This is a genomic window from Flavobacterium silvisoli (assembly GCF_004329815.1).
In the GTDB taxonomy this organism is placed as follows: domain Bacteria; phylum Bacteroidota; class Bacteroidia; order Flavobacteriales; family Flavobacteriaceae; genus Flavobacterium; species Flavobacterium silvisoli.
The window spans coordinates 288,358-403,700 of record NZ_SJPE01000001.1 but is presented as its reverse complement, the minus strand read 5'-3'; the positions used below and the strand labels follow the sequence as shown (position 1 = coordinate 403,700).

Annotated in this window: 118 protein-coding genes, 1 tRNA gene and 1 pseudogene (2 of these 120 only partly in view); 46 read left to right on the top strand and 74 right to left on the bottom strand. The window is 37.1% G+C overall.

Features of this window, described 5'->3' with window-relative positions:
- From EZL74_RS01790 to EZL74_RS01710, 17 genes are all read right to left on the bottom strand, one after another.
- Positions 1–279: the 5' portion of a lipopolysaccharide biosynthesis protein gene (locus EZL74_RS01790; protein WP_131474873.1), read on the bottom strand. The gene continues 1,182 nt to the left of window position 1, outside the view; the window shows 279 of its 1,461 coding nt (coding positions 1–279); its start codon is at positions 277–279; the stop codon falls past the left edge of the window.
- Positions 280–381: 102 nt separating this feature from the next.
- A complete protein-coding gene (gene atpG / locus EZL74_RS01785) occupies positions 382–1,242 on the bottom strand; it encodes an ATP synthase F1 subunit gamma (protein WP_131474872.1) in 861 nt (286 codons plus the stop codon).
- A gap of 98 nt (positions 1,243–1,340) precedes the next feature.
- Entirely contained in the window at positions 1,341–2,918 is a 1,578-nt protein-coding gene (atpA, locus tag EZL74_RS01780) for a F0F1 ATP synthase subunit alpha (protein ID WP_131474871.1), read from the bottom strand.
- Between the two features lie 21 nt (positions 2,919–2,939).
- Positions 2,940–3,473: an ATP synthase F1 subunit delta gene (gene atpH / locus EZL74_RS01775; protein ID WP_131474870.1), complete on the bottom strand. Its 534-nt coding sequence runs from the start codon at positions 3,471–3,473 to the stop codon at positions 2,940–2,942.
- Entirely contained in the window at positions 3,473–3,973 is a 501-nt protein-coding gene (locus EZL74_RS01770) for a F0F1 ATP synthase subunit B (RefSeq protein ID WP_131474869.1), read from the bottom strand. Before EZL74_RS01770 ends, atpH begins: the two co-directional genes overlap by 1 nt.
- 88 nt (positions 3,974–4,061) lie before the next feature.
- Positions 4,062–4,253: an ATP synthase F0 subunit C gene (atpE, locus tag EZL74_RS01765; RefSeq protein WP_008255642.1), complete on the bottom strand. Its 192-nt coding sequence runs from the start codon at positions 4,251–4,253 to the stop codon at positions 4,062–4,064.
- 33 nt (positions 4,254–4,286) lie between these two features.
- Positions 4,287–5,432: a F0F1 ATP synthase subunit A gene (gene atpB / locus EZL74_RS01760; RefSeq protein ID WP_131474868.1), complete on the bottom strand. Its 1,146-nt coding sequence runs from the start codon at positions 5,430–5,432 to the stop codon at positions 4,287–4,289.
- A gap of 118 nt (positions 5,433–5,550) precedes the next feature.
- Positions 5,551–5,961 carry a hypothetical protein gene (locus EZL74_RS01755; RefSeq protein ID WP_131474867.1) on the bottom strand — a complete coding sequence of 137 codons (411 nt, stop codon included), beginning with the start codon at positions 5,959–5,961 and terminating at the stop codon, positions 5,551–5,553.
- Positions 5,954–6,181 carry an AtpZ/AtpI family protein gene (locus tag EZL74_RS01750; protein WP_131474866.1) on the bottom strand — a complete coding sequence of 76 codons (228 nt, stop codon included), beginning with the start codon at positions 6,179–6,181 and terminating at the stop codon, positions 5,954–5,956. Before EZL74_RS01750 ends, EZL74_RS01755 begins: the two co-directional genes overlap by 8 nt.
- On the bottom strand, positions 6,150–6,554 hold the full coding sequence (locus tag EZL74_RS01745; protein WP_131474865.1) for a bactofilin family protein: 405 nt from the start codon (positions 6,552–6,554) through the stop codon (positions 6,150–6,152). The genes EZL74_RS01750 and EZL74_RS01745 overlap by 32 nt, the downstream gene beginning before the upstream one ends.
- 4 nt (positions 6,555–6,558) lie before the next feature.
- Positions 6,559–9,399, bottom strand: a complete 2,841-nt coding sequence (gene porW / locus EZL74_RS01740; protein WP_240034541.1) for a type IX secretion system periplasmic lipoprotein PorW/SprE — start codon at positions 9,397–9,399, stop codon at positions 6,559–6,561.
- Positions 9,400–9,487: 88 nt separating this feature from the next.
- Positions 9,488–10,186: an ABC transporter ATP-binding protein gene (locus EZL74_RS01735; RefSeq protein WP_131474864.1), complete on the bottom strand. Its 699-nt coding sequence runs from the start codon at positions 10,184–10,186 to the stop codon at positions 9,488–9,490.
- 12 nt (positions 10,187–10,198) lie between these two features.
- Positions 10,199–11,665 (bottom strand): DUF5687 family protein, encoded by a 1,467-nt coding sequence (locus tag EZL74_RS01730; RefSeq protein ID WP_131474863.1) that lies wholly within the window; start codon positions 11,663–11,665, stop codon positions 10,199–10,201.
- Between the two features lie 47 nt (positions 11,666–11,712).
- Positions 11,713–12,411 (bottom strand): hypothetical protein, encoded by a 699-nt coding sequence (locus tag EZL74_RS01725; RefSeq protein ID WP_131474862.1) that lies wholly within the window; start codon positions 12,409–12,411, stop codon positions 11,713–11,715.
- Positions 12,412–12,414: 3 nt separating this feature from the next.
- Entirely contained in the window at positions 12,415–13,035 is a 621-nt protein-coding gene (locus tag EZL74_RS01720; protein ID WP_131474861.1) for a hypothetical protein, read from the bottom strand.
- A 19-nt stretch (positions 13,036–13,054) separates the two neighbouring features.
- On the bottom strand, positions 13,055–13,660 hold the full coding sequence (locus tag EZL74_RS01715) for a hypothetical protein (RefSeq protein ID WP_131474860.1): 606 nt from the start codon (positions 13,658–13,660) through the stop codon (positions 13,055–13,057).
- Positions 13,657–13,995, bottom strand: coding sequence for a PadR family transcriptional regulator (locus EZL74_RS01710; protein ID WP_131474859.1), 339 nt, complete (start codon positions 13,993–13,995; stop codon positions 13,657–13,659). Before EZL74_RS01710 ends, EZL74_RS01715 begins: the two co-directional genes overlap by 4 nt.
- Positions 13,996–14,115: 120 nt before the next feature.
- Between EZL74_RS01710 and EZL74_RS01705 the strand changes: the two genes are divergently transcribed.
- Entirely contained in the window at positions 14,116–15,171 is a 1,056-nt protein-coding gene (locus EZL74_RS01705) for a ferredoxin--NADP reductase (protein ID WP_131474858.1), read from the top strand.
- 60 nt (positions 15,172–15,231) lie between these two features.
- Here the strand turns inward: EZL74_RS01705 and EZL74_RS01700 are convergent, their stop codons facing one another.
- On the bottom strand, positions 15,232–16,230 hold the full coding sequence (locus EZL74_RS01700) for a glycosyltransferase family 9 protein (protein ID WP_131474974.1): 999 nt from the start codon (positions 16,228–16,230) through the stop codon (positions 15,232–15,234).
- Between the two features lie 59 nt (positions 16,231–16,289).
- Positions 16,290–16,895 (bottom strand): DUF4254 domain-containing protein, encoded by a 606-nt coding sequence (locus EZL74_RS01695; protein WP_131474857.1) that lies wholly within the window; start codon positions 16,893–16,895, stop codon positions 16,290–16,292.
- Between the two features lie 101 nt (positions 16,896–16,996).
- Between EZL74_RS01695 and upp the strand changes: the two genes are divergently transcribed.
- Positions 16,997–17,650: a uracil phosphoribosyltransferase gene (gene upp / locus EZL74_RS01690; RefSeq protein ID WP_131474856.1), complete on the top strand. Its 654-nt coding sequence runs from the start codon at positions 16,997–16,999 to the stop codon at positions 17,648–17,650.
- On the opposite strand, the gene EZL74_RS01685 is transcribed toward upp, so the two are convergent.
- Positions 17,645–18,574, bottom strand: a complete 930-nt coding sequence (locus EZL74_RS01685) for a DUF6427 family protein (protein ID WP_131474855.1) — start codon at positions 18,572–18,574, stop codon at positions 17,645–17,647. The genes upp and EZL74_RS01685 overlap by 6 nt on opposite strands.
- Before the next feature lie 45 nt (positions 18,575–18,619).
- Here EZL74_RS01685 and EZL74_RS01680 point away from each other — a divergent pair, with 45 nt between their 5' ends.
- Positions 18,620–18,850 carry a DUF6341 family protein gene (locus EZL74_RS01680; RefSeq protein WP_131474854.1) on the top strand — a complete coding sequence of 77 codons (231 nt, stop codon included), beginning with the start codon at positions 18,620–18,622 and terminating at the stop codon, positions 18,848–18,850.
- Here the strand turns inward: EZL74_RS01680 and purD are convergent.
- Complete coding sequence (gene purD, locus EZL74_RS01675; protein ID WP_131474853.1) at positions 18,842–20,116, bottom strand: phosphoribosylamine--glycine ligase; 1,275 nt, start codon at positions 20,114–20,116, stop codon at positions 18,842–18,844. The genes EZL74_RS01680 and purD overlap by 9 nt on opposite strands.
- 102 nt (positions 20,117–20,218) lie before the next feature.
- Here purD and EZL74_RS01670 point away from each other — a divergent pair, with 102 nt between their 5' ends.
- From EZL74_RS01670 to EZL74_RS01655, 4 genes are all read left to right on the top strand, one after another.
- On the top strand, positions 20,219–21,592 hold the full coding sequence (locus tag EZL74_RS01670) for a T9SS type A sorting domain-containing protein (RefSeq protein WP_131474852.1): 1,374 nt from the start codon (positions 20,219–20,221) through the stop codon (positions 21,590–21,592).
- Positions 21,593–21,654: 62 nt separating this feature from the next.
- Entirely contained in the window at positions 21,655–22,968 is a 1,314-nt protein-coding gene (locus EZL74_RS01665; protein WP_131474851.1) for a phenylacetate--CoA ligase family protein, read from the top strand.
- A 4-nt stretch (positions 22,969–22,972) separates the two neighbouring features.
- On the top strand, positions 22,973–24,076 hold the full coding sequence (gene wecB, locus EZL74_RS01660) for a non-hydrolyzing UDP-N-acetylglucosamine 2-epimerase (protein ID WP_131474850.1): 1,104 nt from the start codon (positions 22,973–22,975) through the stop codon (positions 24,074–24,076).
- 7 nt (positions 24,077–24,083) lie between these two features.
- A complete protein-coding gene (locus EZL74_RS01655) occupies positions 24,084–25,268 on the top strand; it encodes a glycosyltransferase family 4 protein (protein WP_131474849.1) in 1,185 nt (394 codons plus the stop codon).
- Here the strand turns inward: EZL74_RS01655 and EZL74_RS01650 are convergent.
- The 4 genes from EZL74_RS01650 to EZL74_RS01635 are packed head-to-tail and all read right to left on the bottom strand — an operon-like array spanning position 25,265 to position 30,029.
- Positions 25,265–26,632, bottom strand: a complete 1,368-nt coding sequence (locus EZL74_RS01650; RefSeq protein ID WP_131474848.1) for an undecaprenyl-phosphate glucose phosphotransferase — start codon at positions 26,630–26,632, stop codon at positions 25,265–25,267. The two genes, EZL74_RS01655 and EZL74_RS01650, sit on opposite strands and share 4 nt — an antisense overlap.
- Before the next feature lie 6 nt (positions 26,633–26,638).
- On the bottom strand, positions 26,639–27,622 hold the full coding sequence (locus EZL74_RS01645; RefSeq protein ID WP_131474847.1) for a UDP-glucuronic acid decarboxylase family protein: 984 nt from the start codon (positions 27,620–27,622) through the stop codon (positions 26,639–26,641).
- 6 nt (positions 27,623–27,628) lie between these two features.
- Complete coding sequence (locus tag EZL74_RS01640) at positions 27,629–28,981, bottom strand: O-antigen ligase family protein (RefSeq protein WP_131474846.1); 1,353 nt, start codon at positions 28,979–28,981, stop codon at positions 27,629–27,631.
- A complete protein-coding gene (locus tag EZL74_RS01635; RefSeq protein WP_131474845.1) occupies positions 28,914–30,029 on the bottom strand; it encodes a DUF1972 domain-containing protein in 1,116 nt (371 codons plus the stop codon). The genes EZL74_RS01640 and EZL74_RS01635 overlap by 68 nt, the downstream gene beginning before the upstream one ends.
- 222 nt (positions 30,030–30,251) lie before the next feature.
- On the opposite strand from EZL74_RS01635, the gene wecB (EZL74_RS01630) reads away from it, so the two are divergent.
- Positions 30,252–31,367 (top strand): non-hydrolyzing UDP-N-acetylglucosamine 2-epimerase, encoded by a 1,116-nt coding sequence (wecB, locus tag EZL74_RS01630; protein ID WP_131474844.1) that lies wholly within the window; start codon positions 30,252–30,254, stop codon positions 31,365–31,367.
- A gap of 25 nt (positions 31,368–31,392) precedes the next feature.
- On the opposite strand, the gene EZL74_RS01625 is transcribed toward wecB (EZL74_RS01630), so the two are convergent.
- From EZL74_RS01625 to EZL74_RS01530, 20 genes are all read right to left on the bottom strand, one after another.
- Positions 31,393–32,568 (bottom strand): glycosyltransferase family 4 protein, encoded by a 1,176-nt coding sequence (locus EZL74_RS01625; protein WP_131474843.1) that lies wholly within the window; start codon positions 32,566–32,568, stop codon positions 31,393–31,395.
- On the bottom strand, positions 32,569–33,792 hold the full coding sequence (locus EZL74_RS01620; RefSeq protein ID WP_131474842.1) for a hypothetical protein: 1,224 nt from the start codon (positions 33,790–33,792) through the stop codon (positions 32,569–32,571).
- Positions 33,793–34,470 carry an acyltransferase gene (locus tag EZL74_RS01615; RefSeq protein ID WP_131474841.1) on the bottom strand — a complete coding sequence of 226 codons (678 nt, stop codon included), beginning with the start codon at positions 34,468–34,470 and terminating at the stop codon, positions 33,793–33,795.
- Between the two features lie 43 nt (positions 34,471–34,513).
- On the bottom strand, positions 34,514–35,776 hold the full coding sequence (locus EZL74_RS01610) for an oligosaccharide flippase family protein (protein ID WP_131474840.1): 1,263 nt from the start codon (positions 35,774–35,776) through the stop codon (positions 34,514–34,516).
- Positions 35,777–35,910: 134 nt separating this feature from the next.
- The gene (locus EZL74_RS01605) at positions 35,911–36,456 is read right to left on the bottom strand and encodes a hypothetical protein (protein ID WP_131474839.1); all 546 of its coding nucleotides are present in this window, start codon (positions 36,454–36,456) and stop codon (positions 35,911–35,913) included.
- 35 nt (positions 36,457–36,491) lie between these two features.
- On the bottom strand, positions 36,492–38,357 hold the full coding sequence (locus EZL74_RS01600; RefSeq protein ID WP_131474838.1) for a glycosyltransferase family 39 protein: 1,866 nt from the start codon (positions 38,355–38,357) through the stop codon (positions 36,492–36,494).
- 5 nt (positions 38,358–38,362) lie between these two features.
- Positions 38,363–39,187 carry a class I SAM-dependent methyltransferase gene (locus EZL74_RS01595; protein ID WP_131474837.1) on the bottom strand — a complete coding sequence of 275 codons (825 nt, stop codon included), beginning with the start codon at positions 39,185–39,187 and terminating at the stop codon, positions 38,363–38,365.
- Positions 39,188–40,309: a dTDP-4-amino-4,6-dideoxygalactose transaminase gene (gene rffA / locus EZL74_RS01590; protein ID WP_131474836.1), complete on the bottom strand. Its 1,122-nt coding sequence runs from the start codon at positions 40,307–40,309 to the stop codon at positions 39,188–39,190. It abuts the gene before it with no gap.
- A gap of 9 nt (positions 40,310–40,318) precedes the next feature.
- A complete protein-coding gene (locus EZL74_RS01585; protein WP_131474835.1) occupies positions 40,319–40,984 on the bottom strand; it encodes a formyltransferase family protein in 666 nt (221 codons plus the stop codon).
- The gene (locus EZL74_RS01580) at positions 40,977–41,903 is read right to left on the bottom strand and encodes a glycosyltransferase family 2 protein (protein WP_131474834.1); all 927 of its coding nucleotides are present in this window, start codon (positions 41,901–41,903) and stop codon (positions 40,977–40,979) included. The genes EZL74_RS01585 and EZL74_RS01580 overlap by 8 nt, the downstream gene beginning before the upstream one ends.
- The gene (locus tag EZL74_RS01575; protein ID WP_131474833.1) at positions 41,900–43,009 is read right to left on the bottom strand and encodes an ATP-grasp domain-containing protein; all 1,110 of its coding nucleotides are present in this window, start codon (positions 43,007–43,009) and stop codon (positions 41,900–41,902) included. Before EZL74_RS01575 ends, EZL74_RS01580 begins: the two co-directional genes overlap by 4 nt.
- 74 nt (positions 43,010–43,083) lie before the next feature.
- Positions 43,084–43,968: a dTDP-4-dehydrorhamnose reductase gene (gene rfbD, locus EZL74_RS01570; protein WP_131474832.1), complete on the bottom strand. Its 885-nt coding sequence runs from the start codon at positions 43,966–43,968 to the stop codon at positions 43,084–43,086.
- Entirely contained in the window at positions 43,962–44,513 is a 552-nt protein-coding gene (rfbC, locus tag EZL74_RS01565) for a dTDP-4-dehydrorhamnose 3,5-epimerase (RefSeq protein WP_131474831.1), read from the bottom strand. Before rfbC ends, rfbD begins: the two co-directional genes overlap by 7 nt.
- A gap of 3 nt (positions 44,514–44,516) precedes the next feature.
- Complete coding sequence (gene rfbA / locus EZL74_RS01560) at positions 44,517–45,374, bottom strand: glucose-1-phosphate thymidylyltransferase RfbA (RefSeq protein ID WP_131474830.1); 858 nt, start codon at positions 45,372–45,374, stop codon at positions 44,517–44,519.
- A 3-nt stretch (positions 45,375–45,377) separates the two neighbouring features.
- Positions 45,378–46,361, bottom strand: a complete 984-nt coding sequence (locus EZL74_RS01555; protein WP_131474829.1) for a calponin homology domain-containing protein — start codon at positions 46,359–46,361, stop codon at positions 45,378–45,380.
- Positions 46,362–46,367: 6 nt separating this feature from the next.
- Positions 46,368–48,059, bottom strand: coding sequence for a DUF6909 family protein (locus EZL74_RS01550; RefSeq protein ID WP_131474828.1), 1,692 nt, complete (start codon positions 48,057–48,059; stop codon positions 46,368–46,370).
- Positions 48,060–48,100: 41 nt separating this feature from the next.
- Positions 48,101–48,979, bottom strand: a complete 879-nt coding sequence (locus tag EZL74_RS01545; RefSeq protein WP_131474827.1) for a carboxypeptidase-like regulatory domain-containing protein — start codon at positions 48,977–48,979, stop codon at positions 48,101–48,103.
- Positions 48,980–48,994: 15 nt separating this feature from the next.
- A complete protein-coding gene (locus EZL74_RS01540; protein WP_131474826.1) occupies positions 48,995–50,482 on the bottom strand; it encodes a GH3 auxin-responsive promoter family protein in 1,488 nt (495 codons plus the stop codon).
- 2 nt (positions 50,483–50,484) lie between these two features.
- Positions 50,485–50,850: an SdpI family protein gene (locus tag EZL74_RS01535; RefSeq protein WP_131474825.1), complete on the bottom strand. Its 366-nt coding sequence runs from the start codon at positions 50,848–50,850 to the stop codon at positions 50,485–50,487.
- A 1-nt stretch (position 50,851) separates the two neighbouring features.
- Positions 50,852–51,721, bottom strand: a complete 870-nt coding sequence (locus tag EZL74_RS01530; RefSeq protein ID WP_131474824.1) for a M23 family metallopeptidase — start codon at positions 51,719–51,721, stop codon at positions 50,852–50,854.
- A gap of 166 nt (positions 51,722–51,887) precedes the next feature.
- On the opposite strand from EZL74_RS01530, the gene EZL74_RS01525 reads away from it, so the two are divergent.
- The gene (locus EZL74_RS01525) at positions 51,888–52,067 is read left to right on the top strand and encodes a Sec-independent protein translocase subunit TatA/TatB (RefSeq protein WP_131474823.1); all 180 of its coding nucleotides are present in this window, start codon (positions 51,888–51,890) and stop codon (positions 52,065–52,067) included.
- A gap of 58 nt (positions 52,068–52,125) precedes the next feature.
- On the opposite strand, the gene EZL74_RS01520 is transcribed toward EZL74_RS01525, so the two are convergent.
- The 5 genes from EZL74_RS01520 to EZL74_RS01500 all read right to left on the bottom strand — a co-directional run bounded on the left by EZL74_RS01520 (position 52,126) and on the right by EZL74_RS01500 (position 57,299).
- Positions 52,126–54,249 carry a Tex family protein gene (locus tag EZL74_RS01520; protein WP_131474822.1) on the bottom strand — a complete coding sequence of 708 codons (2,124 nt, stop codon included), beginning with the start codon at positions 54,247–54,249 and terminating at the stop codon, positions 52,126–52,128.
- Between the two features lie 9 nt (positions 54,250–54,258).
- Positions 54,259–55,077 carry an NAD(P)H-hydrate dehydratase gene (locus tag EZL74_RS01515; protein WP_131474821.1) on the bottom strand — a complete coding sequence of 273 codons (819 nt, stop codon included), beginning with the start codon at positions 55,075–55,077 and terminating at the stop codon, positions 54,259–54,261.
- A 6-nt stretch (positions 55,078–55,083) separates the two neighbouring features.
- Complete coding sequence (locus EZL74_RS01510) at positions 55,084–55,995, bottom strand: cation diffusion facilitator family transporter (RefSeq protein WP_131474820.1); 912 nt, start codon at positions 55,993–55,995, stop codon at positions 55,084–55,086.
- 2 nt (positions 55,996–55,997) lie between these two features.
- Positions 55,998–56,429, bottom strand: a complete 432-nt coding sequence (gene rpiB / locus EZL74_RS01505; RefSeq protein ID WP_131474819.1) for a ribose 5-phosphate isomerase B — start codon at positions 56,427–56,429, stop codon at positions 55,998–56,000.
- 636 nt (positions 56,430–57,065) lie between these two features.
- Entirely contained in the window at positions 57,066–57,299 is a 234-nt protein-coding gene (locus EZL74_RS01500; protein ID WP_131474818.1) for a DUF2007 domain-containing protein, read from the bottom strand.
- A 113-nt stretch (positions 57,300–57,412) separates the two neighbouring features.
- On the opposite strand from EZL74_RS01500, the gene rnr reads away from it, so the two are divergent.
- From rnr to EZL74_RS01485, 3 genes are read left to right on the top strand one after another with little or no spacing between them, the layout of a single operon-like run.
- Positions 57,413–59,593: a ribonuclease R gene (rnr, locus tag EZL74_RS01495; RefSeq protein ID WP_131474817.1), complete on the top strand. Its 2,181-nt coding sequence runs from the start codon at positions 57,413–57,415 to the stop codon at positions 59,591–59,593.
- 1 nt (position 59,594) lies between these two features.
- Positions 59,595–60,260: a head GIN domain-containing protein gene (locus EZL74_RS01490; RefSeq protein ID WP_131474816.1), complete on the top strand. Its 666-nt coding sequence runs from the start codon at positions 59,595–59,597 to the stop codon at positions 60,258–60,260.
- A 55-nt stretch (positions 60,261–60,315) separates the two neighbouring features.
- Positions 60,316–61,008: a LysE family translocator gene (locus tag EZL74_RS01485; protein WP_131474815.1), complete on the top strand. Its 693-nt coding sequence runs from the start codon at positions 60,316–60,318 to the stop codon at positions 61,006–61,008.
- 153 nt (positions 61,009–61,161) lie between these two features.
- Here EZL74_RS01485 and EZL74_RS01480 read toward each other — a convergent pair.
- Positions 61,162–61,232 (bottom strand) — tRNA-Cys (locus EZL74_RS01480).
- 75 nt (positions 61,233–61,307) lie between these two features.
- Positions 61,308–61,667, bottom strand: coding sequence for a dihydroneopterin aldolase (gene folB / locus EZL74_RS01475; protein WP_131474814.1), 360 nt, complete (start codon positions 61,665–61,667; stop codon positions 61,308–61,310).
- 83 nt (positions 61,668–61,750) lie between these two features.
- On the opposite strand from folB, the gene EZL74_RS01470 reads away from it, so the two are divergent.
- The 4 genes from EZL74_RS01470 to EZL74_RS01455 all read left to right on the top strand — a co-directional run bounded on the left by EZL74_RS01470 (position 61,751) and on the right by EZL74_RS01455 (position 64,621).
- Positions 61,751–63,436, top strand: a complete 1,686-nt coding sequence (locus EZL74_RS01470; RefSeq protein WP_131474813.1) for a glutamine--tRNA ligase/YqeY domain fusion protein — start codon at positions 61,751–61,753, stop codon at positions 63,434–63,436.
- A gap of 284 nt (positions 63,437–63,720) precedes the next feature.
- A complete protein-coding gene (locus EZL74_RS01465; RefSeq protein ID WP_131474812.1) occupies positions 63,721–64,014 on the top strand; it encodes a YtxH domain-containing protein in 294 nt (97 codons plus the stop codon).
- Positions 64,014–64,364 carry a competence protein gene (locus EZL74_RS01460; RefSeq protein WP_131474811.1) on the top strand — a complete coding sequence of 117 codons (351 nt, stop codon included), beginning with the start codon at positions 64,014–64,016 and terminating at the stop codon, positions 64,362–64,364. The genes EZL74_RS01465 and EZL74_RS01460 overlap by 1 nt, the downstream gene beginning before the upstream one ends.
- Before the next feature lie 2 nt (positions 64,365–64,366).
- Entirely contained in the window at positions 64,367–64,621 is a 255-nt protein-coding gene (locus tag EZL74_RS01455) for a DUF6327 family protein (protein ID WP_131474810.1), read from the top strand.
- A 28-nt stretch (positions 64,622–64,649) separates the two neighbouring features.
- On the opposite strand, the gene EZL74_RS01450 is transcribed toward EZL74_RS01455, so the two are convergent.
- Positions 64,650–65,636 carry an SPFH domain-containing protein gene (locus tag EZL74_RS01450; RefSeq protein WP_161971677.1) on the bottom strand — a complete coding sequence of 329 codons (987 nt, stop codon included), beginning with the start codon at positions 65,634–65,636 and terminating at the stop codon, positions 64,650–64,652.
- A gap of 78 nt (positions 65,637–65,714) precedes the next feature.
- Between EZL74_RS01450 and EZL74_RS01445 the strand changes: the two genes are divergently transcribed.
- Both EZL74_RS01445 and EZL74_RS01440 read left to right on the top strand, forming a co-directional pair.
- Positions 65,715–66,359 carry an outer membrane beta-barrel protein gene (locus EZL74_RS01445; RefSeq protein WP_131474808.1) on the top strand — a complete coding sequence of 215 codons (645 nt, stop codon included), beginning with the start codon at positions 65,715–65,717 and terminating at the stop codon, positions 66,357–66,359.
- 91 nt (positions 66,360–66,450) lie between these two features.
- Positions 66,451–67,386 carry a hypothetical protein gene (locus tag EZL74_RS01440; protein ID WP_131474807.1) on the top strand — a complete coding sequence of 312 codons (936 nt, stop codon included), beginning with the start codon at positions 66,451–66,453 and terminating at the stop codon, positions 67,384–67,386.
- Positions 67,387–67,415: 29 nt separating this feature from the next.
- On the opposite strand, the gene gltX is transcribed toward EZL74_RS01440, so the two are convergent.
- The gene (gltX, locus tag EZL74_RS01435; protein WP_131474806.1) at positions 67,416–68,921 is read right to left on the bottom strand and encodes a glutamate--tRNA ligase; all 1,506 of its coding nucleotides are present in this window, start codon (positions 68,919–68,921) and stop codon (positions 67,416–67,418) included.
- Between the two features lie 156 nt (positions 68,922–69,077).
- On the opposite strand from gltX, the gene EZL74_RS01430 reads away from it, so the two are divergent.
- The 5 genes from EZL74_RS01430 to EZL74_RS01410 all read left to right on the top strand — a co-directional run bounded on the left by EZL74_RS01430 (position 69,078) and on the right by EZL74_RS01410 (position 76,472).
- Positions 69,078–72,464 carry a DUF4175 family protein gene (locus EZL74_RS01430; protein WP_131474805.1) on the top strand — a complete coding sequence of 1,129 codons (3,387 nt, stop codon included), beginning with the start codon at positions 69,078–69,080 and terminating at the stop codon, positions 72,462–72,464.
- The gene (gene ybeY / locus EZL74_RS01425) at positions 72,457–72,879 is read left to right on the top strand and encodes an rRNA maturation RNase YbeY (RefSeq protein ID WP_131474804.1); all 423 of its coding nucleotides are present in this window, start codon (positions 72,457–72,459) and stop codon (positions 72,877–72,879) included. Before EZL74_RS01430 ends, ybeY begins: the two co-directional genes overlap by 8 nt.
- A 1-nt stretch (position 72,880) precedes the next feature.
- Entirely contained in the window at positions 72,881–74,752 is a 1,872-nt protein-coding gene (gene mnmG, locus EZL74_RS01420) for a tRNA uridine-5-carboxymethylaminomethyl(34) synthesis enzyme MnmG (protein WP_131474803.1), read from the top strand.
- A 54-nt stretch (positions 74,753–74,806) separates the two neighbouring features.
- Positions 74,807–75,652 (top strand): class I SAM-dependent methyltransferase, encoded by an 846-nt coding sequence (locus EZL74_RS01415; protein ID WP_131474802.1) that lies wholly within the window; start codon positions 74,807–74,809, stop codon positions 75,650–75,652.
- Positions 75,653–75,896: 244 nt separating this feature from the next.
- Positions 75,897–76,472 carry an OmpH family outer membrane protein gene (locus tag EZL74_RS01410; RefSeq protein WP_131474801.1) on the top strand — a complete coding sequence of 192 codons (576 nt, stop codon included), beginning with the start codon at positions 75,897–75,899 and terminating at the stop codon, positions 76,470–76,472.
- 74 nt (positions 76,473–76,546) lie between these two features.
- Here EZL74_RS01410 and EZL74_RS01405 read toward each other — a convergent pair whose 3' ends face one another.
- The gene (locus EZL74_RS01405; RefSeq protein WP_131474800.1) at positions 76,547–76,930 is read right to left on the bottom strand and encodes a DoxX family membrane protein; all 384 of its coding nucleotides are present in this window, start codon (positions 76,928–76,930) and stop codon (positions 76,547–76,549) included.
- Between the two features lie 2 nt (positions 76,931–76,932).
- Positions 76,933–78,084, bottom strand: coding sequence for a DNA polymerase III subunit (locus tag EZL74_RS01400; RefSeq protein ID WP_131474799.1), 1,152 nt, complete (start codon positions 78,082–78,084; stop codon positions 76,933–76,935).
- Between the two features lie 269 nt (positions 78,085–78,353).
- Between EZL74_RS01400 and EZL74_RS01395 the strand changes: the two genes are divergently transcribed.
- The 4 genes from EZL74_RS01395 (at position 78,354) to EZL74_RS01380 (ending at position 83,360) form a co-directional block, all read left to right on the top strand.
- The gene (locus EZL74_RS01395; RefSeq protein ID WP_131474798.1) at positions 78,354–79,541 is read left to right on the top strand and encodes a phosphoglycerate kinase; all 1,188 of its coding nucleotides are present in this window, start codon (positions 78,354–78,356) and stop codon (positions 79,539–79,541) included.
- A gap of 96 nt (positions 79,542–79,637) precedes the next feature.
- Positions 79,638–81,899 carry a LysM peptidoglycan-binding domain-containing protein gene (locus EZL74_RS01390; RefSeq protein ID WP_131474797.1) on the top strand — a complete coding sequence of 754 codons (2,262 nt, stop codon included), beginning with the start codon at positions 79,638–79,640 and terminating at the stop codon, positions 81,897–81,899.
- Positions 81,900–81,937: 38 nt separating this feature from the next.
- A complete protein-coding gene (locus EZL74_RS01385; RefSeq protein ID WP_131474796.1) occupies positions 81,938–82,909 on the top strand; it encodes a DUF4837 family protein in 972 nt (323 codons plus the stop codon).
- A gap of 4 nt (positions 82,910–82,913) precedes the next feature.
- Positions 82,914–83,360 carry a GNAT family N-acetyltransferase gene (locus tag EZL74_RS01380; protein WP_131474795.1) on the top strand — a complete coding sequence of 149 codons (447 nt, stop codon included), beginning with the start codon at positions 82,914–82,916 and terminating at the stop codon, positions 83,358–83,360.
- Here the strand turns inward: EZL74_RS01380 and EZL74_RS01375 are convergent, their stop codons facing one another.
- From EZL74_RS01375 to EZL74_RS01360, 4 genes are all read right to left on the bottom strand, one after another.
- Positions 83,361–84,173 carry an OmpA family protein gene (locus EZL74_RS01375; protein ID WP_131474794.1) on the bottom strand — a complete coding sequence of 271 codons (813 nt, stop codon included), beginning with the start codon at positions 84,171–84,173 and terminating at the stop codon, positions 83,361–83,363.
- A gap of 1 nt (position 84,174) precedes the next feature.
- Positions 84,175–85,812, bottom strand: coding sequence for a S41 family peptidase (locus EZL74_RS01370; protein WP_131474793.1), 1,638 nt, complete (start codon positions 85,810–85,812; stop codon positions 84,175–84,177).
- A 64-nt stretch (positions 85,813–85,876) separates the two neighbouring features.
- On the bottom strand, positions 85,877–86,266 hold the full coding sequence (gene rnpA / locus EZL74_RS01365; RefSeq protein WP_131474792.1) for a ribonuclease P protein component: 390 nt from the start codon (positions 86,264–86,266) through the stop codon (positions 85,877–85,879).
- Between the two features lie 3 nt (positions 86,267–86,269).
- On the bottom strand, positions 86,270–86,683 hold the full coding sequence (locus tag EZL74_RS01360; protein WP_131474791.1) for a hypothetical protein: 414 nt from the start codon (positions 86,681–86,683) through the stop codon (positions 86,270–86,272).
- Between the two features lie 151 nt (positions 86,684–86,834).
- On the opposite strand from EZL74_RS01360, the gene EZL74_RS01355 reads away from it, so the two are divergent.
- Positions 86,835–87,422, top strand: a complete 588-nt coding sequence (locus EZL74_RS01355; RefSeq protein ID WP_131474790.1) for a hypothetical protein — start codon at positions 86,835–86,837, stop codon at positions 87,420–87,422.
- Positions 87,423–87,449: 27 nt separating this feature from the next.
- Here the strand turns inward: EZL74_RS01355 and EZL74_RS01350 are convergent, their stop codons facing one another.
- The 3 genes from EZL74_RS01350 to EZL74_RS01340 all read right to left on the bottom strand — a co-directional run bounded on the left by EZL74_RS01350 (position 87,450) and on the right by EZL74_RS01340 (position 91,890).
- On the bottom strand, positions 87,450–89,339 hold the full coding sequence (locus EZL74_RS01350) for a M1 family metallopeptidase (protein ID WP_131474789.1): 1,890 nt from the start codon (positions 89,337–89,339) through the stop codon (positions 87,450–87,452).
- 45 nt (positions 89,340–89,384) lie between these two features.
- Positions 89,385–90,962, bottom strand: coding sequence for a S8 family peptidase (locus tag EZL74_RS01345; RefSeq protein WP_131474788.1), 1,578 nt, complete (start codon positions 90,960–90,962; stop codon positions 89,385–89,387).
- A 67-nt stretch (positions 90,963–91,029) separates the two neighbouring features.
- On the bottom strand, positions 91,030–91,890 hold the full coding sequence (locus EZL74_RS01340; protein ID WP_131474787.1) for an MBL fold metallo-hydrolase: 861 nt from the start codon (positions 91,888–91,890) through the stop codon (positions 91,030–91,032).
- A gap of 184 nt (positions 91,891–92,074) precedes the next feature.
- On the opposite strand from EZL74_RS01340, the gene EZL74_RS01335 reads away from it, so the two are divergent.
- From EZL74_RS01335 to sufD, 4 genes are read left to right on the top strand one after another with little or no spacing between them, the layout of a single operon-like run.
- Positions 92,075–92,404 carry a HesB/IscA family protein gene (locus EZL74_RS01335; protein ID WP_131474786.1) on the top strand — a complete coding sequence of 110 codons (330 nt, stop codon included), beginning with the start codon at positions 92,075–92,077 and terminating at the stop codon, positions 92,402–92,404.
- A gap of 9 nt (positions 92,405–92,413) precedes the next feature.
- The gene (gene sufB / locus EZL74_RS01330) at positions 92,414–93,862 is read left to right on the top strand and encodes a Fe-S cluster assembly protein SufB (RefSeq protein ID WP_131474785.1); all 1,449 of its coding nucleotides are present in this window, start codon (positions 92,414–92,416) and stop codon (positions 93,860–93,862) included.
- Between the two features lie 30 nt (positions 93,863–93,892).
- The gene (sufC, locus tag EZL74_RS01325; protein WP_131474784.1) at positions 93,893–94,645 is read left to right on the top strand and encodes a Fe-S cluster assembly ATPase SufC; all 753 of its coding nucleotides are present in this window, start codon (positions 93,893–93,895) and stop codon (positions 94,643–94,645) included.
- Positions 94,645–95,961, top strand: coding sequence for a Fe-S cluster assembly protein SufD (gene sufD / locus EZL74_RS01320; protein WP_131474783.1), 1,317 nt, complete (start codon positions 94,645–94,647; stop codon positions 95,959–95,961). The genes sufC and sufD overlap by 1 nt, the downstream gene beginning before the upstream one ends.
- A 68-nt stretch (positions 95,962–96,029) precedes the next feature.
- Here the strand turns inward: sufD and EZL74_RS01315 are convergent, their stop codons facing one another.
- Positions 96,030–96,725 carry a hypothetical protein gene (locus EZL74_RS01315; protein WP_131474782.1) on the bottom strand — a complete coding sequence of 232 codons (696 nt, stop codon included), beginning with the start codon at positions 96,723–96,725 and terminating at the stop codon, positions 96,030–96,032.
- 38 nt (positions 96,726–96,763) lie between these two features.
- On the bottom strand, positions 96,764–98,116 hold the full coding sequence (locus tag EZL74_RS01310; RefSeq protein ID WP_131474781.1) for a serine hydrolase domain-containing protein: 1,353 nt from the start codon (positions 98,114–98,116) through the stop codon (positions 96,764–96,766).
- A gap of 231 nt (positions 98,117–98,347) precedes the next feature.
- Between EZL74_RS01310 and EZL74_RS01305 the strand changes: the two genes are divergently transcribed.
- From EZL74_RS01305 to EZL74_RS01280, 6 genes are read left to right on the top strand one after another with little or no spacing between them, the layout of a single operon-like run.
- Positions 98,348–99,562, top strand: a complete 1,215-nt coding sequence (locus EZL74_RS01305; protein ID WP_131474780.1) for an aminotransferase class V-fold PLP-dependent enzyme — start codon at positions 98,348–98,350, stop codon at positions 99,560–99,562.
- Positions 99,563–99,573: 11 nt separating this feature from the next.
- On the top strand, positions 99,574–100,011 hold the full coding sequence (locus EZL74_RS01300) for a hypothetical protein (protein ID WP_131474779.1): 438 nt from the start codon (positions 99,574–99,576) through the stop codon (positions 100,009–100,011).
- A 19-nt stretch (positions 100,012–100,030) separates the two neighbouring features.
- Entirely contained in the window at positions 100,031–100,450 is a 420-nt protein-coding gene (locus EZL74_RS01295) for a SufE family protein (RefSeq protein ID WP_131474778.1), read from the top strand.
- A 56-nt stretch (positions 100,451–100,506) separates the two neighbouring features.
- Complete coding sequence (locus EZL74_RS01290) at positions 100,507–100,830, top strand: SUF system Fe-S cluster assembly protein (protein WP_131474777.1); 324 nt, start codon at positions 100,507–100,509, stop codon at positions 100,828–100,830.
- A 1-nt stretch (position 100,831) separates the two neighbouring features.
- Positions 100,832–101,341, top strand: a complete 510-nt coding sequence (locus tag EZL74_RS01285) for a DUF2480 family protein (RefSeq protein WP_131474776.1) — start codon at positions 100,832–100,834, stop codon at positions 101,339–101,341.
- Between the two features lie 20 nt (positions 101,342–101,361).
- Complete coding sequence (locus EZL74_RS01280) at positions 101,362–102,255, top strand: DUF3078 domain-containing protein (RefSeq protein WP_131474775.1); 894 nt, start codon at positions 101,362–101,364, stop codon at positions 102,253–102,255.
- Positions 102,256–102,323: 68 nt separating this feature from the next.
- Here EZL74_RS01280 and EZL74_RS01275 read toward each other — a convergent pair.
- The 4 genes and pseudogenes from EZL74_RS01275 to EZL74_RS01260 all read right to left on the bottom strand — a co-directional run.
- Positions 102,324–103,508, bottom strand: a pseudogene (locus tag EZL74_RS01275) (cystathionine gamma-synthase); the annotation flags it as partial.
- Between the two features lie 116 nt (positions 103,509–103,624).
- Positions 103,625–104,080, bottom strand: coding sequence for a DinB family protein (locus EZL74_RS01270; protein ID WP_131474773.1), 456 nt, complete (start codon positions 104,078–104,080; stop codon positions 103,625–103,627).
- 1 nt (position 104,081) lies between these two features.
- Positions 104,082–104,537: a DinB family protein gene (locus EZL74_RS01265; protein WP_131474772.1), complete on the bottom strand. Its 456-nt coding sequence runs from the start codon at positions 104,535–104,537 to the stop codon at positions 104,082–104,084.
- An 11-nt stretch (positions 104,538–104,548) separates the two neighbouring features.
- Entirely contained in the window at positions 104,549–104,986 is a 438-nt protein-coding gene (locus EZL74_RS01260; protein WP_131474771.1) for an acyl-CoA thioesterase, read from the bottom strand.
- A 107-nt stretch (positions 104,987–105,093) separates the two neighbouring features.
- On the opposite strand from EZL74_RS01260, the gene EZL74_RS01255 reads away from it, so the two are divergent.
- The 8 genes from EZL74_RS01255 to EZL74_RS01220 all read left to right on the top strand — a co-directional run bounded on the left by EZL74_RS01255 (position 105,094) and on the right by EZL74_RS01220 (position 111,098).
- Positions 105,094–105,450: an arsenate reductase family protein gene (locus EZL74_RS01255; RefSeq protein WP_131474770.1), complete on the top strand. Its 357-nt coding sequence runs from the start codon at positions 105,094–105,096 to the stop codon at positions 105,448–105,450.
- A complete protein-coding gene (locus EZL74_RS01250) occupies positions 105,443–106,324 on the top strand; it encodes a DMT family transporter (RefSeq protein ID WP_131474769.1) in 882 nt (293 codons plus the stop codon). Before EZL74_RS01255 ends, EZL74_RS01250 begins: the two co-directional genes overlap by 8 nt.
- A gap of 58 nt (positions 106,325–106,382) precedes the next feature.
- The gene (locus EZL74_RS01245) at positions 106,383–107,243 is read left to right on the top strand and encodes a YicC/YloC family endoribonuclease (RefSeq protein WP_131474768.1); all 861 of its coding nucleotides are present in this window, start codon (positions 106,383–106,385) and stop codon (positions 107,241–107,243) included.
- A 16-nt stretch (positions 107,244–107,259) separates the two neighbouring features.
- Positions 107,260–107,829 carry a guanylate kinase gene (gene gmk / locus EZL74_RS01240; RefSeq protein ID WP_131474767.1) on the top strand — a complete coding sequence of 190 codons (570 nt, stop codon included), beginning with the start codon at positions 107,260–107,262 and terminating at the stop codon, positions 107,827–107,829.
- Between the two features lies 1 nt (position 107,830).
- Positions 107,831–108,412 (top strand): nicotinate (nicotinamide) nucleotide adenylyltransferase, encoded by a 582-nt coding sequence (gene nadD, locus EZL74_RS01235; RefSeq protein WP_131474766.1) that lies wholly within the window; start codon positions 107,831–107,833, stop codon positions 108,410–108,412.
- Positions 108,413–108,480: 68 nt separating this feature from the next.
- On the top strand, positions 108,481–109,647 hold the full coding sequence (locus EZL74_RS01230; RefSeq protein WP_131474765.1) for an iron-containing alcohol dehydrogenase: 1,167 nt from the start codon (positions 108,481–108,483) through the stop codon (positions 109,645–109,647).
- Positions 109,648–109,858: 211 nt separating this feature from the next.
- The gene (locus EZL74_RS01225) at positions 109,859–110,854 is read left to right on the top strand and encodes an NAD(P)H-dependent glycerol-3-phosphate dehydrogenase (protein WP_131474764.1); all 996 of its coding nucleotides are present in this window, start codon (positions 109,859–109,861) and stop codon (positions 110,852–110,854) included.
- A 1-nt stretch (position 110,855) separates the two neighbouring features.
- Positions 110,856–111,098 carry a hypothetical protein gene (locus tag EZL74_RS01220; RefSeq protein ID WP_131474763.1) on the top strand — a complete coding sequence of 81 codons (243 nt, stop codon included), beginning with the start codon at positions 110,856–110,858 and terminating at the stop codon, positions 111,096–111,098.
- Here EZL74_RS01220 and EZL74_RS01215 read toward each other — a convergent pair whose 3' ends face one another.
- The 5 genes from EZL74_RS01215 to EZL74_RS01195 all read right to left on the bottom strand — a co-directional run.
- The gene (locus tag EZL74_RS01215) at positions 111,099–111,506 is read right to left on the bottom strand and encodes a hypothetical protein (RefSeq protein WP_131474762.1); all 408 of its coding nucleotides are present in this window, start codon (positions 111,504–111,506) and stop codon (positions 111,099–111,101) included.
- A 77-nt stretch (positions 111,507–111,583) separates the two neighbouring features.
- The gene (locus tag EZL74_RS01210) at positions 111,584–112,603 is read right to left on the bottom strand and encodes a phenylalanine--tRNA ligase subunit alpha (RefSeq protein ID WP_131474761.1); all 1,020 of its coding nucleotides are present in this window, start codon (positions 112,601–112,603) and stop codon (positions 111,584–111,586) included.
- 68 nt (positions 112,604–112,671) lie between these two features.
- Positions 112,672–113,028, bottom strand: coding sequence for a hypothetical protein (locus EZL74_RS01205; RefSeq protein WP_131474760.1), 357 nt, complete (start codon positions 113,026–113,028; stop codon positions 112,672–112,674).
- Between the two features lie 94 nt (positions 113,029–113,122).
- Positions 113,123–113,866, bottom strand: coding sequence for a tetratricopeptide repeat protein (locus tag EZL74_RS01200; protein ID WP_131474759.1), 744 nt, complete (start codon positions 113,864–113,866; stop codon positions 113,123–113,125).
- A 12-nt stretch (positions 113,867–113,878) separates the two neighbouring features.
- Positions 113,879–115,343, bottom strand: the 3' portion of a protein-coding gene (locus EZL74_RS01195) for a BatD family protein (RefSeq protein ID WP_131474758.1). 299 nt of this gene lie beyond the right edge of the window; only the last 1,465 of its 1,764 coding nucleotides appear in the window; the start codon falls outside the window, past its right edge; its stop codon occupies positions 113,879–113,881.

Sequence of the window (115,343 nt, the reverse complement as noted above, 5' to 3'; positions counted from 1 at the left end):
TAAAGAAGACCAAAACAATGAGATAGTTGCCGTGGATATTACGTTTTTCTTATCGTTTTCTATGTTATAAAATCTAAAGAAAGCAGTTTCCATTCCGTAGGAGAGCACTACATTGAAAAACACCAAGTACGAAAAAATAACCGAAACTTGCCCCATTTCGGCCTTATCCTGCAGGTAATATACGAACAACGGATTCAGAATAAAACTTATGATTCTGGGAAAAACCGTGGCCAGTCCGTAAATTAGGGTTTGTTTAAAAAGATTTTTATAAAGGCTCAACGAGAGTATATTTTATTGGTATCGAACAAAAATAGCCATTATATTGATTCCAAAAAAAAAGAGCGAACATTTGTTCGCTCTTTCTTATGAATTTATGGTTTCTTAACCTTTCAAAGCTTCCGCACCACCCACAATTTCCAAGATTTCGTTGGTAATTGCCGCTTGACGGGCTTTGTTGTAGGTCAATTTCAATTGGTTTCTCAACTCGGTTGCATTGTCGGTTGCTTTGTGCATAGCGGTCATACGTGCACCGTGCTCAGCGGCAAACGAATCGCGTACCGATTTGTACAATTGAGTCTTCAATGACTTTGGAATCAAGGTCAACACAATTTCTTCCTTTGAAGGTTCAAAAATGTAATCACCACCTGAAATTGGTTTATCAGTAGCAACCGGAGCTAATGGTAAAAACTGCTCTGTAATTACAATTTGAGTTGCAGCATTTTTAAACTGGTTGTACACAATTTCGATTTTGTCGTATGCACCGGAAATGAATTTTTCGGTCAATACATCTGCAATAGCAGCCACATTTTCGAAGGTTAGATTGTCAAAGACTTCGTTCTTGTTATCAATAACCGTATTGGTTTTACGCAATACATCATTTCCTTTTTTACCAATAGCAAAGATATCAACCTGTTTTCCAACATAACTATCCGCAAGTTCTTTGGTTTGCTTAATAACGTTTGTATTAAAAGCTCCCGCTAAACCTCTGTTAGAAGTAATAGCAACGATCAGCACTTTGTTTATTTCACGTTGCGTGGTGTATTGTCCACCGGCATCACCGTCCAAAGTTGCGCTAACACTTTGCAATAATTCCGTTAATTTTTCGGCATAAGGTCGCATGGCTGTAATAGCATCCTGTGCTTTTTTCAACTTTGCGGCAGATACCATTTTCATCGCCGACGTAATTTGCATCGTTGACGAAACGGAACTGATTCTGTTACGGATTTCCTTTAAGTTTGCCATGTTCTTGTATTAAGGTTTTAGTATTAAGTAGTAAGACTAATTCTTGTATATTTCAAGTCTTTTGTTTTACTACTTGATACTTAATACTTTTACTTTTATTAGTTATATTTTGCTGAAATTTCTTTAGCTGCTTTTTCTAAAACATCAGTAATGTTGTCATCCAACTTACCTGCTTTTAAAGCATTCAACGTATCTCTGTGTTTGTTGTTCAAGTACTCAATGTAATCTTTCTCGAATTCTTTTACTTTGTTTACAGGAACGTTTCTCAACAAGTTTTTAGAACCGGCATAGATAATAGCTACCTGATCTTCTACTGTAAACGGGTCGTTTACCGCTTGTTTCAAAATTTCAACGTTTCTTCTACCTTTTTCGATTACGTTTAATGTAGCCGCATCCAAATCAGAACCGAATTTTGCGAACGCTTCCAATTCACGGAACTGCGCTTGATCTAGTTTTAACGTACCTGATACTTTTTTCATCGATTTGATCTGAGCGTTACCCCCCACACGCGATACCGAGATACCTACGTTGATCGCCGGACGAACTCCTGAGTTGAACAAGTCAGACTCCAAGAAAATCTGTCCGTCAGTAATCGAAATTACATTGGTTGGGATATAGGCTGATACGTCACCTGCTTGTGTTTCGATAATTGGTAAGGCTGTTAATGAACCGCCGCCTTTAACGATTGGTTTCAATGAATCCGGTAAGTCGTTCATGTTTTTCGCGATATCGTCATCAGCAATCACTTTACACGCTCTTTCTAATAAACGAGAGTGTAAGTAGAATACGTCTCCAGGGTAAGCCTCACGTCCCGGTGGTCTTCTTAACAACAAAGACACTTCACGGTACGCTACCGCTTGTTTTGACAAATCATCATAAATGATCAAAGCCGGACGACCTGAGTCACGGAAATACTCTCCGATAGCAGCACCTGCCATTGGAGCATATACCTGCATTGGCGCAGGATCAGAAGCGTTAGCGGCTACAATTACTGTATACGCCATAGCGCCTTTTTCTTCTAATGTTTTAGCAATACCTGCAACGGTTGACGCTTTTTGCCCCACAGCTACGTAGATACAGAATACCGGTTGACCTGCATCGTAGAACTCTTTTTGGTTCAAGATGGTGTCGATACACACAGTAGTTTTACCGGTTTGACGGTCACCAATAACCAACTCACGTTGACCTCTTCCTACCGGGATCATCGCGTCGATTGACTTGATACCTGTTTGAAGTGGCTCGGTTACCGGCTGACGGAAGATAACTCCGGGAGCTTTTCTTTCCAATGGCATTTCGTATAAGTCACCACCGATTGGTCCTTTACCGTCGATTGGCTCACCAAGGGTGTTAACCACACGTCCTACGATTTGCTCACCTACTTTTAAAGAGGCAATACGTTGTGTTCTTTTTACCGTTGATCCTTCACTGATTCCGGTTGAAGGTCCTAAAAGTACTACCCCAACATTGTCTTCTTCTAAGTTCAATACGATAGCTTCCAATCCGTTTTCGAATTGTACTAACTCACCATACTGTGCGTTTGATAACCCGTACACACGAGCGATACCATCCCCTACCTGAAGAACAGTTCCTACTTCTTCTAACGTAGCACCGGATTGAAATCCTTCTACTTGTTTCTTTAATATTGCTGAAATTTCAGCAGCTTTAATTTCTGCCATTGTTTGTATATTTAATGGTAATTAATTACTAAATTCTCTTTTTAACTCCTGCAATCTGTTGGCTACAGAAGCATTGTATTGTTTGTCTCCGATTCTCAAAATGAATCCACCAATGATACTCGGATCTACTACATTTTCAACCGTTATCTTTTTGTCTGAAATCGTAGCGATTTTGGCTAACACTTGTTTTTCCAAATCAGCTGTGATAGGGAAAGCGGTAGTGATTTTAGCCACTTCAATCCCATTCATTTCATCAAACTGCGCATTGAATTGTGAAGCGATGGCTGCTAAAATTTCAAATCTTTTATTCTCTTGTAGCAATCGGAACAGTGAATTGGTTTCAGACTGTACATTAGCGAAAACTTCTTTCAAAGCACTCATTTTTACTTCAGAAGAAGTAATCGGACTTGATAAAAATTCGCTCAATTCAGCACTTCCGGCAACGGTAGCCACAATAGACAACATGTCGTCGTTTACCTTGGCGGCATTTCCGTTAGAAACCGCTGTTTCTAAAATTGCTTTGGCGTATCTAATCGCTGCTCTTGACATACCGATTAATTTAATTTTACGTCACCCAACATTTTCTCAACCAATTTGGTTTGAAATTCTTTGTTAGATAATTCATCTTTCAATAATTTTTCGGCGATATCTAACGATAACGTTGAAACGTGAGCTTTCAATTCAGCCATAGCTGTGTTCTTCTCACTTTCGATAGCAGCTTTGGCTTGCTCAATCATTTTTTGACCGGCAACCTGAGCTTCTGTTTTGGCATCGTTAATCATTTTTTCTTTGATTTCACGAGCTTCTTTAATCATTGAATCACGCTCTAATCTGGCTTCTGCTAATAACTTTTCGTTATCGGCTTTCAGGTTTTGCATTTCTTTCTTAGCGTTTTCAGCCGATAGTAATGCATTTTTAATCCCTTCCTCTCTTTCGTTTACCGCATCAAGAATTGGTTTCCAAGCGAATTTTTTCAATAAGAAAATCAGCGCAATAAAGATGACAAGCATCCAAACAAATAAACCAAGTGAAAATTGTTCTAATAATTTTTCCATTATGTATATAAATAATCAGATCTAGAATTCTTTTTTTTAAAAACAACAGTTACAACCAACCGTTGCAACTGTTGCTGTTTTTTTGTGATTAAGCAGCGAATAACGCAGCGAAACCAATACCTTCGATCAAAGCAGCAGCGATAAGCATAGCTGTTTGGATTTTACCTGAAGCTTCTGGTTGACGAGCAATAGCGTCCATTGCTGAACCACCAATTTTACCGATACCTAAACCGGCACCAATAACGATTAAACCTGCTCCTACGATAGTTGGAATTTGCATAATGTATATATATTTAATTAAACATTCAATTTATTAATGATGATCATCATGGTGATGTTCTTCATTGGCTGCACCGAAATAAAGTGCTGATAACATAGTGAAAATATATGCCTGTAAAGCGGCTACTAAAATTTCCAATAATGACAAGGCAAAAGCTAAGACAAAAGACAAGCTGCTTCCGATCCAGTTTTTGAAAATAAACATTAAACCGATGATGCTCATCAAAACCACGTGGCCAGCCACAATGTTAGCGTAAAGACGAATCATCAATGAGAAAGGCTTGATTATGGTTCCCAATAATTCAATAGGTGCTAAAACCAATTTCATAGGTGCAGGAACGCCCGGCATCCAAAAAATGTGTCCCCAGTAATTTTTGTTGGCTGTGAAAGTTGTGATTAAATAGGTCACTAAAGCCAGACCTCCGGTGATGGCAATGTTACCGGTAACGTTTACTCCCAGTGGTGTTAAACCAAAGATGTTTAAGAACCAAACAAAAAAGAAAATAGTCAACAAATAACTCATATACTTTTTATAGTTCTTGCCAATGTTCGGAATAGCGATATCATCTCTGATGTAAAGAATGATTGGTTCAAAGAAACGTCCGGCGCCTTTTGCAATCCCTCCGTTTTTAGCATATGATTTTGCCAAATTAGTAAATAAGAAAAACATGATTAACGAAACCACCAACATCATGAAGACGTTTTTGGTGATTGAAAAGTCAAGTGGTTTTTCGTTAGTAGCGTGGTGTTTTTCATCAACAGTTACTTCTCCCTCTGCACTGGATACTTTATAGATTTTTCCGTGAAATAATCGGTAGTAGTTTCCATTGCTTTCTGCCGCACTCTCTCCGTGGTGAAATTTAGAAGAAGAAAACAATTGCAGACCGTTATCCCATAAAATAACCGGTAACGGAAAACCAATATGATGTTCTACTTTCGCATCATCTTCGTACGAAAACAAATGAAAATCATACGAATCTTGCAAGTGATGATTGATAAACTCTTTAATCTCGGTTTTTAAATCTTTCGATTCTTCTTCGTGGTGTGCTGCCGTTTCAGTAGTTACTGAATTGTGTGCAACAGCGGTTGAATCGCTTTCAGGATTTGCAACGGTAACCAGAGGTAAAAATGCTACTAAAGCTGCAACTATAAAATGGAGTGGTTTTTTTGAAATCACCATATCTGATTTTATCTAAAATTTTATTTCTTCAAATTTGGCGCAAAAGTACAATTTTAATTAATATGAAAAAGTATAAGTTTTGTTTTTTTGACAGAACTGTCGTTTTTTATTTCATTTATTACTTATTATTTAAAATTCTGATGGTTAGAAGTGTTTCTATTGCCAAAAAAGAAATAAAAATAATAAAGAAGTTTGTTTTTTCCGCAGAAACTTCATGGGTAGTTGCTTTCAAAATCGGTCTGAATAAAAAATAAGCTATCGTCATTTTTAGCGATGTTGCAATCAAGAATGTATAACCTACATAATCCAAATTCTTCTTTCTCACAAACGACAATACACTCATAATGATGAGGGAAAAAACAAAAAAGATGCTATATAAAGTGGTTACTGAATACACCCATTGCGACAATTCGGATTTGGAAAGACAATTGGTTACCACAAAAAAATTGACACTGAAAGCAATACCTGAACATATAAAAAGATAAGCTGCGGATTTCAAAAACTGCTTAAAATAGGGGGAATTATTCATTTTTATTGATTTCTTTCAATTGGCGGTTGATGTTGTAAAAAGCAATGGCAACGCCTACCAGTACCATAATCTTTACGTACCAGTTTTTCTCATTAGGATATTTTGCATCAAGCCATTGCCCAAAGTAAGCAAAAAGAAAAACAATCACACCCATTTGAGTTGGAATGCTGATTAAAGTCAGCCATTTGTTAGGCTGTTTTTTCTTCGGTAGATTGTCCATTAGCCGGCAAATTTTTTACATGAGGTTTCATGACACAAGTAGCACTGAATTCGGCTCCGGGTTCTACGGATAGTTTCCCGCAAATGACTTCACCTTTTATGTGCGATTTAGATTTAATATTCAGGATTTCCTGTACTTGTATCTTTCCTTCAAATCTGCCTTCGATATCCGCATTTTTGCAAACGATGTCGCCTTTGACACTGGCCGCCGGGCCTATCACAATTTTGCCTTTAGATTGAAAATTTCCTACCAAATGACCGTCTAAACGAAAATCAGCCGGTGAAAAAATATCGCCATTGATGGTAGTTCCTTCGACTATTCTATTGGTTTTACCCAAGAGATCGGTATACGATTTCGGACTTTTTTCAAACATAATCTTATCCTTTTCGGTTTGGTTCCATTTGAGGTGCCGGTGGCAAACCTTGGGCTTTTTGCTGGGCTTTTGTTGGCCCTTGTCCTTCCGGCGATTTCGGATTTTTAAAGTTTTTAGGCTCTTCTATTTGATCTGAGCCTTCCGGTTGGTCTTCAGTCACTTGTTGTTTAGGCTGTGGTTTCGGTTGTTTTGGTTCAGGAGCTCTTTCAAACGTTCCGTCCCAGTTAGGTTGTTCCGGATTGTCTACGAGTTTGCCTGCCAAATAATCCTCCAAATTCTTTTTAATTTGAACAATAGTATAGTTCTCGGCCGATATAATTATCGGGGTATCCGGAACTTTATACTCTTTGAACTCTTTCAAAATTGAGGTGATTCCGGTAGCCAAATCTTTGGAAGTTATTCCGTGAATCACAACAAAATTGTCGGTCATGGTATAAATATCCTTAGACAAAGTTAATCTTTTTAAATCCCTGTCTTTTATAAATTTATTGATTTTTTCGATTAATGTCTTGGTATTTTTATCTTCAAAATCTTTAGATTTGTATAGTATCTTCCAATTTTTAGAATCGCCAGACGATAACTGCAGAGCTTCCAGTTTTGGCAAATCTACCGACAATAATTTTTCGGCTCTTTTGCCTTCTTCGCTGTTTGGATAATTCAGAGCAACAAAATTCAAGGCTTTGCTGTACTCCGACAAACCACCTAGTTTTCCTATTACTTGAGCTTTTAACAATTCAAATTTCGGCACAATTTCTTCTCCGGTGTAGCGTTCTATGGCTTTTTCGGTAGCGATTAAAACGGTTTTGTATTCTCCGTTTTGGTACTGCTTGTAAATACTTTCATAAACGGCACTCGGCGAATCATTCGATTTGTCGATTTCACCCGAAGGATTCAGCAAAATCTGTGCGTATCTCGAATCAGGATATTGTGCGATGATTTGGGCTTTCATTGCTTCCGCTTTGGACGAATCTGATAGTTGATACAATTTGTACAAATTATACATAGAAGGCAATACCAATCTTTCTTCCGGTTTGTTTTTGAGCAGTTGCTCGAACTTGTTGACCGCCAACTGATTTTCTTTGAATTTTTCCTTATATATGACGCCCAATTGGTAGTAAGCAAAGTTTCTTTCTTTAGCCAAACTATCAATCACTACCGTTGACGTTGGCAATTGTTTGATGTAAAAATCGGGGGTGAATTTTTCATCAACAGGCGCAACTCCATCGGTGTTTTCAGCATTTTTTTCTACTGTATCTTTATCCTTGTCGGCTTCTTTGTCGCTGTCTTTATCTGCTACTGATGCTACCCTCCAGTTGTCTTTCAGCGTTCTTTTGCCCCATATTCTGATGAATTCTTTTTTACCGTAAGCCACAGTAGCCGGATTGTAAAAGTAAAAAGTGCTTCCGGCGGCAGCTAAATCGGGTCCTTTTGACGGCGGCATCATCCTGTTGGTTTTGCCGTCCGGACTCATCATTCCACCGTCTCTTTCCTGGTTTTCTTTTATGATTGCGGCTTTGTCCGCCAGTTTTTGAGCCGCTTTTTCCTGATCTTTCAGTTTTTCAATATACTTTTCGAAATAAGCCTTTTTGTCGTTTTCCGACATATTGTAAACCGAAATAATGCTGTCATTGCGAACAGCTATACCTTCATATTTGATAACGTCTTCCAGATTTTCTCTTTTCTTTTTAATCAAATTGAATTCGCGGGTTCTCGGCTTGAGTTGTACTAATGTACTATCGTAATATTTTCCAGCGGTCGCGTATTTTGCCGAGTTAAAATAGATGTCTGCCAAATTCCTGTAATTGGAAGCAATCAGATAAGTGTCCTGAGTTTTTTTCTTAAGGGAAATGTTGTAATATTTTTTGGCCTGAGTGTAGTTTTTCTGTTTATCATAAAACAATCCCATTTGGTGGTTTAATGCATCCAAATAAGGTCGGTTTTCTCTGTCTTCCAACAAGTCATTGTATTTTTTCAGAAAAGCAATAGTGTCTCCTTTGGCAAAATCAAACTGGCTGGATTGTCTGATATGAGCATGGATTACATATTGTCGGGCCGATTTTCGGTGCATGTCTATGACTGATTGATACGTCGCATAAGCACTGTCTTTGTATCCCAACTCTTCGTATAGTTGTGCTAAAATAAATCGGTAGCGCGCTTTTTCTTCGTTAGATTTGGTGAATTCGGTAGCGATTTTAATTTTGGCAATGGCACTGTCTTTCTCTTCCAAATTCAAAAAGGCTTGTGCTAAAGTAGCATTAGCGTCAGCAAAAATCTGATCTTTAAAATGGATTTCCTTGAGTAGTTTTCGAAGGTTGTTTACTGCCAAGGCATCATTTTCCAGACGCATGTTGGTCTTTTCCCTCCAAATTTTTACTTCATAAATTTTGTCGCTGTTTGGATATTTGTACAACACATAATTGAAGGCCTCCAAGGCGGGAACAAAACGTTGGTCGTAGTAACGGGCTTTACCCAACATCAAATGCGCTTCGTCCATTTGAGGGTTTTTTTCTGAACCCTGAATATTCATGGAATGCTTTTGAATGGCTTTGGTGGCTTTGGTTTCGGCTCGGTCAAAATTGGGATTCTTAACATCGCCGGGCATTCTGTTTTCATCGGAAACCTGCATTCGTTCTACCGGTAGTCTCTCCCAAAAATTGTCTCTGTTTTGCAATACCACATCCTGAATCCCTTTATCTAAAGCAATTCCACCGTTATATAGAATATTGTATTTCGTACTAAGCGCATGTGAATTTCTGGACAGGAAGGTATTTTTTTTGGTAGAACAAGCTATCAAAAAAACAAGCATTCCGGAACAGATAAAGTATTTGAGTGTATTGGTTTTCAAAGCAAAACGTATTTTGTTATAACGCAAAAAAGCGATAAATAGTATAACTGACTGGTAAAAATACGTTTCTTTTTGATATGGCAAAAAATTACACTGCAAAAAATGCCTCGAGCTCTTTTAAAGTTTCGGGTGAGGTTTGAATGTCTTTGACCACTTCGCCTAAATGCAAGGCTACAATTCGGTCGCAAACCTCAACAGTATGTACTAAATCGTGGCTCGAAACCAATACCGTTACGTTAGGATCCTCGGCCAATTCTTTGATGATTTTTTTCAGGCGATTTACCGTTGTTGGGTCTAAATTAGCAAAAGGTTCATCCAAAATAATTACTTCGGGATTGCCAATGAGCGCGGCAACAATACCAACTTTTTTCATATTTCCTTTGGATAAATCGCGCAGGTATTTTTTACTATTGAGAATTTCTCCGTTAAAAAACTCTTCGTGTTTTTGCAGTAAAGCATCCACATCGGCTTTGTTCTGACCGCGTAAATCTCCGATGAAATAAAAATATTCCTCGGCCGTTAAATACCCTATCAAAAAACTCTCATCGATAAAAGCAGCAGTAAATGGTTTCCAGTTTTCGCTGGTATTTACTTGTACACCATTGTTGATTATATGTCCGGAACTCGGTTGAATCAGGTCTAACAGCAAGCTGAAAAAAGTAGTTTTACCGGCACCGTTGTTGCCTACCAAGCCGAAACTTTGTCCTTTTGGGATTTCGAGGTTTGGCATGTTTAAAACTAAAGTTCCGGCGTTATATCTTTTGGTTAAATTGGTTACTTGTATCATGGTTTTTATGATTTAATTTTTTTGTTTGTAGGCCGCAATGGTGGCGTATTTTTCGGTTTTGTAAATCTTCTCTATTTTGGTAAATACTTTGTCTCTTAAAGCAAAGCCCAACACTCCGGCCAAGGCCACTAACAGAAATCCTAAATTGGCCGAATGGACATAATATCCTAAAGCATATAACAACATCGGCACTAATAATTTAGGCAGTGAAATCAGCATGGTTTTTATATTGAATGCTTGTTTGTCGCCAAAAGCTTTATTGGCCATGGTCAAATCGATTGGCGTTTTTACGTAGGCACCGCCGAGCATTACTAAATGTGAATTAACCCCAATGTTGTAAATGGCTCCCACCACTATCAGCATATAGGTTTGCCATCCAAAATAGAGATAAAATGAAGCGATGATGGTAGCAATAACGGTTCCAATAACCATCAGCCACCATTTGGAGGTAAGGTATTGGCGGTAGCTGATGTTCTGACTCATCATTAACTGGTAATAAGCACTGTCCCAACTTGGCACAAACTGCCCGAAGGTGAATAGAAATCCGCCCGAAACAAAGATTCCGGCAAACACCTGCATCATTGGGTTTTGATAAGCTTCAATCGAATTAGTGAAAAACAATAATCCGTAGAAAATAAACAGGAAACTCATAATTACTGTTGTTCGGGAACGCTTGTTTCTTCTCAACAGTTTGATATCGTTTTTCAGAAAGGTTCCCAACGTGCCGAATTGGTTCAGCCACGTGTAATCTTCTGTTTTGGCTTCAGCACTTTTTTTGGCCAAACCGGTGTCTAAATTCAAATTGCTTTTGAAATAGGCAAACGAAAAATAGTAAACCAATATGCCTAAAAGCAGCGGAGCTGCAAAACCGTAATTCGTATTGTAAAAAGACTGGAAAAATGGTTGGGTATAATCGGTAATGGTAAAAAGATGGTAATACTGAGCCAAGCCCAATGACACTACCGCAATCAACATAGGGTAAAAAACACTGTTTTTATTATTGAGTAAAACGTTAATAAAGTTATTGGTAAAAATAAGCGCCATCATGCCCAAGTGCCAAAGTACTGCCTGAAAACCGTAATCGTGCATCAATAAAACCACCGTAAAAGGCAGAAAGAAAAAAGCGTGGATGATATTGAAAAAAGAAATACTTGTTTTACCCAACGAATAGTGAACTATTGTATTGCGTTTTATGGGTAAGGTGAGCAACGGTTTGATATTCGTAACCGGCATCTTTTGCAGAAAAAAGCGAATCACCAAATCGCCTACCAAATAGTAAATGAGATAGGTATTCACCGTTGAAAGCGGTTCGAGTCCTTCTTCTTTTAAAATGAAATAAACGGCCGTACCCAGAATAGCAAAGCAAGCAATGAAATACAATGCGGCTAATCCCATAATGATTTTCAGCACCAAATTAGTCCCGAAGGAAGCAGAGCGTAGGAATGATTTCCATTCGAGCCGGATAAAATGTTTGAACATGGTTGTTGGTTTAGGTTTTCGAATTAGTTTTTAAATATAGGAAAATGTTACATATTTTCTATCAACTCGTATTCGGGATAAGTTTCTCTGAGGTATTCTTCAGCTTTGGAAGGAATTAAAACTAATACAATATATTCGCCTAAAGCCATAATAATCAAAAGAAAACTCACTAATAACAATGCCCAATCGTTGTAGTTTTCGCCTTTAATATGAAGGGCAATTTGGATCGGTAAATTCATTAATCCTGTAAAGGAACCATATCCAAAAATGATTTCTTTGAGCAGCCATTTTTTACCGGTTTTTTTGTGATTTTTTTTATTTTTTCTAGACAACCAAAAAATCCCAACAAAAAAAGAAACTGCCAAAACTACAAATGTCATTTGCACAATTAAAACGTCTTGTTGGAGGAACTTCAACAGGTAAAAAACAATACCGATAGCCGCCAACGTTCCGATAATTTTGGGCAAGCGGAAAAAGGTTTTGAGCTCGTTCCAAACCAATTTGTTGTATTTGCTGCTAAGTGCCCCTTTACGTTTATCCACCACATCCATAAACCCGAAAACGCCAAACTTTTTGAACTCTATTTGCAAGGCTTCTTCAAACGTGAGTTTCGGATTGGTTTCCCATTGCTCTTCTATAGCGTTCGCCAAATGGTCTACCAGTTCGGTTTGTAAATCGTAGTATTCCACATAGTGCTGGCGCGTAAAAACATAGAGCTTTTCGATTTGTTCGGCGGTTACCTTCATAAGTTATATGTAGTTTAATCGGTGGCGGTTGAATTTTATAATTTCTTTCAAAAAGTAAACTCCATAACCGGTAAACAAAAATGTGAACAATGTCAACGTGTAAACCGAGACGTTTTCTTTTCCGAAAATAGGTAAAAAGAACAGCTGCAACTGATAAAGAATCATCAAAATATTTCCTGCTTTTTCTACGGCGTAAAACCTTTTTTTGAGGTACCATCTGACATAACCCGTTTGAAACAAAGCAAGCGTAATGACCAACACAAAGAATAAATTATTTACCGTAAAGCTCTCGGAAAAATAAGGATTGACATCAACCTTTTTGAAAAAGAAAAACAACAATATTCCAAAAAACAACATAGAGGGTTTGAACAAAAACAACAAAAATTGCCGAACCACCTCCCAAGAAAAACTCCATTGTTTTTTGTTGTTTTTCAGGATTGCTTTTTTGTTCAGTATCATGTATTCCTTGAAAGCAGGATAAAATTCATTTTGGCCGGTTGACATTTTCTCTTCTACAGCAGTCGCAATATGGTCTACCATTTCCTGGCGAATGTCAGTATAAACAACATCGTTACTCAAAAGATAAGTATCGATAAACCGGATTTCGTCTTTGCTTAAATTCATGTTACGGTTTTTTGTCTTATTAGAGATTTTGAAGTTTTTTTACAGAGAAAAAATAAATAAAATAATACATTATTGACAAAGTCATGTAAAACGAAAATATACCTATCCAATAAACCGCATCAACCTTTCTTATTATTTGAATAAAGATGAAGAGATACGTCATTAAAACAGTATTCGTTACTCCCGCAAAAGACATTGAATATGATTTCCTTTTTTTGGAAAACATTGAGTACAATATGACTAAAGAAATTGGTGCCGGAACGACAATGGGTAAAATATCAAAATATTCCATAAACCATTCTTTGCCATTGATGGAAACCAAGTTGTAAACAACAGTAATCATTAAAGCATAAGCCAAAAGAAACTTAATTGACAAAATATTTTTGAGCAGTAATTTCGAGCCAATCCTGGAACTATTTCTGTTCAGTTGCAAATTAGTCTCTCGAATAAAATCTTTCCTTTTGCGCATAAAATCCTCGAATACTTCATCAAAAGAACCATCTGATTGTTCCAATTCTGTTGCCAAATGATCTAATAATTCCAATCGAATATCTGAGTAGATTATACCGTATTCTTTGAAGAGTATTTTATCCATTCGTGAAATATTCTCTTTACTCAGTTTCATATCGTATCCAATTTAGGTTGTACCAATGCCTGCATGTTTCTGATAAAATCTTCTAATTCCGCCAGGCGATTTACCGTTTCTGTGGTCCCTTTTTCGGTGAGTTTGTAGTATTTTCTCAGCCGGTTGTCTACATTTTCTATTTCTACCTCCAACACTCCTTCTGCCTCCAGTTTGTGCAGCGCCGGATATAACGCACCTTCGGTAATTTTTAATTCTCCTTTGGTAATTTCCTTTACTTTTTGGGTAATTTCATACCCGTACATTCTGCCATTTTCGCCCAAAAGTGTCATCACTATAGTCGTCAAACTTCCCTTGTACAATTGTGAATTTTTCATTGCTCTTTATTTAACAATGACCAAATATACATAAGTTTTCTATATACATAATAATCTTATGTAATAAATTTTATGTTTCTTTAAAAGTATCCGTTTGTTACCTTTGCAAAAAATAATTCCATGTCAGCTTTTTATAAATTACAGATTAAAGAAGTAAAGCACGAAACGCCAAATGCCATTTCCGTTGCTTTTACCATTCCGGCCGAATTAAAACCGGTTTACCGATTCATTGCCGGTCAATACGTTAATTTGAAGTTAACCCTTGACGGACAAGAAGTACGTCGTGCCTACTCGGTTTGCTCATCACCCAATAGTGACGAGTTGCGCATTGCTATTAAATCGGTGAAAAATGGTCACTTTTCTAAATTTGCGAATGATCATTTAAAAGCCGGCGATTTCTTAGAAGTTAGTCAGCCCGAAGGAAGATTTACTTTTGAACCTTCGTTTTCCAATTTGAAAAATTACGCGGCTTTTGCGGCAGGAAGCGGAATTACACCTGTAATGTCGATTTTAAAATCGGTTTTAGAAGGTGAGCCTAAAAGCACATTTGTTTTGGTTTACGGCAATAAAACACCGGAAGAAACCATTTTTCACAACGAATTACACGATTTGCAACTGAAATATGTAGGGCGCTTTTTTGTGCACTATGTATTCAGTCAGGCACGAGTAGAAAACGAACACTTTGGCCGCATTGACAAATCGATTGTAAACTTTGTGCTGAACAACAAACACAAGGAGAAAGAGTTTGACAAATTCTTTTTATGTGGCCCGGAAGAAATGATTAATCTGGTTTCGGGTGTGTTGAAAGAACACAATATAGCCGAAAAGAACATTAAGTTTGAATTGTTCTCTACCTCAACTGCTGCCGAAAATGCAGCAGCTACAAGCCATACCGGTCACACCAAAATTACGGTAATGGTTGACCATGAAGAAGCAACTTTTGAAATGTCGCAAAAACAAACCTTATTAGAGGCTGCTTTGAAACAAGGGATAGATGCCCCTTATTCGTGTCAGGGCGGAATTTGCAGTTCTTGTTTGGCCCGAATTACAAAAGGTTCTGCCGAAATGAAAAAGAACTCCATTTTGACTGATAGTGAAATTGCCGAAGGATTGATTTTAACCTGTCAGGCGCATCCGACTTCCGCTGAAATTTATGTAGATTATGACGATGTGTAACAGATAAAAGAAAACAGACTAATAGAACATAGACAAAACTCCCATAAAAAGGGAGTTTTTTTATTTTAGTAAGGATTGTATTTTTTCCACAACTGTTTCGGGAGCTATGGTACGCATGGCGTCTTCATACCCATCTACTTTTTTGTTACCGTAAACAGACGTAGGCAGTAATGGGTATTTTTCGCGGTCTGCGGTTAAACAGTTATCCATAGATTGATTGAACGGTTTGAACCCGGCAAAAGGGTGCGTGGCTCCCCAAAGCGTGACAACTTGTATACCCAGCATGGCGGCAATATGGGCATTTCCGGAATCCATTGAAAGCATGACATCAAGGTTGGAAATCAACTCCAGTTCCTGTTGCAGTTTCAGTTTTCCGGCCACAACGATGCAGTTGCTAAAGTCTTTGGCTAAGATGTTCAACTGTTCTGCTTCCTGAGTTCCTCCTCCAAAAAGAAAAATTGTATACTCGGTATTCGAAGCCAGTTTTTCGATTACTTTCTGCATCAAATCTAAGGGATATACTTTACTTTGGTATTGGGCAAAAGGAGCAATTCCTATCCAATTTTGATTCGCTTTTTGACCCGAAACTCCAATAACTTCTTCAGACAAAATTGCTTTTTCGGGAAACACCGGATTTGAAATCGTAACCGTAAAACCCAGCTGACCAAATGTATCAATATGTCTTTCCACCATCGATTTTACCGGTTGGAAGATTTTATTTTCAGCTCGTGTCAATTCTTTTTTATCGGCTCTTCCTTTATCGGTTGCCGCTACTTTTTTTCCGCTCAAAGCAAAAAGAGTCCGAACCACTTTGGAACGCAACACATTGTGCAAATCAGCCACAGCGTCTATATTCAATCGCTTCAAATCGGAATATAATTTGAGCAAACCCATAACACCTTTGTGTCTTCCTTTGACATCAACGGGGTAGAAATTTACATTGTGAATGTTATGAAAAAAAGGCTGAAAAAAAGGACGTGATACTACTGTAATTTTCACTTCCGGATGTTGCTGTACAAACGCCCTGATAACAGGAACCGTCATCGCAACGTCGCCCATGGCAGACAATCGGATGACGGCTATATGTTGAATTTTGTTTGACAAAAGGTTGTCGCGATTTATTTTTTGTTTTGGTACAAAACCGGATTTAATTCCTCGTCGTTGTACATTTTCATTTGTTTATACACTTTCATGTATTTGTCGCCGTTTTCAATATCTGTCAACAAATCATTGATGGAAATAAACATATCACTTTTTTGGTCTAACAGTACATTTAGCTTTTCCTGGCATTTGGCTCGGTGTTCAGCTGTAGCTTCAGCACGATTAGCTTCTTCGCTCATGTGATAAATTTTCAAAGCCAAAATAGACAAACGGTCGATGGCCCAAGCCGGACTTTCGGTATTGATTTTGGCGTTGGGTTTTATCTGAACGTCTTTGTATTTCTGTAAAAAATAGCTGTCGATATATTCCACCATATCGGTACGAACCTGGTTAGAAGCGTCGATTTTTCTCTTCAAATCCAAAGCCGCTACCGGGTCGATATTCGGGTCACGAATGATGTCTTCATAATGCCATTGTACGGTATCTACCCAGTTTTTGGCATACAATAAATACTCGATAGTTCCTTTGGTATAAGGATTTAAAGCGGGTTGGTACACATCGTCAATAACGTGGTAATCTTTGATGCTTTGTTCAAAAATAGGGAAGGCAAATTGTGAAAACATATCGTATATTTTTTATTTTATTTGATACAATTCGACCAAAAGGTCTCGGGTGCAAAGATAGTTTTTATACTTTTACCCAAACATACAAATTTTTGTCGTCTATGCATATTCATTACATTTCTGAACAGAACAGTATTCTCAATCATTTTTTGGCACAAATTAGAGATGTTACCATCCAAAAAGACAGTATGCGTTTTCGAAAGAATATTGAACGCATAGGCGAAATCATGGCGTATGAACTGAGTAAAACGTTGGAATATAAGGCGGTGAATGTGCAAACTCCGCTTGGCATAAAACACACCACTACTGTTGCCGAGCCGGTAGTTTTATGTTCAATTCTCAGAGCCGGTTTGGCTTTGCATATGGGCTTTATGAATATTTTTGACAATGCCGAAAACGGATTTGTATCAGCTTATCGCCATCATTATGATAACGATGACAAATTTGATATTTTAGTCGAATACCAAGCTGCTCCTTCTTTTGAAAATAAAAATTTAATTCTGATTGACCCGATGTTGGCCACAGGACAGTCGATAGTAGCGGTATTACACAAATTGCATTTGGAACAAAAACCAAAAGAAATTCACATCGCTGTTGTCATTGCTGCTCCTGAAGGTATAGCCTATTTGGAAAAAAACCTGCCTGAAAATTGTCATTTGTGGGTAGCGGCTTTAGACGAAAAACTAAACGAGAAAAACTACATCATTCCCGGTCTTGGTGATGCCGGCGACTTAGCGTACGGCAACAAATTATAGTTGCGCAAAAAAGGCAAAAAAACTCCCTAAAATCAACAATAACAATACTATTTCCTGATACATTTTATTTTGGGAATACTCTACATTATTGGTACACATGACCGATAAAGGCATGAAAGTAAACAACAACATGGCATTATTTTTCTCGGGCGACATCACAAAAATCAGCGAACCGATTAAGAATGCAAATATCATTTTCTTATAAGAAGCCTGCAAAATCAGCGGCCTGTTAGTCATCGAAAAAATCATCGAAAACAGAAAATAAACAGCAATCACAACATAAAACGAAAGTGCCGCATTTTGGTAGTTGTTGGTAAAATAATTCAGCTCAAAATTGACTTGCGCCTGGTGCAGTATGTGGTCAATCCATGATTTGTCGAAAATCATCGCACTTAATACAAATACTACTGCAGTAGCAAAAAAGGCTACAAAGGGCAAGAGCCAGTTTCGATAGTCACGGGAAGCGTGAAAAATGATAGAGATGTAAACCAGAACAATGAAAAGAATACACCAAAAATGAAAAAGGCTGGCGATGAAAATCCACATGGCTGCATCAAAAATTTTCTCTTTCGGGGCTTTTAAGCTTTGCAACGAAACCATTCTGCGCATAGATAACAACAGAAAGAAATTAGCAAACAGCAAATTTAAATTGTTGAAAACGCCTGGGAAAAGCAATAAAAACAACAGGAAAAATAAGATGGTATAACTGCTGTCTTTGGTGAGTCCGTTTTTTTTGACCATGAAATTAACCAGAAAAAAAGAAGCTAACAACAAGACTATCAGCATACTGTTTTTGAACAGCCCGTTAGACGCAGCCGTAGTAAATAAATCACTGGTTTGGTATATAAAAAAGAAGCATAACAATAAAACTACAATCAGCGAATAATTGAGGATAGTAGATTTTTTAAAAACGCTTGTTATCATGTGGATATTTTATACATTTGTGCTGTAAATATAACATTTTATAAGATGAAAGCATTTTTTGAAGGCATTCAAACATTATTTGTAGATTTTCTATTCAAGCCTTTTGACTGGTTGCGTACATTAGAGTTGAGCAATTGGTGGTTGGCCAACATTGTAAGCTGGGTTTTGATGTTGATTTGTGCCAAATACGTTATATACTGGTGTAAAGAATTGAAAAAACACCAAGACAACAACGAAGAAAACCAAGATACCACGGCTCATTCTTTCTTAAAATAAGTCGAAACCGATATCTTTTCTAAAATACATCTTATCAAAATGTAGACGTTCTATGTTTTGGTAAGATTTTTTTATGGCCTCCTGAAAGGTGTCTCCAAAAGAAGTAATGGCTAAAACCCTGCCCCCGTTGGTAACAATCTTTCCGTTTTTGATTTGGGTTCCGGCATGAAAAACAAGAGAGTCCTGAACATTTTCAAAACCTGAAATTTCAAATCCCTTTTCATATTCTTCCGGATATCCCCCGGAAACCAGCATGATGGTTGTTGCACTTCTTGGATCAATTTCCAACACAATTTCATCTAGTTTTTGGTTAACCACCGCTTGGAACAACTCGATCAAATCTGATTTGATTCTGGGCATCACCACTTCTGTTTCGGGGTCACCCATTCTGACGTTGTACTCAATTACCATAGGTTCGCCTTTGACAATGATGAGTCCTATAAAAATAAATCCTTTGTATTCAATAGCGTCTTTTTGAAGTCCTTCAACGGTTGGTTTTACAATGCGGGTTTCAATTTTTCTCATTAAGACTTCATCTGCGAACGGAACGGGGGAAACAGCTCCCATACCTCCGGTGTTTAAACCGGTATCTCCTTCTCCGACTCTTTTGTAATCTTTAGCGGTTGGCAATATTTTATAGTTTTTCCCGTCTGACAGAACAAAACAACTCAGTTCAATTCCATCGAGAAATTCTTCGATCACAACCTTTGAACTGGCAGTACCGAACTTGGCGTGAACCAGCATATTTCGCAATTCGGTTTTGGCTTGTTCTAAATCGGTCAAAATCAAAACGCCTTTTCCTGCCGCCAATCCATCTGCTTTTAAAACGTAAGGAGGTTGCAAGGTTTCTAAAAACTGACATCCCTTTTCAACTGTTTCAGCATTAAAACTGGCATAAGCTGCAGTCGGGATATTATGTTTGACTAAAAATTCTTTGGCAAATTCTTTACTGCCTTCTAATTGGGCTCCCATTTTAGACGGACCAATTACCGGTATTTGTTGTAAATCAGCATCATTTTTAAAAAAATCAAAAATCCCGAGCACCAAAGGATCTTCGGGTCCTACGACAACCATGTCAATGTTTTCTTTAATTACAAAAGCTTTTATAGCGATGAAGTCATTGGGTTGCAAAGCAACATTTATTGCAATGTTACCAGTCCCTGCATTACCGGGTGCCACATAAAGACAAGTACAGTGAGAACTTTGAAGTAATTTGTATGCTAAAGCGTGTTCTCTTCCGCCTGAGCCCAATAGTAGAATAGTCATGATGTTGTGTTGTGTGTTAAAGTCTACAAAAATAGGGTGTTTATTTTTTTTTCCTGCATTTTTTTACTAGTTTAGTACCTTAAACTGTAAAAAACAAATACTATGAAAAAACTATTACTCTCTTTATCCTTGTTTTCACTGGGATATATGTCTTATGGACAATCATGGGTTTCACAAGCTACAGGGTTTGCTTCAGAATCCAGAGGTATCTCAGAAATTCACATTGTTGATGCCAACACGGTTTGGGCATTGGCCTTTGATGGTGCGCCTGTAACAACCGCACACCCGGCAGCTCTTAACATTCAGGAGTTCACTTTGACAACCGACGGAGGGAACAATTGGACTGCGGGTATCGTTGACGTAGGAGATACTACTTTTGAAATTAACAACATTTCTCCTGTGAGTGCTACAACAGCTTGGGTTTGTGCTATCAACAACACCACTAATGATCCTAACAACGGAACAGGAGTTATTTATAAAACTGCTGACGGCGGTCAAAATTGGGAACAGCAAAATGCAACCGGTTTTCAAACTGCGGGTGAATCTTTTTTAAATGGCGTTCACTTTTTCAATGCTAACAATGGTATTGCCTATGGTGACCCTGTAGGAGGAGAATTTGAAGTATACAGAACTACAGATGGTGGTGATACTTGGACACAAGTGCCCGGATCAAGTCTTCCCAATCCTCTTTCCGGAGAGTACGGATACAACAGTTTACCTACTGTAGCTGGTAACACCCTTTGGTTTACAACCAACAAAGGAAAAATGTACAGAACTACGGATATGGGTGTGACATGGACAAAATTAAATGGGCCTACCGGGTTTACTGATTTTGGTGCTACTGCTATTAATGGTAGATTGCTTTTCAGCGATAACAACAATGGAATCATCATGGGTACTACTAATGGTTCTGCTGCTTCTCCAACATATAAAATCTGGAAAACCACTGATGGTGGAGCTACTTGGTCAGCACCTATCACTTATACAGGATACAGATTGTTAACTTATGTTCCAAATACAACCATTTTAGTTGCTTGTGGTGCCGGAACATCTTCAGGTGGTGTAGGTTCTGCATTCAGTCCTGACAACGGAACTACTTGGACGACAATTGAAAGCAATCTTGAACAAAGATTAGCCCCAGCTTTCTTAAACAGTTCTACAGGTTGGTGTGGTGGATTCAGCACTGACTCTATAACCGATGGTATTTTTAAATTCAGTGGTAATTTAGGTAATGAGCAATTTGCTGCTAATACCGTTAAATTATATCCAAATCCTGCTACATCTGTTGTAAACATCTCTGCTCAATTAGAGTCATACAACGTTAAAGTGACTGACATCACTGGAAAAGTAATGTTTAACAAAGTATTCAGCGGTGTTGAAAACACTGTAGACATTTCAAGTTTTGCTACCGGAGTTTACTTCTTCGAGGTTAAATCAGGAAGCAAATCAGAAACTATCAAGATTATGAAAAATTAATACTGAATAAATAGTATTTTTAAGGGCTGACAATTGTTAGCCCTTTTTTATTGTTTGTATACATGCTCAATATTTTCGATTTATCGCTTAGATTAAATGGTTTTCCTATGGATGAAGCCTCTGCTGAATTGAAGCGAATTCAATCTTTGTCCGCATCTGACTATGAAAATTATGTGACAAACCGGAGAAATGAGATTGTAGACTATCATCTAAAAAACAATGTATTCTATGCCGAACTGGTAAGCAATAATTCCTTTTCCCTCTGGGAATCATTACCGGTTATGACCAAAAAAGACTTTCAAAAACCTTTGAATCAAAGGCTTTCAAACGGATATACTTTAAATGATGTTTATGTCAACAAAACATCAGGATCCAGTGGCGATCCGTTTGTGTTTGCCAAAGATAAATACTGTCACGCACTGACTTGGGCCAACATTATTAACCGATTCGGCTGGTTTGACATCAACTTTAACAGCTCATTACAAGCGCGTTTTTATGGTATTCCTCTGGATTTCACAAGTAATCTCAAAGAACGAATTAAGGACTTTTTATCCCATCGCTACAGGTTTTCAATTTTTGATTTATCAGATGCTTTTTTGGAAAAAATACTGTTGAAATTCAAACACAAAAAATTTGATTACATCAATGGTTATACCAGTTCGATTGTGTTATTTGCTAAATTTTTGGAACAAAAAAATATCTTGTTAAAAACCGTTTGTCCTACATTAAAATGTTGTGTAGTGACCTCGGAAATGCTTTTTGAAGATGATAAAAAATTACTCGAAAAACAATTTGGCGTACCGGTAATCAACGAATATGGTGCTTCAGAGCTGGATTTAATAGCCTTTCAAAATCCTGATGGCGATTGGCAAATTAACTCCGAAACACTATTTGTGGAAATTTTAGACAATCAAAATAATGCGCTTCCTTATGGAAAGGAAGGAAGAATAGTAATTACTTCATTATACAACAAGGCCCATCCTTTTATCCGCTATGATATTGGCGACATAGGTGTTTTGGACGAAAAAAGTACTATTAAAAAACCCATACTTAAAAAGCTCATCGGCAGAACTAATGACGTGGCTCTTTTACCCAGCGGAAAAAAATCGCCGGGACTAACCTTTTATTATGTCACCAAAAGCATTATACAAGATGACGGAAACGTAAAAGAATTTGTGGTCAAACAAACCAAAATCGATACTTTTGAAATTGAATATGTAAGTCAGCTTGAACTGACTTCAACTCAAATTCAGAACATAGAAAAAGCCATCACCTCTTATTTGGAACCCGGTTTAACTTTTACGTTCATCCGAAAAGAAAAACTCGAACGAACCAAAAGCGGAAAATTAAAACAGTTTGTTTCCCTACTAAAATAATCGCATGAAAATTACGATAGTCGCAGGCGCCAGACCCAATTTTATTAAAATCGCACCCATCATCAGAGCGATTGAAGAAAAGCAACAAGAGGGTGCAAACATCTCTTATCGTTTGGTACACACCGGACAGCATTATGATAAAAATCTCAGCGATACTTTTTTTGAAGAGCTGAACATTCCTTTGCCCGATGCGAATCTGGAAGTAAAAAGTGGCTCACAATCCGTACAAACAGCTGCAATCATGGTTGCGTTTGAGCAAGAGTTGCTCGAAAACCCCTGTGATTTGGTGTTGGTTGTTGGCGATGTTAATTCAACTATGGCATGTGCTATTGTGGCCAAAAAAATGAATATCAAAGTAGCTCATGTTGAAGCGGGCATTCGTTCGGGCGATATGACTATGCCGGAAGAAATCAACCGGATTGTAACTGATAGTATCACCGATTATTTTTTTACCACCTCAACAACTGCCTCAGAAAATTTGTTGCATCACGGGGCTAATCCAAACAACATTCATTTTGTCGGGAATGTAATGATTGATACTTTATATCAAAATTTGAGCAGAATAGCTCCCCCTGCATTTTGGGACGATTTTCAATTGTCGGCCAACGACTATATTGTACTCACCCTGCATCGTCCGGCTAATGTGGACGAAGAACAATCTCTCATACGACTTCTGGAAGGCATTGATAAACTGGCTGCCGGGAAAAAAATTATTTTTCCGATTCACCCCAGAACAAAAGCTATTTTAGGACAACAACAACTGCATACCGAAAACATTCTTTTTACAGAACCGCAAGGATATCTGAACTTTATGTTTTTGGTTAAAAACAGTTTGGCGGTGATTACGGATAGTGGCGGAATTTCGGAAGAGACTACCGTATTGGGAATTCCATGTTTTACCATGCGAAACAATACGGAAAGACCCGAAACGCAAACCATTGGCACCAATACTTTGGTGGGAACTACGGTTGAAAATCTGGAAAAAGTTTTTGGTGACTTCATAAAAAATGGTTCAAAAAAAGCCGGAATCCCCGAACTATGGGACGGAAAAGCCTCGGAACGCATCATTGGGATTTTGCTCAACACTTTCCAACAACAGCTGAAATAACAGGTATATGGAAGACATTCTTATAGTATCTAACTATTATCCTCCCGAACAAGGGGCTGCCGCCAACAGAATTGAACAATTGGCGTTGAAACTGCAGCAGAATAACTATAAGGTTACGGTGGTTTGTCCGTTGGGAAATTATCCCAAAGGAGTCTTGTTTCCGGAGTACAAAGGAAAGTTTTCTGTAACCGAAAAGCGTGACAACATCACTGTAAAAAGACTTTGGATTTATCCGAGTGTCAGCAAGAATTTAGTCATTCGAATTGTTTCTGTTTTATCTTTTTCACTGGGTTTGTTTTTTTATTTGCTATTTAAAAAGACCCCGAAAAAAGTTGTGGTACAATCTCCCCCACTCTTACTTTCATTCATTTCCGTTTTAGTTCTTTCTCTGAAAAATAAAAAAATAACTCTCAATGTTTCAGATTTATGGCCATTAGCTGCCATTGAATTGGGCGCGTTGAAAAAGGGATCATTTTCACATAAATGTTCGCTGATTTTAGAACGGTTTATCTATAAAAATGCCAGCATAATCTTGGGACAATCCCACGAAATCATCACTCACATTCAAGACTTTTTCCCGGAAAAAAAATGCTTTTTATACCGAAATTTTCCCGATCACGGGACGGAAAAAATGGACTTAAAGACAAACGAAAATCAACCTGTAAAACTATTTTATGCCGGTTTACTGGGCATTGCTCAGGGAGTTTTAGAAATGTGTCAAAATATCAATTTAAAGGATTTAAATATAGAGTTGCATCTGTTTGGTGACGGGGCTGAAAAAAACGAAATAGAACACTTCATTTCAACTCAAAAAGAACAAAAGATAATTTTCCATGGCATGATGGACCGAAAGACATTACACAAAAAACTACAGAGTTTTGATGTTGCGATTGTTCCTTTAAAAACCCGTATATACGGCTCTGTTCCTTCTAAAATTTTTGAGTATGCTGCTTTTGGCTTCCCTATACTGTATTTTGGCGGTGGTGAAGGAGAAACTATTGTACATGAGCACCAATTGGGTTGGGTGGCAGCAGTTGAGGATTACCATGACCTAAATCAAAAACTGAGTTTGATTTCGGGGCTAACCAAAGGAGAGATTCATCAAATAAAAAGGAGGATTTTTACGGAAGCCCAGGGAGCATTCAATCTGGACAATCAAATGAATGAACTCATAGCGCTTGGTGTCTTCTAATAGGCTTTTTCTTCGCCTTTAAAAATGTTAATCACCGTTTGAACTATAATTTTGATATCCATGATTAATGACCAATTTTCGATGTAAAACACATCAAACTTGATGCGGTTAATCATGTCTTCATCAGTTTCTATTTCTCCTCTGAACCCTTTTACCTGAGCCAAACCGGTTACACCGGGCTTTACGTAATGACGCACCATGTACTTCTTAATTCGGCTGGCATAGGCTTTATTTTGGGACCACAAGTGTGGTCTTGGTCCTACTACTGACATATCTCCGAACAAGACATTGAAAAATTGCGGCAACTCATCTATGCTGGTTTTACGCATAAATTTACCCATTTTAGTAACTCTGGGATCATTTTTAGAAGCTTCCTTTTCGGTATTCCCATTGACTTGCATCGATCGGAATTTGTAACAAAAAAACTCTTTTTCATCCAAACCAGGTCTGCCTTGTTTGAAAAAAACCGGCCCCTTAGATTCTAATTTAATGAGAACCGCCAAAATAGGAATCAACCAAGACAAGACAAATATGATAACCAGCAATGAAAATAAAACATCAAAAACACGTTTAACTCCTTTGATAAAAGGATTGTGTAATTGCGTTTTTTGCAGAGATAAAACCGGAAACAATTCGTAGTAATCTATTTTCAAATTTTTAGAAAAAATCTCTTTGGTATCCGGTATGAATTTTATTGTTTTTTTATTTTCATCGGCAAACTCGACCAAGTCTTTTAGCTTTTCATTGGAGATTTCGTTTAAAGAACAATATATCTCATCGATTTTGTTTTCTATCACATATTTTTTGAGTTCTTCTACTTTGCCCAAAATCTCCGGATTTTGTTTTTTATCCGAAAAATAACCATAGAACCGATACCCGTAATCTCTTCTGTTCTCAAAAACCTCTTTCAATCGAATGGCTTCCGGAGTATAGCCAATAATGACCGCATTTCTGAAATTACTCCCTGTAGATATTCTGTACTTTTTTAAATAAAAAAACAAGAAATACTTAAATGCCAAAATAACGGTAAAACTAATCGAAATGAAGAAAGCAACCGCTTTTCCGCTGAATATGGCCGTTTTGACAAAAGGGAAAAAAGCAATAACCATCAGTAAAAAAATACTGAATTGTTTGACCAGTTTAGTAATGATTTCTACCGGTGTTGTAAATCGGAAAACTTCGTAGTATTTTACAATTATGGCTATGACAACCCAGGTTAATGATTGATATACCAAATAATAGAACTGATTAAGTTTTAATTCTCTGAAGAAGTATAAACTTAACCCCGTTATGACCATCAGATCAAATAGGACACTGATGGGTCTAATATATTTTGAGTACCTTCCTGTTTGTTGTGAAACCATGCAATACTAGTGGATATATCCTTTAAAGTCTTTGTGTTCTTCTTTTAAAAGTTCCTCGGAGGTTAACGATTTGAAATAATCATAGGTGAGTTTCATACCTTCCGCTCTGGAAACTTTGGCGCTCCATCCTAAAATTTCTTTGGCTTTGGTGATGTCCGGTTGGCGTTGTAACGGGTCATTAACCGGCAGCGGATGGTAGACTACTTTCTGATTGGTTCCGGTTAGTTTTATAATTTCATCTGCAAAATCTTTAATGGTGATTTCATCAGGATTCCCAATATTTACAGGGTAAACATAATCAGAATGCAGTAATCTGAATATTCCTTCTACCTGATCGGTCACGTAACAGAATGATCGGGTTTGACTTCCATCTCCAAAAATAGTCAAATCTTCCCCTCGTAAAGCCTGGCCGATAAAAGCCGGAATAACACGCCCGTCATTGAGTCGCATTCTTGGTCCGTAGGTATTGAATATCCTCACGATTCTGGTTTCTACGCCGTGAAATGTGTGATAAGCCATTGTGATGGATTCCTGAAAACGTTTAGCTTCGTCATAAACGCCTCTGGGCCCTATCGTATTTACGTTTCCGTAGTAATCTTCTGTTTGCGGGTGTATCAGGGGATCGCCGTATACTTCAGAAGTAGATGCAATCAGAATTCTGGCTTTTTTAACTCGGGCCAAGCCCAAAAGGTTATGTGTTCCCAAAGAGCCTACTTTCAGGGTCTGGATGGGTATTTTTAAATAATCAATCGGACTGGCAGGAGATGCAAAATGAAGAATATAATCTAATTTTCCGGGTACATGAACAAACTTGGTCACATCGTGGTGGTAGAACTCAAAATTTTTATCTTTAAACAGGTGTTCGATATTTTTTAAATCTCCTGTAATCAAGTTATCCATCCCTATGACAAAATAACCTTCGGCTATAAAACGATCACATAGGTGCGAGCCCAAAAAACCCGCAGCACCCGTAATTAATATTCTTTTCATATTTTTTTATTCTACTTTGGAATCTTTAGCAGGAATTCGCGAATTAAAAAGACAGTACATCAAGGTGAAAAAAACCACACCGCGCTGTCTCCACAAAAAAGATTCGGTCAAAAATAAACTTATCATTAGAATTGCGAAAGCAAAATGAACAAAATCTTTCGATTTGTAGGCGTTTTTAACATTAATAATCAGCATTATTACTAATAAAATAAATCCGAAAACACCGAGTTCTGCAAAATTCTGAACGTACTGATTGTGGAAATTCTTCGATTGATATCCCTCGTGATTATCATCTCCCATATACAAATCGTATTGAACTGCTTTCTCTTTAATTTTTGGCATTGAGGCATTTAATCCGAAACCGTTAAAGAACGCATTGTTTTCTTTAATCAATTCAAGAAAAATTCTCGATTGATAGACCCGAAATGCCGTTCCGGAAAAATAATCGTTGGGCGAAAAAACTGGATTAGTCCAGGCTTCTTTTAAACTCACATAATGAACTCCCGGCGGTACACCTTCAATTACATTAGCACTCAGACTTTTGTCTGTATTGGTTTGAAATTCTACCTGAAAGCGGTGTTTGATTCTTCCTGTTGAAAAAATGATTAGTATAAGCAGGCCAAAAAGAATCAGGTTTCTCAATCGTAATTTGTGAGCGGTCTTTGAAAAAAAGAAAACATAAACCAGCACCAATAACAATACGACGAGTATAATGTTTTTGGATGAAAGCAACAGTAAAAATCCGAACAACAAAACGGCTATTGCAGTATCAACTTTTGACTTTACGCCTTTGGTAATAAAATAAAAAAAGGCTACAGCAACAAAAACCGAAACGTGTATGGCGTTCAACAATTTAGGGACTAAACCGTAATCATCCTCGTTTTGACCGTGGTAGAAAAAAACTCTGGAATCATGAAACAAAGCATATCTGACCAAAGCCCGAACGGAATAATACAGCACCAATAAAACAATGGCATAACTGTAATACATTAACATTTTCTTCTTTTGGTCTTTTGAAAATCCTGTAAAGAACAAAAAAGCCAGCGGAATTAAAAACAATGGCGCTTCTTTTGATAATGCAGATAAGGTACTTCCCTTGTCTATTGACCAAAAATAGGAAACCACCATCAACATGTAAAGCAGCATAGGAAGGATTAAATTGCTCTGAAACATTACCTTGTTTTTTTTCAGAATAACCAAGGATACAACCGTGAATATCCCCAAAGCAATATTGTTAACCGCATAGCTCAACGGAATGGTGACTAAGAGTAAAAGTGTTGGGATAAAAGCGTTATTGCTTGTGTTTTCTTTTATCAGATTTTGAAAAACAGTCTTCAAAGAGTTGTAAGTATTCACCATTTATTTTTCCCCAATTAAATTCATTGACAATGGCGTCAAAATTGTTTTGAACCAATTGCAAGTTATCATTTTTTTTGATTGTATTGAGAATATTTTTGACCTCCTGAGGGTTGGAAAAGTAATAACTGTTCTCTTTTAAAATCCCTTTATTAAAATCATTATTATGAGCGACAACAAGTGCTTTAGAAGCCATAGCTTCCAAAAGCGAAGGGTTGGTTCCCCCAACCGAATGTCCGTGGAAATACAAGTTAGAATAGTACCTGAGATTGTTCAGGTGTTCTAAATTGTATAACCCACCTATAAAACGGATGTTTTCGTGGTCTTTAAATTTATTTTTTAAATAAGCCCCATATTTGGTGTGATGTTTTCCGATAACTAAAATAGGGGTCTTGTCTTCATTCATTGCCACACCCTCTAAAACCATGTCAAGATTATTTTCGGGCTCAAAACGCGCCATAATCATGTTGTAGTTCTCTTTTTCAACATTGTATTCCTTGAGAATAGCTTCGTTTGGATTGGTGAACGGATAGGCTCCGTAAGCTATGTAGGTAGAGTCTTTTTTATATTTTTCTTTGAGAAATTTTTTAATCCCCAACGAATCCGAAACCAAGAAATCACTACTGATGGCAGCCAATCGTTCAGCAAATTTTAAAAACTGTTGTACGGGTTTTGAATATTTTGTACGCTTCCATTCCAATCCGTCCATATTGGTTATGATGATGGACTTTTTGGGTAAAAGAAAAAACCAAATAGAATTACTAGTGTAGCCCAGCTGTAAGATTATATCAAAATCTCTTTGACGCGAGTCCATGATACAATTGTAATCATAAATAAACTGACCGAAAGTACCGAACTTGTATTCCGGATCGTGTTGATGAATGATGTTTACACCGTGAAAAGATTTTTCCTGAAAAGGATGGTTGTGCGAATTATAGCAATACACTTCGTGTCCTTTTTGCACCAAATACACCGAAAAAAATTCGGCAAACTGCTCAAAACCTCCGTAATAATTGGGGACACCACGGGTTCCTAGTATGGCTATTTTCATGCTGTTTTACTACAGTTTAATAGGTCTGTCAATTTTGCAAACGTAATAAATTGATTTGACTTGATACCGACATTGGCTTAAAAAGTTTGGCGTTTCCTTATCTTGGCATGAGTTCGGCCTATTTTCTTTTTCATTTGACAAATAAAAATTGGTTGAAAGGTTTAAAACATGAAGATATAGATTTTATTACTAGTTTTACGCCTTACTAAATTCTCTCTTTTAATGAAAAAAGTTCTTTTTCTTTTTGGAACTCGTCCCGAAGCTATAAAGATGGCTCCTCTGATTACGGCTTTTTCGTCCGATGCAAATTTTGAAGTTAAAGTGGGGGTTACAGCCCAACATCGCGAAATGCTGGACCAGGTTTTGGCTTTTTTTGAAATTCAGGTGGACTATGATTTGAATGTAATGAAGCCTAATCAGACGCTGCATCAATTGACTGCTGATTTGATTTCTAAAATAACTTCGGATATTTTATTAAAAGAGCACTTTGATTTAGTTTTTGTACAAGGCGATACTACTACCGTTTTGGCAGGTGCATTAGCTGCTTTTTATCAAAAAATTAAAATTATTCACATCGAAGCCGGTTTGAGAAGTGGTGATATGCTATCCCCATTTCCCGAAGAAATGAACCGTGTTTTGACTTCACGTATAGCTTCTTTTCATTTTTGTCCTACAGAAGCCTCTCTGGAAAATTTGGCAAAAGAAAATATAACCGACAACGTTTACGTGGTTGGCAATACCGTTATCGACGCTTTGTTAATGGGATTAAAAAAAATTGATGCTGCCAAAGAAACGGAACTTCTTTCAAAATTTGACTTCGTCGATTTTTCAAAAAAAATAATTTTAGTTACCTGCCACCGCAGAGAAAATTTCGGAAAGCCTTTTGAAGAAATCTGTGATGCTCTCTTGGAGGTCGCAGCTGCCTACAAAGATTTGGTTGAAATTGTATATCCGGTTCATTTAAATCCAAATGTGAAAGAAGTTGCCCAAAAGAAACTGATAGCGAACAACATTAAACTCATTACCCCTCTGGATTATCCGGAACTGATTTGGATGATGGATAAAAGCAATATTATCATCACTGATTCGGGGGGAATTCAGGAAGAAGCGCCAAGTTTAGGCAAACCCGTTTTGGTTTTAAGAGAAGTTACTGAAAGAATGGAGGGCGTAGATGCCGGAACAGCCATACTGGTAGGTTCGGATAAAGCCAAAATTATTCTGGAAACCCAAAAATTGTTGGAAGACTCGTCTTATTATTCTCAAATTGCTACAGCTTCTAATCCATACGGAGACGGAACCACCAGCGAAAAAATAAAAGCGATTATCAGTCGATCATAATATCGTTTAAGTATTTTTTGAATTGTTAACTGCCTATAAGGCTTTCAAAAACCGCTTCAAATTGACTAACGTGCTTTTCCAAAGAAAAGTGTAAGTGTACACGTTCACGGCCTTTTAAGCCAAAAGAGGTTCTTTTATCTGCATCACTTATCAAGATGGTAAGTGCTTCGGCCAGCTTTTCCGAATTTCGAGGCTCAAATAATAGTCCTGTTTCCTCCGGAAGTACAATCTCTGTTAAACCTCCGTGATTGGCGGCAATTACAGGTTTTTTAGCTAACATAGCTTCAATAGCAACCATACCAAAAGGCTCAGGTTCGGTTGACGGAACCACAGCAATATCAATAGCTTCCCAAAATTTCCAAATATCTTCACGAAACGGAATAATGGTCACACGTTGATTTAATTGAAACTCACTAATTTTTGCTTTCAAATCGAGTTCAAAAAATTCCTGATTGGGTGGTGCTGAACCTATAAATACCAATTGAGTTTGCGGAAATTTATCGGCGATCAGATGAAATGCTTTCAAGAGTAACTGCTGTCCTTTCCAACTATTGATTCTGCCTACGAGTCCAATAACAATTTGTTCTTTACTGACCTGCAAAAATTCTTTTCTGACCGCATTGATGTCCTGTTCAGAATACTGCGGTTTTTGGCTTACATCAAGACCATTCCATATAAAATCAGATTTTGCGGCTAATTTTTGATTACCTTCAATCCAAAAATTCATTGTCTCTTCTGAATCATAAATAACTTTATGGTTGGAATTCCAGGCAAGAATCCATTTGAACAATTTATTAATGATGATCGGTTTAGCCAGTATTTCCTGTACATGCCAAAGATGTTTTATCTTCTTTTTTTGGGCAAAAAGTATACCTATCAAAACGGCTAATGTATGCGAATAAACTAGCTTAAAATCATATTGTTTGTGGAGTTCTTCCAATTGTTTTAATCCCTGTCGGTATTCTTTGAAAAACTTTACCAGTCCTTTTGGGGTCATCATTTTTCGATACAACTTTAGTACCGGTGAAATGATAACTTTAATATTGTTCTTTTCTAATTCATCCTTCAACGGACCTTCAAAAGGAAGTATTACAATAGGTTCGTATTTGGACTTATCCAAATTGGAGATGAACATTAAAATAGTTTTATCGGAACCATAAAGTTCTGCCGATTGGTGTAAAAAAAGAATATTGCTTTTCATTTATTTAAATTTTTCTCTGTAGGCAATTAAAAAGCCTATCAGTATCGTTTTGGTCTCTGTTAAATTATAAAAACCTAAAAAGACCCAGTTTGAAATAATCATAAAAAAACCTGTTCCTATAAAAAGTAAGTTGATGTAATGTATTATTTCATTATCGCTCCTCACTCGAACAAAAAAGTAAAAGATAGTTGACAGAAAAATGAATATCCCTAATAATCCGGATTTCAAAAACACAATCATGAAACCGTTGTGTAAAATGGAAATAAAACGAAGCTTCATATCGCCCAACCCTACTTCCTGTTTCAAGTCAATTTGGGAACCGATTCCTTTTCCGAAAACAGTAGGAACCCATCCGTCTCTTGTTACTTGTCTTATAGTCATGATATTCTCATATGATCGGTAATTATCATTAAAATCTTTATAATCTTCTCGATTTATTTTTGTTTTAAACGGTTCTAAAGGAGCCACTTTTATCTTGTACAAAAAACCCTCAAATCCTTCGGCATCACGTCTCGGATTCAACGATAATACAATAAAATAACCTATTACTGAAGTGGTAATTATGGATAAAAATATCGTTACAGATTTTTTGTTCAAAACAAAGTATCCTTTAAGGGCTAAGAATAATATGATGAACTGAATAAAGTTGGTACGTGCCAGATACATCAGTGCAGAGAAACCAACAATCACGGCCAGAATGAGAAATTTTTTCGGAGAATAATTGAGTTGGAATTTTTTGTGAAAAAGAATGATTACAAATACATAAATTTCATAATCACTGAAATAACCTGCATAAAGTCTAATATCAGCAACCGTGCTGGCTTTGAAAACTATGATGGCAAAAAATAAAATGATAATATGGCAAACCGCTATAAAAACTCCTGTGTTCACAATTAATCTGAACGCGTTTTCATAATTCCGTTTACACAACTGATACCCCAGTAAAAAACCTATAATTGGCTTGCAGAGATAGACTATATCTCTGATTATAAAATACTTCTGATAATCTATGTAAAAAAAACTGACAAAGATTGCAATTGTTAATACAGCTAAAAATGGAACTATCAATTTAATCAAAGACAATGAATAACTCCTAGAAACACTCACCAAAAAAGCAAAAGACCATACTGAAATAGTAAGTTCAAAATTGTCAAGATACGGAGCAGCTATACTCAGTAAGAACAACAACTGATAACGAAAATTGTGAGGAATGGCGATTTTCATTTATTCAATTTTTTTGATGACTTTGGCCGGTACTCCACCAATTATAGAATTATTTGGATAAACACCGTTTACCACAGCCCCTGCAGCTACTACTGAATTGTCGCCTACTTCACAACCATCTAAAAATGTAACTTTGGCACCTACCCATATGTTATTGCCCAGTTTTATACCTTTAGAAGAAGTCCCTTGTTCTCTTATTAATTTTGTAGTATCATTAAAATTATGATTTTCTGAATGAAACGAAATATATGACCCCATGATGACATCATTGCCAATTTCAATTCCTCCCGGTGCACCGAAATGGGTAAAATCGCCAATAGCTGAATTATTTCCCATTTTTAATCCTTTACCAAACTTTGAGAAATGACTGGTCGAAAGTAATTTTGAATAACATCCTATTTTGACACAATCACCCAGAACGATTTTTTCAGAAGCAAATCCATCAATAACGCAATGGTTTCCTATGGTAACACTTTTTCCAAAAACAATGTTTTTGGAATTTAGAATTCGGGTATTGCTTCCCACAAAAATCTTTCTTCCGGTTTTCAAATAACCTCTTATCAACATGATTAATCTGCTGAAAAGGACACTATACATGAGTTTTGCTGGGATTCGTTCATCTATTTGATAACTTTTCCCGGAACTTGCCAGCATTTTTTGGAATATTCCTTTAATCATTTAAAGTGTTATTTTAGAAGAAGTCCCAAAAATACAATAGTTTTTAACTTGAGCGAAGAAATAAGTCTTTTTTAATCGTTAGATAAAAAATTACCATCGTTATGAATTCGGTTATTAATAAGACCCATAACACTCCCAGTACATGATAAAATGGAGTAATGATAATAATAAGTGCTAAACTTATCAAAGTGATTGTCGTAGTCGTTCTTACATATTCCTTTTGTTTGTTGCTTCCTAAAACCAATTGTTTTAACGGAATCGTTATTCCTTGAAGAATGGGAATGAAAACTGCTATTTTTAATAAATTACTGATTTCCACAATTCCCTTTGGATTAAAGTAAGAAACCAACTGAAAAGAAAACAGAGCAATAACAATCATTGATATGACGACAAAAGCAAAGTTCATTCCGTTATAGCGCTTCCAAAATCGTAGTGCTTCTTTTTTACTTGTTTCCAATAAATAACAAATCCTGGGATATACAAAATTGAAAAACAACAAGATATAAGTTTTAAAAATAACTATGATTTGGTCTACAATTTTATATTGCCCTGCCATAATATTTCCGCCAAAAAAACTAATCAAAACTATTGGGGAGTACATCTGAAGCGAAACAAAAATCTGAGAGAAAAAAAGAGAAAAATTCTCATTAAGCAGCTTTCTTACCTCACCAGATTTTATGTGGCGAAACGATATTGAGAAATGCTTTACAATATAAAGCCAAACAATGCCATTGGCGAAAATCATACCCAATCCCCAAATCAAATTGCTGTACACATAATCTTCGGGTTTTCGGATAAAAATAAAAACACCTGCTAAATACACTATTTTCGAAAGAACATTGAGGATGGTAATCCATTTGAAATTTTCAACACCTTGTAAAAACCAGGTTGGATTTACAAATTGGCCAACCACCATAGTAAAACTCATAAAAAAAAGTGCTTTTTCCTTGCTGAAATACGGAATAAAACAAAAACAAAAACCTGAAATTACAGCCATCAGAATCAATAAAATCAATTTAGCCGTATAGGTTGTGGTAAAAATGTTTTGCAGTTGATTTCGGTCATTGCGATGGACAGCTACTTGTTTGACCCCAAAAATATCAGAACCGTAGTCTACAAAAACCATAATAAAAAAAGCCAGTGCCATACCCACACCAATCTTTCCGTAGCCTTCTTCGCCGCAAACAGAAACAATATAGGGAATAACCAACAACGGCGTGATTAGATTAAAGCCTTGACCAAAACCGTAAATTGAAAATTTCTTAAGGAGCTCACTTCTGAGAACACTTTGTATTCTTTGTTTCAAATTCTGTAGATTTGTTGTCAAATATAAAAACAAAACCCCAATAAAGAAGTTTTAGCTTATCTGCTGAACAAAAAAATCACAAAACATTTTAAAATATTTTGTGATTTTTTAATACGGCTTTTTTAATATGATTATTACTTGGCCGTAGTAATTTTTTTGATGTTATCAATCGTTGCTTGGGTTGGGTAGTAATACGGTGTTTTGTAAGTACCGTCTTTCTTAAGGAATGTAATAGTCCCTTTAGCAACATCTATTTTAGTGCTGAATTGTTTGTCTTGGATAAAATATTGAAAGAAGTCAGAACCTTTAAACTGATAGTCATTTCCATAATAACTTACTTTAACATTTTTTACGACTACCGAATCTTGATCAGCTTTCAATCCAAAATCAAGTCTTATGTGTGTTGGTATTCTTTCTTCAGACAAAGCAAAAGTCAATGTTTCAAATTGATTTCCGCCTTTTATACCAGACCAAACCGCATTTGTGCCTTTAAAATCAACTGTATTATCCTCTGAAAAATATAAAGCAAAATTATCGGCTTTGGATGCAGCTGCTTCTAATTCTACGCTGAAGAATTTATTAACATTCTTGTTTTCAATTACTGTTTCTTCTTTTTCTTTTTTACAAGATACTAGAAATGAGCTAACAGCAAATACAATCATTAAAAATTTAGTTCTCATTTTTCTTTTTTTTTGCAAATGTAATTAGGTTTTTCTTAAAAATCAATCTTCTTTAATTTAATATTTGAGATTAAGGCATTTCTGTCTAAACCATCTAACCAAAAATCATTAATGAATTCGATTTCCACTGTGAGGTTTTCATCTCTAGATTGTGTAAAATTCAATGTAAATTCTTTGGTTTCCTTTTCATCCAACTCAACGGTCTTTAACAATTTTGAATTTAGATAGATATTTATCTTTGCATTTTCATTTTTGATTTTTGTTCCCGGAAGACTTATTCCTGCAATTGTTAGCTGATAATTTCCTTTGGATAGATAAACCGGAGCTGATGATGATTTGGAGTTCTCAAAAAATGCTAGGTTACCATTTCCGTCAAATTTGGCATTTTGGAATTGGTTTAAGCGAATCATTTTTTCTTTATTGTCCATCTTTTTTAAGATGAAATGTTTCGCCCAACAATCATGTAACTCAATTGTTTTGTCTACCATATAGTTTTTATCCAGAAACTCTTGTATCTCAGGACTAACGGCATATGGCTTAGAATTTCCATCAATAAACCAAAATGACTCTTGAGGAACTGAATTTGTTTTTACATCATTAATATATGTGTCTAATGTTTTTTCATATACATTATTGATTTTAAAATCCTTATCAAGATAAAATGTAAGTAGCCAACCCCAGCTTGATATAATAGTTTCATTTTGTTTATTTATTTCCTTAATCTGAAAACAAATGTCATTGAACTGCGACTTGACTCTTGTTGTGTAATAACTTCTCTCAATTATCATGTTGTATAAAAATACGGATGAAAGTAAAACAGTACAAACGGTTTTTAATATGTCCTTTTTAATCAGTGAAATCGAAAAGGCAATAGAGAGTACTATCCCCGGAACTATTGGAATAAAGTACCTATGCAGAAATAAAGAAGATTCTCCCAAGGATTTAATTAATAGGAATATAAAATAAAAGAGGATCCACACCAAAATAAAAATTGATTTGAATATTGGTTTGTTATAATATTCATCTTCTTTATCCTTCTTTATGAATACTGCGAGCAAAACAATTAATAAGGAGAAAATTGTAACATAAAGAAAGATTATATTTCCTCCTGTTATTTGCGTCAAAACTTGTTTTCCATATTCATACGAAGGTTTTAAAACCCAAAAAGAAGTTATTTTAGAAGCATTTACCACTTTTTTATATACTGGCAAAAAAACTAATAACGTTACTATTCCGGCTATAAAAGCATATTTTATTGTTTCTATCCTTTCTCTTTTTGTTTTTAAAAACAACAGCGTTATTGCTACTACAAAAAAAACACTCAGTACACTTACAATTCCTATAGGTTGTGAGTTTGTTATCAACCCCGTACACAAACCTAAATAAATTGCATTTTTTAAATTCACTTTCTTCAAAAAAACTACTAACCTATAATGGGCCATTATGACAAAAAAGGCCAACATGGTATAAGATCGTCCTTCTTGAGAATATTCAATGTGAAATGGCTGGATTGCCAACAGCAAAGCAGCTATATAACCTAGAGTTTTTCCTGAAATTTCTCTACCCAATAAATACATCCCCCAAACACCTAATACTCCAAAGATGACTGAAACCAGACGGATTGTGTAAAGTGTGTGACCAAAAATAATTCCAAAAAATTTCACAATTAAAAAATAGAGATGTGGTATCCCATCTCGATTTAAATTCATCGTATTAAATTCCTTGAAAGGCAGGTCGGGATCCGCTTGTTTTAAGGTAAACAACTCGTCAATCCAAGCACCCTGAAATCCAAGATTATAAAATCTTAACAAGGTTGCCAATAAAAGAATTGCTATAAGTAAACCGTTAAATTTGATAACTTTTTCTGAGTTATTGACATTAATGTTTAGTGATATATTCATTTGTATTACTTTTCTGCAACAATTAAACAACTGCTACCAAACCCTATAGTCTTTATGTTTTTGATTCTTTTGTTTTCAAAATTCAATATACTTTTCAAGATGTTTGATATAAAATTATCACCCAGCGAATGCCTTTTTGTGTAATGATTTTCTTTCTTCACCTTTTTCAAACCTAATCGAAATGGAATAGCATTAAGGATAAATAACGGAATTGGCAAAAACGTAAAAAAATAGGTTTTGTATTTGACTTTAAATCCTATTCCTTCTAGTATGTCTGAAATTTGCCTAAGCGTATACCTTCTATAATGACCTGCATATACATCTTCTTCCGAAAACAACCACTGATGAGCCGGAACAGTTATATAAATTTTCCCCCCTTTTTTTAAGTAATTGTAATTATCCGTCAAGAATACGATATCGTTCTCAATATGCTCAACTACATCAAACAACCCAATATTATCGATTGAGTTTTCATCAAATTTTGCATCCAATAATGTAGAACAAATGACATCCTGAACTCCTCGTGCTTTTGCATTCAAACATCCTGCAATTCCGGGTTCAACCAAAACACATCTATAACCTTTCTTTTGAAGCATCGCTGAAAAAAAACCATTTCCGCCTCCGATATCAAAAAAAGACTCATTTTTAGAAAATTTATCTACAAGATTGGCAATACAATCATTTCGGTGATTAAACCAAAAGCTGTCATCTTCTAACTGAAAGCATTGCTGATTTCCTTCTTCCGGATATGAAATAGCAGATTGTTCATTTGCAAAATAAATTCCGTTTTTGAAGTATAAGTTAGGGTTGTTGTGAAAATCTGAATCCATCTAGTATAACATTTGATTTAGTACTGTATCAACATTCAATTCATAAAAAAGTGGTAATCTTACCAGACAATCTGTAAAACGATCCGTTTCTGATAAATTTCTTCCATCGTGTTTTCCTTCATAAAACGGACTTGAATGAAGACTTATATAATGAAATACTGGATGAATATTTTGTTTTCTGAGTTTTTCAATTAAAGCCGTGCGTTGTTCAATATTTTGGCAAACCAGATAAAACATATGTGCGTTATTAGTTGCATAATCAGGAATTACCGGCAATGCTACATTATGATCGATAGCGAATGTCTTTAGGTTATTTTGGTATTTTTCCCAATGTTGTTTTCTTACAGATTGAATCTTATCAAGATTTTCTAACTGTGCCCATAAAAAAGCCGCTATAACTTCTGATGGTAAAAATGAACTCCCTATATCTACCCAGCCATATTTATCTACCTCGCCTCTGAAGAATGAAGACCGATTAGTTCCTTTCTCCCAAATGATTTCGGCCCTTTTTATAAACTGTTCATCATTTACTGCTAATAATCCACCTTCTCCCGAAATGATATTTTTGGTTTCATGAAAAGAAAATGCAGCTAAGTGACCTATAGAACCCAATGCTTTTTTCACTCCATCTTTTCCAACGTAATAACTATCAATTGCCTGAGCGGCATCTTCAATAACAAATAGATTATATTTTTTTGCTAGATCCATAATGGTATCCATCTCACAGGCAATACCAGCATAATGAACCGGTACAATTGCTTTTGTTTTTGATGTTATTAGTGATTCCAGTTTCGTTTCATCTATATTCGGATGGTCTTTTCTACTGTCAGCAAAAACTATTTTTGCTCCTCTTAAAACAAAAGCATTTGCAGTAGAAACAAAAGTATACGATGGTACGATTACCTCATCACCTTCTTTTATGTTTATGAGGATGGCTGCCATTTCCAAAGCATCTGTACATGAGGTTGTAAGTAATGCCTTTTTGATGCCAAACCGATCTTCGAAAAACTGTTGACATTTTTGGGTGTATTTTCCGTTCCCGGAAATTTTACCTGATGCAACGGCGTCAGTTATATATTTCGTTTCCTCTCCTGTTAAATAGGGTTTATTAAATGGTATCATTATACTTGACTAATTAGCTATTTGTTGCCAAAATTCATCTGAGATAAAGCCTGCAGAAAAGGGAAGTGGCGGTGAAAACAATACATTTTTTTCATTAATTACAAGCTGTTCATTTTGATTTGTTACTATACCCGAAACAGAAAATATCCCACCAAGTAAGGCCAAACAGGAAGATTTAAAGACTGTATCAATTACGGATTCATCTTTTTCCCAATTGACCGAAAAACAAGACTGATATAAAATTTTACCTGCATCGACTTCTTCATTTACCATGTGGCATGTTCCTCCTATAAATCCAACATTCTGCATTTTTGCCTGAACAATTGTTTCCATTCCAATTACACCTCCAAATGCTGGCAACAAAGAATAGTGTAGATTTATGAATCTATCTGGAAATTGCGAGAGTGTTTCGATATCAATGATTTTATGTATGTTTGTTACAACAACGTCTGGTGCTAATTTCTTTAGTTCCTGCTGAAGTTCTACTGTATGATTTAGGTTATATTTTATTTTCTTAGAGTAGATATTTTTCTTCGAAGCAAATTCCAAAGCAGCACAATCTCTATCTGCAATGACGCCAATAACTTGAACATTCATCTTTAAAGTCTGCAAAGCATAATAAACAAACTTAAGCGATCCACCGCCTCCGGAAACAAGAAAAACAACCTTATTCATGGATTTTTTTGATTATAACATTTGGTCTGCCTTGTACTTGTCTGAAAATTTTATAAATATAAATACCAATTATTCCCAAAAAAGTTGAAATAATTCCAAGGATAAGTACATTTATTGCCACTATCGAAGTCCATCCCAATTGAACCTCATTCCAATGAATAATTTTTTCAACAGCAATGTACAGTATAAACAAAAAACTAAAAAACGATATAATAATCCCAAAATAGAAAAGCGCTTCCAAAGGTTTTCCCGAAAACGAAGTTATCGCCTGAAGCATCAGTTGTGCTCTTTTTTTAAAAGAATAAGTACTCGGCTGCGTGCGTTGTCCTTTTATGACCGGTATTCCTTTCTGATGGAAGCCAACCCAATACATCATTCCACCTATAAAAAGATTGGCATCTTGCAAGCGTAATAATTCCTTAACATATTGCTGTTTCATCAAGCGTTCGGTGAGTATATTATGTGGAATTTTAGTGTCTGACAATTTATTAATTAAAACCCAAAAAATACTTCCCGTTTTTTTCTCAATAAAATTCCCTTTTCTAACCTCCTGATACCCGTAAACAACATCTAAAGTATTGTCTTTCATCATTTCATAGTAGTATTCGACTAGTACATTTGGTGGTGTTTCCAAATCATTGTCTATTAAAAAAATGTACTCCCCTTTTGCGTATACCAGTCCTGCCTGAATGGCGTAATGATGACCAAAATTTCGAGATAAATCAATGATTTTTATCTGGTTGATTTCTCGCTTTTTTACTAAAAGGTATTCAACAGAATCATCAGGAGATCCATCATTTACAAATATGATTTCAAATTCATTGATTTCAATTTGTTTTATGGAATCAATCATTTCTCTCAAAAATTCTTCAAGAAAAGGCTTTGATTTGTACAATGTTGTAACTACAGATAATTTCATAACAACTCTATTCTTTCGTTGGATTGATAAATCAAATATCCCGAACGATCGTTACTGTTGTGTATTGATTTCAGGTTTTGTTCGAAAATTTTCTTCTCTATATCAAAAGTATTCTTTTTATTGAAATAAGGTAATAATTCTCTCGTTTCTTCGCATAAAAAAAACACCCCGGCATTATTTTTAATTTGCACGTAAGGTTTTTTAAATTCGTTTAAGGCACATTGAATAACTCCCTTTAAAAAGTCGTAGCCGGTTGATAACTCGACTAAATGAGATCCTATGAAATCACCACCCATTCTAGCTCCAACTTCAATAACAAAAACTTCTCCCTTGTCTGTAATTTTGAATTCTGAATGACCGGCTCCGTATTGTATATGCAGAGCATTCAGGCATTTAATGGTTTCTTCTTTTATACGTTTTTGTATCTGTTCAGGTAATTTAGATGGCTGATGATGTGCAAGCTCAACAAAATAAGGTGCATTGGTTGTTGTTTTGTCTGTGATGGCTAAAATAGTATGCTCCCCTTTCCATGAAATGGTTTCCACACTTACTTCAACTCCTTCTATAAATTCTTCAATGATTGCATTTTTTGCAAAAGATTCATCTATTGCTGTTGCTAGGGCAGCCGGAATTTCCTCCGAACTTTCAGCCTTGAATATTGCCCTACTTCCTGATCGGTCAACTGGTTTAATGATTACCGGAAAAGTAAAATCATCAATATTAAAAACTTCTGAATCAACTTTTCTAAATTTTGGAATATTGCAATTTCCTTTGACAAAAGCTTGCCTCATTGCCGACTTATTTGTAGAAATAATTGCAGATTCATAACTGTTTGCAATCAGCCCAAGCTCCTTTGCAACATAACAAATTGTTGGTACAGCCATATCAGTGGCTATAGTCGTAATTGCGTCAATGCCAATTTTTTTGCATTGTTCTAAAATTGTTTCCTTTTCGAGTATAGATATCGGATAAAAATAATCCGAAGCCTCTTTACAAACTGCTCCGTCTGGCCATGCAAAACAATGTGTTTCAAGTCCCATCTCTTTGGCTTTCAAAACCAAAGGCAATTGAAGGTAACTTGCTCCGATAATTGCCAGTTTTTTCATTTGAGTTTAATAATCTGAATGAAGCTTTTTATTGGTTAAACAGCTTAATTATAGTCTTTTTTTGATGAAAAATATTACTCTGAAATCAAAATTCGTTTTAAAGAGTCCTCCCAATTCTTAATCTCTAAACAAAATGTTTCTTTTATTTTGTTTTTATCCAAAACACTATATTTAGGCCTTTCTGCCGGAGTCGGATAACTAGAAGTAGGAATAGGAAGTAAATTTATAGTTATTTTGTTTATCTCGAATATTTTTCGGGCAAATTCATACCAACTGCATTGTCCTTCGTTACTGAAATTGTAAATACCAAAGTTGTTGATTGTTAGTTGTTGTCCTTCGACAAGCTCAGGATGACAATCGGTTAAGATTATACGGATTAAAGCTTCCGCCAAATCAACTGCGTGGGTTGGGGTTCCTATTTGATCATTTACTACCGAAAGTGTATCTCTTTCAGAAGCCAATCGCAACATGGTTTTCATGAAATTATTCCCAAACTGCGAATATACCCACGATGTTCTGATGATGTAATAATTGCTTAACACTTCCTGAATGGCTCTCTCACCGTCAAGCTTGGTTTGTCCGTAAACTCCGGTTGGATTGGGTTGATCCTCTTCAGTGTAAGGAGTAGTTTTACTTCCGTCAAAAACGAAATCGGTAGATACATGAAGCAATACAGCGTTGTGCTTTTGACACGTTTCCGCCAAATTTTTGGCACCGACCACATTAATTAAATATGCTTTTTCGGGTTCACTCTCTGCTTTGTCAACTGCCGTATAAGCCGCTGCATTGATACAATAATGCGGTTTATATTGGTCAAAAACTGCTTCACAATCTTGCTTATTGGTGATATCTAAATCGGCTGAATCACAAAAGACAAAAGTTATTTCCGGGTAATTACCGGAAACATACCGAAGAGCCTGCCCTAGTTGTCCGTTGGCACCGGTGACTAAAACTACCATACTTTTTTGGCATTTTCAAGTGTGGGCAGTAGTTTATCTTTGTCAGAAATAATCAAACTTTCAGCCAAAAGGTTCCAGTCAATGTTGATGGATTTATCATTGTAAATAATCCCGCCTTCGCTTTCTTTATTATAAAAATTGTCGCATTTATAAAAAAAAGTAGCCGTATTGCTCAACACTAAAAAACCATGAGCAAATCCGCGCGGTACAAAAAACTGTCGCTGATTTTCGCCACTTAAAAGTACCGACTCATACTGTCCGAATGTAGGTGAATCAGGTCTGATATCAACTGCAACATCAATCACCTCACCTTGTAAAACACGAACCAATTTGGCCTGAGCATGTTCTCCGGTTTGATAGTGTAACCCTCGCAAAACTCCTTTAGATGAATACGATTGGTTATCCTGAACGAAATGAACCGCTTTTCCGATTCCTTCTCCAAAGGTTTTTTCATTGAAACTTTCCATAAAATAGCCTCTTTCATCGCTAAAAATATTGGGTTCGATGATGTAACAGCCTTCCAGTTTTGTCGGAATAAAATTCATACGTTAAATCAAGCTTAGTAAATGTGTTCCGTATCCGCTTTTTAACAACGGTTGCGCTAATTTTTTTAATTGTTCCGAATCAATAAAGCCCATTTTATAAGCGGCTTCCTCAATGGCTCCAATCTTTAATCCTTGTCTTTCTTCAATAACCTGTACAAACTGACTGGCCTGCATCAGGGAATTAAACGTACCGGTATCGAGCCAGGCTGTTCCGCGATCGAGGATGCTAACTTTAAGCTTGCCTCTTTTTAAGTATTCTTTGTTGATATCGGTAATTTCTAATTCGCCTCTGTGGCTTGGCTTGATGTTAGCCGCTATTTCAACCACATCATTGTCATAAAAATATATTCCGGGAACTGCAAAGTTTGATTTTGGATTAACCGGTTTTTCTTCTATCGAAAGTACTTTTCCGTTTTCGTCAAATTCAACCACTCCGTATCGTTCCGGATCATGAACATGATAAGCGTAAATGATACCGCCATCCGGATTATTATTAGCCAGAAGCAAATCGGATAAACCGGTTCCGTAAAAAATATTATCCCCAAGAACCAAGGCAACCTTATCATTTCCGATGAACTCTTTCCCAATAATGAAAGCTTCTGCCAACCCATTCGGGTTTTCCTGCACCGCATATTCAAAACGACATCCTAACGCTTTCCCATCACCCAGAAGCTGCCTGAACAAGGGCAAATCATGGGGAGTTGAGATGATTAATATCTCACGAATTCCCGACCACATCAGAGTGGATAACGGATAATACACCATCGGTTTATCGTAAATAGGCATCAGCTGTTTACTAACAGCTAATGTCAACGGATGCAAACGGGTTCCGGATCCACCGGCCAATATAATTCCTTTCATAATTTAATTATTCATTTTAACTACTTGCCTTTTGTAATATGAATTGAAATTTCGTATCAAAATAAAACAAAAAACAAGCAACAACGGCAATGTAAATTTTAGATTTCCGTTAACTAAATCTTCATCTTTAATATTAACAGTGATGCTGTTATCTTTTACAACTCTATCTAAGTTAACCAACTCTATTCGGTGTGATCCTTGTTCTTTGATTAACTCATCTTTGGTTTTGATGACATCATTAAGTTGTGAATTCTCGTTATAGTAAACTAATTTATCACTCTTCTGACTGCCGTTAGTAGTATTTTTAAATGCATTTAAAAATCCATTGATTTGCGAAATGATAGAATCATTTTCCGTCATCTTGATTTTGATATTATTCAAATATTCCTTTTGTATCTGAACATAGTAATCTGTATTATTAAAATAATTCAAAAGGGGTTTAATAACCCTATCGTCCGTTACAGCTTTAGTTGTTTTAAAAGTTATCAGATGAAAAGGATAATTTTTACTGGTTAAATTATCGGTTACAATTTTTTTGATGTCGCCATCCTCAGCCATCAACTTCAATAAATCGAAATTCTTGTCTTTATCTTCGATAAACTTATAAATATCCGGAATAGGTTGTATTTCTATTTTTTTGAACTTTTTTGCGTCTTTAATACCAACTACATCTCTTAAAAAAACAGTGTCATTGTCTTCAATTTTTGAATTAATCAAATTAATTTTAGCATACAAATAATCGGTTGAACTAAAGTTTGGACATACTATAATCTGATTGTCAAATGATTTTGTTTTTTTATCTAAATAAGCACCGGCTCCTCCTCCTATTAATACCAATGCACCAATCCAAATGATATTTTTTCTGATGAAAAATACACCTCTGAAAATTTTACTGGAAATTCTTTCGAAAAATTTACCGATACCTTTTGAAATAACTGACAAATCAATTTCCTGATTGTCTTTATTGCTTTGAGATGTTTCGCTCATAAAAATTTATTTAACGTTAAAAATTTGTTCTAATATTTTAATGGTAATCAAATACGTTGGTTTAACTCCGGTTGTTCCCAATCCTCCTGAAGCCAGTGTGCTTCCGGTTTCCAAAGGATTATCAGAAGCATAATAAGCGTACCTTACCTTCACATTCGGGTGGATGCTCTTTCTGATTTTAGAAGCTGATTGGATGGCTTTTTGGTAGTAAGCTCCTTCCATTTCAAGACCGATTACTTCCCAGGTTGATTCGTGGAAAAACTTCAACAAATCCTTATTCTGAAGCGATGTTCCCAAAACCGTAACCATTGGCCCGGCAAAAACCGGAATGTCATTTCCTTCAAACATTTCAGCTGTCAGTTCGTTTTCAAAAGGATAATTATCTGCTGTTCCCTCGTTGATGTGTGCTGACGGAATCATAATGTCTCCTTTTCCTCCCTGCAAAATTCCGGCTTTACCCATGATAGAAACCGATTCTACATTGAGTAGTATTTTGTGTTTGCCATCTTTATACGGTTTTAATAATTCATCAATGGTTTCAAATGCCTGCTCACCAAAAGCGTAATCCATCACGATTAGCACCGGACTCACTTTTCCAACTTTAGCTTTCGGGAAACTTGATTTTGCCCAGTCAATTTTGGCGGTGTCAAAAATCTGTACGTCAATGTTGGTGCCTGATTGATCGGGTAACGAAATCATTCCGTGTTTGATGGCGAAGTCTACCACTTTATTTCTAACGGGGTCAGCTCCTGACTTGCTCAGTTCTTCGTATATAAAGAAATCCGATTTGTCTTTGTACTTTGGTTTAAGTACTGTGGTAGCAAAAATTGAATTCATCACACTGTGCATATTAGCACTGATGATGTGAATCGGTCTTTCGAGTAAATTATTGGCTTTGAGTGTTTCTTTAATATTATTGGCCCAAATTTCTCCGTGAATGTGGTGCCCCAATCGTTCTCTCAAAATCGGACTGAACGTAATGGTACGCTTGTTATTGTCAACAATTTCTTCGATGGCGAGTTTTCCTAACCAATAAATTACGTGCAGAAAACGATCCGGTTTTTCTTTAGTAGCAAATGAATCGTAAATATCAATCACTTCTGAAAAACTTCTTCCCAATACATTGGCTGCATGTGAAATGGCTCTTTCTTTTTCTATTTGGGTCAACTTTTTGTTTTGTATTACTACTTCTTCCAGTTTTTCCCAATCACGTGTAACCTCCCCTTCTATGTCGTCTAATAAAACCCTGTCTTTAATTTTATGCGATTCGATAAAAATAAAAGTAAGATGCGTCAAAATATCGTAGATGTCAGAGCGACCACGTGTGATTTCCACATTCATTTGTTCGTCATCAATGCGGTAACAATTTCTTCTTCTTTTAGGAGGAACTATCGCCTGAAAGTGCGATTTGGAATACCCTTCGTCTGAAGTCAAATTGATAAAACGACATTCTTCGATGCCCACCGGAAGCCTCTCGATTACATAAAGCAATCCGTTGAGTTCCACTTTTTCTTCGGCTATACTGCCGTAAATTTCTGGTCTTAGAGATAGCAAAGCCTCTCTTAACGTTTCCCCGGAAACACCCATCGGTTTATAAAAACCTCTGTTGAATAAATGTCTCATGGTAATGTACAATCGTTCGATAGCTGCCGACGATTCTTGCGCTCTGGAGCGCGAAATGTTCTTAATTTCTTTCATTAATTTATTTTTTCTAACCTGCAAATATAGGGTTTTTAAGTTTAGTTGGTCAGCACAAGATTTATAGCCGGTTCGTTAATCATCATTTTATCCGTGTTGCCTTGATTAGCCGGCTTGGTCTCCCGATTCCACTTTCCGCCATAGAAAGTATAATAGTAATCACTTGGCACGAAGTTGTAGAGCACAAACGGGTAGTATATTTTTTCGGTTCGGATGGTATTAGAATTCATATCTGTAACCGTCTTTTCTACCTTATTCTTTTCGATAATTAATTTTTCAAAACCAACGAAAAGTCCATTTTTGGGCATTCGAAGATTAAAATCACTAATGTTGAAATACGATTTTTTGACACCTTTATTAACGGTAACAATATAATCTTTCGTCAACATTTCTTCTCCCGGAAATCCAAATGCATCAACCGTGTAAAAGTGAAGCCTGATGGAGGCGTTTTCTATATTGCTATCGGTAAGAATGGTAACTTGCTTGAGAAACTTCGTTTTTTTATACTTGGGCAAATACGGAAAAAATTTAACATCTATCCTTGGTCCATTATCAAACGCCTGAGCTACATTATTCTTGGTGCTGCCAATTTCCAGAGATTTTGTGCCAAAACGCGGCAAAATAACGACCTCATCCAATTGAAACGTCTTGGGAACCATTTTTACTTCGGTAGCCTGCGACGCTTGAACTTTTCGTTTTTCATACCCCAAAGCCGAGAAAATTAAATGCCTGTTTTCTTTGGCATTGATACTGAATTCACCGTTTTCCTCTGAAGTAGCACCCGTTTTCTCGTTTTCTACAGCAATGTTTACATACGAAATTGGTTTTCCGGTGAGGCTGTCTTTTACGACACCTTTAATTTGGGCCGACATATAAAAACCCGTCAACAGCATTAACCCAAACACTATTTTATCTTTCATCTCTTCCTTTGTTATCTATTCTCTTTTTAACACATCCGCAATTTTTCTGTCGTTCGACAGCCTGGGCAGTTTATTTTGTCCGCCTAGTTTTCCTATCGATTTCATATAGTCTTGGAAACCGTTTTTGGCTACTTTAGTAATAACCAGCGTTCGCAAGACATTCCCCGATATTAGATCGTCATAATACGTGTTTTGTTTACGCATGGCCTCGTCAATTTTTAAAGCGAAATCATCAAGATTTTCGGGTTCATTTTCAAATTCAATCAGCCATTCGTGATAGGGCAATCCGCTAATCGGATTGATTTGTGGCGCCACGGTAAATTCGTTTACCCGTACATTGGTATTTTCCATAGCTTCTTTCAAAGCGCTTTCTACTTCTTTCCCGATAACGTGTTCACCAAAAGCTGATATGTAATGTTTGATTCTGCCAGAAACTATGACGCGATAAGGATTCAAACTCGTAAACTGCACGGTATCGCCTATGTTGTAGGCCCAAAGTCCGGCATTGGTGGAAATAATCAACACATAATTCATGCCCAATTCTACCTCACCAATCGTATGTCTTTTGGGGTTTTCGGTAAAAAAATCCTCGGCTTTGATAAATTCATAAAAAATGCCCGAATTCAATAAGAGCAACATTCCCTTTTCCTTTTGGGAATCCTGATAGGCAAAAAAACCTTCCGAAGCCGGAAACAACTCAATCGAATCGACTTTTCTTCCGATGAGATTTTCAAATTTGGCGCGATACGGTTCATAATTCACGCCGCCGTAAATGAACAAATTGAAGTTTTTAAAAATTTCTCCAACGGGTTTGTTTCCTTTCTGTTGCAACTTCTCAAAATACATTTGCACCCAGGAAGGAATCCCCGAAATGACGCTCATGTTTTCGTGAAATGTTTCTTCTACTATCGCATCTACCTTGGTTTCCCAATCTTCTATGCAATTGGTTTCCCAACTGGGCATGCGATTTTTTTGCAAATATTTCGGCACATAATGCGCTACTATTCCGGACAAGCGGCCGAGTTTGATGCCGTTTTTTTCTTCCAATACAGGACTTCCCTGCAGAAAAATCATTTTACCGTCTACAAAATCAGCTTTGCCGGTTTCGTGTATATAACTCAAAATAGCGTTGCGGGCCGCTTCAATATGATACGGCATCGATGCTGCCGTGAGCGGAATGTATTTGGCACCCGAAGTCGTTCCGGAAGTTTTGGCAAAATAAATCGGTTTGCCTTTCCAAAGGATATTTTCTTCGCCTTTGACCACGCGATCCACATAGGGCCGTAATGCTTCATAATCTCTAACCGGAACCCTTAGGGCAAAATCTTCAAAAGTCTTGATTTCAGAAAAACCATGGTCCTTGCCAAATTGAGTGTCTTTGGCAGCAGCCAACAATTCCCTGAAAATTTTTTTTTGGGTCGCTACCGGATTATTGACCCAGGCTTGGGTTTTCTTGTGAATGCTTTTAGCAAACAGTTTGGCGGCAAAAGATTTGATTGACATGGTTATTCGTTTGGAAAATTCTTTTTAATGGCCTTTTCTGTGGTAATCATCATATAGATAAATCCTAAAATCATAAGTCCGATGCCCAAGCCCGTCGATGTGACTTCACTGATGTCCATCACCGCATCCAGAAAGGAAAAAGCTATTAACCCCAAGCCCAAGCTAACCATTATTTTGGTCGAGTACTTTTGGGCGAAGTCCCATGTCTGTTGGTTTTTCATGGAGGCTGCAGTTCGGTAGCCGTAGAGGTAATTTATTTTTTTGGGCGGAAACAACTTGGTGAGGATAGCGGTAATGGTTAACACGACTCCTATGAGGAAAGTAGTAATTCCTATTCGCTGGTTCAGATAATTCAAAAGGGTTTCCATATCATTCAAATTCAATAAAAATACTCGGGTCAATCGGGTAGCCGTCTTTCCACAATTCAAAATGCAAATGCACTCCCGTTGATTCTTGTCCGGTAGAACCGGCTAAAGCGATAACTTCTCCGCTCCTTACGGTATCCCCCTGAGCAACCGTTAACGAAGCCGCGTGTTTATAAACCGAAATAAAACCATTATTGTGCCGGATGATGACCACGTTTCCGGTATTCGGTGTCCAATCGGCAAAAATTACCGTGCCGCTTAATATGGATTTGATAGGTGTGTTTTTGGCCAAGGCTACGTCAACAGCGTAGTGCTTTTCTTTGGGATTGAATTCTTCGGTAATCATGCCTTTTACCGGTGGGAAAAGCACTATACTTACCTTTGGTTTTGCTTTTTCAAAAAGATTGTATTTGTCTTCACGAGCCACTTCTTCGCGCAGTTTTAAATCGGCTTTACTGGGTTGTAAGTCTTCCTCTGAAATAGGTTCGGTAGTAGTCGCGGTGATTGAATCTTTACTAAATTTCGCATATTCCAAATCCCCGGTCAACACCTTTCGGATGGAGGCAATATAAGCTTCGTTTTTCTTTAATGCTTTGGATAACGAATCGGATTTCAGTGCTAATTCGGTTGCATCTTTTTTGAGTTTAGAAGAAGCATAACCCGGGATATATTCGCGCAGCGGAGTAAAGGCAATGATGTAAGTGGTAACAAAAATAATCAACAAAGCGCCAATGGTAGCCACCACAAAGACATTCATCAAAGTCAATCGCAACGAAAAGACTTCGGCAAAAGTATCTTCATTCAAAATAACCAAGCGGTTTTTTGTGAATAGTTTTTTCTTTAAGATTTTACGCTTGAGTCGTTTTTCCGACATGAGTATTGATTAAGCAACAAATATAGAAAATAATGTTGGGTTCATTTTTCAATACGTTAACGAACTTTAACGATAAATATTGTGCTGAAAATAAAAACTATGTCTATTTTCTTTATACATTTGTCGTCGATTAATACTAATACGCGAAAGCACAAAATTATATATCATGGGAAGTATGGGAATATCAGAATGGCTAGTTATTTTAGTCGTTATTTTATTATTATTTGGTGGTAAAAAAATTCCGGAATTAATGAAAGGACTTGGAACCGGAGTAAGAGAATTCAAAGAAGCTGCCAAAGGTGAAGAGAAAGCCGCTGAAACAAAAAAAGACGAAGAGAATAAATAATATCTTTATCCTAAAAAACAAATCCCAAATTCAGTTGCTGAGTTTGGGATTTTTATATTTAAAAAATCATTGTGAGCTGAATGCGTTTGCGCTCCTCATCTACCTCAACCACCTTGACCTGCACGTGTTGGTGCATTTTGACTACTTCATTCACATCTGAAACAAACCCTTCCTTGAGTTGGGAAATGTGCACCAGGCCGCTTTCTTTAATACCAATATCTACAAAACAGCCAAAAGCAGTGATGTTATTGACAATTCCCGGTAAAATCATACCGCTGCGCACATCTTTAATCGATTTCACGTTGGCATCAAATTCAAATACCTTAGCGGCTTTACGCGGATCTAAGCCCGGTTTTTCCAATTCTTTTACAATGTCTTTTATCCCCAAAATCCCCACCTCGGCCGTGAGGTAACGTTCCGGTTGTATCAGGCCTATTTTTTCTTTATTGCCAATCAGTTCAGCGGTTTTTAAGCCTAAATCTTTGGCCATTTTTTCTACAATAGGATACGCCTCGGGGTGCACCGCCGAGTTGTCTAACGGATTTTTACCGTCTTTAATTCGTATAAATGCCGCTGCTTGCTGAAAAGCCTTATCCCCCAAACGCGGTACTTTTTTTAATTGTTTTCGGTCGTCAAAAGGCCCGTTCTCGCTTCGGAAGGCGACAATGTTCTCGGCCATTTTTTCACCAATTCCCGAAACATAACTCAACAGCGATTTACTGGCGGTGTTGATATTGATGCCCACCGAGTTCACGCAGCGCACCACTACGGTATCGAGTTCTTCCTTGAGTTTGGTTTGGTCTACATCGTGTTGGTACTGCCCCACGCCTATCGATTTCGGATCGATTTTCACCAGCTCCGCCAACGGGTCTGAAAGTCTTCTTCCGATGGAAACTGAACCGCGAACCGTCACATCATAATTCGGGAATTCGTCACGGGCAATTTTACTGGCCGAATACACCGAAGCCCCGGCCTCGGAAACCACAAATACCTGTACCGGTTTATCAAAAGCGATTTTTTTGATGAAAAATTCGGTTTCCCTTGAGGCGGTTCCGTTCCCAATAGAAATGGCTTCAATATTATAGGCATTCACCATCGATTTGATTTTTTTCATCGCCATCGCCGTTTCGTTTTGAGGCTGATGTGGGTAAATGGTTTCGTTGTACAACAAGTCGCCTTTTTCGTCTAAACACACCACTTTGCAACCCGAACGATAACCGGGATCGATGGCCAGGATGCGCTTTTCTCCCAATGGCGGCGCCAGTAACAACTGACTCAAATTGCCGGCAAACACTTCAATGGCTTTGGCATCGGCTTTGGCTTTGGCCTCTTGTAGGGTTTCGTTAGCAATGGCAGGTTCCAACAATCGTTTGTAACTGTCTTTGATGGCCAAACGCAATTGGTCAGCCGTTTCTCTGTTGTTTTTTATCGTGTTGTTTTCAATAAATTCGAGGGCTTCCTCGTTTTCAATTGCTACATTGAGTTTGACAAAACCTTCAGCTTCGGCGCGGAGCATGGCTAACAATCGGTGGGAAGGCGCTTTTGAAATGGGTTCGGCCCAATCAAAATATTGCTTGAATTTCTGAGCTTCTTCTTCCTCCTGCTTTTTCTTGACCACGCTGGTTGAGACTACCGCTTTGCGCTGAAACATGCGGCGCAGGTTTTTGCGGATGTAAATGTTTTCATTGATCCACTCGGCTATAATGTCACGGGCGCCTTGTAACGCTTCGTCTTCGTTGGTTACTTGGGCATTCAGATATTTTGAGGCTATAAATTCGATATCGTCCGCGTTTTGCGCCATGATGATTTTGGCCAAAGGTTCCAACCCATTCTCGCGGGCCACATCGGCTCGGGTTTTCTTTTTCTTTTTATAGGGCAAATACAAATCCTCTATTTCCTGAAGGTCAAAACTGTTCTCAATTTTGGCTTTTAAATCCGCTGTCAGTTGTCCTTGTTCTTCTATCGCTTTCAACACACTGTCTTTGCGTTTTACGATGTCGTCGTATTGCTTGGCAAGTTTGGCAATCTGCTCAATGACAACCTCGTCCAGGTTTCCGGTTTGATCCTTGCGGTAACGGGAAATGAACGGTATGGTACAATCTTCCTTGAGTAAATTCAGGGTGTTTTCAATGCTTTTGGGTGAAGCCGTAATTTGGCTTTGAATAAATTGTATGTGGGTCATTTTGAGAATTTAATTTTGAAGGTGTTGGAAAGCTTTCCCCAGATTTTCTATGACATCGGTAATCAGCATGCTCTCGGGACTTTGGGTTTCGAGGGTCATATCGGCGGCCAATCCGTGAAGATACACGCCTACTACCGCCGCCTGAATCGGTTCATACTTTTGCGCCAAAAAAGCGGTAATGATACCGGTCAGTGCATCGCCCGAACCGCCTTTGGCCAAACCGGCATTTCCGGTAGTGTTTTCAAAAGAAGCGGTTCCGTCAGTGATAAACGTTTTGTGGCTTTTCAAGACAATAATGAGCTGGAGTTCCTTTGCCTTTTGCACCGCGGTTGCTCTTCTTTCTTTTTCTGAATGGTGCACCCCAAATAATCGATCGAATTCTTTGGTGTGGGGTGTCAATATGGTTTGGGGTAAAAGTTGTGAGATGCCTTGGTTTTGGGCCAATATGTTTAGGGCATCGGCATCGAGGACTATTGGGACATGGGTGTTTTGTAACAGTGCTTTCAATTTTTTTTCGGCTGACTTGTCGGTGCCCAATCCGGGGCCTATGGCTATGGCTGTGTATTTTTGAGTATGGCTTTCTTCTTCTCTAAATTCAGCCATAGCCACGGGTACCGCTATAAACAGTGTCGTTCTTTCTTTTTTGGGAATGTTGGCCGTGACCAACCCGACACCGGCGCGAAGCGCCGATTTTGCTGCAATTATCGCCGCGCCCATTTTGTCTTTGCTTCCGGCCACAATCAAAACATGACCGTGAGAACCTTTGTGGGAGTCGGGCAAGCGTTTTTTAAAAATTTGTCGGATGAAATGTAAATCTACCTGCTCCATAAGCCGTTAATCCTGTACAATGAAATCTTTGGTGACTTCTTCCTTTTTAAATTCGGGTTGAATGTTGATGTGATTGATGCCGAATTTTTCAAAAAGCACCATTTCTATCTGATGCAACAATTCGTTGAATTCGCTCATTTTGATATCTTCTTCACAATCGAGATGCGCTTCGAGGTGTAACTCTTCGTCATTGAGATGCCACACGTGAATGTGGTGTAATTTCCCAACACCCCGAATTTTGTGCACTTCGCGCACCAATTCTTTGATATCAATAAAATCGGGCGTAAAGAGCATAAGCATTTTGGTGGATGCTAACAATAACTTGCCGCCAACAACAATCAAATAAACCGCAATGGCAATAGTCATGACGCTATCTACCCAAAACCAACCGTAAAACTTCATCAGTAACCCACCGACCAACACCGCCACTGAGGCCAACATATCAGTCAATAAATGCAGGTAAGCCGATTTCATATTAATATTGTGTTCGGCATCTTTTTGAAGCAGCAGCACCGAAAGTCCGTTAACCACTATGCCTAAAAGCGCCAACCAAATAACCAACCCCGATTCAATGGGGTGCGGATTAAAAAAACGTTCAATGGCACCGTAAATTAAAATAAAGGCTACGATAACCAATGTGGCAGCATTCACAAACGCCGCAATCAGTTCGGCTCTTTTGAATCCGAAAGTATTGTTGATAGACGCTTTTCTTCGGGAAAGTTTATGCGCTATCAAGCTAAATACTAAGGACAATACATCTGAAAAATTGTGAAGCGCATCCGATAGCAAGGCCAAACTTCCCGAGACAATTCCTCCGATGATTTGAGCCAGGGTTATCAACAAATTGAGCAGTATGGAAAAAACCAGGTTTTTACCCTTTACTTCGTGTTTGTGGATATGAATGTGGTCATGCCCCATGGTTATTGACAGGCAATTTTATTGACGCGGTTGGCGTGTCTTCCGCCTTCGAAAGAAGTCTTCAAAAAAGTATCTACCATATCTACCGCTTGTTGTATTGACGTAAAACGGGCCGGAATGCTGATGATATTCGCATCATTATGCTGGCGGGCCAGGACGGCAATTTCTTTGGTCCAACAAAGCGCGGAGCGAATGCCCTGATGTTTGTTAACCGTCATATTAATACCATTTCCCGATCCGCAGATTACGATACCAAAATCGGCTTTACCTGTTTCTACATCAACGGCAACCGGATGACCAAAATCGGGATAATCGACACTGTCAACAGTATCGGTTCCGTGGTTAATTACTTGGTGTCCGTTTTGTTCTAAAAAAGTGACTATGGCTTTTTTATACTCGGGACCGGCGTGATCGTTTCCTATAGCGATTTTCATGTTGAATTATTTGCAGTTTAAAGCACAAATTTACGCAAAGTATCGGTTGAATTTTTACTTTATTGTAACTCCTTGATTTTTAAAAGTTAGCGATTGTGCTCAAATATGATATTATTATAAGTAATTGAAAATCATTATCATTTATTTATTATAAATGTTAAAAAATTGCCTTGTTAATAGTGTTTTGCAAATCATTGATAATCAGTTAACTTTAATTTAACATGAATTGTTAACAACTTTGGATAGAAAATTAGAAGTTTTTTAAGGTTGAATACACTTTTTTTCTAATCAAAAACAGGAATGGAAAAATCAAATTTAGTTTGGTCTTTTTTTAGAAAATTTATCAGCATAAAAAAACAGGTTTTCAACAATAATCAACAACTAAACTTATTAAAAATTATATCGTATTTTAATGTGTTAACAACTGTTGATAAGAATTAAAATTTCATTCATTATAAGAACTTTATACTCCCTTAACATTGTTAATTTCTCTGTATAAGTTGGGAAAACTTTTAAATCATATCTTTTCATAAAAAGTTATTGCCACTATTAACACGCTATAATAACCATCAAAAATTAATTTTTTAAAATCTTTTCTTTTTGATGTTTTTAGTATGTGTTGACAACTTTGGTTTTCTAAACAATTTTTAAATTGTTGTTTAAGTTGTCTAAAATTTGTTGAACTACTTCTTTATCGTTGGGATGTATTTTGAGTTGAATGCCACCGTAAGCCAAACTGGCCAGTGGATCGGTTGAAACCAAATTTTCGTTTTGAAATAAATACGGAATTCCCTCTCGGTCTAAAATTGTTTTTAAAACCAGGATTTCATGAACGAAATTAAAGGTGGCAATTGTGATAAATTCAGTCATTATTCTGAGTTTTTGATAAAGGTACTAATTGTTATTTTTTAATTAAAACTAATCATCTATTACTGTTTACTGGTTACTATTTTGTAATTTTCAGCATTAATTGAAAAGATACAATGAGTAAGAAACCTAAAAAGTTTGGAAAGAATACCAAAACCTTTTCCGAAAAGATATTTAAAATACTATCCAAGAACGCCAATAAACCTTTCAACTACAAACAAATAGCTGCTATCTTAGAGTTAGATGATACCAAAAGCAGAAATGAAATCATCAAAGATTTGAAGATTCTTGCAGCACAAAAACTCATCATAGAATCCGAACCCGGAAAATATTTGGTGAAAGCCAGTAGTCAAAAATACTACGAAGGAACGATTGATATGACTTCCAGAAAGACTGCTTACTTAATTTGTGACGAATTAGAAAATGATGTTTTTATCCCTTTTGTAAATCTTAATCACGCCTTAGACGGTGATAAAGTAAAGGCTTATGTGTACGACCGGAGAAGTTCGAGAAAGCCGGAAGCCGAAGTGTTGGAAATTTTAGAAAGGCACAAAGAAGAATTTGTTGGGGTAATCGATATCCAAAAGAATTTCGGTTTTGTTACTACAGCTAATGCTAAAATGTACACCGATATTTTTATCCCGAAAAATAAATTAGGAGATGCCCAACATGGCGATGTAGTGCTGGTTAAACTAGAAGATTGGCCAACTAAAGCTGATTCCCCTTTTGGATCGGTCATCAAAGTACTCGGAAAACCAGGTGAACACAATACTGAGATTCATGCCATACTGGCTGAATACGGATTACCGTATGATTTTCCGATTGAAGTAGAAGCTTATGCTAATAAAATAGATACTTCGATAACACAAGAAGAAATTAACAAACGACGCGATATGCGTGAAGTGTTGACTTTTACCATAGACCCTAAAGATGCAAAAGATTTTGACGATGCACTATCTTTTCAGGTTTTAGAAAATGGAAATTTTGAAATTGGAGTTCATATAGCCGATGTTTCTCATTATGTAAAAGAAGGAACTATACTGGATGATGAAGCCTATAAAAGAGCTACTTCGGTGTATTTGGTTGATCGAGTAGTTCCCATGCTTCCCGAAGTCTTGTCAAATTATGCCTGTTCCCTTCGTCCGCATGAAGAAAAATATACTTTTTCAGCCGTTTTTGAAATTACTCCAAAAGCTGAAGTGGTTAACCAATGGTTCGGAAGAACAGTTATTTTCTCTGATCAGCGTTTTGCTTATGAAGAAGCGCAACAAATTATTGAAACCAAATCAGATATAATTCCGGCAGAAATATCTTTAACCGGAAAAGAATATAAAGCACCACCTGAAATTGTAAATGCTACGCTTAAAATGGATGAATTGGCTAAAATTCTCCGCAGAAAAAGAATGGCAGCCGGAGCGATTTCATTTGATAAAGTAGAAGTAAAATTCAATTTAAATGAAGAATCAGAGCCAGTTGGTGTATTTTTTAAAATATCAAAAGATGCTAATCATCTGATTGAAGAATTCATGCTGTTGGCCAACAGAAAAGTAGCTGAATTTATTGGGAAACAAAAGAAAACCTTTGTATACCGAATTCACGATGAACCCAATGAAGACAAATTGATGAATTTACAAACTGTGATTTCAAAATTCGGTTATACGATTAACATGAAATCAAAACAGGATATATCAAAATCATTGAATAATTTACTCAATGAGGTTAATGGTCGTAAAGAACAAAATTTAGTCGATACCCTTACCATTCGAAGTATGAGTAAAGCGGTGTATTCTACCGAAAATATTGGTCATTATGGTTTGGCTTTCGATTTTTACAGTCATTTTACTTCTCCCATCCGACGGTATCCTGATGTGATGGCACATCGATTGTTGCAGTATTATTTAGACGGAGGAAAAAGCGTCAGCCAGGAAGAATACGAAGAAAAATGCGCTCATTCTAGCGATATGGAAGCTTTAGCAGCTCAAGCCGAAAGAGATTCAGTGAAATACATGCAGGTTAAATACATGCAGGATCATAAAGATCAGGAGTTTTTAGGGGTGATTTCGGGTGTGACCGAATGGGGAATTTATGTAGAAATCATTGAAAACAAATGTGAAGGAATGGTTCGTATTCGGGAGATTAAAGAAGATTACTATGTTTTTGATGAAAAGCAATACGCTTTGGTCGGACAAGTTTCTAAAGGTTTGTTGCAATTGGGTGACGAAGTATATGTTAAAGTAAAAAATGCCGATTTAGTCAAGAAACAACTCGATTTTCATTTTGTAAGAAGAAAAGAATAGCATGAAAAAAATAGTTTTTAGTTTAGTATTATTGAGTTCAGTAGCTTTTGGTCAAGTTGAAAAAAATGTGGGTGATTTTTCCAAAATAACCGCTTTTGACCGCATAGATGTATTCCTCATTCCGGGTAGTGAAAACAAAGTACTTTTAGACGGAAACGGGGCAGATGAAGTACAACTTGTAAATAAAAACGGAGAGTTAAAAATCAGAATGCCACTAACCAAAATGCTTGATGGTGATAATATATCGGCTACGGTTTATTATAAAAATATCAATGCTATAGAAGCTAATGAAGGTTCCAGAATAGCAAGTGGTGATAAAATTAAAGTTACTGCTTTTGATATTATTGCCAAAGAAGGATCAGAAGTGAAATTGATTTTGGATGTGGCAAAATTGACTGTCAGAACCGCTAACGGTTCTAAAATTACATTGGAAGGAAAAGCCAAAAATCAAGATGTAGTTGTAAATTCAGGCGGAATTTACGAAGCGGAAAAACTTATAACGGAACAAACTACAATTGCCGGAAATGCCGGTGGAGAAGCTGACATTTTTGCTACTGATTTGGTAGATGCTAAAGTAAGAGCTGGTGGGAACATCACTATATATGGCAAACCAAAACAAATCAATCAAAAAGTCATTGCCGGCGGAACGATTAAAGAAGCCAAATAGAAATACTTGAATTTGTTAAAATTTAGTTCTAAATTGCAGTGTCAAAATTTGAAGCATGGTTTTATTAAACGATATTTTATCCGCCATTCCGCTTGGTTTCTTTCTTAGTTTTATGATTGGGCCTGTTTTTTTTGTTTTACTGGAAACCAGTGTTGTCAAAGGATTCAGAGCCGCTGTGATGTTTGATTTAGGTGTTGTTTTAGCTGATGTGATTTTTATTCTTATCGCTTTTTTCAGTAGTTACCGATTGATTCAGAGCATAAAAGATGATCCGGCTTTGTTTATTTTTGGTGGATTGGTAATGCTTACATACGGTATCATTTCTTTCGCCAAAAACCGAAAAGAATCTAAAAAAAGTATAGATGAAATCGACCCGAAAGAGTTGGCTAAAACAAACTATTTTTCTTTGTTCATAAAAGGTTTTTTCCTGAATTTCATCAATATCGGAGTATTGGGATTTTGGCTGGCTATTTTAATTACCATAGGACCTCAGTTGCAGTTGAATCCTACCAGAATGTTGACATTTTTCACTACTCTGATTCTTAGTTATTTTGTCACAGATATTTTTAAAATATTGTTAGCTAAGCAATTAAGAAACCAACTCAATCCGAAAAACATTCTTTTAATCAAGAAATTTATCAGTATAGTTTTAATCATTTGTGGGGTAGTTCTGTTATCGCAAGCTTGGTTTCCCAAAGAACAAAAAATGGTTAATAAAGCTTTTGAACAACTGGAAGAAAAGCAATAAACCCAATGCTATTATAAATTAATAACCTCCCAATCCGGAGGTTTTTTGTTTTAAAATATACTGTGTTAGGCTATATTATTAATCCGAAATTTAGTTGATAAGTTTTTACAAGTAAACATAAAAAAAACCTTCAAGTTATCTTGAAGGTTTTTGAGGCATCGTCCGGATTCGAACCGGAGTATACGGTTTTGCAGACCGGTGCCTAGCCACTCGGCCACGATGCCAGTTGGACGGCAAATATATAAAACAATTGATAATTATCAATTGATAATTGATAATTTTTAGAATTGGTAATTCTTTTAACTGCGGTATTCTTCCATTTCAATGGTAACTGCTTCAACATCACCACCAATAGGAGGGTTTAGTTTAGAAACACCTAACACAATTCGGGATACTGATGGGATTTCCTTAAAGATTCTGGTAATGATTCGGTGGGCAACATGCTCTAATAACTTGGAGCGAATGGCCATTTCTTCTTCTACAATTTTGTTTAAAAGCACATAATCAACCGTATCTTTGAGTTCATCTGATACCGAAGATTTTCTTAAATCGGTCTTGATTTCTAAATCTACACGGTAATCAGAACCAATTCGGGCTTCTTCTTCTAAACAACCGTGAAAAGAAAAAGTTCTGATATTTTGCAATTTAATAGTTCCCATTATTTTGATTTCCTGTCAATTTTCAAAACTTCAAATTTTCAAATTGACTAATTAAACATATCTTTGCTAAAATTACAAAAATAATGTCAACAGAAGAGAAGTCTTTAAATTTTATAGAGCAAATTATAGAGGAAGACTTGAAAAACGGATTGTCAAAAAACAAGCTTCGTTTTCGTTTTCCGCCTGAACCTAATGGGTATTTACACATAGGTCATGCCAGTGCTATTTGTTTAAATTTTGGTTTAGGAATTGATTATCAGGCGCCCGTAAACTTGCGGTTTGATGATACTAATCCGGCTAAAGAAGAGCAGGAGTATGTTGATGCTATCAAAAGAGATATAGAGTGGTTAGGATACCAATGGGCAAACGAATGTTATGCTTCCGATTATTTTCAGCAGTTGTATGACTGGGCTGTTGAATTTGTAAAAAAAGGAAAGGCTTATGTTGACAGCCAATCTTCTGAAGAAATGGCTAAACAAAAAGGTACACCTACACAGGCAGGAACTAATTCTCCTTACAGAAATCGTTCCGTTGAAGAGAATTTAGATCTTTTGAAACGTATGAAAAACGGAGAATTTCCTAACGGAACTCACATTCTTCGGGCTAAAATTGATATGGCACATACCAATATGCTCATGCGTGATCCTATTATGTACCGCATTTTACATTCGCACCACCACAGAACCGGTGACCAATGGTGTATCTATCCAATGTATGACTGGGCACATGGTGAAAGTGATTATTTAGAACAGATATCTCATTCCTTCTGTACACTAGAATTCTTACCACACAGAGAGCTATACGACTGGTTTTTAGACCAAGTATACGATTCAACTAAGGTTAGACCCAAACAAAGGGAATTTGCCCGTAGAAATCTTTCCCATACCGTAGTTTCTAAAAGAAAACTGTTGCAATTGGTAGAAGAAAAACATGTAAGTGGTTGGGATGATCCCCGTATGAGTACGATTTCCGGGATGCGAAGACGTGGTTATCCGCCAATGGCTATCAGAAATTTTGCCAAAACTATCGGAATTGCTAAACGAACTAATTTGATTGATGTATCCTTGTTAGAATTTTGCGTTCGAGAGGAATTGAACAAAACCACCCATCGTGTTATGGCTGTTTTGAATCCGGTGAAATTAATTATTACCAACTATCCTGAAGGAAAAGAAGAATGGTTAGAAGCCGAAAACAATCCGGAAGAAGAGGTAATGACATACAGAAAAGTGCCTTTTGCTAAGGAATTATACATCGAAAGAGAAGATTTTCAGGAAGAAGCTAACAAGAAATTTTTCCGTTTAACTCTTGGAACTGAGGTTCGTTTAAAAAATGCATATATCATTAAAGGTGAAAGTGTTGTGAAAGATGCTGACGGAAATATTACTGAAATCCACTGTACCTATGATACTGATTCCCGAAGTGGTAGTGGAACGGAAGCTTCTCAAAGAAAGGTAAAAGGAACCATTCATTGGGTTTCTATCCAACACGCGATTCCGGCTGAAGTTAGGATTTACGATCGATTATTTTCACATGAAAGTCCAGATGGAAACAAAGAAATTGATTTCAAAGAATTCATTAATCCAAATTCATTGGAAGTAATTACCGGTTATGTTGAACCAAGTTTGCAATCGGCCAAAAATTTAGACCAATTTCAATTCCAACGTTTGGGATATTTTTGTGTAGACAAAGATTCTTCGGCTGAAAAATTAGTTTTTAACAAAACGGTTGGTTTGAGAGATACTTGGGCCAAAGTGGAAGCCAAAGACTAAATTTTTTAAAATAGATTTTACAAATGAAAGCTCACTTTTTTAGTGGGCTTTCTTATTATTTATAAAATCAATTTAAAACAAAATAATATAATTTAAAACTATTAAAATTGACCTTCATATTTTGGTTTTATTCCAGTTTCAAAACAGAAGCAAGTAAATTTATCACTAATTAAAAGAAATGCGATTAAAGCTCTTTAAAATGAGTTTTGGTGTTTTTCAGTTGATTTAACTTTTGATGCATTCATTTTTTTTGTAACTTTAATCAAATAATAAAAATTAAAATTATGTCATCACAAAATAACAGTCTCATTGCACTTTTGGCAGGAGCAGCAGTCGGAATTGGATTGGGGATTTTGTTTGCCCCTGATAAAGGTTCAAAAACCAGAGAAAAAATCAAAGACGGTTTCAATGACTTGAAAGAAGGTGCTAAAGAAAAGTACACAGATACCAAAGAAGAGCTAAAAGATTCTATTGACGAATTACTCTCTAAATCGAGTTACAAAGCGGAAGAAGCCATAACTTATTTAGAAGAAAAATTAGCCGAACTCAAAGCTCAAAATGCCAAACTTCAAAAATAATGGCACTGGAAGATATTAAAGATAATCTTGAAGATATTCAGGATAATGCTAAGGCTTATGTTGAAACCAGTTTGGCTTATTACAAGCTTTGGGGTTTTAAGGTAGCTATGAAGTCAACCACTTTGGCAGTTAAGTTTTTGCTGATTGCTTTGTGTTTGACAATAGTTTTGTTATTCGTTTCAGTGGCAGGTGCGTTGGCTTTGGGGGATATTTTGGGTAGTTATCCTCTCGGATTTTTGTTTATAGCCGGTATTTTTTTGGTTTTGGCTTTACTTTTGTTTTTAGTAAAAGACAAAATTGTAGAAGGACCTATTTTGGAGAAATTCTCTGAGATATTTTTTAATGACTAATTATGGAAACCAAAAAATATTCTTCATACGCTCAAATAGAGCAGGAGTTGGAAATTCTGAGAGTTGAACGCGAAATTTATTATCAAAAGATTCACCTGAATGTTGAAAAAACTAAGGAGAGTTTGGTTCCCACTAAAACTTTGTCTTTTGTCAGCAATGTGTACAAAGAGGTTTTTTCAGGTACAGTTGGGACGATTATAAAAGCATTAATTCCAATAGCCATCAATTGGTATATAAACAGAAAAAGAGGCGATTAAGCCTCTTTTTTAGTATCGTAAACTATTGTTATTTTGTTGGTTCTCCCGGATTCGAAGTGTCTGAGGGGTTGTAATCCATAGAAGTTTTGTTACCTCTGTCTTTCACTCTTTTCGGTTGTTTTTTCATTTCTTCACCAATGATGCTCGATGCCGTAAAACTGGTTACCATGTTGTTCAACATGTCGCTGGCAGCTTGTGGAGAGTTAGGCAATAAAATTAAATTCGAATTGGTATCGGCACCAATGGCTTGTAAAGTGTCATAGTGTTGTGTGATTACAATCAGTGCCGAAGCTTCCTGAGAGTTGATGCCTACTTGATTTAATACTTCTACACTTTCTACCAAACCTTTGGCAATTTCTCTACGTTGATCGGCTATACCCTGACCTTGTAATTTTTTACTTTCGGCTTCTGCTTTGGCTTTGGCAACAATTCTGATGCGTTGAGCATCCGATTCAAACATTGCAGCTGTTTTTTCTCTTTCGGCAGCATTAATACGGTTCATGGCATTTTTTACCTGAATATCAGGATCGATATCGGTAACCAAAGTATTGATAATGTCATAACCGTAGGCCATCATGGCTTCGTTTAATTCGCGTTTAACGGCAATAGCAATATCGTCTTTACGAACAAAAACATCATCCAAAATTAATTTAGGAACCTCGGCACGAACTACATCAAAAACATACGCTGTAATTTGATCGTGCGGATATTCTAACTTATAAAAAGCCTCGTAAACGTGTTCCTGAATCACTTTAAACTGAACCGAAACTTTCATCTTGATGAATACGTTGTCTTTGGTTTGTGTTTCAATAATAACATCTAATTGTTGAATTCTTAAGTTTACCCGACCTGCAATTCTGTCGATGATAGGGAGTTTAAGTTGTAAACCCGAGTTTCGAATACTGAGGAACTTTCCAAAACGCTCAATAACGACCGCCGTTTGTTGTTTGACAGTAAAGAAGGAAGAGAAAAGAAGCACAAGACCAATGAATAAAATGATTAGGATAACTGGCATGATGTTTTAAATTAAATTGTTAATACAGTCTTTATACGAAATATATGTATGTTTGTTACAAATTATAAGATGCAAAACATGAATAAAAAAATTACAATTCTTTTGTTGTTCGTTTCAACAATGGGATTTGCTCAGTATAGCTACCGTGACGGAAACCGAATTGGGCTTTCTTTTGGGGTTTCACAAACCGCTTTATTTACCAATAATTTTTCTACCAAGCCTGAAATGGGTTTTGCCGGAGGGCTTTCGGTTCGCGGAAATTACTACAACAACTGGAGCATGATTTACGGGATGCAGTTTTTTTCCAATAATTTTTCGACTGAATCTACCTTGAATCAAAAAATTAAATACAATTTATCCGGAGTCCAAATTCGACTTTTACTGAGTTATAATGTCATCCAAGACCATGTTTCAATTGACTTTGGACCAGTGCTTCAAATTAACGGAAAACTCAAGACTGAAAGCGCTAATGACAGCAAAACTATCAAAGGAACTCTGTTAAAAGCCAGTCAAATAGAGGATATTTCACCAATTAGCGGTAATTTTTATTTGGGATGTTCAGCAGGAAGTAAAACGATCAGAGCCGTTATTTTTTATGAATACGGATTTACCAATATCCTTAACAGACTCAATAAAGACTCTGATTTAAAACCATTAAATAATGGCGATAAGTTCAAAGGGAATTTAGGAAGTATTAATGGACAAGTGATTATTAATTTGTAGAAAAGTCATTTTTTTAAGAAAAATAATATAGAAAACCAAAATATTAAATATTTTGGCTTTTTAATTAAACAACAAAACTTTACATTTTATTATGAAAAAAATATTGATCCTTTTTTTAATTTTCCAATCAATGAATTCAAACTCTCAAGTTTGTGTTGGAAAAGCAAACTACTATAACGAAAAAACAGAAGAAAACACATTAGAGGAAATAAATAACTTCAAAAACACAACTACAGTTTTTGTTTTACCAGAAAAAGATAGAAGTTCATTTGAAAAGATAGTCAAAGATAATTGGGATCTCACTAAATACGAGTTCATTTCCTTATCTGAATATAAAGAGAATAAAGAAAAATATACTTATCCGACATACTCTTTTTTAAAATTTGACAACTATATTTTAGATAGCGAGAAAACGTATTGGTCTTTTTTAAATCTAAATCTAGGTTATTCAAAAGTTAAACAATTCAAGAAAAATGGAAAATCAACTTTTGAAACAACTTTTTTAGCGACAGTTTTTTTATCTCCAGTAATGAATTTAAAATTCAAAAATTATGAAGATTATAATTCTGGTAGTTCGATTATGAATTATAATATTGGATTTTTTAAAAATCAAATACAGTACATTAATTCAAGTATAAAAACTAATGAAAATTTTAATTGTTTACAAGAGTTTAAGAACAAGGAAAAATTGAATGAGTTAAAAACAAAAAAATTATTTATTCTTCAAAAAGCAAGAGAAAATCAACAATTTGTTTTAAAAAATGATACGGATTCTGAAATAAACGGTCTATTATCAAAGTATGAATATGGTTATCAATTAGTATCTTCAGAGGAATTAAATAACAGGATTTTAAATGAAACAGAGGAATTTTATTATTTAATGTATTCTCAGATTAATTCGAAAAAAATAGTTAGTATTATTAGTAGTAAGACAGGAGAGATTATCTACAACTCTTTAGATAGACTTTCTTATTCTTTAAAGGATAGCGATTTTAAAAAAATATCAAATGAAATTAAAAAATCATAAAAAAAGCCCCGAATTTCGGGGCTTTTCTTTTATAATGTTGCGATGGCTTTTTCCAATCGCGTAATGGTTTCCTCTTTGCCGATTAATTCGGCTATATCAAAAAGATGTGGGCCTTTGAGTGCTCCAACCAAACTCAATCGGAACGGTTGCATTACTTTTCCCATGCCGATTTCATTGTTGGTCATCCAGTCTTTTACCACAGTTTCAATATGGGCAGAAGTAAAATCACTGATGTTTTCTAATACCGATGTCAATTCCTGCATTAAACTCGGGGTTTCTTCTTTCCAGTTTTTCGCTGCTTTTTCATCATAAGCCGTTGGTGCCACAAAGAAATAATCGGCTAAATCCCAGAACTCGGAAACAAAATTAGCGCGCTCTTTTATCAGCGAAACGATAGTGATTAATTTATCATTTTCAACAGTAATTCCTTTTTCGGAAAGGATAGGAGCAAAGGCTTTCGCCAAAGTTTCATTGCTTTGTTTTTGCAAATATTGATGGTTGAACCATTTGTTCTTTTCAGGGTCAAATTTTGCTCCGGCTTTGTGCACGCGGTTCAAATCGAATTTATTTGCTAATTCTTCTAACGAGAATAATTCCTGTTCAGTGCCATCATTCCAGCCAAGCAAAGCCAGGAAATTGATAACAGCTTCCGGGAAAAATCCTTTTTCACGGTAACCCGATGAAATACCTTCTTCGCTTTTCCACTCTAATGGAAATACCGGGAATCCCATTTTGTCGCCATCGCGTTTAGACAATTTTCCGTTACCTATAGGTTTTAAAATCAACGGTAAGTGTGCAAATTCAGGCGCTTCCCAACCAAAAGCTTTGTATAATAAATGGTGCAACGGCAAACTGGGCAACCATTCTTCGCCCCGAATCACGTGAGAGGTTTCCATCAAATGATCATCAACAATATTGGCCAAATGATAAGTCGGCATACCGTCAGATTTGAACAAAACTTTATCGTCTAACAAATTGGTTTCAAATTTTAAATCGCCGCGAATGATATCGTGCAGGTGCAACGTTTCATTAACTGGAGTTTTAAAACGAATCACATAGGCATCACCGTCCGCAATTCTTTTTTCGGTTTCTACTGCAGAAAGAACCAGTGAAGTATCTAATTTTTCCCGGTTGTGCCAATTGTAAATAAAGGTTTTCCCTTGTTCCTCGTGTTGTTTACGGTGCATATCTAAAGCTTCAGCTGTATCAAAAGCGTAGTAAGCCCAGCCCGAATTCACTAACTGGTCAGCATATTGCTTGTATAAATGTTTTCTTTCGGATTGACGGTAAGGACCGAATTTTTCATTTTTTCCGACTGTTTCACTCGGGGCAATCCCTAACCATTCCAAAGCTTCAAAGATGTAGGCTTCCGCACCGGGAACAAATCGGTTTTGATCGGTATCTTCTATTCGCAAATAAAAAACACCGTTATTTTTTTTGGCAAATAAATAATTGAATAAGGCAGTACGAACACCACCTATGTGCAATGGTCCGGTTGGACTCGGAGCAAAACGAACTCTTACTGGTCTTGACATTTTCTTAAAATTTACTGCAAAGATACGCTATCGAAGTATCAATTTAAAAATTTGAAAATGAGATAATTTTACGCCGCTTTCCTTAGTAAATTTTTAACGCTCGGGTATTCGGTAAAAATTGTACATTTATCGGTTATAAAAAAGAATAGTGTAACTGTGGAAAAATCAACCCTTATTTATCAGAAACTGGAAGACTTCATCAGGAAGTTCTATACCAATGAATTGTTGCGTGGAGCTATTTTCTTTGTGGGATTGGGATTGTTGTATTTCATCTTCACGCTTTTTGTTGAGTATTTTCTTTGGTTAAAACCTGCTTCAAGAACCATTTTGTTTTCATTGTTTGTGGTTGTTGAACTGTTTCTTTTGTTGCGATTTATACTGTTTCCTGTTTTTAAACTTTTTAAACTTCAAAAAGGGATTGATTACAATGATGCCTCAGCCATTATTGGGAATCATTTTAGTGAAGTAGGGGATAAGCTGACTAATTTCCTGCAATTATCCCAAGATCAAAACAAATCGGAATTATTGTTGGCTTCTATTAATCAAAAAGCAAATACATTGCAGCCTATTCCTTTTGGCAACGCTATTAACTTAGGTAAAAACAAAAAATATTTACCGCTGGCTGTAATTCCTATTTTATTCTTTTTGTTTTTTCTTATTTCAGGCAAAGGCGAAATTTTATCACAGAGTTTGAATCGTGTGGTGCATTTCAAGCAACAGTTTTTGCCGCCTGCACCGTTTGAATTTGTTGTGGTTAATAATACTTTACAAACTGAACAGAATAAGGATTTTTTGCTAAAAGTAAAGACTGTAGGCAAGGTTGTGCCCGAAAATGCGATGATTTTTATTGGCAATGAAAGTTATTTTATGGAAAGCAACAAGGCTGGAGAATTTGAATTTGTAATTCCAAAACCTTCGGAAAATATTGAATTTCACATCGAAGCTAATGATGTCACTTCACATGAGTATGAATTGAAAGTGGTTACGGTTCCGTCCATCGCTAACTTTGAAATGATATTGAATTTCCCCGGTTATTTAAATAAAAAATCTGAAACAATCAAAGGAACCGGTAATGCCATTATTCCCGAAGGAACCAAAGTTACCTGGAGAATGAATACATTGGCCACACAAAAAGTAGACTGGATCAACGAAAATAATCACTTCAATTTTACCAAAAATGAAAACGAGTTTTTGTTGACTAAAAGCATTCTTCAAAATACCGAATACCAGATATTAACCTCAAACGAAAAAGTTCAGAATTACGAGAAGCTGAACTATCAAATTTCGGTCATCAAAGATCAGTTTCCAACCATTACGGTTAATAATGCACCTGATAGTTTGAAAGTGAATAAGAATTTTATACTAGGTCAGGTTTCCGACGATTATGGGCTTTCTAAACTTCAGGTTGTTTATTATCCTAAGGATAAACCAACTGTAGCTAAAAAAGCGCTTATAAACGTTAAAAAAGATGTTTACGATCAGTTTGTATTTGCCTTCCCAAGCAATCTTCCTGTGGAAGAAGGTGTTTCGTATGAGTATTATTTTGAGGTTTTTGATAACGATGTCATTCACAACTTCAAAAGCACCAAATCTTCTGTTTTCAGTAACCGAATTGCTACCGAATCTGAAAAGCAAGATGAAATGCTTAAACAGCAGAACGATAATATTAATTCTTTAGCTAAATCATTAAAAGCTCAAGACAAGCAACTCTCCGAAATGGATAGGCTGCAAAAAATGGGCAAGGAAAAGGATAATCTTGAATACAAAGAACAGCAAAAAATTGATGATTTTATTCAGCGTCAAAAGCAACAAGATCAGTTGATGAAAGAGTTTACCGAGAAGATGAAAGATAACTTGGATCAATTCAAGACCGAAAAGAAAGATGATAAAAAAGATTTGTTGCAAGATCGATTAGAAAAAACTCAGAAAGATCTGGAAAAGAATCAAAAGTTACTGGATGAACTCAAAAAGCTGAATGACAAAATCAGTAAAGAAGAGTTGTTCGAAAAGATGGAGAAATTCCAACAAGCCAGTAAGAATCAAACGAAGAGTTTGGAGCAATTGGTTGAGTTAACAAAGCGTTATTATGTAGAAAAAAAGGCGGAACAAATTGCTGATAAACTATACAAGCTTGCTGATAAGCAAGATAAACTATCGGATAAAAATGATGAAAATAACGCAGAGAAGCAGGATGAAATCAATAAAGAATTTGACAAGTTGCAGGAAGAGTTAAATGATTTGGAAAAAGAAAACAAAGAGTTAAAAGCTCCGATGGATTTGCCTAAAACAGATGAAAAGGAGAAAAGTATCGATGAGGATTTGAAAGAAGCCAAAGATCAATTGCAAAAGCAACAAAAAGCCAAAGCCAAGCCAAAGCAAAAAAGTGCTTCCAAAAAAATGAAGCAAATGAGTCAGCAAATGATGGAAGGTATGGATGCCGGTGAAATGGAGCAGATGGAGGAAGACGTTGCCATGTTGCGTCAAATTCTGGACAATCTTTTAGCGTTTTCTTTTTCTCAGGAAGATGTGATGAAGCAATTCAAAAACTTAAAACGTGGTGCTCCTTCTTTTAATAAAAATTTAAAAATTCAACAAGATCTCAGACAACAGTTCAAACACGTTGATGACAGTTTGTTTGCCATGTCTTTGCGTAATCCGAAAATTGCCGAAGACATTACCAAAGAGATTGGCAATGTTCAATACAACGTTGACAAAGCAATAGAAACATTAGCAGATGCTAATATTCCAAAAGGTAATTCACATCAGCAGTATGCTGTTTCTTCTTCGAATAAGTTGGCAGATATGCTGAGTGATATTTTGAACAGTATGCAAATGCAGATGCAGATGCAAATGCCGGGACAAGGAAAAGGTAAACCAAAACCGGGTCAAGGTGACGGAATGCAGTTGCCGGACATCATTAAGAAACAAGACGGTTTGGGTGAGAAAATGAAAGAAGGCATGAAGAAGGGTCAGAAACCCGGCGAAAAACCCGGCGATGGCAAAGAAGGTAAACAAGGTGAGAAACCTGGCAATGGTCAGCAGGGAAGTAAAGGAAATAAAGGACAGCAAGGAGGAAATTCCAGTAGTGGACAAGGTAATCAAAAGGGTGGTGATGAAGGTCAGGATGGTGAAGGTGATGCTAAGGCAATAATGGAAATTTATAAAGAACAACAACAGTTAAGAGAGGCTCTTGAAAAAGAATTGAAGAAGCAAGGAATGGGTGGCAATGGTCAAAACACACTCGATCAGATGAAGCAGATTGAAAAGCAATTGTTGAATAAAGGTTTTAATAATGAAACCCTTCAAAAGATACTGAATGTTAAATATGAATTGTTAAAATTGGAAAAGGCTTTGCAACAACAAGGCGAGGATAAAAAGCGTCAATCTGAAACAAATAAGAAAGAATTCGGCAATCAAGCTAATGCCCTTCCTGCCAAGCTTCAAGAATATTTAAACAGTATTGAAATTTTAAATAGACAAAGCTTACCTTTGCGCTCCAATTTTAACCAAAAGGTTCAAGAATATTTTAAAACCAATGATTAGTTTTAATTACGAGACAGATTTCAAGTTAGCTGATGAAAAGCTATATGCCGAATGGATTTCTAAAGTCATTAGCTCCGAATTAAGAAACGAAGGTGACATCAATTACATCTTCTGCGACGATGAATATTTGATTGAAATAAACCAGCAATACCTCAATCATGATACGTTAACAGATATCATTAGCTTTGATTATTCTATAGGAAATGAATTACATGGAGATGTTTTTGTTTCTGTTGAAAGAGTTCGTGATAATGCAGTAGATTTTAATGTTGATTTTGAAGAAGAACTCAGACGCGTCATGATACATGGGATACTTCATTATTGCGGATATAAAGATAAAACCACAGAAGACGAAAAAGTAATGCGTGCAAAAGAAGAGGAGAAAATGCAAATGTTCCACGTGAAACAAAATTAAAATGTTTTTAGAAAGATACGATACAATTGTAGTTGGAGCCGGACATGCCGGTTGTGAAGCTGCGGCTGCTTCAGCCAATATGGGTTGTAATACTTTATTGGTTACGATGAGCTTGCAAAACATAGCACAAATGTCTTGTAATCCGGCTATGGGTGGAATTGCAAAAGGACAAATTGTTCGTGAAATTGATGCGCTTGGTGGGTATTCCGGAATTGTTTCTGATAAGACTGCGGTGCAATTCAAAATGCTTAATAAATCAAAGGGCCCAGCTATGTGGTCGCCCAGAGTGCAAAGCGACAGAATGCGTTTTTCCGAAGAATGGAGATTGATGTTGGAACGAACACCTAATCTTGATTTTTATCAGGAAATGGTAAAAGGTCTTTTGATTCAAAATGGCAAAATCGAAGGAGTTGTTACTTCATTGGGAATTGAAATCAAAGCCAAAACGGTTGTTTTAACCAATGGGACATTCTTAAACGGTTTGATCCACATTGGCGATAAACAATTCGGTGGAGGCAGAGCAGGCGAAAGCGCTGCTTACGGAATTACTGAGGATTTGATTAAAGCTGGTTTTGAAGCCGGGAGGATGAAAACAGGAACACCACCCAGAGTTGATGGCCGTTCTTTGGATTATTCCAAAATGAGAGAGGAGCCGGGCGATTTAGTACCTGATAAATTTTCTTATTCAGATGAGACTAAACCTTTAACTCATCAAATCCTTTGTCACATGACATATACTTCTAATGAAGTGCACGATATTCTTCGCGAAGGTTTTGATCGTTCTCCAATGTTTAATGGAAGAATCAAAAGTATCGGTCCTCGTTACTGTCCTTCTATTGAAGATAAGATTAATCGTTTTGCAGACAAAGAAAGACATCAATTATTTGTTGAACCGGAAGGCTGGAATACCGTTGAAGTTTATGTTAATGGTTTTTCTACATCTTTGCCCGAAGATATTCAGTTTAAAGCCCTGCGTTCGGTAGAAGGTTTTGAAAAGGTTAAGTTTTTCAGACCCGGTTATGCTATAGAGTATGATTATTTTCCGCCTACACAGTTGAAGCATACACTTGAAACCAAGTTGGTAGAAGGCTTGTATTTTGCCGGTCAAATAAACGGTACTACTGGTTATGAAGAAGCCGCTTCACAAGGTTTAATGGCCGGAATCAATGCTGCTTTGAAAGTCAAAGGACAAGAACCAATGATTTTAAGACGCGATGAAGCTTATATAGGAGTGTTAATCGATGATTTAATTACAAAAGGAACTGAAGAGCCTTATCGTATGTTTACTTCACGAGCTGAATACAGAACGCTATTGCGCCAGGATAACGCCGATTTTCGTCTAACAGCCAAATCGTACGCCATAGGTTTAGCTTCGGAAAAACGATTGAAAAGAATGGAATATAAGTTCAATGAAAGTGAAAAGATGGTTAACTTTTTTAAAGAAACCAGTCTTACGCATGATGAAGCTAATCCAATTTTGATTGAAAAGGGAAGTGCACCTATGACTCAATCGGATAAGATGTTTAAAGTATTTTCGCGTCCGCAAATTGAATTGGAAGATATACTCAGATTTGAAAAAGTTCTAAATTACATTCAGGAACATGATTTAGATAAAGAAATCATTGAGCAGGCTGAAATACAAGTTAAATATTCGGGCTATATAGAAAAGGAGAGAAATAATGCTGAAAAGCTGACTCGACTGGAAGATATTAAAATCCCTGAAAATTTTGATTATGAAAAAATTAAATCCATGTCAATAGAAGCAAAGCAAAAATTAGGAAAAATTCGTCCGATAACCATTTCCCAAGCTTCCAGAATCAGCGGAGTCTCTCCGGCAGATATTTCCGTTTTACTAATTCACATGGGAAGATAGTTTAGCGTTCCACGTGAAACTAAGTTTGTCAAGCCTTATCAATACTGCGTTTATATGAGTTTTAAGAATAATATTTTTTTTCAAAAAGTCAGAGATTATTCTGTTTCTAAAGAAATTTTCGAATTACATCACAATCCGGAATACGACATGTTGCTTACATTTCCTAAACCCAGTTTAGAGAAATTGCCAAGTTACTATGAAAGTGACGACTACATTTCGCATACTGATGGGAAACGCTCTCTTTTTGAAAAGCTGTACCACATGATAAAAAATGTTGCGCTAAAGAATAAATTGAAATTAATCAATGCTCAATCTCCTAAAGGAAGAATTTTAGATATAGGAGCCGGTACAGGAGATTTTTTGGTAGTAGCAAAAAATGATGGTTGGCAAATAACCGGAATTGAGCCCAGCACAAAAGCAAAAACAATTGCGTTAAACAAAGGAGTGTCTTTTGCAGAGAATCTAGCGGTACTCGAAGACCAATCTTTTGATGTCATTACAATGTGGCATGTTTTAGAACACGTACCCAATCTTGAAGAATACATTTCAGAGTTAAAAAGATTGATAAAACCTAACGGTACGATTATTATTGCTGTTCCCAATTTCAAATCTTTTGACGCAGCGTTTTACGGTAAATATTGGGCGGCTTTTGATGTACCCAGACATCTCTGGCATTTTTCAAAAACAACAATCAGTAAATTATTTGCTGAACACGAAATGAACGTTACCAGAGTACTCCCTATGAAATTTGACAGCTTTTATGTTAGCCTGCTGTCTGAAAAATACAAAACCGGTAAAATGAATTTCATCAGAGCTTTTTTTGTCGGATGGAAATCAAATCTCTCAGGAAAACGAACAAAAGAGTATTCGTCGCACATTTACATCATAAAAAATCAATAAAAAATCATTTTAAGCATCTATTTTTAATTAAAAACCCAAAAACCATTATAGCATCAACTTTGATTTTTAAATTGCTTAAATCGCTTTATTTTAAGCCGAATTCAATAAGAGAAAGCAATGGTTATTTTTTAAAGAATAATTATTTATTATATTAAAAAAACAGCTGAAAAATGATAGTTATTCTCGCCTGAGATATTTGATTTTTATTTTTATACTTTTGAAAGCAAATTTTATCTAATTCATAATGAAAAAAACAATCATCCTTTTTGCAATGGCACTAACCATTATGTCTTGCAACAAAACAACAGAGACAAAAGAATTTAAAACGGCCTACATTGATACGTCAAAATTAATGGAAGAGTCTATAGAGGCTAAAGATATTGAGGCAAAATACAAAGATAAATCAAAAGTAATGGGCAGTCAGTTAGAGGCTGAAGTTAACCGTTTCAAATCGGAGGCTGCCAATTTCAAGCAAAACGCCGCAGCAAACGGGCAGGCTTGGGCACAACAAAAAGGATCTGAATTGCAACAAAGAGAACAACAACTCAATTATGCCCAACAAGCTATGTTACAGCAATTGCAACAAGAAAGCGGAGCAGAGATGGATACTTTGGTTAAAGCATATAAGAAAATAATTAAAGATTTTGGTAAGGAAAAAGGATATGATTACATCTACGGTACCGGTGATGCACAATCAGTTTTATATGCCAAGGATAATTACGACATCACTAAAGAAATTATAAAATTAATCAACGATAAGTACAAATCTTCTGATAAAAAAGAAGAAAAAACAGAATCTAAGAAAGCCGAAAAAAAATAATTTATTGATTAAAAAAAACAAAAAAAGCCTCGATTTTCGAGGCTTTTTTATTATTATTATTATATGTAATCGGGTTAGCTTAACCAATATACCGCTAAAATTGATGGTATAAAATATATAGCAATAGTTCTGGCTCCATCATAATCCTTGGCTAATCTTTGACCTAATAGCAATATAATCAGAGTGATACCGGAAAAAACAGCTCCGTAAAAGCCAAAATTCCGCCCTCCATTTACCAATAATTCTACACAACCTACTAGAGTAAAAACACTAGTCAGGAGTTCCATAGCCAATACCATGAACAAGGCAAGAGGAACATAATTTTTTAAACCGGTTTGACTAAAATGACCTTTGAGCCATTCAACATTTCCTTTCCAGCCAAAGACCTTATCGTGTGCCGATTGTATAAAGGTAACAGCCAAAAACAGCAATACTAAAACAGAAGCAGTATTATTCATAACTAGTCATTTTTATGGATTAAACGAGTGAGCTTTATAGATAAGTCAGTTAAAATTATTTTCGCATTTCCATTTCTTTCAATATGGTAAATCGCATCCGAAAGTTCATTAAAAATGGCATTTATATTTGATCCGTTTACAAAAGCAGCGAATTTTTCCAAGCTGAATTTATCAACGGAAGGCTCCAGATAAACCAGTTTATTAGCTTGATAATTGAGTAACAAAGCCTGGCGAAACATCACAATACAATAGTTTAAAAATTGTTTTTGCCCCTCGCGCCCCAAACCGGCAATTTCCTCACTCCACGAAATCAAATCCTGAATTGCAGCAGCATTTCCTTTAGCTCTGAATGCAGCTCTGACCCAATCGACAAACCATTTTTCAAACGGTAAATCATCGGTGTCGTTGTTTAAAATATGGATGGCTTTGTTGTAATTTCCTTGGGCCTGATGGGCTACTTTTGTCGCCGATTGTTCATCTAAAAAGTACTTTTCCCGCATGGCTTTGGCAATAACAGCCTCCGGAAGCGGTCCGAAATGCAAAACCTGACAACGAGAACGTATTGTTTGTATTATGTCTTCCTCGTGTTCAGAAATCAAAATAAAAAGTGTTTTCTCAGGTGGTTCTTCCAGCAGTTTTAATAGTTTATTAGAAGCGGCTATATTCATTTTATCCGCCATCCAAACAATCATTATTTTATAACCTCCTTCATACGATTTCAAAGCCAGAGACTTCAATATATCCTGAGCATCATCAACCCTGATTTCTCCCTGCTTGTTTTGAACACCAAGGTGTTTGTACCAATCAAACAAACTTCCGTATGGATTTGCCATTACAAATTCGCGCCAATCCATCAAAAAATCGGCACTTTTAGGCTTCGATTTTACGTCGTCATTAGCCACATTTGGATATACAAAGTGTAGGTCGGGATGGGATAACGACTCGAACTTCAAATTACAACTTTGATTTCCGCCGTTGTTTTCGTTTCCGATGTTGTTGCACAATACAAACTGAGCGTAGGCAATGGCCATCGCTAGTGTACCACAGCCTTCGGGTCCAACAAATAATTGTGCATGTGGAATCCTACCCGATAGTGCGCTGGTTATGAGATGATTTTTAATGTAATCTTGGCCAAGTATATCTTTGAACTGCATAAAGCAAATATACTGGAAAAATTTTGCTAACAGAAAACAGAGGCGGATTAGTGTAAACTAACAGGTGTTTAAATTGTCAAAAGATTAAGAGCGTAGTTAAACGGGACATTGGTAGTAATAGCAATGAAGCTAAATCGTTTTGTAAATGACTGATATTTAAATCAATAAATCTTAAAATTCCCTTAAAAATTATCGATAAAAGCACGTAAAAGAACGATGAAATTAAATTTTACTATATTTGCAAGGATTCAAACCTTTTAAAAAGCCAAATGAAAACACTTCAGGATTTTAACTTCAATGCTAAAAAAGCGATCATTCGTGTAGATTTTAATGTTCCTTTAGATGATAATTTTAACGTTACTGATGCTAACCGTATTGAAGCAGCAAAGCCCACCATTGACAAGATTTTGGCAGATGGAGGAAGCGTAATTCTGATGTCGCATTTGGGAAGACCCAAAGGAAAAGAAGATCGGTTTTCCTTGCGTCACATTGTATCTGAATGCTCTGAAATTTTAGGAGTCGAGGTTCAATTTGCGGCTGATTGTCGTGGTGAGATTGCACAAAGAGCAGCTCAAGGACTAAAACAAGGTGATGTGTTGTTACTTGAAAATCTGCGTTTTTATGCGGAAGAAGAGGCGGGGGATGAAAATTTTGCCAAAGAATTGGCTTCTCTTGGTGATATATATGTTAACGATGCCTTCGGGACAGCACACAGAGCCCATGCTTCTACAACAATCATCGCCAAGTTTTTTGAAGATAAAAAATGCTTCGGAATGTTGCTGGCTAAAGAAATTGACAGTTTGAATCGTGTATTAAATAATTCTGTAAAACCGGTAACTGCAGTGCTTGGAGGTTCAAAAGTATCCTCGAAAATAACGGTTATCGAAAATATATTAGATAAAGTAGACCACATGATTATTGGTGGTGGAATGACGTTTACATTTATCAAAGCACAAGGCGGAAAAATAGGAAGTTCGATTTGTGAAGACGACAAACAGGAATTAGCTCTTGAGATTTTGCGATTAGCTAAAGAAAAAAACGTCCAAATTCATATTCCGGTTGATGCTGTTGTTGCTGATGCTTTCGCCAATGACGCGAATACGAAAGTAGTTGGTGTACATGAAATTCCTGACGGATGGCAAGGATTAGATGTTGGGCCAAAATCTTTGGCAGATTTTAAAGAAGTAATTATGAATTCAAAAACCATTTTGTGGAACGGTCCTTTGGGTGTTTTTGAGATGGAGAATTTTGCCAAAGGTACCATCGAGTTAGGTAATTTTATCGCTGAAGCTACTGCAAAAGGAGCTTTTTCTCTCGTTGGAGGAGGTGATTCGGTAGCAGCTGTAAAACAATTTGGTCTGGAAGAAAAAATGAGCTATGTGTCCACGGGAGGAGGAGCCATGTTGGAGATGCTCGAAGGAAAAACATTACCCGGAATTGCTGCGATTTTAAATTAATTTTCAGAAGCAATACAATAAAAGACAATTATTTGCGTTGTAAATCAGTTGATTTACATTTAGACGAACTAAAAAATACCACAATACCACAGTATTATGAATATAAAAAAAATAACGACTTTGGCACTGCTCTTGGCTTCCACTGCAATTTTTGCACAGGATGACCTTAACATTGCCCCGTTTAAAAAGAATTTAACCAATAGGCAGGTTCTCGATTCCATCAAAGCCACTTTTGTTCACGACAAAATAGCTTCTTGTATCGACAGCTTGTGGATGAAAGAATTGGCAAGTTTAGACTTGTACAACGAGTTAACCCTTGACATCAAAAACATCAACGTTGATGAAAAGGTTGATTACGAATTGCCTACTGCCCTCTTGAAAGAGCGATTAAAAAAACTGGACGAGAAGTCGCCTTTTAACATTGAGTACAATCAAGGATTGGAAAACGTAATTAAATCTTTTTTAAAGAACAGAAAAAGAGCCTTCGAACGATTGATGGGGATTTCACAGTTCTATTTTCCTATGTTTGAAGAAGCGTTAGCCTCACAAAATATTCCTCTAGAAATCAAATATTTAGCGGTTGTTGAATCGGCATTAAATCCGAGAGCTGTTTCACGAGTGGGAGCAACCGGTTTATGGCAGTTCATGTATCAAACCGGGAAACAATACGACTTGAACATTAACACTTATGTTGATGACCGAAATGACCCTTTAAAATCAAGTTACGCAGCCACTCAGTACATGACCAATATGTACAAGATTTTTGGTGACTGGGATTTGGTATTGGCATCATATAATTCGGGACCGGGCAACGTAGCTAAGGCCATAAGACGTTCGGGTGGACAGCAAAATTACTGGAACATCAGAAAACATTTACCAAAGGAAACACAAGGATACCTACCGGCATTTTTAGCTACTATGTACATCTTTGAATACCATAAAGAACATGGTATAAAACCAGATAAAGCCATTGCAAACCATTTTGCTACAGATACAGTCATGATTAAAAACACCATGACTTTCAAACAAATTTCTGCCTTGTTAGATGTTCCTGTGGCAGAGTTACAATTCTTAAATCCGTCATACAAAAGAGAAGTGATTCCTTTCATTACCGGTGAAAATCATTATTTGAGATTACCAATTGATAAGGTTGCGGTGTTTACTTCTAACGAAGATAAAATTTATGCCTACGTACAATACGAAGAGAGCAGAAGAGAAAGGCCTTATGAAAGTATGTTGGCTTCCAGGGATTCTATCAACTCTTCGGTTTCAAAAGTTAAATACCACAGGGTTAGACGAGGAGATAGTTTAAGCGAAATTTCATCCTTGTATGGTGTGGCTATGTCCGATTTGAAAAAATGGAATCATCTGAGAAACAGTAAAGCTCCTATTGGAAAAAAACTAAAGATTTATACTAACGAGGCCATAGCTTCAAAAGACAAGAAAATCGAAAAACCGGATACTATTTCGGTAAAAGAGTCTTCTGCTTTAGCTTCTACGTCGAACAAAGTTTACAAAGAAGAAAAAGTAGTATCGTTTAAAGATGTAGTCAAATATCACAAGGTTAAAAAAGGCGACAACTTGGGTGAAATCTCAGACAAATACGGAGTGTCAGTCGCTGAAGTGAAAAAATGGAACCACTTAAAAAGTAATAATATTGCCTTAGGTGCAAATTTGAAAATCATCAAAAATGAGCGTGTTGTTACAACGGTTAGAAAAGAAGTTAAAGGCAGCAAACCGATGGTAGAACCTAAAGTTGAAACAGCAGTAGCTTCTAATGAAACGAATGAAGATATTGCTCAACATCCGAATGACTATTACGAAGTTCAAAAGGGGGATAATTTGTTCAGCATTGCCAAAAAGTTCAATGTACGTTTGGAAGACCTCAAAAAATGGAATAATCTGGATGATTTGAACATACAACAAGGATCTAAATTAGCTTTGGCAAATACTGAAACAGCAACCAAGGAAGAAGAACCTAAAACAGAAACCAAAATAGTTGAATACAAAGTTAAAAAAGGGGACAACTTAGGAAGCATTGCCCGCAAATACAACGTAGCCGTTGCTGACTTGAAAGAATGGAATGAGTTAGAGGATAACAATGTTAAATTAGGTGCGTCACTAATTGTTTCAAAAAAAGAAGTGGTTGTTGCCAATGAAGTAAAGCCTTCTAAAAAGGAAAGCGTTGCATCTAACGACATGAATGAGGTGAAATTATATTACGTGAAAAAAGGAGATTCCTTGTTCAGCATAGCCAAAAAATATCCTGGTGTAACCATTTCCGACATCAAAAAATGGAATGGAATTAAAAACGAAAGTTTAAAACCGGGAATGAAGTTAAAAATTAACAACGGTTAATCCGAAAATCTTCAATAAATTTGGGTTTTATTTCAGTTATGAATAAAACCCTTTTTTTATGGTTTTTAGGCTCAGTTTGTTTGAGTTCCTGTTCGTTTAAAAAGGAACAGCTGCCCAAAGAATCTTCAGCAGCCATCAATACAATTGCTGTAATAATTGACGACCAGCTTTGGAGTGGTGAAGTGGGCGATAGCATCCGTAATAAATTTGCCTCACCGGTTTTAGGATTGCCTCAAGAGGAACCTTTGTTTACCATCAACCAATATCCTGTCAAATTATTTGAAGGATATTCAACAGACAGTCGCAACATCATCATCATCAAAAAAGACATTGAAAACAAATTTGAAATCGTAGAAAACGAATTTGCTTCACCACAAAATGCTATTCACATTTCGGGAAAAACTGCTTTTGAAATTCTCGAGATTTTAGAAAAAAACACCCCAACCATCATCCAAAAAATGAGGGCGACAGAAATTGCCCAAGAACAAAAAACCTTTAAGGACTCTTTACTGGATACCAAAAAAATACAAAAGAAGTTTAACATCAATTTACTGATTCCAAAAAAATATGAATACGTAATGCGACGAAAGAACTTTATTTGGCTGAAAAAAGAAATCACCAGTGGCAACAACAGCTTGGTTATTTATCAGGTTCCGTGGCAAAGTATCCGTCGAAACAATGCTGTAAAAGATATTATAAAAACAAGAGACTCAATAGGTGAACTTTACATTCACGGCTCAGAAAACAGAACAGAAATGGTGACAGAGGAAGCATATTCTCCCTATTTTTCAAAAACTACATTAGCCGGTAATAATGCCTATGAAACCCGAGGAACCTGGCAAATGAAAAACGACTTCATGTCGGGACCGTTCATTAATTATGTGATTTTTGATAAAGCACACAAGCGAATTCTTGTCCTAGAAGGATTTTGTTATGCGCCTTCCAAAGAAAAGCGCGATTTGATGTTTGAGTTGGAAGCAATTATTAAATCGATTCAAATTAAAAAATAAAACCATGAATCTGGAATGGAAAATAAAGCGATTTGAGACACTTTCTGTTAGAGAGCTATATGAATTATTGCAACTGCGCAGTGAAGTCTTTGTAGTCGAACAAAACTGCGTTTATCAGGATATAGATGGTAAAGACCAGAAAGCGATTCATCTGATTGGTGAAGTTGATGGCGAAATAGTATGTTACGCCCGTTTGTTTAAACCAAATGATTATTTTGAACAGGCTTCAATTGGCAGAGTAGTGGTAAAGCCAAATTTCAGAGATAAAAAATTAGGACACGTGCTCATGCGGGAAGCCATCATCGTGATGAAAAAATATTTTGACAGCACCAAAATAACTATTTCGGCTCAGTTGTATCTTAAGAAATTCTACGAAAGCCACGGATTTATTCAAACCAGCGATATGTATCTCGAGGATGATATTCCTCACATCGAAATGCGAAAAGAGTAATTACACTTTTGATATTACCAGTTCCACGCGACGGTCATATTCAGCACCTTTGCCCAATGGTACTGTATTTCCGTATCCTTTGAAAGTCATACGGTCTTTCGAAATCTTTTTCAAAATCAAATATTTGTATACCGCCTCAGCGCGATTAACAGACAGTTGGCGTTTTTTAGTATCCATATCAATGGCTTCTTTTTGATAAGGAGGGGTGCAGCATACATGTCCCTGAATTTCAAATTGAAGATTTTTGTATTTCTGTAACAATTTGGCAATTTTATCTAATTCGGTTTTGGTTTTGAAAGTCAACTTGCTACTGCCTCTGTCAAACAAAACATTGTCGAGGTAAATATGATCGCCTACAATATGACGCTTCTGAATGGTATTGTAATACCCCGGAATTTCGATTTTAGGCAATGGTTTTAAATTCAATACCACATCCACACGTCGGTTTTTGGAACGTTTCTCCGGAAGATTTTCTACAATGTCATCATCAATTAAAATTCTTCCTTTGCCTTCGATGGTAATGATTACTTTATTTTTTATGCCACTTTGAATGAATTTATTTTGAATAGCCGTTGCTCTCTTGGTCGAAAGTTTGTAATTGTAGGCCTCCTTACCAATGTCGTCGGTATAGCCGAAAATTTGGATGGATTCAATTCGGGTAGAATCGGTTTTTTTGATGAAATCAACAACATCATTAGCTTGTTTGTCATTCAGGGAGAATTTGTCAAAATCAAAATAAACTGAATGAACAACTTCCTCTTGGGCGTGTAACAAACTAAAAAACAGCAAGGGCAGGTATTTGAGTAATTTCATATTATATTTTTAAAATCTTGTTGTAAGTGGCTTTGTCGTTCAGGACTTCAACAGCTTTTTTGATTTCAAAATTGTTTTTGATGTAATATTGATACAATCCTTCTTTGTATTGGTATCTTTTAATAATTTCGTCCAAAAGTAAATTTTTGATTTCAGTTTTGTTTTTATCAATCAGCGTTTCTTCACTCTTTTCTATCGAAGAGAGCAATTGTTGATATTCTGCGGTAATTGCGCCGTCAATATTCTCTTTTTTGGCTTTTTCCAAAGTATTTTTCAAAGCGATTTCGGTCTCGGTGTCAAAGGCTATTTTTTCGCGTTTCAGGAAGGCTTTGAAATCGGCTATTTCCGCATCTGTGATAACCGGAATTTTGTCGCCCAGATTTGGATTTTTGTAGTAGTAATAAGTAGCATAGTTAAAAATGGCGTCATTTTTTTGCAAGGCATCGGCAATGGCGCTCGTTTTACTGCTCTCTAAAACTACATCCGGCAAAATCCCGCCACCGTCATATACGGTTCTTCCCTTTTTGGTTTGAAAAGCATTGTAGTTTTTAGCATCGGTACGAATGGCTTTCCCGCTTTTGTCTTTATGAGCATAATCCAAAGCCTGAATACATCTGCCGGAAGGCGTGTAATATTTGGCAATGGTAACTTTAACCTGTGTATTGTAAACCATATCAAACGGACGCTGTACCAATCCTTTTCCGTAACTACGGCTGCCGATGATTACTGCACGGTCCAAATCCTGTAAAGCACCCGAAACAATTTCCGAAGCCGAAGCACTTTTTCCATCAACAATTATTGCCAGTGGGATTTCGGTGTCAATAGGTTCGCGCGTAGTTTTATTGGTGTTGTTGTATTTAGCATTTTTTGATTTGGTGGTAACTATGGTTTCGCCTTTTGGGACAAACAAACCACAAATATTTACGGCTTCATTGAGCAAACCGCCCGGATTGCCGCGCAAGTCTAAAACAATTTGTGTGGCGCCGTCTGCTTTGAGTTTTTCCAGCGCTTCTTTGGTATCCGAAAAGGCTTTGGCGTTGAACTGTGACAATACAATATATCCGGTTTTATCGTCAATTTTACCATAAAAAGGAACAGCTTTCACATCTACTTCATCCAAGACTAGTTGTGCCGTCATAGGTTTTCCCTGACGTAAAAATTTGATGTCAATTTTGGTATTCTTTGCACCTTTCATTAATTGTGATGCATCGTCTTTAAAATCAGCCAAAACCACATCGCCAATTTGAATAATTTCATCTCCGGCTTTCAATCCTGCCTTATCCGCCGGATAACCTTTGTAAGGCTCTTTGATGATTATTTTGTCTTCTTTGCGGGTAATGAGCGCTCCGATTCCGGTGTATTCTCCGGTATTGTTGATTTTGAATTTGATAACATCCTGCTCATTGAAATAGTTGGTATACGGATCCAAATCGGCCAACATGCTTTTGATGGCTTTGTCCATCAATTCTGCCGCATTGGTTTCGTCAACATAGTTTTGATTGATGATTTTGAACAAGGTGGTAAAGATTTCAATTTGTTTCGAAATCTCGAAAAAATCATCTTTAAAGCTTACACCAATAAACAAAAAGGCACTCAGTATTACCGGTATAAAATATCTTTTTTTAATTTTTGAGAACATGGTTCAATCTTTTAACAAGTTAACGAATATACTAATTTACTTGAAACGAATTGTATTCCGCTTTTCAGCTATTGTTTTTTTCATCCTGAAGGGTTTTGACAAACTTTTCAAAAAGTTGTTTCGTTTTTTCGTTGATTTCGGAATAGGACAGTTTTTCTTTGGTTTGATAAAAAAACATCAGGCAGTACTTGGCCTCAAGATGGTCAACCAAAAGCGATTTGTTTAAACGGTAACATTCGCGCAGCACGCGTTTGAAGTAGTTGCGCTCTACCGCATTTTTGAAGTATTTTTTAGAAACCGATACGCCCACTTTGAGCGGTATATTTTCTTCAAAATGATACGGAATGTATACCAGTCGCAAAGGATATTTACTCACCGATTTACCTTCTGTGAAGAGCAATTCGATGATTTTTTTGCTTTTTAGTTTTTCTGCTTTAGGATAGGAATTATCCATTTGTTAATTGTCGTTGTAGACGTTGTAAACAAATTTGACTTCGTTATAATTGATGTAAATCTGCATTCGGTTGTTTTCTTTTTTCTTGGTGATGATGAATATTTTACACTTCGAAAATTTGTTGTCTACACATTCAAAAGGAACAATATTTACCTCGGCATTATCTTCGATTTCCCCGTAAGCTTTGATTTTAAACGACTGTACTTCGGCTGAATTTATGGTAATCAAATCCTTTTTGGCATCAAGGGTAATCATGACATTGGCTTTCACAAAGTCAGACCATTCATTCCAGGTACCGTCATTTTTTTTATCTGTAAAACTAACACTGCTGGTTTTGAATCGGATGGGTTGAGCATAACTTGTTTGAAATCCCAAGCCCATTATGACTAAAAGAAATAGAAATTTTAAGTTTTTCATGAAAAAAATGTTTCCCGCAAAACTACAAATTCTATTCCATAAATTTCAAAGACACTCAATAACACTGATTAATCCGGTAAAGGAATAATTCCGAAATACTTTTTTATCCAAGAGATTCTGCCTACTTTCGTAACCTATCAAAATATTTTCCATGCGAATAACCATACTTTTATTATTGACACCTCTACTGTTTTGGGCTCAAAAAAAGCAGGCGGTTTATAAAAAACTGGCTACCCACACGTGTGACTGTGTAAGCAAAAAAAAGGATGTGACCGATGTAAATCTGGGTATTTGCATTTTTGAAGCCATTGATTTGTTGAGCAATAAAGAACGAAAAAGTATCGATGTCAACCCGGATGATAAAATGACGTCTATTCAAAATATAGCCGAAAGCGTTGGCATTGAAATGGCAGTTATTTGCCCCGATGTGTTTATCAAAATTGCCGAAAATAAAGCAGATGCCAATTTTTCTGATGAAGATGAACTTGATTTGTTTTATGTTGGCACGTTTGAAAGTATGACAGCCAAAGAGTTCAATACCATTGTATTACTTGATGAACAAAACCAAAAGCAGGAATTTGTTTGGTTGTTTAGTTTTGACGGCGACAATCTGTTCATCAAAAACAAAATTGTAAAAGGAGATAAGCTAGAAATTCATTACCGCCAACAAGACTTTTTTGATCCTAAACTCAATCAGTACCGCATATATAATGAGATTGTCAGTATAAAATTATTGTAAAAAAGGCAACCATTTGGTTGCCTTTTTTTATTTCTGTTCAAAAACATTGTTGTCTCGTTTTACATCAGCCATTAATCCGCTGGGGTCTAGTGTTATTTTTTTGATGGAAGATTTTGCTTTCGGAATTTCAAAAAAATACGTTGGATAAGCCCAAGCCCAATCAGCCAAAGTGGTTCTGGTAATCGAAGGAGTCGGATTTTCTTTTTCAAAACTCATCATGCGAAGCGGAATATAAAAACTCTCCTTAGTGCCATCAGTATATTCAACCAAAACATCCATTGGCATAGGGATTCGGCCGATTCTTTCTAAAGTAACCCCGGTTCTCGACACTCCGTCGGTAGCTCCTTCAACAGTTTTAATGCCATAATCAATGGTGTTGGTGGTTTCCGTCCAATTGGTTAAGTACCAGTCTAAGTTTGCTCCCGAAACTCGTTCAGCAGTTCGTTTTATATCATTAGGAGTCGGATGTTTATATTTGAATTCGGCAAAATAGCGTTTCAGTGTTCTCAAGGTGTTTTCTTTTCCAATCAGATAAATCAATTGTGTCCAAAAAAGCTCGCCTTTTGAATATGAACAAATACTGTACACTTGATTGTAGTCAAAGTGATCGCCATGGGTTGACAAGGGTTGTTCTTTGCCCGAATTGGCCATGCTGATGTAGTTTTTATAGCTGTCAACAAAAGGATTTTCGAGATTTTTACCCGAAATTTCATTAACGGCCATATCTTCCAGGAAAGTAGCGCCTCCTTCATCCATCCATGGATGTTTACTTTCGTTGGATGCCAATAGGTGTTGAAACCAGGAATGAGCCATTTCGTGTGCAATAAGTCCATTTACCAAACCATCAAGTGTGCCTTCTCCCAAAATTAAAGTACACATAGCATACTCCATACCGCCGTCTCCTCCCTGAATGATAGAGTATTGCTCGTAAGGGTATTTGCCGATAATTTTGTTGTAAAAAGCCATCAGTTCAACCGCTTTGGGTTGTGCTTTTTTCCAGTTTTCAATGATTTTCGGATTGTTTTTGTATAAGAAATGAAACGTTGTGCCAAAATCAGTGGGCACTACATCATGAATGTAATTTTTATCAGCAGCCCATGTAAAATCAATCACATTCGGAGCAACAAAATGCCAAGTCAGCGTTTTTTGTTTCTTCGGAATTGTAACGGTTACTCCGGCATCCTGATAATTGTATCCTATTTCATTTTTGTTTTCTAAATAACCGGTTCCGCCCAAAATATAAGTTTTATCAATAGTGATTTTTACGTCAAAATTTCCCCAAACGCCATGAAATTCTCGCGCAATGTAAGGGTCAGCATGCCAGCCTTCAAAATCAAACTCCGCTATTTTTGGATACCATTGCGTCATTGAAAGCTCAACACCTTCTTTGTTATTGCGTCCTGAGCGGCGAATTTGTTTTGGTACTTGTCCGTCAAAATCTAAGGTTAAAACGGTCGACTTTCCGGGGAATAAGGGTTGTGCCAAATCGACTTCTAAAATAGTACCGACTTCTTTAATCTTAGCAGAAATACCATCTTGTTTAAAATTTGAAATTTTCAGATAACCAATTTCATTAGGTTGTAAGGAACTAATGCGGCTTTGTCTGATTTCTTTTCCGTCAGCACCTTTTGTTTTGGTGGCCATGCGGCTATCGGGATCCGGAATGTTTTGAACCCGAATATCCATTTCGCTTCCGGGTTGAAAGGCATTGTTGAATAAATGATAATACACTTTTTTCAAAGTATCGGGCGAATTGTTGGTGTAAATCAATTCCTGTTTGCCTTTGTACTGATAGGTTTTGACATCCATCGCAACATCCATTTTGTAATCAACATGTTGTTGCCAATAGTTTTTAGATTGACCAAAAACCGAAGAAATACCCATTAGGATAAAACCCAATAAAAACTTGTTTCTCATGCTTTCTAAAAATAAAAAAGGAAGGCCGAAACCTTCCTTGTCGGATTATAATTTTGGATTCTTTTTTGTCTTCTTTGCCATGGTTTCAGCCATTTTCAATGCATTGTAGGCATTGACAATTTTACCCGAAACACAAGTTTTCGAAAAAGGCATTTTCTCGGCGGTTTCACCCACCACCACATCAAAAGGAACCGGTGTTCCCGATTGCATGATGATTTGCTTTACTTGTGCCGCTTTTAGACTTGGGTAGTACGAACGAATTAAAGCAGCTACTCCGGCAGCATTTGGCGATGCCATTGATGTACCTTGTTCGTATTTATACTTGTTATCACCCACAGTTGCATAAATTTTTACTCCGGGAGCAAAAATATCAACGTTTTTCTGGCCGTAGTTTGAAAAATCGGCTACCATATTTTCGCCATATTTGTTGTCAAGGGCACCAATGGTCAGAACATTTTTGGCGATTTCTGTTTTTTTGTCTTTAGTATCGGCTGGAAAACTAGGTTCAACATCGATATTTTTACCGTCATTTCCGGCAGCAAATACAAGTAACACGTCTTTGCTTTCGGCATATTTGATAGCATCCCAAACCCATTCTTTGTGTGGTGAATAATCTTTTCCGAAACTTCCGTTGATTACTTTTGCACCGTTGTCTACGGCATAACGGATAGCCAAGGCAATATCTTTATCGTATTCATCACCGTTTGGTACGGCTCTTACCGGCAAAATTTCAACGTTGTCAGCTACACCGTCACCACCAAGATTGTTATTTCGAACCTGAGCAATGATTCCGGCTACGTGTGTGCCGTGGAAAGAGTCTTTTCTTTCCTTGGAGTAAACCACATTGTTGCCGTAAATTTTATTGGTAATGTCCTCAGGATTGTCACCTACTATTTTTCTTCCGTCAAAATCTTTGTTAAGGTTGAAATTCAACTGGTCGTAAACTTGTTCTTTGTAATCATTGATATCGTCACGAAATCCTTCGCCGGCATCTTCGGCTATAGAAAGCATGACCATTTTGCTTTGGTAAATCTTTTTATCAGAAGATGTAATTGCTTTTAAATCCTCAATCGTATAATTTTCTTTGTTCAAATATTCGCGGATATTTTTGTCGGCCGCTATGATGAAGTCAACCTGAAACTTATTTTTAAGCATTTTTTGGTTTTTCTTTTCATAGTCTTCTAAGGCTGCTTTGTATGCGGCTGAACCGTCATCCGGTTTTTTTAGGATACGAACCAATTCTAAGTTTTCATTGTTTGACTCGCCCAAAAAATTCCAACCGTGAACGTCATCAGTATATCCGTTTTTATCATCGTCAACGCCGTTGCCTGGAATTTCTTTTTTATTGGTCCAAATTACCGATTTCAAATCGTCATGATTAATATCAACTCCCGAGTCGATAACCCCAACAATAACTTTAGTGCTTTTTTTGCCTTTTAATAATTCGTTGTAAGCCTTATCAACGCTCATTCCGGGTATGGAATCTTTTACCAGATCCAGATGACTCCAGCGTTGCAGTTGTTGTTCGGTCAGAGTTCCTTTTTTGGCTAATGATTTATCAGCAGTTTGAGCGGCAACTGTCAAAGAAAACAACGACAGTACAAAGATTTTTATGAATTTCATTTGTTTTAAATTTATAGAACGAGTGTAAAATTAAATGGTTTTGTTACAAGCAGTAAAATGATTAACACTAACTTAAGATATCTTCACAACGGAAAATTTCTTTGAGACGAACACCTTTTTCAGTGTTTTCTACAGTGATTATTTGGTTATGGGCATCATGTTCTAACCACAAATAGTAGTTGTTTTCAGCGGCTGCCTTTAAAAATTTTTCTTTTTCGGGCAATGTCAAAAGCGGTCGGGTATCGTAACCCATGACGTACGGAAGTGGTAAATGCCCGGCAGTTGGAATTAAATCGGCACAAAAAACAATGGTTTTATCTTGGTACTGAACATGAGGAATCATCATTTTTTCGGTATGACCGTCTACATAAAAAATCCCGAATCCCAACTCTTTCGAATGACTGTAATCGCCCTCTGGTCTTTTTATAAAATTGAGTTGCCCACTTTCCTGCATGGGTAAAATATTTTCGGAAAGAAAAGAGGCTTTTTCACGGGCATTGGGTTTGGTGGCCCATTCCCAATGGTTGTCATTGGTCCAAAACTTTGCGTTTTTGAAGGCTACCTCATAACCGGTTTTGTCTTTGTTCCAGTTGACACTTCCGCCGCAGTGATCAAAATGCAGGTGCGTCATAAAAACATCGGTAATATCATCGCGGTGAAAACCGTATTTGGCCAAAGAACCATCCAATGAATGAGGACCCCAAAGCGAATAATAGCCAAAGAACTTTTCGGACTGTTTGTTGCCCATGCCGGTGTCAATCAGAATGAGGCGATTGCCATCCTCAATAAGCATACAGCGTGCTGCAATGTCTATCAAATTGTTCTCATCTGCCGGGTTGGTTTTGTTCCAAATGGTTTTCGGAACTACACCAAACATAGCTCCCCCGTCTAATTTAAAATTACCGGCCTCTACAGGATATATTTTCATGGTGTTGAAATCTATTCGGTTAAAAAAATAAAATGGTTCGCAAATTACTAAAAATATAGGGCTCTTGGCGGCACAAAATCATTTTTTTCTATTCTTAAATTAGTTATAAAAATCCGGCGATTTGTGCTAAAAAAGGATATTTGTATTAACTTTGCGCATTATTTAGACAAAATTAAAATAAGCCATGATTAAAGTTTCTGATACAGCAAGCAAAAAAATCATCGACATGATGCAGGAAGACGGTTTTGACGCAGCCAAAGATTACGTTCGAGTGGGCGTAAAAAGTGGGGGATGTTCGGGGTTGTCGTATGAATTAAAATTCGACAAAGAGTTGGGAGAGAACGATAAGGTTTTTGAAGATAACAACGTTAGAATAGCTGTCGAGAAAAAATCATTTTTATACCTGGCCGGAACAATCCTCGAGTTTTCGGGTGGTTTGAACGGAAAAGGATTTGTGTTTAATAATCCGAATGCATCAAGAACCTGCGGATGCGGAGAATCATTCTCACTTTAGAATCATACTATGTCAAAATACACAGAGGAAGACTTAAAAGTTGAATTAGAAAATAAAGAATACGAGTACGGGTTTTACACAGATATAGAATCCGAAACTTTTCCTATTGGTTTAAATGAAGATATTGTTCGTGCCATTTCCAAGAAAAAAGAAGAGCCGGAATGGATGACAGACTGGCGTATTGAGGCTTTTCGAGCCTGGCAGGAAATGATTGAGCCGGAGTGGGCCAATGTACATTATGACAAACCCGATTTTCAGGCCATATCCTACTACTCGGCACCCAAAAAAGTAGATCCTAACAAAACTTTGGACGATGTTGATCCGGAACTTTTGGCCATGTACAAAAAGTTAGGGATTTCCTTAGACGAACAGAAAAAAATGAATAACATCGCCATGGATATTGTGGTCGATTCCGTTTCGGTGGCCACCACTTTTAAAAAGACTTTAGGCGAAAAAGGCATTATTTTCTGCCCAATTTCAGAAGCCATTAAAGAACATCCGGAATTGGTTCGAAAATACCTCGGAACCGTAGTGCCTCAGAAAGATAATTTCTATGCGGCTCTCAATTCAGCTGTTTTTTCGGACGGGTCGTTTTGTTACATCCCAAAAGGCGTTCGCTGCCCAATGGAGTTGTCTACGTATTTCCGTATCAATCAGGCCGGAACTGGACAATTCGAAAGAACCTTAGTCATTGCTGATGAAGGCAGTTACGTTTCGTACCTCGAAGGTTGTACGGCACCCAGCCGCGATGAAAACCAGTTGCACGCTGCCGTAGTAGAATTGATTGCATTAGACGATGCTGAAATCAAATATTCGACGGTTCAAAACTGGTATCCCGGAAATAAAGAAGGAAAAGGCGGTGTGTTTAATTTTGTAACCAAAAGAGGTTTGTGCGAGAAAAATGCTAAAATCTCTTGGACACAGGTAGAAACCGGTTCAGCCGTAACCTGGAAATATCCTTCATGCGTTTTAAAAGGCGACAATTCGGTGGGTGAGTTTTACTCCATAGCCGTAACCAATAATTTCCAACAAGCCGATACCGGAACCAAAATGGTTCATTTGGGCAAAAACACCAAATCGACCATCATTTCCAAAGGAATTTCAGCCGGAAAATCACAGAACAGCTACAGAGGATTGGTGCAAATTGGCGCCCGTGCCGAAAATGCCCGCAACTTCTCGCAATGTGACTCTTTATTGATGGGCAACAACTGTGGCGCACACACGTTTCCATACATTGAAAGCAAAAATTCGACAGCCAAAATTGAGCACGAAGCCACCACTTCCAAAATCGGTGAAGACCAAGTGTTTTATTGCAACCAACGCGGCATTCCAACTGAAAAGGCCATTGCCTTAATCGTGAACGGTTTCAGTAAAGATGTCTTGAACAAATTGCCGATGGAATTTGCCGTAGAAGCACAAAAATTACTCGAAATTTCTTTAGAAGGTTCAGTAGGATAATTATAAATCAGAATAAAACACATTCAAAAAATGTTAAGCATAAAAAATTTACACGCAAGTGTTGAAGATAAAGAGATTTTAAAAGGAATCAACCTTGAAGTGAAAGCCGGTGAAGTACACGCCATCATGGGGCCTAACGGTGCCGGAAAAAGCACCTTGTCATCCATTATCGCCGGAAACGAAAATTATGAAGTAACCGAAGGCGAAATTCTGTTGGAAGGAGAAGACATCTCCGAATTGGCTCCCGAAGAAAGAGCGCACAAAGGTGTTTTCCTGTCGTTCCAATATCCGGTAGAAATTCCGGGGGTTTCGGTGACGAATTTTATGAAAACTGCGATCAACGAAAGCCGCAAAGCCAATGGCAAAGAAGAAATGCCGGCCAATGAAATGCTGAAACTCATCCGTGAGAAATCAGAACTATTGGAAATAGACCGCAAGTTTTTATCGCGCTCATTAAACGAAGGGTTTTCGGGTGGTGAAAAGAAACGTAATGAAATCTTTCAAATGGCCATGTTGGAACCAAAACTAGCCATCCTTGACGAAACGGATTCCGGTTTGGATATCGATGCTTTGAGAATTGTAGCCAATGGCGTAAACAAACTTAAAAGCGAAAACAACGCGGTCTTAGTCATCACGCACTACCAACGTTTGTTAGACTACATTATTCCTGATTTTGTGCATGTATTGATGGACGGAAAAATTGTAAAATCGGGCGGTAAAGAATTAGCATTAGAGTTAGAAGAAAGAGGATACGACTGGATTAAACAAGAACAGGAGGCATAATGGAATTGAAGGAAAAATTGATATCGTCTTTCATGGCGTTTGAAGAGCAAATAGACATTCATAGTGCTCTTCACGATGTGCGTACTTCGGCTATAAAAAACTTTGAAAGCAAAGGATTCCCTACTAAAAAAGAGGAAGCTTGGAAGTATACCTCGCTGAATGCCATTTTAAAAAATGACTATTCCGTATTTCCAAAACAGGAAAACATTATAGAGTTTGCTGAGGTAAAAAAATATTTTCTGCACGAAATTGACACCCACAAAGTGATTTTTGTAGACGGAAAATTTTCTTCGTTTCTATCGGCCACAACCCACGATGGTTTGGATGTTTGTTTGATGTCTTCGGCACTGAATAAACCCAAATACAAAATGGTGATTGACGAATATTTCAATAAAATTGCCAGCAAAGAGGAAAGTTTAACGACGCTCAATACGGCTTTCGCCAATGAAGGCGCCTACGTCAACATCCCGAAAAGCAAAGTGGTCGAAAAACCCATCGAAATCATCTATTTTTCTACCGGAAAAGAAGATGCTTTGATGGTGCAACCGCGGAACTTGGTCGTTGTGGGTGAAAATGCTCATGTACAAATTATCGAAAGACATCAAAGTTTGAATGAGAATCCGGTGTTGACCAATTCGGTTACCGAGATTTTTGCCCAAAAACGCGCTATAGTTGATTATTATAAAATTCAGAACGATTTACAATCGGCCAACCTGATTGACAACACATATATTTCCCAAAAACAGGAAAGTCGGGTTTCGGTACACACGTTTTCTTTTGGAGGAAACATCACGCGAAACAATTTGAATTTTTATCATTTTGGAGAACGAATCGATTCGACTTTAAAAGGCATTACGATAATTGGTGACAAACAACACGTTGACCATTACACCTTGGTGCATCACGCGACGCCTAATTGCGAAAGTCATCAAAACTACAAAACCATTTTGGCTGATAGTGCCACAGGAGTTTTCAACGGAAAAATTTACGTAGAAAAAGAAGCTCAAAAAACGGATGCTTTTCAACAAAATAACAATATTTTGTTAGGGGATAAAGCTACTATCAATGCCAAGCCGCAATTGGAGATTTTTGCCGATGATGTAAAATGTTCTCATGGCTGCACCATCGGACAATTGGATGAAACGGCTATGTTTTACATGCAACAACGCGGTATTCCGAAGAAAGAGGCCAAAGCGTTACTCATGTATGCGTTTTCTAATGAAGTTATCGAGAGCATCAAAATACCTGAATTGAAAAAGCGAATTACCAAAATTATTGCCATGAAATTGGGCGTGAATTTAGGGTTTGATTTATAAGCGTATCGTTTCAAAATAAAAAGGGTCAAAGTTTTACTTTGACCCTTTTTTATACTATTAAAAAATGATTAATTAAGTGTATAGGTAAGCAATGTTCGGATAACAGGCAATCCGCCGTCAATTGTTTGAGATTCTCTTATCGGGCCAATATCTTTGGCGTACCAATACTCGGAATCAATTACGGTGATCTGACCATTTATATTGCTTTCTACCTTAAGAGTTGTCTTGATAATGTTTGTATACGTCACACCATTTATGGTTTCGGCGGCATCCCGTGCTGTGATTTTACCGTTGTAATTTATGGTAACGGGTAGTGTGCCGCTTGTGCCTCCGTAACTGTAATTCAACTTGGGATTAAGGGTTCCCGACCAAGTTTCATTAACTTGTAAATCGTCTTTTAAAATGGGCATTTCATATGATTTCATCGAGATAGTGACTCCGTTTTCAATTGTGTTTAAATCGCCTGTTTTTTGGTAATAAATTGCTCCCTTTTTTGTCATATATGTTTTTACACCATAAGTGTCTGTTGCGCCTTCATCGATTAATTCGTAATAAGTGCTTCCGCCAAATGTTGCTGTCCCGATGAGTTTGATTTGTTGGGTAACACCATCAGCATCTAAGTTCCAAGCATTGTTTACGGCCATCGGCCAATAATTTCCGGTTGAAGTTCCGAATGATTCACTGCTGCTGTCGTTGCTACAGGAAGAAAATGACAATACCCATAAGAAAAGAATTGTCGCTTTTAGTAAACTGATTTTTTTCATTTTGATAGGATTAGTTTTATCAAAAATAAGATTTTTTCTTAATCATCAGAATTTTTTTTCAAACTCTCGATAATTTCACTCAAAAATAGGTTGTAATTCAGGTTTTCATTCAGTCCCATGCGAACTACTACTAAATCTTCAGAAGGAATGATAAACACCATTTGCCCCTGATAGCCACTGCAATGATATAAATCTCTGGGAACATCAGGATATTTACCACCCGCATTAAGCCAAAAATGCGCGCCGTATTTTCCGTCTGAACCACGTGTTGGAGTCGCTACGTATTTGGCCCAACTTTTATCAAACAGTTGCTCGCCATTCCAATTACCTTGGTGTAAATAAAGTAAACCAAACTTGGCCCAATCTCTGGTTGTAGCCCAGCCGTATGAAGATCCTACAAAATTTCCTTTCATATCGGTTTCAATCAAAGCGGAATGCATTCCTATTTTGTCTAGCAGACTACTGTACCAAAAATCTAAATATTCCTGATGCGTTTTAAATTGTTTTCGTAAGATGCCGCTCAGTAAGTTGGTGGTTCCCGAAGAATAATTCCAGTGAGTATTGGGTTTGAAAACAGCCTTTTTTTGAGCTTGACATTCGGTCATGTCTTTGGCTTGGAAAAGCATTTTGGTCACATCTGAAATTTTAGTGTAATCTTCTTCCCATTCAAGACCCGAATTCATGTGCAGTAAGTCGTTTATAGTGATGTTTCGACGGCTATCCTTCTGCCATTCAGGTACAGGAGCGGGTTTCATGATGTCTATTTTTCCTTGTTTTTGGAGTATGCCAAAGTAAGTAGCGGTCAAACTTTTGGTCATTGACCACCCCAGAATTAGGGAGTTTTTGTTAAATCCGTCAGCATATTTTTCGGCAATTATCCGGTCTTTGTAAATGACAATCACAGAACGTGTACGTTTGTCTTTAGTTCCTTTTGGGTCAAAAACAGCGTCAATAGCCGAATGCAATCGAGTGTAATCAATATTAGCAAGAATAGTGTCTTTGGGCTCTTCATCGCCGTAAGGAAAAGGTAAATTGCTTTTGGCAGCTGTTCTGTTCGGAACTTCATACGGTTTTGAAATGTCAAAATCATCATCAATTAACGTTGCCCCCAAGCCTTTTCGGAAAATCGCTTTGCGCTGTTTTATTCCGTGTACTGAAGAAACTACCGCCCGATTTTTTTCATCAATTTTATTAGTCGCCCAATCTACTTTGTCGATGTCATTGTCGTTTTGTTGTATGGTTTCCAAACTTCGTCCATCAATGAAATGGGCAGAAGCCACACTCTTGGCCGAAAATCCTGAAATCAAATCAAGCTTCGGATAAATTTCAATTCTCAGATAAACCAGAAGAATTAATACCACAACCACAAAAATTTTCAAAAACTTTTTCATAGTAATTTATTTTTAAGCAATTTATGAAAATTAACTTGTGTTTTGAAAGAGCTAATTACAAATAAAAAACAAAGAAGGAATAGTGCCCAAAGCCAATGTTATTTTCAAAAATTACTACGTCTGTAGGGGCTTAAATTATCACGGAAAACAAATCATAAATATTCGTGAAATCGTGGTTTTTTCAGCATCAATTTTTCTACTTTTGTATTTAGAATTTTTCTAAATAATCCAATGTTAGACATCCAAAAAATCAGAGCTGATTTTCCTATACTTTCACAAAAAGTTAACGGTAAACCGCTAGTCTATTTTGATAACGGCGCGACTTCGCAAAAACCCCAGGTAGTTATTGATGCCATAGCAAAATACTATCAGGAAATCAATGCTAATATTCATAGAGGTGTGCACACACTCAGCCAATTGGCAACCGATGCTTATGAAGCATCACGCATGAAAATCCAAAAACACATCAATGCCAAATATGCTCATGAAGTTATTTTCACTTCGGGTACCACGCACGGGATTAATGCCGTGGCTAATGGTTTTGCATCATTGATAAAAGAGGGAGATGAGATTTTGGTTTCGGCATTGGAACACCACAGCAACATAGTTCCCTGGCAAATGCTTTGTGAAAGAACAGGCGCTACTCTGAAAGTTATTCCGATGAACGAGGCCGGTGAATTAATCATGGCTGAATACGATAAGTTGCTTTCGTCTAAAACCAAAATCGTGACGGTTAATCATATTTCAAATGCATTAGGAACAATCAATCCTATCAAATACATGATTGACAAAGCGCATGAAGCAGGAGCGGCTGTTTTAATTGACGGTGCTCAGGCAACACCTCATTTAAAACCTGATGTTCAGCAGTTGGATTGTGATTTTTATGTGTTTTCCGGACACAAAATTTGCGGCCCGACCGGAGTTGGGATTTTGTACGGAAAAGAAGATTGGTTGCGCAAATTACCTCCTTATCAAGGTGGTGGTGAGATGATTGCTACGGTTACTTTTGAAAAAACGACATACGCAGATTTACCTCATAAATTTGAAGCCGGAACACCCAATATTGCAGATGGAATTGTACTGGGAACAGCAATTGATTATTTGAATTCGGTGGGTTTTGATGCTATAGCAAAATATGAACACGAACTGCTGCAATACGCAACAGAACAATTATCCGCAATTGAAGGATTGAAAATTTTTGGAACGGCAAAAGAAAAAACTTCCGTAATTTCGTTTAATATCGAAGGAATCCACCCATATGACATTGGTACGATTATCGATAAACTGGGTATAGCTGTCAGAACGGGGCATCATTGTGCGCAACCCATTATGGATTTTTATCAAATACCGGGAACCATACGAGCCAGTTTTGCTTTTTACAATACCAAAGAAGAAATTGATGCGATGGTAGCAGCTGTGAAAAAAGCTCAAATGATGTTATCTTAAACCCTAAAAATATGAAAGCCATTACGCTGATTTTATTGACCGTTTTTCTCGGAAAAAGTTGTTCCAATGAAGCACAAAACGATATGGAGAACACAACGATTCAATACACTGCTACCACAAGAGGTTTTTTTGAAAAGGTAGTAATCATCAATCAAAAAGCAACCATCTCAAGAGACCGTAAAGGAGTTGAAGCTCCTCAGGAAATTGCAATTTCTGATGCCGATTGGAAAGAGTTGGTATCAGCCTTCGGAAAAATTAATTTAGAAGAAATCCCTAATTTAAAAGACCCGACTCAAAAGCGTTTTTATGACGGAGCAGCCATTGCCAATCTCAAAATTCGCTATCAGAACAAAAACTACGAAACAGTAGACTTTGATCATGGTTTTCCGCCGGCAGCGATAGAAAAATTGGTCAACAAAATAGTTTCACTAGCCAAAGAAAAAGAATAAAAGTTCTAATTAAGCATAAATGACAATACAGGAAATACAAAACGAAATCATTGACGAATTTTCAATGTTTGACGATTGGATGCAGCGTTATGAGTACATCATCGACTTGGGAAAAGGCCTGCCGCTGATAGATGAACAATACAAAACTGATGATAACATTATCAAAGGTTGCCAATCCAAAGTTTGGCTACATGCCGAACAACAAGATGATAAAGTTGTTTTCACTGCCGATAGCGATGCTATCCTAACCAAAGGAATTATTGCCATTTTAATCAGAGCTTTTTCTAACCAAAAAGCTACTGATATATTAGAAGCTAATACCGATTTTATTGATGAAATAGGGCTGAAAGAGCACCTGTCGGCCACAAGAGCTAACGGTTTGGTGTCAATGATTAAACAAATAAAAATGTATGCTTTGGCATTTAATGCCAAAAAATGAAAAGACTAAAACAATCAACGTTCAACAATAATGTTGAAAATAAATAGACATAAAAAATGGAAGAATTTAAAGATGATATCAATTTGGGTGAAAACGTAGTGAAAGTACTCAAAGGTATTTATGATCCTGAAATTCCGGTAGATATCTACGAGTTGGGCTTAATCTATGATGTGATGATTAACGAAGACAACGAAGTAAAAGTTTTAATGACATTGACTTCGCCTAATTGTCCGGTAGCCGAAACACTGCCACGCGAAGTGGAAGAAAAAATCACCAAAATAGACACGGTTAAATCGTGTGAAGTAGAGATTACTTTTGATCCGCCTTGGAGCAAAGATTTGATGAGCGAAGAAGCCAAACTCGAATTAGGAATGCTGTAATATGGCAGAAGAAATCATCAATAGGGTCGCCAATTCTGTACTCGAAGTATTCGATTTAGAGGATTATTATCCTGTAGGAACCCGAACGCAACTCGACATTTCGCAATGGTTACTCGATGGTTTTTTACTCAAAGAAAAGGACTTTCGAGAAGCACTGAAAAATCATAATTGGGAACAATACCAAAACCATTTCGTGGCTATTCACTGTTCGACCGATGCCATACTGCCGGCTTGGGCTCCAATTTTGGTAGCGACATACGTAACACCTTTTGCGCAAAAAGTGGTGCTTGGCAACCTTGCCGAGTTAGATATAGCGTTGTATCAGGAAGTATTATCATCTTTAGATTATTCGCAGTATCAGGACAAACCAGTTATTATCAAAGGATGTTCCAAAAAACCGGTTCCCGAGAGTGCCTACATCATGGCTGTACAAAAACTGCAGCCCTTGGCTAAAAGTATCATGTATGGCGAAGCCTGCTCGGCAGTACCTTTGTTTAAAAAAGGAAAATAACAACAAAACAGACAAAGCAGATGAAGAAAATTTTACTCACAGCTACACTATTGCTTTCTGCCCATACTATTTTTTCGCAAGTAAGTGAAAAAGAACTGTTGAAAAAGACAGAAGAAACGGTAGCCAAAATAATGCAGGAAAAACCCAATGGTTGGGACAAAAAAGGAATGTTTACCGTTCTGTTGAACCAAGCCAGTTTTAACAATTGGCTGGCCGGAGGACAAAGTAGTATTTCGGGAAATGCCGGTTTGAAATACGATTTCAATTACAAGAGCGACACCTGGACCTGGGACAACAAACTAACCGCTAATTACGGTTTGACTAAAATTAACGGACAGGATCTTCAAAAAACAGATGATCGTTTCGAATTCAATTCGTTGGTGGGCAAAAAAGCTTCGGGCGAATGGTACTACTCGTTCTTCTTCAATTTTAAAACGCAGTTTGACTCGGGTTTCGACCCCGCGGATAAAATCACCAAAATATCGCATTTCTTTTCCCCGGCGTATACCCAATTCGGGCCCGGTATGATGTGGAAGAAAAGCGAAAATTTGAAGGTGAATGTGGCACCGGCTACTTCAAAAGTAATCATGGTGCACAAGCATTTTACAGAGTTTGGACCTGCTTTCGRGGTGCATCAGGGCGATGCGTCTCGTTATGAATTTGGAGCTGCTGTAAACGGCTATTACAAGTTTAATTTGATGGAAAACGTTACAGCCGAAAACATCCTGAATTTGTACACGAATTATCTGGAAGACGCACAAAACGTTGATTTAGACTATACGTTGAATATTGTCATGAAAGTCAATAAATACCTTTCCACCAACTTTGCTTTCCAAACCATTTACGACGATAATGCCTTCAGCGGATTTCAAACGCGACAAGTTATCGGAATCGGTGTAAATTACGGATTCTAAAGAAACTATATTTAATAAAAAAGTCCCGAGAAATCGGGACTTTTTTGTTGTATATCAAATGTGTTGAATTATATTTTGGCTGTTGTCCAATTCGCTCCAACAAAACGGAAAGCCTGCTCCATGTCTGAAATCAGATCGTCGATATCTTCCACACCTACGCTCAAACGCACCAAATCATCGGTAATACCGATCTCTTTGCGTTTGTCTTCCGGAATTGAAGCATGTGTCATCAAGGCCGGGTGATTGGCCAATGATTCGACACCGCCCAAAGATTCTGCCAAGGTGAACACTTTTAAGTTCTCCAAAAAGGCTATAGCATCTTCTTTTTTCCCCGATTTAAAGGTAAACGAAACCATACCGCCAAAACCGTTCATTTGTTTTTTGGCTATGTCATGAAACGGATGGCTTGGTAAGCCCGGGTAATATACTTTGTCGATTTTGGGGTGATTGGCCAAATAAGCCGCTACTTTTTCGCCGTTTTCGCAATGACGTTGTACGCGTAAATGCAAGGTTTTGATACCGCGTAAGACCAAGAAGCTGTCCATTGGACCCAAAGTTCCTCCGGTGGCAAATTGTTTGAAGTGTAACTCATCACCCAGTTCTTTATCCTTGATGATCAAAGCCCCGGCAATCACATCAGAGTGTCCGCCCAAGTATTTCGTAGCCGAATGCATTACGATATCAGCGCCCAAATCCAACGGTTTTTGCAAATAAGGCGTGGCAAACGTATTGTCTACCGCAAAAAGAATGTTGTGTTTTTTGGTGATTTTCGCAATCTCGGCAATGTCAGCCAATTTCATCAACGGATTGGTAGGCGTTTCTACCCAAACCAATTTAGTGTTTTCGTTAATCAGCGACTGGAATTTCTCCATGTCGTTCATGTCTACAAAATGGAACTTGATGCCGCTGTTGTTGTACAAACGGGTAAACAAACGGTAGGTTCCACCATATAAATCATCCATGGCAATGATTTCGTCTCCGGCTTTGAACAAGCGAAGTAAACAATCGGTAGCCGCTAATCCGGAAGCGAAGGCTAATCCTCTAGCTCCGTTTTCAATGCTGGCCAAAGCATCTTCCAAGGCTTGACGCGTTGGGTTGGCTGCTCTTGAGTATTCGTAATCGCCTACCGGTTTTCCGGGAGATACTTGTGCATAAGTTGAGGTTTGGAACACGGGAGGCATAACTGCTCCGGTTACTTCTTCATGGTGTTGGTTGCCATGTATGACTTTGGTGTTGAATTTCATTTTATTTAATTGTTTATTTTGTTGTAAAGTCTAACCTATCAGTGTTTTATATTGTGATAAAATTTGAAGTACAAATTTAGGTTTTATTCTTTGTTTGGAAATGCTCTTTTCATTTTTATTAACGGCTATACAAATTTCTTGAGTTGCATCATGATACCTAAGTGCGTTGCCTCGTGAAAATTATTGAATTCCATCGCGTTTCGGGCATTTTGCAAGTGATACCCGGTCATAGTGGTAAACTCGTGGTAGTTTTTAAAAATACCGTTTTCAAAATCCTTTTGGGTTTGTTCCAAAGTGGCAAAAAGCAGCGATTTAATTTCATTTATTTCTTCTTGAGTCACCTGAGCTTCTGGTTTGGTGCCGCGCTTGTACCGCTCTACCATTTCGTCTGAAACCATCATGGGCAAGCCCGAAAGTTTGTACACCAGCATTTGCTGTACAACAATGATGTGGGCAATATTCCAAATCAGATTGTTGCTATAGCCTTCCGGAACTGTATTGAGCTGTTCCAAGGAATAATTTTCGAGGAACTTCAACAGCATGTTGCGGCTCGATCGGTTGATTTCAAAGGTGGCGGTCATCTTATATAAACTTTCGAATGTTCATCATAAAACCCAAATGCAAGGCTTCGTGATAGTTGTTGAAATTGATGGCTTCCAGGGTTGATGCCAAATGAAATCCGGTGCCGGTGGTGTATTCGGTATAGGTCACAAATTTGCCATTGGCGTAGTCCTCTTTGGTTTTCTCAATTAAGGAAAACAGCAGTGTTTTAAGTTCGTCAATTTCTGCTTGCGTGGTTTGACCGATGGGTTTGCTTCCGTTTTTGTAGGTATTGGTCATTTCTTCGGTCACATACGTTGGCAAGCCCGATAGTCGATAAACCAATCCTTGTTGTGCCACGATGATATGGCCCAAATTCCAAGCTAAATTATTGCTGAATCCTTCCGGAATTTTGTTCAATTGTTCCAAAGAATAGCTTTCGATGAGTTTGAGATAGTGTTTTCGGTTGGTTTCCCAGATTTTAAAAGTTGCGTCCATTTTTTAGTTTTTTATAATAATACAAAATCGTCTGTTTTGGGGATGGCATTCATCACGTCGATGGCGATTGGAGGAGTAGGATTAGCTAGTTTGCGTAGCTTGGTGTCAATCCACGCACCATCCAGTGTGATTTTGGCACATAAGGTATTCTGATTGTCGCGCAATTCATGTACAATTGTCCAACGCGAAGCATCAGCTTTCATTTTACTTATTTTAGTCGAAATAAAAATAGTGTCGTTAAGGCGAATTTCCTTTCGGAACACACATTCCTCACGAAAAGCGATGGGACCAAAATGCTGTTCCCGCATCAATTGTAAAGTCATGCCCTGCTGTTCCAGAATTTCAATACGATGTTGTGCTCCAAAGTCGTAATAGGCGCTGTGCCGTACATGAAAATTCGGATCCAGATCGGCCCATCGAATAGAAAGTTCTTTAGTAAAAGTCCCCATTTTTAGTAAAATTTATTCAAATGTAATCAGAATTCGTTGCTTATAAATTCTGTCGGAAAGATTTAAATCTATTTTAACGCAATGTTCTATTTTTGTAAAAAAAGACCATGCGAAAAATTTACCATCTTAAGACCTGTAGCACCTGCCAACGCATTCTGAAATCCCTGCCGAAACTGGAAACATTCGAATTACAGGACATCAAAACCGAACCCATGACGGTAAAACAATTGGATGAAATGCGACAATTGGCCGGAAGCTACGAAGCGCTGTTCAGCCGAAGAGCCACACTGTATAAAGAAATGGGGTTAAAAGATGAGGTACTCACCGAAGCCGATTTTAAACGTTACATTTTAGAACATTATACTTTTCTATCGCGACCGGTCATTATAGCTGACGGGAAAATATTCATTGGTAACAGTCACAAAGTGGTGCAACAAGTTATTGATTTTTTAGCCCATGAGTAAGCGCGCTTGGGCACTAGTCGCCGCCATGATGGTGTCGTTGATTTATGGAGTGTCGTTTACGATTGCCAAAGACGTGATGCCGATGTATGTTAAGCCTTTTGGGTTTATTCTGTTACGGGTTTTTGGCGCGACTGTGTTGTTTTGGTTGGTGTCTTTTTGGGCTCCAAAAGAAAAAATCCAACTGCAGGATTTTCCACGTATTGCTGCTGCGGCCTTATTTGGTGTGGCACTGAACATGCTTACTTTTTTTAAAGGACTGAGTTATACCTCGCCCATATCGGCGGCAGTCATCATGGTTACAACACCCATTATTGTACTGATTCTCTCCGCTATATTGATTAAAGAAAAAATGGAATTCCGGAAAATTATCGGGATTTTGCTGGGGCTCTTGGGTACCGGGTTTTTAATTCTCTACGGAAAATCAGCCGCCAATGCCAGCAATGCCTCGCTGGGAAATTTACTCGTTTTCATCAATGCCGTTTCTTACGGACTGTATTTGATTATCGTTAAAAAACTGATGGACAAATACAACGCGTTTACCTTTGTTAAGTGGATTTATACGTTTGGGTTGTTGATGGTTTTACCGTTTGGTTGGAGTGAATACCGGGAAATTCAATGGCAAACGATTCCTGCTGCTATTTTATGGGAAATTGCTTTTGTGGTGGTATTCACTACTTTTCTGACCTATTTGTTCAATTTGGTTTCCATGCGCGAGTTGAAACCGACCACGGTGGCGGTTTTCATTTACCTGCAGCCGTTATTTGCATCAGTATTTGCCATAAGTTTGGGAAAAGATCACCTGACATGGGTCAAAACGGCTTCGGCGGTTTTAATCTTTGTCGGTGTTTTTCTGGTTACGAGGAAGAAATCCTGAATCCTAAATCCCAACTCCTCAATTTTGAATATATTTGTAGCTATTAGAAAATAAAAGCATGATACAATCAATGACCGGTTTTGGCAAAGCTACTTTGCAATTACCCACCAAGAAAATTACGGTAGAAATCAAATCACTAAACAGCAAAGGATTGGATTTAAACACGCGTATGCCCTCTGTTTTCAGAGAAATGGAGTTGGGGTTGCGCAACCAGCTTTCGCAAAGGCTTGAGCGCGGAAAAGTTGATTTTTCATTATATGTTGAGGTAACCGGTGAAGAAACTTCGTCAAAAATTAATGTTCCGATAGTAAAAGGGTACATCAACCAGATGAAAGCAGTTATTCCCAATGCAGATGAAACCGAACTGATGAAAATGGCTGTTCGCATGCCAGATGCCCTGAAAACAGAGCGCGATGAAATTGACGAAAACGAGTGGAAACAAATTCAAACCGTGATTGATGAAGCCTTAGAAAACATAGTGCAATTCCGCAAAGATGAAGGGGTTTCTTTAGAGAAAGAATTTCTGCACCGCATCGCCAATATCATGACGTTGATGAATAATGCGGTGTCTTATGATGCAGAACGTGTGGAAACCGTAAAAACCAGGTTGCGAACTGCCTTAGAGGAACTCAAAGAAAGTGTAGACGAAAATCGTTTTGAACAAGAATTGATTTTTTACTTAGAAAAATACGATATTACCGAAGAAAAAGTACGTTTGGAAAATCACTTGAACTACTTCATTGAAACCCTGGCCGGGACTGAAGCCAATGGAAGAAAACTGGGATTCATCACTCAGGAAATGGGAAGAGAAATCAATACCATGGGATCTAAATCGAATCATGCCGAAATGCAGAAACTGGTGGTAATGATGAAAGATGAGTTGGAAAAAATCAAAGAGCAAGTTTTAAATGTACTTTAACTAACTGTAAAACACAATGAACAAAGGGAAATTATTAGTATTCTCAGCACCGTCAGGTTCGGGAAAAACCACCATAGTAAGGCATTTATTAGCGCAACCCGAATTGAATCTGGAGTTTTCCATATCCGCTGCTACCCGTGAGCCACGCGGAGAAGAAGTAGACGGAAAAGATTATTACTTTATTTCGATAGAAGAATTCAAAAAACATATCAAAGCCGAAGATTTTATAGAGTGGGAGGAGGTTTACCGCGATAATTTTTACGGAACCTTAAAGAGTGAAGTAGAACGTATTTGGGCCAAAGGCAAAAATGTCATTTTTGACATCGATGTGGCCGGAGGATTGCGCATCAAATCAAAATTTCCGCAAGAAACATTAGCCGTATTTGTAAAACCACCGAGTGTTGATGAACTCAAACGAAGACTAAAAGAACGTTCTACGGAAAGCGATGATAAAATCAACATGCGTATTGCCAAAGCTCACGTAGAGTTAGCCACCGCACCACAATTTGATGTCATTATCAAAAATTACGATTTGGACGTAGCCAAGCAGGAAGCTTATAACCTGGTTAAAGATTTTGTGAAATAAGATGAAAATCGGACTTTATTTCGGGACTTTTAATCCCATTCACATAGGTCATTTGATTATCGCCAATCACATGGCAGAATTTGCCGATTTGGATCAGGTATGGATGGTTGTAACTCCTCATAATCCGCACAAACAAAAAAGTACACTGTTAGACGATTATGAACGTCTGCACATGGTACATTTGGCCACTGAGGATTTCAATAAAATCAAACCTTCCGACATCGAATTTAAATTACCACAACCCAATTACACAGTCAATACTTTGGCACATTTGGGCGAAAAATACCCGCAGCATGAATTTGCCCTTTTGATGGGAGAAGACAACCTGAACTCGCTCCATAAATGGAAAAATTATGAGACCATTTTAAAATACCATCACATTTATGTATACCCTCGGGTAAATTCGGGAGAGATGGACGAGCAGTTTGTCAATCACCCTAAAATTCACCGTGTGGGTGCTCCTGTAATTGAACTATCTTCCACATTCATTCGTGAGAGCCTGAAAAATAAAAAAAATGTAGCTCCGATGTTACCCCATAAAGTTTGGGAGTATATTGACCACAATTTATTTTACTCCAAATAAGTTAACATTCCCTTACCACTTGTTCGGGACAAGCTTTTGTAATTTTACGTTTTCTAAAATACAAAATCATGAACAATTTCGAATTATACAATCCGACCAATTATGTTTTCGGCAAAGGCCAAACCGAAAAACTATCAACACTAGTGCCAAAAGGAGCTAAAATCTTATTAGCCTACGGCGGTGGCAGTATTTTTAAAAATGGTGTTTACGACCAGGTCAAGGCTGCTTTACAAGGGTTTGAGGTTATTGAATTTGGAGGTATCGAACCTAATCCGCGCTTTGAAACCTTGATGAAAGCGGTAGCAATTATTCGTGAACAAAACATTAATTTCATCATAGCTGTTGGAGGCGGCAGCGTCATTGATGGCGTAAAATTTATTTCGGGAGCGGTGCGCTATGAAGGTAATCCGATGGAGATTTTAAAAAATCGCGTACTGTTTACCGATACGGCTAAGGTGATTCCTTTCGGAACAGTATTGACCTTACCGGCTACGGGTTCAGAAATGAATTCGGGTGCGGTGATTACCATCGAAGCGACACAGGAAAAACTGACCTTAGGCGGTAGCGCGTTGTTCCCGAAATTCTCGGTTTGCGACCCAACGGTTGTTTCATCCTTACCCAAAAGACAAATTCAAAACGGCGTGGTGGATGCTTTTACCCATGTAATGGAACAGTATTTAACTTATCCGCATGATGCGTTATTGCAGGACAGAATTGCTGAAAGCATTCTGCAAACATTGGTTGAAATCGGTCCCGATGTAGCTGAGAATCCAAATGATTATAAATTGGCTTCTAATTTTATGTGGTGTGCCACTATGGCCTTGAACGGTTTGATTCAGAAAGGGGTCCCGAGTGATTGGGCAACCCACATGATTGGTCACGAGTTAACCGCTTTGTATGAGATTGACCACGCACGAACTCTTGCCATCATTGGCCCTAATTTGTACCGCGTGATGTTTGATACTAAAAAAGAAAAACTGGCACAATACGGAACACGAGTTTGGAATGTTACCGGCGAATCAGTTGAAGAAAAAGCCACTCAGGCCATTGAAAAAACAGTTGAATTTTTTCACACCATGGGTATGAAGACCAAACTTTCGGAAAATACAGCAAACTACAGCAACACGGCTGATTTTATTGTGAATCGTTTTGAAGAACGGGGTTGGAAAGCGCTGGGTGAAAAGCAAAATATCACGCCTGAAAAGGTTAGAGAAATTGTAGAAATGAGTTATTAAAGAGAAAGCGTGCCTGGCACGCTTTTTTTATGATTAGATAAAATGACAAAACCGTCCAGTCTTTTGACTAAACGGTTCTACCACAATTATAACTTAACCCAATTTTTACAAAACATTCTCAAGAGTTGTGCCAAAATTTATTTTATTCCCATAAAACGGGAAAGATGTCTGCTAAAATGAGTATTTTTGGATGATATAAAAGTTTATATTCATGAATGAATCTCCTAAATTTGCTGTGATTGGTGGCGGAAGTTGGGCCACGGCCATTGCAAAAATGCTATGCGTAAACCTTCCGGAAATAGCGTGGTACATGCGAAATGAATCGGCTATAGAGCACTTAAAAACACACAAACACAATCCGAACTACCTCAGCTCTGTTGAGTTTGATACCCATAAATTGAAACTAACCAGTGATATCAATGAAGCGGTGAGCTATGCCGATTATTTGATTTTTGCTATTCCGTCGGCTTTTTTGAGTTCCGAATTAGAGAAATTAACCGTAAGTTTAAAGGATAAAGTAATTTTCTCAGCCATCAAAGGAATTGTTCCTGAGACTTTCTTGATAGTAGGCGAGCATTTTCATAAACAATTCAACATTCCGTATCACAACATCGGAGTGATTACCGGTCCGTGCCATGCGGAAGAAGTGGCTTTAGAACGTCTTTCGTATCTGACCATTGCCTGCGGAGATGCTGAGAAAGCCAAGACGGTAGCTAATGTTTTGGCCGGAAATTATATTAAAACCAAAATTTCAGACGATATTATCGGAACAGAATATGCCGCCATGTTGAAAAACATTTACGCTATTGCAGCCGGAATTGCCCATGGTTTGGGCTACGGAGATAATTTTCAGTCGGTAATCATGAGTAATGCCATTCGCGAAATGAAAAAATTCATCCGCAAAGTGCATAAAATGAAACGCAACATCAATAATTCGGCTTATTTGGGAGATTTACTGGTAACCGGCTATTCGGTGTTTTCGCGTAACCGTATGTTCGGAAATATGATAGGAAAAGGATATACGGTTCAAGCTGCAATGATGGAAATGAGTATGGTAGCCGAAGGGTATTACGCGGTTAAAAGTGCTTACAAACTGAATCAGGAATATAAAGCCAAGACCCCAATCATTGATGCGGTTTACGAGATTTTATATGAAGGTAAAGAAGCTAAGAAAGTCTTTAAAAAATTAACCGAAAAATTAGATTAAGATGAGTGAAAGATGGAAACACCAACTCAAAGTTGGATTATTCTGGGGCATTTTCATGATTGTTTTTATGAGCTTGTTTGAGTGGAATGAAAAACCTTTTTTGAGCCAATTGATCACACCTTTCTTTTATATTAAAGCCGTTGTATACTTGGTTACAGGAATCTTTTTTGTAGGTTACTTTTCCTGGAAAGGCAAGAATGGTAAAGAATACACCTGGTCAGATCTTTTCAGAAAGAAAAAATAATTATCTGACGATTACACCGTTTACAAACAAAATCGGCACTTCTTCTGTGGCGCGTTCGTTGATCATGTTTTTGCGGAAGGTGAATTTTTTGTCGTACAAAGTATTGCCGATGAAATAAGTGACCATAAACTCGTTGTTGAGCTCAAGAACGCTTTTCTCCACCATTTCTATTTTTACAACAGATACGGCGGGTACCTGCATGAATGCGTGGCGCAGGAGCGACGTTTTTTTCATTTCCCCATCAATGGTGCCAAAAGCTTTAGAAACGACCATTACAGAGTCTAAATCGAAGTCAGAATCGTTGACGAGATACACATACCAAACCTTTTCCATAAAGTCATCGCTCCATTCCTGAACTGCGGCCAGAAAAACGTTTTCTACTTTCGGGATGGTGATGTCTTTTTTCATTTTTGGATAATAGATAAGAGACGAAGAGATAACAGACAGATTGGGTTTTCATTTATCCGTCTATTATCTGTCTTTTTTTAAAGACTTGATTTGAATTGCTCTAAGAAACGCACGTCGTTTTCATAAAACATGCGGATATCACCTATTTGATATAATAACATGGCGATACGCTCAATGCCCATTCCAAAGGCAAAACCGTTGTATTCCTCAGGGTTGATGCCGCAATTTTTCAAGACGTTAGGGTCCACCATTCCGCAACCCATGATTTCCAACCAGCCGGTTCCTTTGGTAATGCGGTAATCGGTTTCGGTTTTTAATCCCCAGTAAATATCCACCTCAGCACTTGGTTCGGTGAACGGGAAATAACTCGGGCGTAAACGGATTTTGCTTTTCCCAAACATTTCTTTGGTGAAATATAAAAGTGTTTGTTTCAAATCGGCAAACGAAACATCTTTGTCAATATACAAGCCTTCCACTTGGTGGAAAATACAGTGCGAGCGAGAAGAAACCGCTTCATTACGGAACACGCGTCCCGGTGAAATGGTACGAATAGGCGGTTTGTTGTTTTCCATGTAACGCACTTGTACCGATGAGGTATGTGTTCTTAATAAAACATCGGGATTGGTTTGAATGAAAAACGTATCCTGCATGTCGCGTGCCGGATGGTATTCCGGAAGATTTAGTGCCGTGAAGTTGTGCCAATCGTCCTCAATCTCCGGACCTTCGGAAACGTTGAATCCAATGGTAGAGAATATATCAATGATTTGATTTTTTACTAATGAAATAGGATGACGCGAACCGATGGTTAACGGTTCTGAAGGACGGGTTAAATCGCCATAAACGCCAATGCTTTCTACTTTGCTTTCTAAAGCTTCCTGTATGGTTTTTACTTTTTCTTCACAAGTAGTTTTCAAGGTATTGATGACTTGTCCGAATTCTTTTTTTTGATTGTTGGGTACGTTTTTGAATTCGGCAAATAAATCTTTCAGTAAACCTTTGCTTCCCAAATATTTGATTCGGAATTGCTCTAAGGTTTCTTTGTTATCAGTTTGAAACGCCTCGGCTTCGGCAATATATTCTTTAATCTTATCTATCATCGGTCATTTTGTAAAGGTGCAAAAATAGCGTTTTTTTTGTTGAAAGTTGTCAGCTGCCAAACTAAACTTTATTCGATCACTTCTCTTTCGACAAAATAATTTACGATGGCTTCTTTCATTAAAACGGCCTGTTCACCGGCTTTTAACGGCGGTAATTCTTCTTTGATTTTGTAATGGGGCCAGCCGTCTTTGTCTACAAAATCAAATTCGTAGTAGCCATAAGGAGCCAGCAATCGGCAAATGGCGATGTGCATCAGGTTGAGCTTCTCGTCTTTTTTGAATGTTTGGTGCACTTTTCCGAATTCCTGCACACCAATCAGGTATATAATGGCGTCCAAGTCGAGCGTATCTCCTTCGGCAAATTGATTGGAAAGGAGTGCTACTAGTTGTTCCCAGCGGTTTTTTAATTGTTCGTCTCTTGACATGTTTGTATTTAGGAATTGCGATTCAGGAATTAGGATGTAATTCACAAATCAAAATTAGGTTGGCAAAGATACTACTTCAAATGTTTAAACCTTACTATTTAATTTCCTTAATAGCATCTTCGTTAATCCAACCAGTGGTTTCGTCGGTAAGCTCAATTTTTTTCCAGTTGGCAATGCTTTCCAGTATGTAAACTTTAGTGCCTTCGTGCAGTACAAAAGCATCAGCACTTGTAGCTTTGGGTTCACTTTTAACCGGAGCAATTTCGGCAAAAACGATAGCAGGTCTTTCGTTTTCCATACGGCTTTTTTCGTAAAATCCGGAAGCAATACTCAGACATATTCCGAATATCCAAACAAACATACCAAAGAAGAAGATGCGTTTCAGATAAGTTCTTTCGGAGAAATAATAACCGATGAAAAAGAACAAAGACAAAAAAGCAAATCCAACAGCAATCCAAGCCCAAGTATCATAGTAATACCTCGAAGTAAAATCGGAAAGCAGTTTATCAAATCCTACTTTTGGAATAATTTTAATATCATCAATGGCCATTTTTCGGGCAAACTCCAGATTGGTTTTGATTTCGTTGTCATTCGGACTCAATAACAATGCTTTTTCGTAATTGTATACAGCAGGAGCTACTTTGTGCAGTTTGTAATAGCAGTTCCCTAAATTAAAATAAACCTCAGCCGATTGTTTTCCGCTTTGTATGATGCTCTCAAAACGTTCAATTGCGGCTTGGTAATTCTCTTTTTGATAGTATTGATTGCCCTGTTCAAAAGCATTTTGCGCTAATGAAACTTGAAAAATTAACAGAAATATATAAACTACTTTTTTCATTTTTATAATCAATTACTTAAGCTGTTTTTCCAGTTCAGAAATGATTTCAACTGCTTTTTCGTAGTCTTGCTGAATAGCCGTTTCCGAGGACATGGCATAGCGGGCCAATTCACAGTTTTCGGTCAATTGAATAAAGGCAGTAATCATCTCGTTTTGCGCATTTCGACTCTGAAGGATTTCACGGATTTTGTCTTTACTCATTTCTGAAGTTTCGATGTGTAGTTTGGCTTTCAGGAAGTTGTGCAGGGCTTTTTCCAAAGCAATGTAAAATGGTTCTTTGTTACCCAAATGTTTTTTAGCTTCCGACAAATATTTTTTGGCCAAAGCATTTGATTTTTTAATCTTATTGCCCACCAAATCGTTGTCTGAAGCTTCTTTTCTTCGTTTGCCGACAATCAATAACGGAATGGCTAAAAACGGCAATATCACCAAGGAATAAAACAGTCCCGAACCCAAGAAATCCTCTTTTTCCATTGGTTTGAGATTGGTTTTTTGTTTGTTGTAAGCAAAACTTTTGGCCACTTCAATTTTAGCCTTGGCCACGTCATTCGGATTGACAGAAGTAGTATTTGCCACCGCAGGACCGTCGAGCACATTGATGGTTATAGGCTGCGAGGTAATGGTTTTGTAACTGTTAGTGCCCAAATCAAAATAGGTAAAACGCAGTGGTTTGATTTGATAATTGCCCTTGTACTGCGGAATGATGGTGTATTTATCCGAAATCCTTCCGGTCATTCCGGTTAGCGGGGTGGATACATTTTCGTCGTGTACCGGATCGTACATTTCCAAGGCTGATGGCAGTACCGGTTTGGGCAATGTAAATAGTTTCAGATTGCCGGTTCCGACAACGCTGATGTTTAAATCCAGAGATTCGCCGCTTTTTAAAGTTGTTTTAGATGGATTTACTTTGAAATCAAAACGACCTACAGCTCCGGTAAAATCTTCAGGTTTCCCGTGTTCCGGTAATGGTTTTACATTGATGACTTTGCTACCGGCCGATACCCTTTTGCTGTCTTCGGTCATTAGCGCCTGTCCCCAAAAATTTCTTCGGTTGGTAGGCACCTGGCAATCAATGTCAAGGGTTAAAGGTTCGATTTCCAATTTGCCGGATTTTGTTGGGTACAGTACTGTTTTTCGCAACACTACGTAACGATACCGTTCGCCTTTGAACATGCCGTCTTCGGCTTTTAATTCTTTGATGTCAATGTTTTGACTCCAGAAATCGTTGTATTTTGGTTTATTTAATTCCTTCCAATTGGTGATTCCGATGTTGTAACTGAAGTACAATTTGTACACCACCGTAATCGGTTCATTCAGATACGGATTGGTTTTGGAAATATCGGCTACCAAATACAAATTGTCATCTGCTTTGATGGCTGGCATTTCGTTCGGGTCTTTAGGAAGTTCAACGGCGTTGGTTACATTAATCCGAACCGGAGATGTTTTATAAATCTGTCCGTTGATTTCAATAGACGCC

Coding starts and splice junctions, on each gene's coding strand:
- atpG (WP_131474872.1), bottom strand. CDS start 1,242: ATGGCAAACTTAAAGGAAATCCGTAACAGAATCAGTTCCGTTTCGTCA.
- atpA (WP_131474871.1), bottom strand. CDS start 2,918: ATGGCAGAAATTAAAGCTGCTGAAATTTCAGCAATATTAAAGAAACAA.
- EZL74_RS01770 (WP_131474869.1), bottom strand. CDS start 3,973: ATGGAAAAATTATTAGAACAATTTTCACTTGGTTTATTTGTTTGGATG.
- atpE (WP_008255642.1), bottom strand. CDS start 4,253: ATGCAAATTCCAACTATCGTAGGAGCAGGTTTAATCGTTATTGGTGCC.
- atpB (WP_131474868.1), bottom strand. CDS start 5,432: ATGGTGATTTCAAAAAAACCACTCCATTTTATAGTTGCAGCTTTAGTA.
- EZL74_RS01755 (WP_131474867.1), bottom strand. CDS start 5,961: ATGAATAATTCCCCCTATTTTAAGCAGTTTTTGAAATCCGCAGCTTAT.
- EZL74_RS01750 (WP_131474866.1), bottom strand. CDS start 6,181: ATGGACAATCTACCGAAGAAAAAACAGCCTAACAAATGGCTGACTTTA.
- EZL74_RS01745 (WP_131474865.1), bottom strand. CDS start 6,554: ATGTTTGAAAAAAGTCCGAAATCGTATACCGATCTCTTGGGTAAAACC.
- EZL74_RS01735 (WP_131474864.1), bottom strand. CDS start 10,186: ATGATACAAGTAACCAATTTAACCAAAAGATATAACGCCGGAACTTTA.
- EZL74_RS01730 (WP_131474863.1), bottom strand. CDS start 11,665: ATGTTCAAACATTTTATCCGGCTCGAATGGAAATCATTCCTACGCTCT.
- EZL74_RS01725 (WP_131474862.1), bottom strand. CDS start 12,411: ATGAAGGTAACCGCCGAACAAATCGAAAAGCTCTATGTTTTTACGCGC.
- EZL74_RS01720 (WP_131474861.1), bottom strand. CDS start 13,035: ATGAATTTAAGCAAAGACGAAATCCGGTTTATCGATACTTATCTTTTG.
- EZL74_RS01715 (WP_131474860.1), bottom strand. CDS start 13,660: ATGAAACTGAGTAAAGAGAATATTTCACGAATGGATAAAATACTCTTC.
- EZL74_RS01710 (WP_131474859.1), bottom strand. CDS start 13,995: ATGAAAAATTCACAATTGTACAAGGGAAGTTTGACGACTATAGTGATG.
- EZL74_RS01705 (WP_131474858.1), top strand. CDS start 14,116: ATGTCAGCTTTTTATAAATTACAGATTAAAGAAGTAAAGCACGAAACG.
- EZL74_RS01700 (WP_131474974.1), bottom strand. CDS start 16,230: ATGGGCGACGTTGCGATGACGGTTCCTGTTATCAGGGCGTTTGTACAG.
- EZL74_RS01695 (WP_131474857.1), bottom strand. CDS start 16,895: ATGTTTTCACAATTTGCCTTCCCTATTTTTGAACAAAGCATCAAAGAT.
- upp (WP_131474856.1), top strand. CDS start 16,997: ATGCATATTCATTACATTTCTGAACAGAACAGTATTCTCAATCATTTT.
- EZL74_RS01685 (WP_131474855.1), bottom strand. CDS start 18,574: ATGATAACAAGCGTTTTTAAAAAATCTACTATCCTCAATTATTCGCTG.
- EZL74_RS01680 (WP_131474854.1), top strand. CDS start 18,620: ATGAAAGCATTTTTTGAAGGCATTCAAACATTATTTGTAGATTTTCTA.
- purD (WP_131474853.1), bottom strand. CDS start 20,116: ATGACTATTCTACTATTGGGCTCAGGCGGAAGAGAACACGCTTTAGCA.
- EZL74_RS01670 (WP_131474852.1), top strand. CDS start 20,219: ATGAAAAAACTATTACTCTCTTTATCCTTGTTTTCACTGGGATATATG.
- EZL74_RS01665 (WP_131474851.1), top strand. CDS start 21,655: ATGCTCAATATTTTCGATTTATCGCTTAGATTAAATGGTTTTCCTATG.
- wecB (WP_131474850.1), top strand. CDS start 22,973: ATGAAAATTACGATAGTCGCAGGCGCCAGACCCAATTTTATTAAAATC.
- EZL74_RS01655 (WP_131474849.1), top strand. CDS start 24,084: ATGGAAGACATTCTTATAGTATCTAACTATTATCCTCCCGAACAAGGG.
- EZL74_RS01650 (WP_131474848.1), bottom strand. CDS start 26,632: ATGGTTTCACAACAAACAGGAAGGTACTCAAAATATATTAGACCCATC.
- EZL74_RS01645 (WP_131474847.1), bottom strand. CDS start 27,622: ATGAAAAGAATATTAATTACGGGTGCTGCGGGTTTTTTGGGCTCGCAC.
- EZL74_RS01640 (WP_131474846.1), bottom strand. CDS start 28,981: ATGGTGAATACTTACAACTCTTTGAAGACTGTTTTTCAAAATCTGATA.
- EZL74_RS01635 (WP_131474845.1), bottom strand. CDS start 30,029: ATGAAAATAGCCATACTAGGAACCCGTGGTGTCCCCAATTATTACGGA.
- wecB (WP_131474844.1), top strand. CDS start 30,252: ATGAAAAAAGTTCTTTTTCTTTTTGGAACTCGTCCCGAAGCTATAAAG.
- EZL74_RS01625 (WP_131474843.1), bottom strand. CDS start 32,568: ATGAAAAGCAATATTCTTTTTTTACACCAATCGGCAGAACTTTATGGT.
- EZL74_RS01620 (WP_131474842.1), bottom strand. CDS start 33,792: ATGAAAATCGCCATTCCTCACAATTTTCGTTATCAGTTGTTGTTCTTA.
- EZL74_RS01615 (WP_131474841.1), bottom strand. CDS start 34,470: ATGATTAAAGGAATATTCCAAAAAATGCTGGCAAGTTCCGGGAAAAGT.
- EZL74_RS01605 (WP_131474839.1), bottom strand. CDS start 36,456: ATGAGAACTAAATTTTTAATGATTGTATTTGCTGTTAGCTCATTTCTA.
- EZL74_RS01600 (WP_131474838.1), bottom strand. CDS start 38,357: ATGAATATATCACTAAACATTAATGTCAATAACTCAGAAAAAGTTATC.
- EZL74_RS01595 (WP_131474837.1), bottom strand. CDS start 39,187: ATGGATTCAGATTTTCACAACAACCCTAACTTATACTTCAAAAACGGA.
- rffA (WP_131474836.1), bottom strand. CDS start 40,309: ATGATACCATTTAATAAACCCTATTTAACAGGAGAGGAAACGAAATAT.
- EZL74_RS01585 (WP_131474835.1), bottom strand. CDS start 40,984: ATGAATAAGGTTGTTTTTCTTGTTTCCGGAGGCGGTGGATCGCTTAAG.
- EZL74_RS01580 (WP_131474834.1), bottom strand. CDS start 41,903: ATGAAATTATCTGTAGTTACAACATTGTACAAATCAAAGCCTTTTCTT.
- EZL74_RS01575 (WP_131474833.1), bottom strand. CDS start 43,009: ATGAAAAAACTGGCAATTATCGGAGCAAGTTACCTTCAATTGCCTTTG.
- rfbD (WP_131474832.1), bottom strand. CDS start 43,968: ATGGTAGTTTTAGTCACCGGTGCCAACGGACAACTAGGGCAGGCTCTT.
- rfbC (WP_131474831.1), bottom strand. CDS start 44,513: ATGAATTTTATTCCGACAAAACTGGAAGGCTGTTACATCATCGAACCC.
- rfbA (WP_131474830.1), bottom strand. CDS start 45,374: ATGAAAGGAATTATATTGGCCGGTGGATCCGGAACCCGTTTGCATCCG.
- EZL74_RS01555 (WP_131474829.1), bottom strand. CDS start 46,361: ATGAGCGAAACATCTCAAAGCAATAAAGACAATCAGGAAATTGATTTG.
- EZL74_RS01550 (WP_131474828.1), bottom strand. CDS start 48,059: ATGAAAGAAATTAAGAACATTTCGCGCTCCAGAGCGCAAGAATCGTCG.
- EZL74_RS01545 (WP_131474827.1), bottom strand. CDS start 48,979: ATGAAAGATAAAATAGTGTTTGGGTTAATGCTGTTGACGGGTTTTTAT.
- EZL74_RS01540 (WP_131474826.1), bottom strand. CDS start 50,482: ATGTCAATCAAATCTTTTGCCGCCAAACTGTTTGCTAAAAGCATTCAC.
- EZL74_RS01535 (WP_131474825.1), bottom strand. CDS start 50,850: ATGGAAACCCTTTTGAATTATCTGAACCAGCGAATAGGAATTACTACT.
- EZL74_RS01530 (WP_131474824.1), bottom strand. CDS start 51,721: ATGTCGGAAAAACGACTCAAGCGTAAAATCTTAAAGAAAAAACTATTC.
- EZL74_RS01525 (WP_131474823.1), top strand. CDS start 51,888: ATGGGAAGTATGGGAATATCAGAATGGCTAGTTATTTTAGTCGTTATT.
- EZL74_RS01520 (WP_131474822.1), bottom strand. CDS start 54,249: ATGACCCACATACAATTTATTCAAAGCCAAATTACGGCTTCACCCAAA.
- EZL74_RS01515 (WP_131474821.1), bottom strand. CDS start 55,077: ATGGAGCAGGTAGATTTACATTTCATCCGACAAATTTTTAAAAAACGC.
- EZL74_RS01510 (WP_131474820.1), bottom strand. CDS start 55,995: ATGGGGCATGACCACATTCATATCCACAAACACGAAGTAAAGGGTAAA.
- rpiB (WP_131474819.1), bottom strand. CDS start 56,429: ATGAAAATCGCTATAGGAAACGATCACGCCGGTCCCGAGTATAAAAAA.
- EZL74_RS01500 (WP_131474818.1), bottom strand. CDS start 57,299: ATGACTGAATTTATCACAATTGCCACCTTTAATTTCGTTCATGAAATC.
- rnr (WP_131474817.1), top strand. CDS start 57,413: ATGAGTAAGAAACCTAAAAAGTTTGGAAAGAATACCAAAACCTTTTCC.
- EZL74_RS01490 (WP_131474816.1), top strand. CDS start 59,595: ATGAAAAAAATAGTTTTTAGTTTAGTATTATTGAGTTCAGTAGCTTTT.
- EZL74_RS01485 (WP_131474815.1), top strand. CDS start 60,316: ATGGTTTTATTAAACGATATTTTATCCGCCATTCCGCTTGGTTTCTTT.
- folB (WP_131474814.1), bottom strand. CDS start 61,667: ATGGGAACTATTAAATTGCAAAATATCAGAACTTTTTCTTTTCACGGT.
- EZL74_RS01470 (WP_131474813.1), top strand. CDS start 61,751: ATGTCAACAGAAGAGAAGTCTTTAAATTTTATAGAGCAAATTATAGAG.
- EZL74_RS01465 (WP_131474812.1), top strand. CDS start 63,721: ATGTCATCACAAAATAACAGTCTCATTGCACTTTTGGCAGGAGCAGCA.
- EZL74_RS01460 (WP_131474811.1), top strand. CDS start 64,014: ATGGCACTGGAAGATATTAAAGATAATCTTGAAGATATTCAGGATAAT.
- EZL74_RS01455 (WP_131474810.1), top strand. CDS start 64,367: ATGGAAACCAAAAAATATTCTTCATACGCTCAAATAGAGCAGGAGTTG.
- EZL74_RS01450 (WP_161971677.1), bottom strand. CDS start 65,636: ATGCCAGTTATCCTAATCATTTTATTCATTGGTCTTGTGCTTCTTTTC.
- EZL74_RS01445 (WP_131474808.1), top strand. CDS start 65,715: ATGAATAAAAAAATTACAATTCTTTTGTTGTTCGTTTCAACAATGGGA.
- EZL74_RS01440 (WP_131474807.1), top strand. CDS start 66,451: ATGAAAAAAATATTGATCCTTTTTTTAATTTTCCAATCAATGAATTCA.
- gltX (WP_131474806.1), bottom strand. CDS start 68,921: ATGTCAAGACCAGTAAGAGTTCGTTTTGCTCCGAGTCCAACCGGACCA.
- ybeY (WP_131474804.1), top strand. CDS start 72,457: ATGATTAGTTTTAATTACGAGACAGATTTCAAGTTAGCTGATGAAAAG.
- mnmG (WP_131474803.1), top strand. CDS start 72,881: ATGTTTTTAGAAAGATACGATACAATTGTAGTTGGAGCCGGACATGCC.
- EZL74_RS01415 (WP_131474802.1), top strand. CDS start 74,807: ATGAGTTTTAAGAATAATATTTTTTTTCAAAAAGTCAGAGATTATTCT.
- EZL74_RS01410 (WP_131474801.1), top strand. CDS start 75,897: ATGAAAAAAACAATCATCCTTTTTGCAATGGCACTAACCATTATGTCT.
- EZL74_RS01405 (WP_131474800.1), bottom strand. CDS start 76,930: ATGAATAATACTGCTTCTGTTTTAGTATTGCTGTTTTTGGCTGTTACC.
- EZL74_RS01400 (WP_131474799.1), bottom strand. CDS start 78,084: ATGCAGTTCAAAGATATACTTGGCCAAGATTACATTAAAAATCATCTC.
- EZL74_RS01395 (WP_131474798.1), top strand. CDS start 78,354: ATGAAAACACTTCAGGATTTTAACTTCAATGCTAAAAAAGCGATCATT.
- EZL74_RS01390 (WP_131474797.1), top strand. CDS start 79,638: ATGAATATAAAAAAAATAACGACTTTGGCACTGCTCTTGGCTTCCACT.
- EZL74_RS01385 (WP_131474796.1), top strand. CDS start 81,938: ATGAATAAAACCCTTTTTTTATGGTTTTTAGGCTCAGTTTGTTTGAGT.
- EZL74_RS01380 (WP_131474795.1), top strand. CDS start 82,914: ATGAATCTGGAATGGAAAATAAAGCGATTTGAGACACTTTCTGTTAGA.
- EZL74_RS01375 (WP_131474794.1), bottom strand. CDS start 84,173: ATGAAATTACTCAAATACCTGCCCTTGCTGTTTTTTAGTTTGTTACAC.
- EZL74_RS01370 (WP_131474793.1), bottom strand. CDS start 85,812: ATGTTCTCAAAAATTAAAAAAAGATATTTTATACCGGTAATACTGAGT.
- rnpA (WP_131474792.1), bottom strand. CDS start 86,266: ATGGATAATTCCTATCCTAAAGCAGAAAAACTAAAAAGCAAAAAAATC.
- EZL74_RS01360 (WP_131474791.1), bottom strand. CDS start 86,683: ATGAAAAACTTAAAATTTCTATTTCTTTTAGTCATAATGGGCTTGGGA.
- EZL74_RS01355 (WP_131474790.1), top strand. CDS start 86,835: ATGCGAATAACCATACTTTTATTATTGACACCTCTACTGTTTTGGGCT.
- EZL74_RS01350 (WP_131474789.1), bottom strand. CDS start 89,339: ATGAGAAACAAGTTTTTATTGGGTTTTATCCTAATGGGTATTTCTTCG.
- EZL74_RS01345 (WP_131474788.1), bottom strand. CDS start 90,962: ATGAAATTCATAAAAATCTTTGTACTGTCGTTGTTTTCTTTGACAGTT.
- EZL74_RS01340 (WP_131474787.1), bottom strand. CDS start 91,890: ATGAAAATATATCCTGTAGAGGCCGGTAATTTTAAATTAGACGGGGGA.
- EZL74_RS01335 (WP_131474786.1), top strand. CDS start 92,075: ATGATTAAAGTTTCTGATACAGCAAGCAAAAAAATCATCGACATGATG.
- sufB (WP_131474785.1), top strand. CDS start 92,414: ATGTCAAAATACACAGAGGAAGACTTAAAAGTTGAATTAGAAAATAAA.
- sufC (WP_131474784.1), top strand. CDS start 93,893: ATGTTAAGCATAAAAAATTTACACGCAAGTGTTGAAGATAAAGAGATT.
- sufD (WP_131474783.1), top strand. CDS start 94,645: ATGGAATTGAAGGAAAAATTGATATCGTCTTTCATGGCGTTTGAAGAG.
- EZL74_RS01315 (WP_131474782.1), bottom strand. CDS start 96,725: ATGAAAAAAATCAGTTTACTAAAAGCGACAATTCTTTTCTTATGGGTA.
- EZL74_RS01310 (WP_131474781.1), bottom strand. CDS start 98,116: ATGAAAAAGTTTTTGAAAATTTTTGTGGTTGTGGTATTAATTCTTCTG.
- EZL74_RS01305 (WP_131474780.1), top strand. CDS start 98,348: ATGTTAGACATCCAAAAAATCAGAGCTGATTTTCCTATACTTTCACAA.
- EZL74_RS01300 (WP_131474779.1), top strand. CDS start 99,574: ATGAAAGCCATTACGCTGATTTTATTGACCGTTTTTCTCGGAAAAAGT.
- EZL74_RS01295 (WP_131474778.1), top strand. CDS start 100,031: ATGACAATACAGGAAATACAAAACGAAATCATTGACGAATTTTCAATG.
- EZL74_RS01290 (WP_131474777.1), top strand. CDS start 100,507: ATGGAAGAATTTAAAGATGATATCAATTTGGGTGAAAACGTAGTGAAA.
- EZL74_RS01285 (WP_131474776.1), top strand. CDS start 100,832: ATGGCAGAAGAAATCATCAATAGGGTCGCCAATTCTGTACTCGAAGTA.
- EZL74_RS01270 (WP_131474773.1), bottom strand. CDS start 104,080: ATGACCGCCACCTTTGAAATCAACCGATCGAGCCGCAACATGCTGTTG.
- EZL74_RS01265 (WP_131474772.1), bottom strand. CDS start 104,537: ATGGACGCAACTTTTAAAATCTGGGAAACCAACCGAAAACACTATCTC.
- EZL74_RS01260 (WP_131474771.1), bottom strand. CDS start 104,986: ATGGGGACTTTTACTAAAGAACTTTCTATTCGATGGGCCGATCTGGAT.
- EZL74_RS01255 (WP_131474770.1), top strand. CDS start 105,094: ATGCGAAAAATTTACCATCTTAAGACCTGTAGCACCTGCCAACGCATT.
- EZL74_RS01250 (WP_131474769.1), top strand. CDS start 105,443: ATGAGTAAGCGCGCTTGGGCACTAGTCGCCGCCATGATGGTGTCGTTG.
- EZL74_RS01245 (WP_131474768.1), top strand. CDS start 106,383: ATGATACAATCAATGACCGGTTTTGGCAAAGCTACTTTGCAATTACCC.
- gmk (WP_131474767.1), top strand. CDS start 107,260: ATGAACAAAGGGAAATTATTAGTATTCTCAGCACCGTCAGGTTCGGGA.
- nadD (WP_131474766.1), top strand. CDS start 107,831: ATGAAAATCGGACTTTATTTCGGGACTTTTAATCCCATTCACATAGGT.
- EZL74_RS01230 (WP_131474765.1), top strand. CDS start 108,481: ATGAACAATTTCGAATTATACAATCCGACCAATTATGTTTTCGGCAAA.
- EZL74_RS01225 (WP_131474764.1), top strand. CDS start 109,859: ATGAATGAATCTCCTAAATTTGCTGTGATTGGTGGCGGAAGTTGGGCC.
- EZL74_RS01220 (WP_131474763.1), top strand. CDS start 110,856: ATGAGTGAAAGATGGAAACACCAACTCAAAGTTGGATTATTCTGGGGC.
- EZL74_RS01215 (WP_131474762.1), bottom strand. CDS start 111,506: ATGAAAAAAGACATCACCATCCCGAAAGTAGAAAACGTTTTTCTGGCC.
- EZL74_RS01210 (WP_131474761.1), bottom strand. CDS start 112,603: ATGATAGATAAGATTAAAGAATATATTGCCGAAGCCGAGGCGTTTCAA.
- EZL74_RS01205 (WP_131474760.1), bottom strand. CDS start 113,028: ATGTCAAGAGACGAACAATTAAAAAACCGCTGGGAACAACTAGTAGCA.
- EZL74_RS01200 (WP_131474759.1), bottom strand. CDS start 113,866: ATGAAAAAAGTAGTTTATATATTTCTGTTAATTTTTCAAGTTTCATTA.